Source organism: Actinomycetospora termitidis (genome assembly GCF_030286555.1).
Taxonomy (GTDB): Bacteria; Actinomycetota; Actinomycetes; order Mycobacteriales; family Pseudonocardiaceae; genus Actinomycetospora; species Actinomycetospora termitidis.
Window position 1 is genome coordinate 166,792 of record NZ_JASVWF010000008.1, and the last position, 110,417, is coordinate 277,208.

Annotated in this window: 118 protein-coding genes (2 of these 118 only partly in view); 54 read left to right on the top strand and 64 right to left on the bottom strand. The window is 73.7% G+C overall.

Annotated features, from left to right (window positions below):
• Together QRT03_RS27700 and QRT03_RS27705 are read right to left on the bottom strand one after the other, a co-directional pair.
• Positions 1–56, bottom strand: partial view of a putative hydro-lyase gene (locus QRT03_RS27700; RefSeq protein WP_286056386.1) — the beginning only. It extends 730 nt beyond the left edge of the window; only the first 56 of its 786 coding nucleotides appear in the window; it begins with the start codon at positions 54–56; the stop codon falls past the left edge of the window.
• A gap of 149 nt (positions 57–205) precedes the next feature.
• Entirely contained in the window at positions 206–1,924 is a 1,719-nt protein-coding gene (locus tag QRT03_RS27705; protein ID WP_286056387.1) for an ABC transporter substrate-binding protein, read from the bottom strand.
• 180 nt (positions 1,925–2,104) lie between these two features.
• Between QRT03_RS27705 and QRT03_RS27710 the strand changes: the two genes are divergently transcribed.
• The 3 genes from QRT03_RS27710 (at position 2,105) to QRT03_RS27720 (ending at position 6,551) form a co-directional block, all read left to right on the top strand.
• Positions 2,105–3,157, top strand: a complete 1,053-nt coding sequence (locus QRT03_RS27710) for an LLM class flavin-dependent oxidoreductase (protein ID WP_286056388.1) — start codon at positions 2,105–2,107, stop codon at positions 3,155–3,157.
• The gene (locus QRT03_RS27715) at positions 3,157–5,418 is read left to right on the top strand and encodes a penicillin acylase family protein (protein WP_286056389.1); all 2,262 of its coding nucleotides are present in this window, start codon (positions 3,157–3,159) and stop codon (positions 5,416–5,418) included. The genes QRT03_RS27710 and QRT03_RS27715 overlap by 1 nt, the downstream gene beginning before the upstream one ends.
• 173 nt (positions 5,419–5,591) lie before the next feature.
• On the top strand, positions 5,592–6,551 hold the full coding sequence (locus tag QRT03_RS27720; RefSeq protein WP_286056390.1) for an AraC family transcriptional regulator: 960 nt from the start codon (positions 5,592–5,594) through the stop codon (positions 6,549–6,551).
• Positions 6,552–6,587: 36 nt separating this feature from the next.
• On the opposite strand, the gene QRT03_RS27725 is transcribed toward QRT03_RS27720, so the two are convergent.
• From QRT03_RS27725 to QRT03_RS27780, 12 genes are all read right to left on the bottom strand, one after another.
• Complete coding sequence (locus QRT03_RS27725; protein ID WP_286056391.1) at positions 6,588–8,033, bottom strand: NAD-dependent succinate-semialdehyde dehydrogenase; 1,446 nt, start codon at positions 8,031–8,033, stop codon at positions 6,588–6,590.
• The gene (locus QRT03_RS27730) at positions 8,030–8,416 is read right to left on the bottom strand and encodes a nuclear transport factor 2 family protein (RefSeq protein ID WP_286056392.1); all 387 of its coding nucleotides are present in this window, start codon (positions 8,414–8,416) and stop codon (positions 8,030–8,032) included. Before QRT03_RS27730 ends, QRT03_RS27725 begins: the two co-directional genes overlap by 4 nt.
• Before the next feature lie 209 nt (positions 8,417–8,625).
• Positions 8,626–9,363, bottom strand: a complete 738-nt coding sequence (locus QRT03_RS27735) for an iron-sulfur cluster assembly protein (RefSeq protein ID WP_286056393.1) — start codon at positions 9,361–9,363, stop codon at positions 8,626–8,628.
• Entirely contained in the window at positions 9,360–10,601 is a 1,242-nt protein-coding gene (locus QRT03_RS27740; protein WP_286056394.1) for an NAD(P)/FAD-dependent oxidoreductase, read from the bottom strand. The genes QRT03_RS27735 and QRT03_RS27740 overlap by 4 nt, the downstream gene beginning before the upstream one ends.
• The gene (locus QRT03_RS27745) at positions 10,598–10,924 is read right to left on the bottom strand and encodes a Rieske (2Fe-2S) protein (protein WP_286056395.1); all 327 of its coding nucleotides are present in this window, start codon (positions 10,922–10,924) and stop codon (positions 10,598–10,600) included. The genes QRT03_RS27740 and QRT03_RS27745 overlap by 4 nt, the downstream gene beginning before the upstream one ends.
• A gap of 6 nt (positions 10,925–10,930) precedes the next feature.
• Positions 10,931–11,956, bottom strand: coding sequence for a ferritin family protein (locus QRT03_RS27750; RefSeq protein WP_286056396.1), 1,026 nt, complete (start codon positions 11,954–11,956; stop codon positions 10,931–10,933).
• A complete protein-coding gene (locus QRT03_RS27755; RefSeq protein ID WP_286056397.1) occupies positions 11,953–12,240 on the bottom strand; it encodes an MmoB/DmpM family protein in 288 nt (95 codons plus the stop codon). The genes QRT03_RS27750 and QRT03_RS27755 overlap by 4 nt, the downstream gene beginning before the upstream one ends.
• On the bottom strand, positions 12,237–12,524 hold the full coding sequence (locus tag QRT03_RS27760; RefSeq protein ID WP_286056398.1) for a toluene-4-monooxygenase system B family protein: 288 nt from the start codon (positions 12,522–12,524) through the stop codon (positions 12,237–12,239). The genes QRT03_RS27755 and QRT03_RS27760 overlap by 4 nt, the downstream gene beginning before the upstream one ends.
• A complete protein-coding gene (locus tag QRT03_RS27765; RefSeq protein WP_286056399.1) occupies positions 12,521–14,047 on the bottom strand; it encodes a ferritin family protein in 1,527 nt (508 codons plus the stop codon). The genes QRT03_RS27760 and QRT03_RS27765 overlap by 4 nt, the downstream gene beginning before the upstream one ends.
• A gap of 29 nt (positions 14,048–14,076) precedes the next feature.
• Entirely contained in the window at positions 14,077–14,568 is a 492-nt protein-coding gene (locus tag QRT03_RS27770) for a nuclear transport factor 2 family protein (RefSeq protein WP_286056400.1), read from the bottom strand.
• 17 nt (positions 14,569–14,585) lie between these two features.
• Positions 14,586–15,017, bottom strand: a complete 432-nt coding sequence (locus QRT03_RS27775) for a nuclear transport factor 2 family protein (protein WP_286056401.1) — start codon at positions 15,015–15,017, stop codon at positions 14,586–14,588.
• Between the two features lie 59 nt (positions 15,018–15,076).
• The gene (locus QRT03_RS27780; RefSeq protein ID WP_286056402.1) at positions 15,077–16,072 is read right to left on the bottom strand and encodes a DJ-1/PfpI family protein; all 996 of its coding nucleotides are present in this window, start codon (positions 16,070–16,072) and stop codon (positions 15,077–15,079) included.
• A gap of 452 nt (positions 16,073–16,524) precedes the next feature.
• Between QRT03_RS27780 and QRT03_RS27785 the strand changes: the two genes are divergently transcribed.
• The 5 genes from QRT03_RS27785 to QRT03_RS27805 all read left to right on the top strand — a co-directional run bounded on the left by QRT03_RS27785 (position 16,525) and on the right by QRT03_RS27805 (position 24,915).
• Entirely contained in the window at positions 16,525–17,898 is a 1,374-nt protein-coding gene (locus QRT03_RS27785; RefSeq protein ID WP_286056403.1) for a flavin monoamine oxidase family protein, read from the top strand.
• A gap of 11 nt (positions 17,899–17,909) precedes the next feature.
• Complete coding sequence (locus tag QRT03_RS27790; RefSeq protein WP_286056404.1) at positions 17,910–18,803, top strand: dihydrodipicolinate synthase family protein; 894 nt, start codon at positions 17,910–17,912, stop codon at positions 18,801–18,803.
• Between the two features lie 260 nt (positions 18,804–19,063).
• Positions 19,064–20,419, top strand: coding sequence for an MFS transporter (locus QRT03_RS27795; protein WP_425604919.1), 1,356 nt, complete (start codon positions 19,064–19,066; stop codon positions 20,417–20,419).
• A gap of 98 nt (positions 20,420–20,517) precedes the next feature.
• A complete protein-coding gene (locus tag QRT03_RS27800; protein ID WP_286056406.1) occupies positions 20,518–21,723 on the top strand; it encodes a PucR family transcriptional regulator in 1,206 nt (401 codons plus the stop codon).
• Between the two features lie 852 nt (positions 21,724–22,575).
• On the top strand, positions 22,576–24,915 hold the full coding sequence (locus QRT03_RS27805; protein WP_286056407.1) for an arylsulfatase: 2,340 nt from the start codon (positions 22,576–22,578) through the stop codon (positions 24,913–24,915).
• A 190-nt stretch (positions 24,916–25,105) separates the two neighbouring features.
• Here the strand turns inward: QRT03_RS27805 and QRT03_RS27810 are convergent, their stop codons facing one another.
• Complete coding sequence (locus tag QRT03_RS27810; RefSeq protein WP_286056408.1) at positions 25,106–25,963, bottom strand: formylglycine-generating enzyme family protein; 858 nt, start codon at positions 25,961–25,963, stop codon at positions 25,106–25,108.
• Positions 25,964–26,037: 74 nt separating this feature from the next.
• Between QRT03_RS27810 and QRT03_RS27815 the strand changes: the two genes are divergently transcribed.
• Positions 26,038–26,955, top strand: a complete 918-nt coding sequence (locus QRT03_RS27815) for a LysR family transcriptional regulator (protein ID WP_286056409.1) — start codon at positions 26,038–26,040, stop codon at positions 26,953–26,955.
• 2 nt (positions 26,956–26,957) lie between these two features.
• Here the strand turns inward: QRT03_RS27815 and QRT03_RS27820 are convergent, their stop codons facing one another.
• A complete protein-coding gene (locus QRT03_RS27820) occupies positions 26,958–28,082 on the bottom strand; it encodes a mandelate racemase/muconate lactonizing enzyme family protein (protein ID WP_286056410.1) in 1,125 nt (374 codons plus the stop codon).
• A gap of 254 nt (positions 28,083–28,336) precedes the next feature.
• The gene (locus tag QRT03_RS27825; protein ID WP_286056411.1) at positions 28,337–29,269 is read right to left on the bottom strand and encodes a LysR family transcriptional regulator; all 933 of its coding nucleotides are present in this window, start codon (positions 29,267–29,269) and stop codon (positions 28,337–28,339) included.
• A 131-nt stretch (positions 29,270–29,400) separates the two neighbouring features.
• Between QRT03_RS27825 and solA the strand changes: the two genes are divergently transcribed.
• The 5 genes from solA (at position 29,401) to QRT03_RS27850 (ending at position 35,417) form a co-directional block, all read left to right on the top strand.
• Entirely contained in the window at positions 29,401–30,585 is a 1,185-nt protein-coding gene (gene solA, locus QRT03_RS27830) for an N-methyl-L-tryptophan oxidase (RefSeq protein WP_286056412.1), read from the top strand.
• Positions 30,586–30,655: 70 nt separating this feature from the next.
• Positions 30,656–31,960 (top strand): aromatic ring-hydroxylating oxygenase subunit alpha, encoded by a 1,305-nt coding sequence (locus tag QRT03_RS27835; protein WP_286056413.1) that lies wholly within the window; start codon positions 30,656–30,658, stop codon positions 31,958–31,960.
• Positions 31,957–33,378 carry an aldehyde dehydrogenase family protein gene (locus QRT03_RS27840; protein WP_286056414.1) on the top strand — a complete coding sequence of 474 codons (1,422 nt, stop codon included), beginning with the start codon at positions 31,957–31,959 and terminating at the stop codon, positions 33,376–33,378. The genes QRT03_RS27835 and QRT03_RS27840 overlap by 4 nt, the downstream gene beginning before the upstream one ends.
• On the top strand, positions 33,378–34,310 hold the full coding sequence (locus tag QRT03_RS27845) for a PDR/VanB family oxidoreductase (RefSeq protein WP_286056415.1): 933 nt from the start codon (positions 33,378–33,380) through the stop codon (positions 34,308–34,310). The genes QRT03_RS27840 and QRT03_RS27845 overlap by 1 nt, the downstream gene beginning before the upstream one ends.
• On the top strand, positions 34,311–35,417 hold the full coding sequence (locus tag QRT03_RS27850) for a mandelate racemase/muconate lactonizing enzyme family protein (protein ID WP_286056416.1): 1,107 nt from the start codon (positions 34,311–34,313) through the stop codon (positions 35,415–35,417). It begins immediately after the preceding gene.
• Here the strand turns inward: QRT03_RS27850 and QRT03_RS27855 are convergent.
• Positions 35,405–36,382: a molybdopterin-dependent oxidoreductase gene (locus QRT03_RS27855; protein WP_286056417.1), complete on the bottom strand. Its 978-nt coding sequence runs from the start codon at positions 36,380–36,382 to the stop codon at positions 35,405–35,407. The genes QRT03_RS27850 and QRT03_RS27855 overlap by 13 nt on opposite strands.
• Positions 36,383–36,560: 178 nt before the next feature.
• On the opposite strand from QRT03_RS27855, the gene QRT03_RS27860 reads away from it, so the two are divergent.
• The 3 genes from QRT03_RS27860 to QRT03_RS27870 all read left to right on the top strand — a co-directional run bounded on the left by QRT03_RS27860 (position 36,561) and on the right by QRT03_RS27870 (position 38,833).
• Positions 36,561–37,373 carry an amino acid kinase family protein gene (locus tag QRT03_RS27860; protein ID WP_286056418.1) on the top strand — a complete coding sequence of 271 codons (813 nt, stop codon included), beginning with the start codon at positions 36,561–36,563 and terminating at the stop codon, positions 37,371–37,373.
• Positions 37,374–37,385: 12 nt separating this feature from the next.
• Positions 37,386–38,171: an amino acid kinase family protein gene (locus QRT03_RS27865; RefSeq protein ID WP_286056419.1), complete on the top strand. Its 786-nt coding sequence runs from the start codon at positions 37,386–37,388 to the stop codon at positions 38,169–38,171.
• Positions 38,172–38,653: 482 nt separating this feature from the next.
• Complete coding sequence (locus QRT03_RS27870) at positions 38,654–38,833, top strand: hypothetical protein (protein WP_286056420.1); 180 nt, start codon at positions 38,654–38,656, stop codon at positions 38,831–38,833.
• 271 nt (positions 38,834–39,104) lie between these two features.
• Here the strand turns inward: QRT03_RS27870 and QRT03_RS27875 are convergent, their stop codons facing one another.
• The 4 genes from QRT03_RS27875 to QRT03_RS27890 all read right to left on the bottom strand — a co-directional run bounded on the left by QRT03_RS27875 (position 39,105) and on the right by QRT03_RS27890 (position 41,655).
• Positions 39,105–40,301, bottom strand: a complete 1,197-nt coding sequence (locus tag QRT03_RS27875) for an RNA polymerase sigma factor (RefSeq protein ID WP_286056421.1) — start codon at positions 40,299–40,301, stop codon at positions 39,105–39,107.
• Positions 40,302–40,341: 40 nt separating this feature from the next.
• On the bottom strand, positions 40,342–40,689 hold the full coding sequence (locus QRT03_RS27880; protein ID WP_345783304.1) for a YciI family protein: 348 nt from the start codon (positions 40,687–40,689) through the stop codon (positions 40,342–40,344).
• Positions 40,690–40,723: 34 nt separating this feature from the next.
• Entirely contained in the window at positions 40,724–41,146 is a 423-nt protein-coding gene (locus tag QRT03_RS27885; RefSeq protein WP_286056422.1) for a DUF6069 family protein, read from the bottom strand.
• Positions 41,147–41,253: 107 nt separating this feature from the next.
• On the bottom strand, positions 41,254–41,655 hold the full coding sequence (locus QRT03_RS27890) for an NUDIX domain-containing protein (RefSeq protein ID WP_286056423.1): 402 nt from the start codon (positions 41,653–41,655) through the stop codon (positions 41,254–41,256).
• 78 nt (positions 41,656–41,733) lie between these two features.
• On the opposite strand from QRT03_RS27890, the gene QRT03_RS27895 reads away from it, so the two are divergent.
• The 5 genes from QRT03_RS27895 to QRT03_RS27915 all read left to right on the top strand — a co-directional run bounded on the left by QRT03_RS27895 (position 41,734) and on the right by QRT03_RS27915 (position 44,534).
• A complete protein-coding gene (locus QRT03_RS27895; protein WP_286056424.1) occupies positions 41,734–42,093 on the top strand; it encodes a nuclear transport factor 2 family protein in 360 nt (119 codons plus the stop codon).
• Between the two features lie 56 nt (positions 42,094–42,149).
• Entirely contained in the window at positions 42,150–42,425 is a 276-nt protein-coding gene (locus tag QRT03_RS27900; RefSeq protein WP_286056425.1) for an SAV_915 family protein, read from the top strand.
• The gene (locus QRT03_RS27905; protein ID WP_286056426.1) at positions 42,422–42,715 is read left to right on the top strand and encodes a hypothetical protein; all 294 of its coding nucleotides are present in this window, start codon (positions 42,422–42,424) and stop codon (positions 42,713–42,715) included. The genes QRT03_RS27900 and QRT03_RS27905 overlap by 4 nt, the downstream gene beginning before the upstream one ends.
• A 2-nt stretch (positions 42,716–42,717) precedes the next feature.
• Positions 42,718–43,893, top strand: a complete 1,176-nt coding sequence (locus tag QRT03_RS27910; RefSeq protein WP_286056427.1) for a hypothetical protein — start codon at positions 42,718–42,720, stop codon at positions 43,891–43,893.
• Between the two features lie 239 nt (positions 43,894–44,132).
• Positions 44,133–44,534 carry a hypothetical protein gene (locus QRT03_RS27915; RefSeq protein WP_286056428.1) on the top strand — a complete coding sequence of 134 codons (402 nt, stop codon included), beginning with the start codon at positions 44,133–44,135 and terminating at the stop codon, positions 44,532–44,534.
• Positions 44,535–44,543: 9 nt separating this feature from the next.
• Here the strand turns inward: QRT03_RS27915 and QRT03_RS27920 are convergent, their stop codons facing one another.
• Positions 44,544–45,362 carry an LLM class F420-dependent oxidoreductase gene (locus QRT03_RS27920; protein ID WP_286056429.1) on the bottom strand — a complete coding sequence of 273 codons (819 nt, stop codon included), beginning with the start codon at positions 45,360–45,362 and terminating at the stop codon, positions 44,544–44,546.
• A 119-nt stretch (positions 45,363–45,481) separates the two neighbouring features.
• On the opposite strand from QRT03_RS27920, the gene QRT03_RS27925 reads away from it, so the two are divergent.
• Both QRT03_RS27925 and QRT03_RS27930 read left to right on the top strand, forming a co-directional pair.
• Complete coding sequence (locus QRT03_RS27925) at positions 45,482–45,742, top strand: hypothetical protein (RefSeq protein ID WP_286056430.1); 261 nt, start codon at positions 45,482–45,484, stop codon at positions 45,740–45,742.
• A gap of 83 nt (positions 45,743–45,825) precedes the next feature.
• On the top strand, positions 45,826–46,764 hold the full coding sequence (locus QRT03_RS27930) for an endonuclease/exonuclease/phosphatase family protein (protein ID WP_286056431.1): 939 nt from the start codon (positions 45,826–45,828) through the stop codon (positions 46,762–46,764).
• On the opposite strand, the gene QRT03_RS27935 is transcribed toward QRT03_RS27930, so the two are convergent.
• The 3 genes from QRT03_RS27935 to QRT03_RS27945 all read right to left on the bottom strand — a co-directional run bounded on the left by QRT03_RS27935 (position 46,747) and on the right by QRT03_RS27945 (position 48,741).
• The gene (locus QRT03_RS27935) at positions 46,747–47,043 is read right to left on the bottom strand and encodes a hypothetical protein (protein WP_286056432.1); all 297 of its coding nucleotides are present in this window, start codon (positions 47,041–47,043) and stop codon (positions 46,747–46,749) included. The genes QRT03_RS27930 and QRT03_RS27935 overlap by 18 nt on opposite strands.
• Positions 47,044–47,091: 48 nt before the next feature.
• Complete coding sequence (locus tag QRT03_RS27940) at positions 47,092–47,475, bottom strand: hypothetical protein (RefSeq protein WP_286056433.1); 384 nt, start codon at positions 47,473–47,475, stop codon at positions 47,092–47,094.
• 108 nt (positions 47,476–47,583) lie between these two features.
• Positions 47,584–48,741 carry an acyl-CoA dehydrogenase family protein gene (locus QRT03_RS27945; RefSeq protein WP_286056434.1) on the bottom strand — a complete coding sequence of 386 codons (1,158 nt, stop codon included), beginning with the start codon at positions 48,739–48,741 and terminating at the stop codon, positions 47,584–47,586.
• A gap of 98 nt (positions 48,742–48,839) precedes the next feature.
• On the opposite strand from QRT03_RS27945, the gene QRT03_RS27950 reads away from it, so the two are divergent.
• Positions 48,840–50,033 carry an alpha-amylase family glycosyl hydrolase gene (locus tag QRT03_RS27950; protein ID WP_286056435.1) on the top strand — a complete coding sequence of 398 codons (1,194 nt, stop codon included), beginning with the start codon at positions 48,840–48,842 and terminating at the stop codon, positions 50,031–50,033.
• On the opposite strand, the gene QRT03_RS27955 is transcribed toward QRT03_RS27950, so the two are convergent.
• Positions 49,988–51,235: a PucR family transcriptional regulator gene (locus QRT03_RS27955; protein ID WP_286056436.1), complete on the bottom strand. Its 1,248-nt coding sequence runs from the start codon at positions 51,233–51,235 to the stop codon at positions 49,988–49,990. The two genes, QRT03_RS27950 and QRT03_RS27955, sit on opposite strands and share 46 nt — an antisense overlap.
• A gap of 143 nt (positions 51,236–51,378) precedes the next feature.
• On the opposite strand from QRT03_RS27955, the gene QRT03_RS27960 reads away from it, so the two are divergent.
• Positions 51,379–52,698: an MFS transporter gene (locus QRT03_RS27960; protein ID WP_286056437.1), complete on the top strand. Its 1,320-nt coding sequence runs from the start codon at positions 51,379–51,381 to the stop codon at positions 52,696–52,698.
• On the opposite strand, the gene QRT03_RS27965 is transcribed toward QRT03_RS27960, so the two are convergent.
• Positions 52,695–53,318 carry a trimeric intracellular cation channel family protein gene (locus tag QRT03_RS27965; RefSeq protein WP_286056438.1) on the bottom strand — a complete coding sequence of 208 codons (624 nt, stop codon included), beginning with the start codon at positions 53,316–53,318 and terminating at the stop codon, positions 52,695–52,697. The genes QRT03_RS27960 and QRT03_RS27965 overlap by 4 nt on opposite strands.
• A gap of 668 nt (positions 53,319–53,986) precedes the next feature.
• Here QRT03_RS27965 and QRT03_RS27970 point away from each other — a divergent pair.
• On the top strand, positions 53,987–54,220 hold the full coding sequence (locus QRT03_RS27970) for a hypothetical protein (protein WP_286056439.1): 234 nt from the start codon (positions 53,987–53,989) through the stop codon (positions 54,218–54,220).
• Here QRT03_RS27970 and QRT03_RS27975 read toward each other — a convergent pair.
• From QRT03_RS27975 to QRT03_RS27985, 3 genes are read right to left on the bottom strand one after another with little or no spacing between them, the layout of a single operon-like run.
• Complete coding sequence (locus tag QRT03_RS27975; protein WP_286056440.1) at positions 54,181–54,759, bottom strand: TetR/AcrR family transcriptional regulator; 579 nt, start codon at positions 54,757–54,759, stop codon at positions 54,181–54,183. The two genes, QRT03_RS27970 and QRT03_RS27975, sit on opposite strands and share 40 nt — an antisense overlap.
• A complete protein-coding gene (locus QRT03_RS27980; RefSeq protein WP_286056441.1) occupies positions 54,756–55,079 on the bottom strand; it encodes a DMT family transporter in 324 nt (107 codons plus the stop codon). The genes QRT03_RS27975 and QRT03_RS27980 overlap by 4 nt, the downstream gene beginning before the upstream one ends.
• A complete protein-coding gene (locus QRT03_RS27985) occupies positions 55,076–55,474 on the bottom strand; it encodes a DMT family transporter (RefSeq protein ID WP_286056442.1) in 399 nt (132 codons plus the stop codon). The genes QRT03_RS27980 and QRT03_RS27985 overlap by 4 nt, the downstream gene beginning before the upstream one ends.
• On the opposite strand from QRT03_RS27985, the gene QRT03_RS27990 reads away from it, so the two are divergent.
• Positions 55,473–56,459, top strand: coding sequence for a ring-cleaving dioxygenase (locus tag QRT03_RS27990; protein WP_286056443.1), 987 nt, complete (start codon positions 55,473–55,475; stop codon positions 56,457–56,459). The genes QRT03_RS27985 and QRT03_RS27990 overlap by 2 nt on opposite strands.
• Entirely contained in the window at positions 56,456–56,800 is a 345-nt protein-coding gene (locus QRT03_RS27995) for a hypothetical protein (RefSeq protein ID WP_286056444.1), read from the top strand. Before QRT03_RS27990 ends, QRT03_RS27995 begins: the two co-directional genes overlap by 4 nt.
• 30 nt (positions 56,801–56,830) lie before the next feature.
• On the opposite strand, the gene QRT03_RS28000 is transcribed toward QRT03_RS27995, so the two are convergent.
• Positions 56,831–57,490 (bottom strand): hypothetical protein, encoded by a 660-nt coding sequence (locus QRT03_RS28000; RefSeq protein WP_286056445.1) that lies wholly within the window; start codon positions 57,488–57,490, stop codon positions 56,831–56,833.
• A 96-nt stretch (positions 57,491–57,586) separates the two neighbouring features.
• Between QRT03_RS28000 and QRT03_RS28005 the strand changes: the two genes are divergently transcribed.
• Positions 57,587–58,591, top strand: coding sequence for an alpha/beta fold hydrolase (locus QRT03_RS28005; RefSeq protein ID WP_286056446.1), 1,005 nt, complete (start codon positions 57,587–57,589; stop codon positions 58,589–58,591).
• Between the two features lie 3 nt (positions 58,592–58,594).
• On the opposite strand, the gene QRT03_RS28010 is transcribed toward QRT03_RS28005, so the two are convergent.
• Positions 58,595–59,380, bottom strand: a complete 786-nt coding sequence (locus tag QRT03_RS28010; protein ID WP_286056447.1) for an NAD-dependent epimerase/dehydratase family protein — start codon at positions 59,378–59,380, stop codon at positions 58,595–58,597.
• Positions 59,381–59,460: 80 nt separating this feature from the next.
• On the opposite strand from QRT03_RS28010, the gene QRT03_RS28015 reads away from it, so the two are divergent.
• The gene (locus tag QRT03_RS28015) at positions 59,461–59,631 is read left to right on the top strand and encodes a CsbD family protein (RefSeq protein ID WP_286056448.1); all 171 of its coding nucleotides are present in this window, start codon (positions 59,461–59,463) and stop codon (positions 59,629–59,631) included.
• Positions 59,632–59,697: 66 nt separating this feature from the next.
• Here QRT03_RS28015 and QRT03_RS28020 read toward each other — a convergent pair whose 3' ends face one another.
• Together QRT03_RS28020 and QRT03_RS28025 are read right to left on the bottom strand one after the other, a co-directional pair.
• Positions 59,698–61,239, bottom strand: coding sequence for an acyl-CoA synthetase (locus QRT03_RS28020; protein ID WP_286056449.1), 1,542 nt, complete (start codon positions 61,237–61,239; stop codon positions 59,698–59,700).
• Complete coding sequence (locus QRT03_RS28025; protein WP_286056450.1) at positions 61,239–62,042, bottom strand: SDR family NAD(P)-dependent oxidoreductase; 804 nt, start codon at positions 62,040–62,042, stop codon at positions 61,239–61,241. Before QRT03_RS28025 ends, QRT03_RS28020 begins: the two co-directional genes overlap by 1 nt.
• 137 nt (positions 62,043–62,179) lie before the next feature.
• On the opposite strand from QRT03_RS28025, the gene QRT03_RS28030 reads away from it, so the two are divergent.
• A complete protein-coding gene (locus tag QRT03_RS28030; protein WP_286056451.1) occupies positions 62,180–62,794 on the top strand; it encodes a TetR/AcrR family transcriptional regulator in 615 nt (204 codons plus the stop codon).
• Here the strand turns inward: QRT03_RS28030 and QRT03_RS28035 are convergent, their stop codons facing one another.
• On the bottom strand, positions 62,795–63,316 hold the full coding sequence (locus QRT03_RS28035; RefSeq protein WP_286056452.1) for a helix-turn-helix domain-containing protein: 522 nt from the start codon (positions 63,314–63,316) through the stop codon (positions 62,795–62,797).
• Positions 63,317–63,417: 101 nt separating this feature from the next.
• On the bottom strand, positions 63,418–64,374 hold the full coding sequence (locus QRT03_RS28040; protein ID WP_286056453.1) for a manganese catalase family protein: 957 nt from the start codon (positions 64,372–64,374) through the stop codon (positions 63,418–63,420).
• 240 nt (positions 64,375–64,614) lie between these two features.
• Here QRT03_RS28040 and QRT03_RS28045 point away from each other — a divergent pair, with 240 nt between their 5' ends.
• Positions 64,615–65,592: an ANTAR domain-containing protein gene (locus tag QRT03_RS28045; protein WP_286056454.1), complete on the top strand. Its 978-nt coding sequence runs from the start codon at positions 64,615–64,617 to the stop codon at positions 65,590–65,592.
• Positions 65,593–65,626: 34 nt separating this feature from the next.
• On the opposite strand, the gene QRT03_RS28050 is transcribed toward QRT03_RS28045, so the two are convergent.
• The 4 genes from QRT03_RS28050 to QRT03_RS28065 all read right to left on the bottom strand — a co-directional run bounded on the left by QRT03_RS28050 (position 65,627) and on the right by QRT03_RS28065 (position 71,021).
• Positions 65,627–66,877, bottom strand: coding sequence for a helix-turn-helix transcriptional regulator (locus QRT03_RS28050; RefSeq protein WP_286056455.1), 1,251 nt, complete (start codon positions 66,875–66,877; stop codon positions 65,627–65,629).
• Positions 66,878–66,927: 50 nt separating this feature from the next.
• Positions 66,928–68,859, bottom strand: coding sequence for a CheR family methyltransferase (locus QRT03_RS28055; protein ID WP_286056456.1), 1,932 nt, complete (start codon positions 68,857–68,859; stop codon positions 66,928–66,930).
• Entirely contained in the window at positions 68,856–69,854 is a 999-nt protein-coding gene (locus QRT03_RS28060) for a chemotaxis protein CheB (protein ID WP_286056457.1), read from the bottom strand. The genes QRT03_RS28055 and QRT03_RS28060 overlap by 4 nt, the downstream gene beginning before the upstream one ends.
• A 315-nt stretch (positions 69,855–70,169) precedes the next feature.
• Positions 70,170–71,021 (bottom strand): 3-keto-5-aminohexanoate cleavage protein, encoded by an 852-nt coding sequence (locus QRT03_RS28065; protein WP_286056458.1) that lies wholly within the window; start codon positions 71,019–71,021, stop codon positions 70,170–70,172.
• 139 nt (positions 71,022–71,160) lie between these two features.
• Here QRT03_RS28065 and QRT03_RS28070 point away from each other — a divergent pair, with 139 nt between their 5' ends.
• Positions 71,161–71,865 (top strand): hypothetical protein, encoded by a 705-nt coding sequence (locus QRT03_RS28070; RefSeq protein WP_286056459.1) that lies wholly within the window; start codon positions 71,161–71,163, stop codon positions 71,863–71,865.
• A 4-nt stretch (positions 71,866–71,869) separates the two neighbouring features.
• On the opposite strand, the gene QRT03_RS28075 is transcribed toward QRT03_RS28070, so the two are convergent.
• Both QRT03_RS28075 and QRT03_RS28080 read right to left on the bottom strand, forming a co-directional pair.
• Positions 71,870–73,615, bottom strand: coding sequence for a [protein-PII] uridylyltransferase family protein (locus QRT03_RS28075; protein ID WP_286056460.1), 1,746 nt, complete (start codon positions 73,613–73,615; stop codon positions 71,870–71,872).
• A gap of 77 nt (positions 73,616–73,692) precedes the next feature.
• Positions 73,693–74,970 carry an ammonium transporter gene (locus tag QRT03_RS28080; protein WP_286056540.1) on the bottom strand — a complete coding sequence of 426 codons (1,278 nt, stop codon included), beginning with the start codon at positions 74,968–74,970 and terminating at the stop codon, positions 73,693–73,695.
• A 198-nt stretch (positions 74,971–75,168) separates the two neighbouring features.
• On the opposite strand from QRT03_RS28080, the gene QRT03_RS28085 reads away from it, so the two are divergent.
• The 3 genes from QRT03_RS28085 to QRT03_RS28095 all read left to right on the top strand — a co-directional run bounded on the left by QRT03_RS28085 (position 75,169) and on the right by QRT03_RS28095 (position 78,710).
• On the top strand, positions 75,169–75,879 hold the full coding sequence (locus tag QRT03_RS28085) for a DUF1990 family protein (RefSeq protein ID WP_286056461.1): 711 nt from the start codon (positions 75,169–75,171) through the stop codon (positions 75,877–75,879).
• A gap of 17 nt (positions 75,880–75,896) precedes the next feature.
• On the top strand, positions 75,897–77,597 hold the full coding sequence (ilvD, locus tag QRT03_RS28090; protein WP_286056462.1) for a dihydroxy-acid dehydratase: 1,701 nt from the start codon (positions 75,897–75,899) through the stop codon (positions 77,595–77,597).
• Positions 77,598–77,897: 300 nt separating this feature from the next.
• Positions 77,898–78,710, top strand: a complete 813-nt coding sequence (locus QRT03_RS28095) for a hypothetical protein (RefSeq protein ID WP_286056463.1) — start codon at positions 77,898–77,900, stop codon at positions 78,708–78,710.
• A 95-nt stretch (positions 78,711–78,805) separates the two neighbouring features.
• Here the strand turns inward: QRT03_RS28095 and QRT03_RS28100 are convergent, their stop codons facing one another.
• Positions 78,806–80,125: a hypothetical protein gene (locus QRT03_RS28100; RefSeq protein WP_286056464.1), complete on the bottom strand. Its 1,320-nt coding sequence runs from the start codon at positions 80,123–80,125 to the stop codon at positions 78,806–78,808.
• Positions 80,126–80,338: 213 nt separating this feature from the next.
• Between QRT03_RS28100 and QRT03_RS28105 the strand changes: the two genes are divergently transcribed.
• On the top strand, positions 80,339–80,644 hold the full coding sequence (locus QRT03_RS28105; protein WP_286056465.1) for a hypothetical protein: 306 nt from the start codon (positions 80,339–80,341) through the stop codon (positions 80,642–80,644).
• Positions 80,645–80,862: 218 nt separating this feature from the next.
• Here the strand turns inward: QRT03_RS28105 and QRT03_RS28110 are convergent, their stop codons facing one another.
• Complete coding sequence (locus QRT03_RS28110) at positions 80,863–82,278, bottom strand: alpha,alpha-trehalose-phosphate synthase (UDP-forming) (RefSeq protein ID WP_286056466.1); 1,416 nt, start codon at positions 82,276–82,278, stop codon at positions 80,863–80,865.
• Between the two features lie 118 nt (positions 82,279–82,396).
• Here QRT03_RS28110 and QRT03_RS28115 point away from each other — a divergent pair, with 118 nt between their 5' ends.
• The 6 genes from QRT03_RS28115 to QRT03_RS28140 all read left to right on the top strand — a co-directional run bounded on the left by QRT03_RS28115 (position 82,397) and on the right by QRT03_RS28140 (position 87,278).
• Complete coding sequence (locus QRT03_RS28115) at positions 82,397–83,038, top strand: protein-L-isoaspartate(D-aspartate) O-methyltransferase (protein WP_286056467.1); 642 nt, start codon at positions 82,397–82,399, stop codon at positions 83,036–83,038.
• A 73-nt stretch (positions 83,039–83,111) separates the two neighbouring features.
• On the top strand, positions 83,112–84,287 hold the full coding sequence (locus QRT03_RS28120; RefSeq protein WP_286056468.1) for a zinc-dependent alcohol dehydrogenase: 1,176 nt from the start codon (positions 83,112–83,114) through the stop codon (positions 84,285–84,287).
• A gap of 30 nt (positions 84,288–84,317) precedes the next feature.
• Positions 84,318–85,277 (top strand): acyl-CoA dehydrogenase, encoded by a 960-nt coding sequence (locus tag QRT03_RS28125; RefSeq protein ID WP_286056469.1) that lies wholly within the window; start codon positions 84,318–84,320, stop codon positions 85,275–85,277.
• Positions 85,274–86,008, top strand: coding sequence for a PIG-L deacetylase family protein (locus QRT03_RS28130; RefSeq protein WP_286056470.1), 735 nt, complete (start codon positions 85,274–85,276; stop codon positions 86,006–86,008). Before QRT03_RS28125 ends, QRT03_RS28130 begins: the two co-directional genes overlap by 4 nt.
• Positions 86,005–86,604, top strand: a complete 600-nt coding sequence (locus QRT03_RS28135) for an SAM-dependent methyltransferase (protein ID WP_286056471.1) — start codon at positions 86,005–86,007, stop codon at positions 86,602–86,604. The genes QRT03_RS28130 and QRT03_RS28135 overlap by 4 nt, the downstream gene beginning before the upstream one ends.
• Positions 86,601–87,278, top strand: coding sequence for a glycosyltransferase family 2 protein (locus tag QRT03_RS28140; RefSeq protein ID WP_286056472.1), 678 nt, complete (start codon positions 86,601–86,603; stop codon positions 87,276–87,278). The genes QRT03_RS28135 and QRT03_RS28140 overlap by 4 nt, the downstream gene beginning before the upstream one ends.
• Positions 87,279–87,362: 84 nt before the next feature.
• Here QRT03_RS28140 and QRT03_RS28145 read toward each other — a convergent pair whose 3' ends face one another.
• A complete protein-coding gene (locus tag QRT03_RS28145) occupies positions 87,363–87,842 on the bottom strand; it encodes a nuclear transport factor 2 family protein (RefSeq protein WP_286056473.1) in 480 nt (159 codons plus the stop codon).
• 134 nt (positions 87,843–87,976) lie between these two features.
• Here QRT03_RS28145 and QRT03_RS28150 point away from each other — a divergent pair, with 134 nt between their 5' ends.
• The gene (locus QRT03_RS28150) at positions 87,977–88,192 is read left to right on the top strand and encodes a CsbD family protein (protein ID WP_286056474.1); all 216 of its coding nucleotides are present in this window, start codon (positions 87,977–87,979) and stop codon (positions 88,190–88,192) included.
• A 63-nt stretch (positions 88,193–88,255) separates the two neighbouring features.
• Here the strand turns inward: QRT03_RS28150 and QRT03_RS28155 are convergent, their stop codons facing one another.
• Positions 88,256–89,005 carry an SDR family oxidoreductase gene (locus tag QRT03_RS28155; RefSeq protein ID WP_286056475.1) on the bottom strand — a complete coding sequence of 250 codons (750 nt, stop codon included), beginning with the start codon at positions 89,003–89,005 and terminating at the stop codon, positions 88,256–88,258.
• A 37-nt stretch (positions 89,006–89,042) separates the two neighbouring features.
• On the opposite strand from QRT03_RS28155, the gene QRT03_RS28160 reads away from it, so the two are divergent.
• Positions 89,043–89,456, top strand: coding sequence for an AAA family ATPase (locus QRT03_RS28160; protein WP_286056476.1), 414 nt, complete (start codon positions 89,043–89,045; stop codon positions 89,454–89,456).
• Between the two features lie 206 nt (positions 89,457–89,662).
• On the opposite strand, the gene QRT03_RS28165 is transcribed toward QRT03_RS28160, so the two are convergent.
• The 3 genes from QRT03_RS28165 to QRT03_RS28175 form a co-directional block, all read right to left on the bottom strand.
• On the bottom strand, positions 89,663–90,544 hold the full coding sequence (locus QRT03_RS28165) for a Rieske (2Fe-2S) protein (protein ID WP_286056477.1): 882 nt from the start codon (positions 90,542–90,544) through the stop codon (positions 89,663–89,665).
• Between the two features lie 73 nt (positions 90,545–90,617).
• Entirely contained in the window at positions 90,618–91,250 is a 633-nt protein-coding gene (locus QRT03_RS28170; RefSeq protein ID WP_286056478.1) for a DUF4383 domain-containing protein, read from the bottom strand.
• A 48-nt stretch (positions 91,251–91,298) separates the two neighbouring features.
• Positions 91,299–91,691: a DUF2267 domain-containing protein gene (locus QRT03_RS28175; protein ID WP_286056479.1), complete on the bottom strand. Its 393-nt coding sequence runs from the start codon at positions 91,689–91,691 to the stop codon at positions 91,299–91,301.
• Between the two features lie 210 nt (positions 91,692–91,901).
• Here QRT03_RS28175 and QRT03_RS28180 point away from each other — a divergent pair, with 210 nt between their 5' ends.
• Both QRT03_RS28180 and QRT03_RS28185 read left to right on the top strand, forming a co-directional pair.
• Positions 91,902–92,297 (top strand): STAS domain-containing protein, encoded by a 396-nt coding sequence (locus QRT03_RS28180; RefSeq protein WP_286056480.1) that lies wholly within the window; start codon positions 91,902–91,904, stop codon positions 92,295–92,297.
• 93 nt (positions 92,298–92,390) lie between these two features.
• The gene (locus tag QRT03_RS28185) at positions 92,391–92,714 is read left to right on the top strand and encodes a hypothetical protein (protein WP_286056481.1); all 324 of its coding nucleotides are present in this window, start codon (positions 92,391–92,393) and stop codon (positions 92,712–92,714) included.
• 4 nt (positions 92,715–92,718) lie between these two features.
• Here QRT03_RS28185 and QRT03_RS28190 read toward each other — a convergent pair whose 3' ends face one another.
• From QRT03_RS28190 to QRT03_RS28205, 4 genes are read right to left on the bottom strand one after another with little or no spacing between them, the layout of a single operon-like run.
• A complete protein-coding gene (locus QRT03_RS28190) occupies positions 92,719–93,492 on the bottom strand; it encodes an ABC transporter permease (RefSeq protein ID WP_286056482.1) in 774 nt (257 codons plus the stop codon).
• A complete protein-coding gene (locus QRT03_RS28195; RefSeq protein WP_286056483.1) occupies positions 93,489–94,154 on the bottom strand; it encodes an ABC transporter ATP-binding protein in 666 nt (221 codons plus the stop codon). Before QRT03_RS28195 ends, QRT03_RS28190 begins: the two co-directional genes overlap by 4 nt.
• Complete coding sequence (locus tag QRT03_RS28200; protein WP_286056484.1) at positions 94,154–94,483, bottom strand: hypothetical protein; 330 nt, start codon at positions 94,481–94,483, stop codon at positions 94,154–94,156. The genes QRT03_RS28195 and QRT03_RS28200 overlap by 1 nt, the downstream gene beginning before the upstream one ends.
• 41 nt (positions 94,484–94,524) lie before the next feature.
• Positions 94,525–95,697, bottom strand: coding sequence for an MFS transporter (locus tag QRT03_RS28205; RefSeq protein ID WP_286056485.1), 1,173 nt, complete (start codon positions 95,695–95,697; stop codon positions 94,525–94,527).
• Between the two features lie 101 nt (positions 95,698–95,798).
• Between QRT03_RS28205 and QRT03_RS28210 the strand changes: the two genes are divergently transcribed.
• On the top strand, positions 95,799–97,487 hold the full coding sequence (locus QRT03_RS28210) for a Na+/H+ antiporter (protein WP_286056486.1): 1,689 nt from the start codon (positions 95,799–95,801) through the stop codon (positions 97,485–97,487).
• Positions 97,488–97,520: 33 nt separating this feature from the next.
• Here the strand turns inward: QRT03_RS28210 and treS are convergent, their stop codons facing one another.
• Positions 97,521–99,731: a maltose alpha-D-glucosyltransferase gene (gene treS / locus QRT03_RS28215; RefSeq protein WP_286056487.1), complete on the bottom strand. Its 2,211-nt coding sequence runs from the start codon at positions 99,729–99,731 to the stop codon at positions 97,521–97,523.
• Between the two features lie 420 nt (positions 99,732–100,151).
• Here treS and QRT03_RS28220 point away from each other — a divergent pair, with 420 nt between their 5' ends.
• Positions 100,152–100,955 (top strand): enoyl-CoA hydratase-related protein, encoded by an 804-nt coding sequence (locus QRT03_RS28220; protein WP_286056488.1) that lies wholly within the window; start codon positions 100,152–100,154, stop codon positions 100,953–100,955.
• 13 nt (positions 100,956–100,968) lie between these two features.
• Here QRT03_RS28220 and QRT03_RS28225 read toward each other — a convergent pair whose 3' ends face one another.
• Positions 100,969–101,424: an ATP-binding protein gene (locus tag QRT03_RS28225; RefSeq protein WP_286056489.1), complete on the bottom strand. Its 456-nt coding sequence runs from the start codon at positions 101,422–101,424 to the stop codon at positions 100,969–100,971.
• Positions 101,425–101,609: 185 nt separating this feature from the next.
• Between QRT03_RS28225 and QRT03_RS28230 the strand changes: the two genes are divergently transcribed.
• Complete coding sequence (locus QRT03_RS28230; RefSeq protein ID WP_286056490.1) at positions 101,610–102,314, top strand: RraA family protein; 705 nt, start codon at positions 101,610–101,612, stop codon at positions 102,312–102,314.
• Here QRT03_RS28230 and QRT03_RS28235 read toward each other — a convergent pair.
• On the bottom strand, positions 102,271–103,473 hold the full coding sequence (locus tag QRT03_RS28235; protein WP_286056491.1) for a sensor histidine kinase: 1,203 nt from the start codon (positions 103,471–103,473) through the stop codon (positions 102,271–102,273). The genes QRT03_RS28230 and QRT03_RS28235 overlap by 44 nt on opposite strands.
• Positions 103,470–104,033 (bottom strand): hypothetical protein, encoded by a 564-nt coding sequence (locus QRT03_RS28240; RefSeq protein ID WP_286056492.1) that lies wholly within the window; start codon positions 104,031–104,033, stop codon positions 103,470–103,472. The genes QRT03_RS28235 and QRT03_RS28240 overlap by 4 nt, the downstream gene beginning before the upstream one ends.
• A 93-nt stretch (positions 104,034–104,126) precedes the next feature.
• Between QRT03_RS28240 and QRT03_RS28245 the strand changes: the two genes are divergently transcribed.
• On the top strand, positions 104,127–104,831 hold the full coding sequence (locus QRT03_RS28245; RefSeq protein WP_286056493.1) for a response regulator: 705 nt from the start codon (positions 104,127–104,129) through the stop codon (positions 104,829–104,831).
• 2 nt (positions 104,832–104,833) lie between these two features.
• Here the strand turns inward: QRT03_RS28245 and QRT03_RS28250 are convergent, their stop codons facing one another.
• Both QRT03_RS28250 and QRT03_RS28255 read right to left on the bottom strand, forming a co-directional pair.
• Entirely contained in the window at positions 104,834–105,097 is a 264-nt protein-coding gene (locus tag QRT03_RS28250) for a hypothetical protein (protein WP_286056494.1), read from the bottom strand.
• Positions 105,097–105,426, bottom strand: a complete 330-nt coding sequence (locus tag QRT03_RS28255; RefSeq protein ID WP_286056495.1) for a hypothetical protein — start codon at positions 105,424–105,426, stop codon at positions 105,097–105,099. The genes QRT03_RS28250 and QRT03_RS28255 overlap by 1 nt, the downstream gene beginning before the upstream one ends.
• 198 nt (positions 105,427–105,624) lie before the next feature.
• Between QRT03_RS28255 and QRT03_RS28260 the strand changes: the two genes are divergently transcribed.
• Positions 105,625–106,107 (top strand): hypothetical protein, encoded by a 483-nt coding sequence (locus QRT03_RS28260; RefSeq protein WP_286056496.1) that lies wholly within the window; start codon positions 105,625–105,627, stop codon positions 106,105–106,107.
• A 43-nt stretch (positions 106,108–106,150) separates the two neighbouring features.
• On the top strand, positions 106,151–107,611 hold the full coding sequence (locus QRT03_RS28265) for a class I SAM-dependent methyltransferase (protein WP_286056497.1): 1,461 nt from the start codon (positions 106,151–106,153) through the stop codon (positions 107,609–107,611).
• A gap of 16 nt (positions 107,612–107,627) precedes the next feature.
• Here QRT03_RS28265 and QRT03_RS28270 read toward each other — a convergent pair whose 3' ends face one another.
• The 4 genes from QRT03_RS28270 to QRT03_RS28285 all read right to left on the bottom strand — a co-directional run.
• Complete coding sequence (locus QRT03_RS28270) at positions 107,628–108,314, bottom strand: SDR family NAD(P)-dependent oxidoreductase (protein WP_286056498.1); 687 nt, start codon at positions 108,312–108,314, stop codon at positions 107,628–107,630.
• A gap of 10 nt (positions 108,315–108,324) precedes the next feature.
• Positions 108,325–109,386, bottom strand: coding sequence for a glycosyltransferase family 4 protein (locus QRT03_RS28275; RefSeq protein ID WP_286056499.1), 1,062 nt, complete (start codon positions 109,384–109,386; stop codon positions 108,325–108,327).
• A gap of 14 nt (positions 109,387–109,400) precedes the next feature.
• Positions 109,401–110,282, bottom strand: coding sequence for an oxidoreductase (locus tag QRT03_RS28280; protein ID WP_286056500.1), 882 nt, complete (start codon positions 110,280–110,282; stop codon positions 109,401–109,403).
• Positions 110,283–110,364: 82 nt separating this feature from the next.
• A protein-coding gene (locus QRT03_RS28285; protein WP_286056501.1) for a hypothetical protein crosses the window boundary here: on the bottom strand, positions 110,365–110,417 show its end. Its footprint extends 274 nt past the window's final position; only the last 53 of its 327 coding nucleotides appear in the window; its start codon lies off the right edge, out of view; its stop codon occupies positions 110,365–110,367.

Consider the following 110,417-nt stretch of genomic DNA (forward strand, 5'->3'; position numbering starts at 1 on the left):
TCGCGGAACAGGGCGCGGGCCTCGTGCGGGCTGTAGGCCCCAGGGCTGCCGTCCATGGCCCGACCCTACCCCGAAGATTGCCGGATCGTTGAACGATTCTCGTAGCGGGAGCTCGGCCCGGACGACCAGCCCACCGAGTGCGACACGACGCAGGATTCGAGGCGACAGAACCTGCCCGACGTCGCACTCGCCGGCCGACCACCTGTCAGGTGAGCGGCGGCAGGACGAGGGCACCGTCGGCGTAGGTCGCGGGGCCGACCACCCGCTGGTGGCCGTCCTGGATCTGGTGCACGAGGTGCGCCTGGGCCAGCGACGGGTCGCCCGCGCCCTCTCCGGACCACGTGCGTGCCGTCTGCCCCGGGGCGTCGAAGCTGTACGCCCCGTTGACCCCGCGGTAGACCGAGGCGCGGAGGTGGTCGGCGACCGCGGAGAAGTCGCGGAAGTCCGCGGCGGCCCAGGCCCCGGCGACCAGGCGCACGCGGTCGTAGGCGATCCCGGCGTGCGAGCGTCCGGGGACGACGCCGAAGCGCCGCGCGTAGCGGGCCGCGAACGAGCGGCCGAGACGGTCCGGGTAGGTGCCGGTGGTCGTGGCCCAGAGGATGCCGTCCGCGCGGTCGCCGAGGCGGAGCCGGAACTCCGGCACCGACGGGGCGTAGATCCCGTAGAGCAGTCCCGCTCCCCCGGCGTCGCGGAATCCCTCGACGAACGCCACGTGGTCGTCGACGAGATAGCTGCCGATCATGACGGCGGCCGGGTCGTCCCCCGCGGCGCGGGCGCCGGCCTCCCGCCACCCGCCCGCCCTCGGGGCCTCGACGGTCAGCGCCCACCCGCGCCGTTCCGCGTGGTCGGCGGCCGCCGAGAGACCGAGGTCGACGAGGTCCCACGCGGGCTGGCGGACGGCCAGGAGGCGACGGGACCCCGGACGCCAGGTGCCGCGGTCGCGCAGGCCACTGACGACGTCCACGAAGTGCGGCCCGTAGTGGACGTCGCTCGGGCAGACCTGGAACACGCGCGAGAACCGTCCGGGGTCCTCCGCGGCGCGCTGCTCCATCAGCCCGGAGGTCGCCGCGTGCAGGTACGGCACGCCGGCGGCGGCCGCCAGGTCGTGCGCGAGGTCCTGGCGGGCGAGGTAGCCGGAGGTGAGGACGTCGACGTCCGCGGCGAGCAACCCCTCGAAGCCGGCCGCGACGGTGGTCGCGTCCTGCGGATCCACGTCGGCAACGCGCAGCTCGAGCCGCCGGCCGGCCACCCCGCCGGCCGCGTTCAGCTCCTCGATCGCGAGTCGTGCGCCCTGCTCCATCTCGCGGGCGTCCGCGGCCGCCACCCCGGTGAGCGGGAGGAGCGCCCCCACCCGCAGCGGCCGGCGATGCACGGGACGGGGGCTCGCTCCGCGGCGGGCCGGCGTCCGGTCCGCGGCGGCCATCGCCCGGCCGAGTCGGAGCTGCTCGAAGCCGACCGGGCCGCCGGGTGGCGGCACCACGACCAGGCCCTCGTCGAGCGCCCGGGCCGCCGCGGCTCCGCGCGAGGCGACGTCGAGCTTGCTCAGCACCCGGTCCACGTGGGTCGCGACCGTGCGGGCCCCGATCGCCAGCCGGGTCGCGACGGCCGCATTGGTCAATCCGGCGACCAGCAGGGTCAGCACCTCGAGCTCGCGGCGGCTCAGCCCGTGCGGGAGGGCCTCGAGCGGTTCGACGGCAACCACGGCCGTCGCGTCCTCCACCTGCACCAGCACCGCGAGCGGCACCGGCCCGAGCCGGACCACCCGCAGCTCGCCGACGTCCGCCGCCACCGCCCCGGCCGCGAGTCGACGCAGGTCGGAGGGCACGTCGTCGGCACGGCCGTCCTCGACGACCCGGACCTCCGCGGCGGCGTCGACCCGCACCGCGGCCCGCCCCGGCGTCCCCTGCGACGTCCTCAGGTCCATGGCCGCCCGTCTCCCACGCGCCGTCGTCGGGACCCTAACCCCGCGAGGCCCCGACGGGACCCCTCGTGACGTGATGGCTCCACGCCGGAAACACGGGGTCCGTCGTTCTACCGATCCGCCGCGGCCGACGTCGTCCTAGCGTCCCGGCATTCCCCGATCCCCGAATCCGTGGAGGGCCCCGTGCGTCTCGGAATCTTCGCCCCGACCCTGTCCGGCGGCTGGGTCATCTCGACCGAGGCGCCCTGGTGGAAGCCCGACTGGTTCCTCATGCAGGAGACCGCGTTGAAGGCCGAGCACTACGGCTTCGACTTCCTCCTCGCCCCGAACAAGTACAAGGGCATGGACGGCGAGATCCACTTCTGGAACTACGCCCTGGACTCCTTCACGACGATGGCTGCGCTCGCGGCGGTGACGCGCAAGGTCATGCTGATCCCGTCGATCTCCCTGCTCTCGGTGCCACCGGTCTACGCCGCCAAGCAGTGCAAGACGATCGCCGACATCGCGGGCCCCGGCCGGTTCGGCGTCAACATCATCTCGGGGTGGGAGAAGCCGGAGTGGGAGTCGATGGGCCTGTGGCCCGGCGACGAGTACTTCGGCTACCGCTACGACTACGCGGCGGAGTACATGACCGTCATGCGCGAGCTCTGGGAGACCGGACAGACCGACTTCGACGGGCAGTTCTTCCACATGAAGGATGCGCGCCTGGAGCCCTGGTTCGACGACGGGAACATGCCGAAGGTCGTCTGCGCGGGGCAGTCGGACCGCGGCATGCAGTTCACCGCCGAGCACGCCGACTACCAGTTCATGGGTGGCAAGCTCGACATCGGCGAGCTGACCGAGCAGATGGGTCGGGTCAACGCCGCGTCACAGAAGGCCGGCCGGCCGATGGAGGCGTTCCCGCTCTACCAGTGCGTGGTGCGCGACAGCCTCGCCGAATGCGACGACGTCATCGGCCGGTGGCGCGAGAGCCAGGAGCTGGAGGTCGTCAAGACGATGACCGGGCACGCGTCGATGAACTCCGAGGCCGACGAGAACTCGCTGCACGCGACCCTGCTCGGCAACGACAACTTCATGCTCTGGGAGATCATCAAGGGCGACCCGAAGAGCGTCGCCGAGCAGCTGCGCGCGATCTCCGACGTCGACGGCGTCAGCGGCGTGATGTTCACCTTCCAGGACTACCTGACCGACATCGACCGCTTCGGTGCTCAGGTCATGCCGTTGCTGGCGGACTGATGCCCCTGCCCGGTGAGGTCGTCGTCGACGGACTCCACGACGACGTCGAGGTGCTCGTCGACCGCTGGGGGGTGCCGCACGTCTACGCCGCCCACCGGCGCGACGCCTTCGTCGCGCAGGGCTTCCAGGCGGCGCGGGACCGGCTCTTCCAGATCGATCTCTGGCGGCGACGCGGGCTCGGGCGGCTCGCCGAGGTGTTCGGCGCCCGGCACCTGGAGGAGGACCGGGCGCGTCGGCTGTTCCTGTTCCGTGGGGACATGGAGCGGGAGTGGGCCGCGTACCCCGAGGGCACGCAGGAGGTCGTCACCGCGTTCGTCGCCGGGGTGAACGCCTACGTCGGCTGGGCGCTGGAGGCCCCGGAGGAGCGCCTGCCGCCGGAGTTCGCGTCGCTCGGTCACCTCCCGGCGCGATGGGCCCCCGAGGACGTCGTGCGCATCCGGACGCACGGTCTCTTCTACAACGCGGAACAGGAGCTCGCCCGGGCCCTGACGGTGCGCGACCTCGGGACGGAGGCCGAGGAGCTGCGGGCCGTGCGGGAGCCGGGCGGCCCACTCGACGTGCCCGGGCCCGACGTCCTGCGCGGGCTCGGCGACGAGGTCCTCGACGTCCACCGGCTCGCGTGCGGCCCGGTCGGGTTCGCGGCGGCGGGGAGCAACAACTGGGTCGTGTCCGGCGCGCGGTCCGGCACCGGCCGACCCGTCGTCGCGAACGACCCGCACCGGGCCGTCACGGTGCCGTCGCTGCGCTACCTCGCCCACCTCGAGGCGCCGGGGCTCTCCGTGATCGGGGCGGGCGAGCCGCACCTGCCCGGCATCTCCATCGGCCACAACGGCCGGGTCGCCTTCGGCCTCACGATCTGGCCGATCGACCACGAGGACCTCTCCGTCCACGAGCTCCACCCGACCGACGACGGGCGTTACGCGTACGACGGCGGGTGGGCGGCGTTCGAGGTCGTCGAGGAGCGGATCGCGGTGGCCGGGGCCGACGACGCCGTCGTGCGCCTGGCCTTCTCCCGCCACGGACCGGTCGTGCACGTCGATCCCCGGACGCGGACGGCCGTCGCGGTGCGGGCAGCCTGGCTGGAGCCGGGGATGGCTCCCTACCTCGCGAGCCTGGGCTACCAGGACGCGGCCGACGCCGCCGGGTTCCGGGACGCCCTCGCCCACTGGGGTGCACCCGGCGTCAACCAGGTGTTCGCGTCGGTCGACGGGACGATCGGGGTGCAGGCGTGCGGGCGGGTGCCGCGACGCACCGGCTGGAACGGGGCGCTGCCGGTGCCCGGCGACGGACGCTTCGAGTGGGACGGGACGCTGCCGTTCGAGGAGCTCCCCGGCCGGCTGGACCCGCCGTCGGGATGGGCCACGACGTCCAACCAGTACCTGCCGTCCGAGGCGGGCGTCGTCACCACGGACTGGTACTCGGGCGCCCGGCACGAGCGCCTGGCGGCGTGGCTCGCGGACGACGACGCCGTCGACGTGGACGTGGACGTGGACGTGGACGCGAGCCTGGCGATGCAGGCCGACGTGGTGAACACGCACGCCCGGCGACTGCTCGAGCGGCTCGCGGACCTCGACGTGCCGGCCGAGGTCGACCCCTGGTGGCAGGAGCTGCAGGCCTGGGACGGCGTCGAGGACGCCGGGTCCCGCGCCGCGCTGATCGCGCAGATCTGGCTGCGCCGGCACCTGCGGCCGTGGCTGGTCGACCGGTGTCTGGAGCGGCTCGGGGCCTCGGCGGACCCGGCGGCGCGCGGCCGGCTCGTCCGGGAGGACACGCTGTTCTCCGACCTGCGCCCGGACCTGCGGATGGTCGACCTGCTCGACGACGATCCCGCGCTCCTGGCCGACGGGGTCGGGGTGACGCTGCGCGCCGCCGTCGCCGAGATCGAGGACCGGCTCGGCCCGGACCGGGCGACGTGGACGTGGGGGGCGCTGCACCGCACCGAGCTCCGGCACCCCGTGCTGGGCGCCGCGGGTTCCCTGCCCGCGGTGCCGCGCCCGGGCAGTGGCGACACCGTCGGTCTGTCCGGACACGACGCGGAGTTCAACGCCGTCATGGGCAGCAGCTTCCGCATGGTCGTCGACGTCGGGGACTGGGACCGCTCGCGCGTCGTCAACTCCCCCGGTCAGTCCGGCGACCCGCGCTCCCAGCACTACGCCGACCTGCTCGAGGTGTGGGCCGACGACGGGTCGTTCCCCCTGCTCTACAGCCGGGCCGCGGTCGAGGAGGCCACCACCGACCGGCTCGTCCTGCGGCCCCGCTGAGAGCCGTCGGAATGCGCAGGAACTCGACAGGATTCCTTCACCGCGGGGCGGTGGCGGCGTCTACCGTCGCCGGACGCCCCTTCACCACGGGGGAGGCCGCGCTGTATCGTGCGAGGAAATCCAGGTTCCTCGGAAGACACAGAGCGGGACGTCTTCTGCGATCGGGAGGTCCGATGACGGCGCTGAACCCCCTCGAGTTCCGGATCGCCCCGGGCGACCTGGTGGCCGAGCTCAAGTCGCGGACGCCCAAGATTGGGATGAACGAGGGCCTCTGGCCCGGGCTGACGATGTACCGCTACGACGCGCCGGCCGTCCCGCTGTGGGAGGAGGTTCGCGAACTGCACCTGTGCGTGATCGCGCAGGGCCGCAAGTGCGTCACCGCGAACGGCGTCAAGTGTTTCTACGACCCGCTCACCTACTTCGCGATCAACGACAACGCGCCGTTCCGGACGGAGATCGTCGAGGCCAGCCCCGCGAAGCCGTTCCTCTCGTTCGGTCTCCAGCTCGACCACGAACTCGTGCGTCAGGTGTCGTCGGACATCCTGCTCGAACGCGAGACCGCGGCGTTCACGAGCACGCGGGCACCCAGGTCGGAGAACCACTCCTTCGTCTCCGCGCTGGACCGCGAGATGATGGACGCGATCCTGCGGTTCCTACGCGCGCTCTCGAACGGCGCGGACCGTCGCGTCCTGGCTCCCGTGTACCTCAAGGAGATCGTGTACCGGGCGCTGCAGGCCGAGCAGTACAGCCGTCTGATCGAACGGGCGGCGAGCGAGAGCGAGAGCAACCCGGTCAGCGCGATCATCGCCTACGTCCACGAGAACCTGGCCGAACCGCTGAGCGTCAGCGATCTCGCCGAGCGGGCCTTCATGAGCCCGTCCGCGTTCTCGCACCTGTTCCGCGACGTGGCCGGGCGGTCGCCGTACCAGTTCATCAAGGAGATGCGGCTGACGAAGGCGCGGGAACTGCTGATCGAGAACGAGGCCAGCATCACGCAGATCTCGAAGTCCGTCGGCTACCGCAGCACGTCGCACTTCATCAACGAGTTCCGCGACCGGTACGGGATGACCCCGCGCGCGTGCAGCGACGCGCTGGCCGGCCGCGACCAGGGGCCCCAGGCGGAGCAGGCCTGAGCCGAGGGGGCCGGGACGTCCCGGCCCCCTCCGGCATCACCAGGCGACGGCGAGGTAGCTGACCTCGAGGTATTCGTGGATGCCCTCGAAGCCGCCCTCGCGGCCGAGCCCGGACTGCTTCATGCCGCCGAACGGGGCGGCCGGGTCGGAGATCGCGCCCCGGTTCACACCGACCATCCCCGCCTGCAGCCGCTCGCCCACCGACAGGGCGCGTCCCAGGTCGCGGGAGTACACGTACGCAGCGAGCCCGAACTCGGTGTCGGTCGCGAGCGCGACCGCGTCGTCGTCGCTCTCGACCTCGATGATCGGGGCGATCGGCCCGAAGGTCTCCTCGACCGACAGGACGCTCTCCCGGCCGACGCCGCTCAGCACGGTGGCCGGGTAGAAGAAGCCGGGACGCTCGAGGGGTTCCCCGCCGGTGTGGACCTTCGCGCCGGCGCCGACCGCGCCGTCGACGCGGGCCGCGAGGTCGCGCTGCCGCTTCGCGTTGACCATCGGGCCCAGCTCGGTCGCCTCGTCGGTGCCCGGCCCCACCCGGAGCGCGGCCATCCGCCCGGTCAGTCGCTCGGCGAAGTCGTCGACCACGGCCGAGTGCACGAGGAACCGGTTCGCCGAGGTGCAGGCCTGGCCGCCGTTGCGCATCTTGGCGTACATCGCGCCCTCGACGGCGTCGTCGAGGTCCGCGTCCTCGAGCACCAGGAACGGCGCGTTCCCGCCCAGTTCGAGCGAGGTGTTGACGACGCGGTCGGCGGTCTGGCGGAGCAGCGACCGGCCGACCGGGGTGGAACCGGTGAACGACACCTTCCGCACCCGGGCGTCCGCCAGGGCCCACTCGACGAGCTCCGCCGGACGGTCCGTCGTCAGGACGTGCACGACGCCGTCGGGCACGCCGGCCCGCGACAGGAGATCGCCGAGGTAGACCGCGGTCAGCGGAGTGTCCTCGGCCGGCTTGAGCAGGGCCGTGCAGCCCGCCGCGAGCGCCGGGGCGAGCTTGCGCGTGGCCATCGCCGCGGGAAAGTTCCACGGCGTCAGCAGCAGGGCGACCCCGACGGGCCGGTGGACGGTGGCGATGCGATTCGCCCCGCCGGGCGCGGTGCGCAACTCGCCCCCGATGCGCACCGCCTCCTCGGCGAACCACCGGAAGAACTCCGCGGCGTAGCGGACCTCCGCCCGGGCGTCCGCTCGCGTCTTGCCCATCTCCAGACTCATCAGCAGCGCCAGCGGTTCGAGCTCGGCGAGCATCAGCGCGTGGGCGGCGTGCAGGATCTCGGAGCGCCGCCGCGGGGCGGTCGCCGACCATGCCGGGAGGGCGTCGGCGGCCGCATCGACCGCCGCGTCGACCTCGGCGGCCCCGACCCGGGCGACCTCCGCGATCGGCTCGCCGGTCGACGGGTCGAGGACGCTGAAGGTGTCGTGCGACGTGGGCGGGGCGAGGCGGGCCAGGAGGCCGTGGACGTGAGTGAGCGTGGGGTCGACGCTCACCCGACGATCTTCCAGTAGGAGTCCTTGCGGGCGATCAGCCCGTCGCGGAACTCCCAGTGGTCGCAGCCGCGCGCCCTGACGGTGGCGCCGGTGGTCGTCGTCCCGTGGACGAGCCACTCGGAGACCCCGAGGTCGCCGCAGATCCAGTGCCGGTCGGCGTCGTACTGCACGTCCAGGACGCCCTCGAACCGGGCGGCCAGGGCAGCGCGCACCGCGGCCTTGCCGGTGGAGCGCGCACCCCAGGGGTCGGGTCCCTTCGAGGCGTCGAAGACGCAGTCGTCGGTGAAGTACTCCATGATCGCGTCGAGGTCGTGCGCGTTGAACGCCTTCATCAGCGCTTCCAGCGTCTCGACCGTCACGTTCTGGGCGTGCGTCATCGCCATGTCTCCCTCTGTGTCGTGGGTAAGGGCGCGGTCCACCTGGGGTGGGCGCCGGTGTGCTGGCGAGGGGCGCCCACGGCCCGTCTATCCGAGCGAAGGTGCCCTTCGGTCAACGTGGGGTTGGGGGCAGGGACTGGCGAGGGGCGCCCACGGCCCGTCTATCCGACCGAAGGTGCCCTTCGCTCAGCCTGGAACGGGGGCGAACCGCGTCGTCAGAACGCGGAGAAACCGATCGCGCGGAGCTGCTCGCGCCCGTCGTCGGTGATGTCGGCCGGCCGCCACGTCGGCAGCCACTCCCACTCGACCCGGAACTCCGTGTCGATGGCGGACATCTCGTGGCCGACCTGGACCTCCATGACCTCGGTCAGCGGGCAGGCCGCGGACGTCAGCGTCATCGTGATCGTCGCGACGCCGGCGTCGTCCAGCCGGATCCGGCGGATGAAGCCGAGGTCCACGACGTTGACGCCGAGGTCGGGGTCGATGACGTCGTAGAGCGCCTCGCGGACGGCGAGCTCGGCCTCGGTCTCCGGCCGGTCGTCGCGGGGCTGCGGCACGGCGGGCGGCGCGGGGGCCGGAGGGAGCGACTCGGCCGCCACGACCCCCTTCGGCCGGAGCACGATCGTGACGTCGCTGGTCTTGCTGCTGATCCAGTCCGCGACGCCGTGGGCCTTGCGCCGCACCCGCACGATGTCCTCGGCGGCCACGGCCTGCCCGGCACTCAGCACGAGCACGTCGGGGTCAAGGCCGGACTCCTGGGCCCGGACCAGCGCCTCGTCCAGGACCCGCGCGAGCTGCTCGCACGTGGGCCCCGGCCCGAACCGCAGCCGGGCCCGCGCCGGGACGGCGGGTTCCCCCGCCACCCGGGCCAGGGCCGCGGTCGCGTCGGGCTCGGCGATCCGGACCTGCTCCTTCCGGACGACGATCTCGGTGGATTCGGCCAGCGTCGTCATCTCCGCGCCTCCGATCGGCGTGCGCCTGCCTTCGGCAGCAGGCTCTTGAGCGGGAAGTCGTCGTCCGCGAGCTGATCGGCCGTCACCCGGTGCGGCACGGCCATGACCTTGCGCGTCGCCAGCAGGTCCCGCGGGCGGTCCAGCGCGACCATCCCCGCGATCCGGCCGTCGACGAGCGAGAACCGCGTGAAGGACCGGTCCTCGACCGACCCGCGGATCACCGTCTCGCCCTCGCCGTCGATCCGCCCCAAGGACTGGATCATGTGGTCGTACTGGGACGACCAGAAGAAGTGCTGCTCGGTGAACGGTTCTGCGTGCCCGAGCAGGACCCGGGCGGTGTGGCGACCGTGCTTCACCGCGGTGTCGTGGTGCTCGACCCGGACCGGTCCGCCGTGCTCCGGGTGGTGCCGCACGGCGACGTCCCCGATCGCGTGGACGTCCGGGGCAGAGGTGCGCCCGAACTCGTCGGTCAGGATGCCCCGGTCGACCTCGAGGCCGGCCGCCGCCGCGAGCTCGGCGTTCGGCACCGAACCGACCCCGACGAGCAGCTCGTCGCATTCCACGACCCCGCCGTCGCGCGTGGTCAGCGCCAGCCCGGAGGAGGTCTCGGTCATCGCCGTGACGACCTGACCGGTCCGGAACTCGACCCCCTGCTCGGCGTGGATGTCGACGACGGCGCGGCCGAACTCCGCGCCCAGCACGCGACCGAGCGGGAGGGGCTCCGGCTCGAACACCGTCACCCGCACCCCCCGCCCCGCCGCGACCGCGGCCACCTCGCACCCGATGAACCCTCCCCCGAGGATCACGAGGTGCCTGCCGGCGGTCAGCCTCCCCCGGAGGCGTTCGGAGTCGGCGAGCGTGCGCAGCGCGTGCACCCGCTCCCCGGAGAACCCGTCCAGCGTCCGCGCCCGGACGCCGGTGCCGAGCACGAGCGCGTCGTAGCCCAGCGACCGGCCGTCCGAGAGCCGGACCCGGTGCTCGGCGGGTACGAGCTCGTCGACCCGGGTCCCGAGCACGAGCTCGACGTCGTGGTCGGCGTACCAGGCCTCCGGGTTCGCCCGGAAGCTCGGCCGGTCGACCGTGCCGGCCAGGTACTCCTTGGACAGCGGCGGGCGCTCGTACGGGAGGTGGGGCTCGGCGGCGACGAGCACGATCCCGCCGTCGAACCCCTCCTCCCGCAGGCCGGTGGCGGTGGCCGCCGTGGCGACCCCGCCACCGACCAGGACGAACCTGCTCATCCCAGGTTCACCAGGATGGTGCCGTCGTCGTCGACCCGGCACTGGTACCCGATCAGCGCGCAGTTGGCCGGGTTGAGCCCCTTGCCCGTGGTCACGTCGAACACCCACAGGTGGTTGGCGCAGGTGAGCTCCTTCTCGTCGAGATCACCGTCGTTCAGCGGCCACTCCTGGTGCGGGCACCGGTTCTTGTACGCGAAGACGTCGCCGTCGTGGTTGACGAGGAGGACCGAGGTGCCCTCCACGTCGACGGCCTCCATCTCGCCCTCCCAGAGATCGTCGGCCGCCATGACCGCGTGCCACTGCTGCGTCGCCGTGTCACCCATCGCCGATCACCCCGCCGCCGCGGCCGCGTCGGCCGTGGAGAAGATGCCGGCGTGGAGCTTCTCCCGCGCCGCGCGGGCCTCGGCCACGACCTCGCCGGCCGGCTTGCCGAGCAGCGGGGCGAGACCCTCCGCCGCGGCGTCGGCGAGCGGCGACCAGCGGTCGATCCACTTGTGCAGCGGCTTCTCGTTCTCCGCGCGCTGCTGCACGCAGAACCGGGCCAACCCGCCACACCAGCGGTCGCGCCGCTTCGCGTCCTTGCCGAGGACGTTGCCGAGATGCCACTCCAGCTCGTCGCCCGCGGCCTTGCTCACCTGGCCGAGCTGCCGGAGCAGCACGTCGTCGAGCGTCGGCGCCAGCACCAGGTTGAGCGCGGTGAACGCCTCGCCGAAGTCGTAGGCGACGAGCATCCGCTCGACGGCCTCGCGCGCCGGCTGCCAGGCCGCGTCGGACTCCCAGCGCTTCCGCTCCTCGGTCCCGATCCCGGAGTCCGGGTGGGCCATCTGCAGCTCGCGGGTGCGGTAGCCGACGATCGTGACGCGGCGCAGCAGGTCCGCGTTGGCGTAGCCGGCCGCGCTCGTGATGTACGAGCTGTGGCCGAGGTAGCCGATGTAGGCCTGCACCTGCTGGAAGCCGTGCACCAGGTAGCGCGACGGCGTGAACAGCGCCCCGAGCCGCGCGACCTGCTCCGCGGGGAACTCCGCGTCGGCCCCGGCCTCGTTGTAGCTGTCCAGCAGCCCGTCGAGCTTGGTCTGCTCCTCGGCCTGCATGTTCACGTAGGAGCGGTAGGCGACCTTGTCCGGGTCGTGCCAGCCGTCCCAGTCGTCGACCTGCAGCGGGGAGTTCTCCCGGTAGGTCAGGAACCACAGGTTGATCGGCGACGACGGGTTCTGCTCGAACGTCGACATCCGCCCGTCGCGGGTGTTCCAGTTCTGCGCGTGCGTGACGATCTCGTACTCGCTCGGCATCTTGCGGACGTCGCCGAACGCCGAGAACGTGCGCTGCTTGCGTGGCTTGCGGGCCGGGGTGCTCATGCGCTCGCTCCCTTGCGCTGCCAGGTGATCTTGTCGCTGGCGGTGATGGCCCGGCCGGTGAAGGAGGACATCAGGTTCTCCAGCGAGCGGATCCGGTAGTCCGAGCCGAGGTAGGACTGCAGCGTCGCCTCGGTGAGCACCAGTCGGTCCTCGCCCTGGATGCGCACGTAGGAGCCGCGGTCGATGATCTCGATCTCGGTGTTCGGGTTGTCGTCCTCGATCGCCGCGATGATCTGGTCGGTCTCGTCGCCGAGCGACAGGATCGGGCCCACGGGGTTCTTCATGCCGGCACCTCCAGGTCGTACTCGACGGCGACGTGGTCCAGCGGGGCGAACCCCGCCTCGGCGACCGTCATCTCGCCCGGGAGCTTCCGCCCCCGGTGGACGACGACCTTGCGGAACGGCTGCGCCCGGACGCGCTTGCCCTCGACGTGGTCGGCGACCGCGGCCGCGACCTCGTCCATCGTGTTCGCCGTGGTGACCGGCACGAGGATCTCCACGAAGTCGGTGGAGAAGATCGCGTTGAGCGGCACCAGCTGCGGCGGCGCGTCCATCACCTCGGCGCTCATGCCTGCGCTCCCGCGGGGACGGCGAGCCCGGTGGCCGGGCGGCCCACGTAGTCCTTGGTCCAGGCCTCGTAGTCCGCGTCGTCCCCCATGACGTCCGGCGTCATGCTCATGTAGTTGAGCAGCCCGCCCACGTCCATCGGCTGGATCTGGCCCGCGAGGAAGCGGTCGACCAGCGTCTCGTGGTTGACGTTGTCGCGGTCCTTCCACCAGATCTGGCGGCAGCCGTTCGAGCAGAAGTGGTAGGTCTTGCCGTCGTAGCTCAGCGGCTTGTTGCGCACGCGCCAGCTGCCGTCCCGCGACTGCGTCGGGTTGCAGCACGGCAGGTGGCAGAGGCTGCACAGGTAGGGCAGCGTCGCGGGGAGCGTGGCCTCGACGTTGTTCGCGTTGACGTTGTCGATGATCACGTCCCACTTGTCGCCGTAGGTCTGCTCCCAGTTCGGGTACTTCTCCCGCAGCCAGTCGCGCTCGTCCTTGCTGACGCCGGCCTTCGGGCGCCACCAGATGGTCGGGCGCCAGAACCAGAGACCCATGTGAAGGCTGTGGTGCCAGGTGTCCAGGCCGCGCATGAACTCGTCCCAGAACCACGGCTTCTTCAGGCCGTAGTCCTCGATCGTGCGCACGAACTGGTCGACGATCCACTCCTCCATGAACTCCCGGTAGGACTGCTTCCGGTGCTCGAGGGGCGTGTAGTAGTCCATCGCCGGGCCGGTCAGGGCGGAGAAGGCACGAGCCGATCCCCAGAACGCCTTGTCGATGACCCACTGCGCGCGCGTCGGGTCGTGCTCGGCGAGGATCTGCAGCGTCGCGACGCCCTGCTGGGAGTGCCGGGCCTCGTCGGTCTGGATCGACGAGATCATGTTGGCGAAGTTGATGTCACCGGACTGCAGGGCGTCCGCGGACAGCGCGACGAACTGCAGGTTGGTGAACCCGGTCTCGAACGCCAGCGGCACCTGCAGCGCGCAGTCGACCACGTTCGACGTCGTCATGATCCCGTCGAACAGGGTGCGCAGGGAGATCGGCACCCAGTCGTTCGTGGTGTAGGTCTTCTGCGTCCAGTCGTACTGCGGGTCCTTCACGACGAGCTCGTGGCCGAAGTACGTGGTGAGCGCGTTGTGCCGCAGTTCGTCGAGCTGACCGAACGTGGCCATGTTGCGCCATGCGCCGTTCAGGCCGAACCGCGCCATCTTCAGCTCGGCGAGCGTGGCCGTGTACTCGACCTGGGCGACGCCGCCGAAGTGCATCTTCGTGGCGGACTTCCAGCCCTCGTCGAGGTGGTCGAAGGTGTCCGAGCGCGACAGGGCGGCCTTGACCGCGTACGTCGACGCCTCCTTCTCCTTCTGCGTGTAGACGTACTCCTGGTAGGAGACCTTGTAGTCCTCCTCCCAGGCCAGCCACGCCTCGCGGGGCACCTTGCCGGTGCCGGAGAACCATTCCGGGTAGACCGCTTCGTCGTCGACGTAGGTGAGCGTCCAGTCGACGTCGCGGACGAAGTCCTGCCATTCCTCGCGCTTGAGGAGCGCCATGATCGTGGTGTCCTTCCGTGTGTTCGTCGCTAGTCGACTTCGAGGTGGCCGAGGTCGCGGCAGACCTGGGCGTTGTCCCAGTAGGCGCGAATGCTGTCGATCAGCCCGTCGGGGTTCACGTGCAGGAGGAACAGGTGCGGCGCGACGATGGAGCCGCCGGCGGGCCGGATGAACGCCCACGCGATCTGCTGCGTCCCGGTGATGTCGCAGGCGACGGCCACGTCGCCGTTGTCGTTTGCATCGACGTGGTGGACGACGTTGCCGAGGTTCGGGAACGAATTGATCAGCCCGCTCCAGATCACCTTCCCGACGGTGCGGACCTTGCCGTCACCGCGGAAGACGCGCTGCTTGGCCCACACCTCGAACGGGATGTAGGAGAAGTCCGCGTTGTCCGTGCAGAGGTCGGTCATCCCCTCCACGTCCTGGCGGCGGTACCGGTCGAAGAACTCGGTCGCGACCGCGGCCGCCTTCTCGGAACCGGTGGTCGGGGCGGTCGGTGGCGCTGCGGCCAGTTCGGTCATGGTCGTGTCACCCTCTCTCAGACGATCGCGATCTGGTCGGTGCGCTTGACGGCCAGGCGACGCAGGAGCTGGTTCTGGCACCAGTACACGTCGATCCCGGTGATCTGTTCGCCCGCGACGGTGAAGCGCCACGCGCTGTCGACGTCGAGGTGCTTCTCCTGGTTCACGACGCCCAGGAAGTCGGCGGCCTGCGTGCCCTCGATCTTGATCTCGGCGACGACGACCTGCCCGAGCTCGAGCACACTGCGCACGGTCAGGAGCAGGTCGGGCAGCGACCGCGCGATGTCCTGCAGCAGGGTCGCGAGCTCGTCGCGGCCGCCGTCGACGATCTGCAGCGGGTGGATCGTCACCCCGGCGTCGCCGGAGAGGGTGGACAGGGCGGCGTCGACGTCCAGGTGACGGAATCCGGTCAGGAAGGCCTCGACGGTCTGGCGCGGACTGGTGGGCACGGCCGGCTCCTCTTCGACGGGGTGCCGGCGCAGACGGCCGAGCACGCGGGACAGCGGGTTCACAGGTGCAGGGCCTTCAGGACGGCGTCGGCGGTCGCCTCGGTGGAGTTCGGGTTCTGGCCGGTGATCAGGTTTCGGTCGACGACGACGTGCGAGGCCCAGGCGAACGGGGCGTCGTCGAAGATGCCGCCGGCGTTCTTCAGCGCGGCGTCGAGGTACCAGGGCATGCCGAGCATGCCGATCCGGTTCTGGTCCTCCTCCTCGTCGGTGTACGCGGTGAGCCGGAAGCCCTCGAAGAGCCACTGGCCGTCCCAGCGCTCCGGCGCGGCCAGCAGCACGGCGGGCCCGTGGCACAGCGAGGCGACGATCGCGCCCTTCTCGTGCAGGATCTCGAGCAACCGGCCCGCCTTCGGGCTGACCGCGAGGTCCACCATCGGCCCGTGCCCGCCGGGCGCGAACACCGCGTCGAAGCCGGCCATCTGCTCGTCGGAGAGGTCCGCCAGGGAGACCGGCGCGTTGAAGCCCTCGATGGCCTCGAGCCGGGCCTGGCGCTCTGCCGCCAGGGCCGCCGCGTCCGCCTCCAGGTCCGCGACCGCCTCGCGGAGGACCTGCTCGGAGAGGCCGCCGTCGAGTCCCTCGTCGAGCATCACGTCGACCAGCAGACGGTCCTGCTGCCAGGCGATCTTCGCCGCCCGGCTGACGATCTCGTGCGCCTCGGGCGGGGTCCTCCCGGCGTCCACCAGCCGGTAGACGATTCGGCGGGCGGCCACGAGCTGCTGCTCGGTGGAGTGGTGCAGGGTGATCCGGATGTCGTCCGGGTCTCGATGGAAGGTGCGGTAGACCGAGGCGAAGTAGTCCCGGTCGGCGTCCGGGTAGTGGAACTGGGGCTCCAGGCTGTACGGGTCGGCCACCGGGGCCTTCCCGTCCGGCGTCATCACGACCACCTCGGCGCCGGCCGCAGCCAGCCGCTCGTAGGCCTTCAGTGCCTCCTCGGCCCAGTAGCCGGTCGGGTGAGCGGGACTGTCGCGGAGGTCGATCTCGTGTGCGCTGGACACGAGATAGGCGATACGAGGCATGAAGTCTCCCGGGGGCGGGTAATGACGGCTGGCAGGACGGTATGAGCCCTGTGATCCGGATCGCATCGCAGAATCCTGCTGCGATGTTGTGGGTTCCTGCGCGCCATCGGGCAGGTGCTGCGGCGGTGGCCGGACGGCGGGGCCGAGGTGTCGGGCCATCGTCCTCGTGGTGGCGGTGAGACGAACGTAGCGAGGCGCCGCGAGCCCTGGAACGCAGAATCCTGCTGCGAAGTTGCGGGATTCTGCGCGGCAGGGTGACGGACGCCGTGGTTCCGACACATCGTCCGAACCGGCCGTGCGTCTTTCCCGACCTCGTCGGAAGCCGGGGTGGTCCGCCCGGTGACAGGGTCGACGTCGACGCACCACAGGGCCGTGAGCAGCGGGAACGGCACCGGGGCGTCGCTGGGACACCTCGACGACCGGAGCTCACCATGAAGGACGCGATCATCGTCGGCGGCGGCCTCGCCGGTCTCTCGGCGGCCTGGCGTCTCCGCCACCACGACGTCGCAGTGCTCGAGGCCGCCGACCGGGTCGGCGGCCGGGTGCGCTCCGAGCGGCGCGGCGCCCACTGGCTGAACTGGGGCGGACACGTCTATGCCGGCGGGGACTCGGCGACCGCGTGGCTGCTCGACGACACCGGCGTGGACTCCGCCGAGGTCCCCGGCTCGCTGGCCGGGCTGTCGATGAACGGCACGCTGCTGACGAGCGGGCGCGTCGAGACCTTCCCCTTCCGCGTACCGATATCCTGGCGCGACCGCGCGCAAATGCTGCGGGCCGGCATCAAGGTCCGGCTCGCGGTGGCCCGCTACGCCCAGGTGGTGGCCCGGCGCGCAGGCGAGAGCGACGCACAGCGCCAGCAGCGGGTGTACGACTTCATGAACGACCGCTCCTTCGCGGACTTCGTCGGCGACCTGCCGCCGGACGCGGAGGCGCTGTTCGCCCCCACCGTGACCCGCTCGTCGGCGAACCTCGACCAGATCTCGGCAGGGGCGGGCATCGGCTACTTCAGCCTCGTCTGGAACATCGGCGCTGGACTGAACCGAAACGTCGTCGGCGGGCCCTCGACGCTGACGGAGTCGATCGCGGCGGCGCTGGGACCGCGCGTCGAACTGGGTGCGACGGTGCACGAGGTCGTGCAGCGACCGTCGTCGGTGGTCGTCCGCTACCGGCGGGGCGAGGAGGACCTCGAGGTCGAGGCCCGGTCGGTCGTGCTCGCGACCCAGGCCCACGTCACCCACCGGATCGCGCCCGACCTCGACCCGGACGTCCGCGACGCGCTCGCCCGCATCGAGTACGGCCCCTTCGTCAGCGCCGCCTTCCTGACGGACGAGACCTCGCCGCGGGTCTGGGACGACACCTACGCGATCGCGACGCCGAAACGGTCCTTCACCGTCGTCCTCAACATGTCCAACGTCGTGCACGGGCTCGCCCCGGAGCGCGTCCCCGGCGGCAGCCTGATGACGTTCGCCCCTGCCGACCAGGCCCGGCGCCTGCTCGAGCTCGACGACGCCACGGTTCTCGAGCGGATGCAGAACGACCTGGACGACATCCTCCCCGGCTTCCACGGGACCGTCGCCGAGGCCGAGGTCCACCGGTGGCCCGCCGGGTCGCCGTACTGCTTCCCCGGCCGGGGCGCGCTCCAGCCGACGCTGACCCGGCGCGGCAACGGCCGCGTGTTCCTCGCCGGCGACTACCTCGGGACGCTCTACACCGAGACCGCCGCGCGCACCGGACTCACCGCCGCGCAGGACGTCCGCGCGCTGCTCACCACCACGAACCGGGCCGTCGCGCCCACCCACGCCTGAGAGGAACCGCCATGACCGAGCTCCGGGGCGTCCTGACCGCCCTCGTCACCCCGTTCGCCGCCGACGGCGAGATCGACGAGCCGACCCTGCGCGCTGTCGTCGACCACAGCGTCGACGCCGGTGTCGGCGGCGTCGTCGCCTGCGGTTCCACCGGCGAATTCACCGCGCTGACCGCCGACGAACGCCGGTTCGTCGTCGAGACCGTCGTCGACCAGGCCGCGGGTCGCGTGCCCGTCGTCGCGCAGACCGGCGCCCTGACCGCCCGCGAGGCCATCGCCCACTCCCGCCACGCCCAGGCCGTGGGCGCGGACGTGCTCATGCTGGTCACGCCGTTCTACGAGGCGCTGACCCTGGACCAGACCCTGCGCTACCTGCGGACGGTCGCCGGCGCCGTGGAGATCCCGGTGATGCTCTACAACCTGCCGCCCGCCACCGGCGTCAACCTGGACCCCGACACGGTCGGCGCCCTCGCCCGCGAGATCGGCACCATCCGCTACGTCAAGGAAACCAGCGCGGACATGTCGCAGGCCGCCCGGCTGATCCACCACCACGGCGACGTCGTCTCCACGATCGTCGGGTGGGACGCGCTGGCCCTGTCCGCGCTGTGCGAGGGGGCCGCCGGCGTCATGTGCGGCTCGGCGAACGCGATCGCCCCCGAGCTGGTCGCGGTCGCCCGTGCCGCGGCGGCGGGCGACCTCGACCGCGCGCGCGCCGAATGGGCGCGCGTGTACCCGCTGATCGACGCCCTGCTCACGACGGACTTCATCCCGGGCGTCAAGGCCGCCACCTCGGCCCGCGGGCTCGCGGTCGGTGATCCGCGGGAGCCGCTGACGCCGCTCGACGGTGCCGCGCGGGCGCGGGTCGAGGCGCTCGTCGCGGCGCTCCCGGAGCCCGTCCCCGCCTGATCCCCTGCTCTTCCCGCGCCCCTCCGCGCCGGGTCCACGCACCGTGGGCCCGGCGCGGTCGTGTCTGCACGGCCCCGCGGCCGCGGACCCGGTCGCGGGCTCCGACGATGTGTCGGACGGCGGGCCCGGACTTTCGTGTCCGTGTCGGAGGTGACCATCACATCGGAACTGTCACCGTAGTCACGGCCGGCCGCACCGAGGCGGTCCCCGCCGATTCCGGCGGCGCCGAATCCCCGTCGCGAGGACGAATCCCCATGCCCGTGAACCACCTGGAAGACGCGCCCCTGTCGCGGTTCCACAAGAAACTCGCCCTGTTCTCCTCGGGCGGACCGTTCCTGGACGGATTCGTCCTGTCGATCATCGGGATCGCGCTGGTCCAGGCCTCACCCGCCCTCGGCCTGAGCTCATCGGCCGAAGGCCTGGTGGGTGCCGCGGCCCTGATCGGAATCTTCCTCGGGGGCTTCCTCGGTGGATGGCTCACCGACATCTTCGGGCGACACCACCTGTTCACGATCGACCTGATCGCGATCATCGGACTGTCGGCCGCGCAATTCTTCGTCACCGAGGCGTGGCAATTGATCGTGTTGCGTCTGCTCATCGGTGTCGCGGTCGGGGCGGACTACCCGATCGCCACGTCGCTGCTCGCCGAGTTCTCGCCCCGGAAGTACCGTGGACCGCTGCTCGGCGCCTTCGTCACGATGTGGTTCGTCGGCGCGGCCGCGGCCTACCTCGTCGGCGAGGCCCTGCTCTCGGTCGACGGCGGGTGGCGCTGGATGCTCGCGAGCGCCGCCCTGCCCGGTCTGATCATCGTGGTGTGCCGCATCGGTACCCCGGAGTCACCGCGCTGGCTGGTGCAGAAGGGCCGCCTGGACGAGGCCGCCGCCGTCATGCGGAAGGTGTTCGGGCCGCAGGCCACGCTGGACGACATCGAGCCCGATACCGAGGGCACCGTCGGGCTGGGCGCCCTGCTGCGCTCGGGCTACGGGAAGCGGATGGCCTTCATCACGCTGTTCTGGACGGCCTCGATCGTGCCGCTGTTCGCCATCTACGCCTTCGGCCCCAAGATCCTGGGCGCGCTCAGCCTGGGCGACAGCGCGGACACCGTCGGCGCGGCCGTCATCTCCGTGATGTTCCTGGTCGGCTGCGTGCTCTCGCTGCTGCTGGTCAACCGGATCGGGCGGCGTCCCCTGATCCTGCACAGCTTCGTGTGGGCGGGGCTGGCGATGCTGGCGCTCGGTCTGTTCCCGGACGCCCCGGTCGCGGTGGTGATGGGACTGTTCGTCGCCTACGCGATCTTCATCGGCGGGTCGCAGATCCTGCAGTGGATCTACCCGAACGAACTCTTCCCGACCGAGATCCGCGGGTCCGCCGTGGGCCTGGCGTCGTCACTGTCCCGCATCGGGGCCGCCGTCGGCACCTACCTCGTCCCGCTCTCGCTCGCCGGGCTGGGGATCGGCCCGACGATGGTCATCGGGGCGGTGATCACCCTGCTCGGCTTCGTCGTCTCGTGGGCGTGGGCACCCGAGACGCGAAACCTGAGCCTGTCGCAGGCGTCGGGGCTCACCGCGGCCCCGACGACCGCCACCACCGCCGACCGCGGAGGCGTCGCGGCCTGACCGCGTCCACCGCTCCCGACCGACCCCGTCCCCCGGTTACCGTGCTCCGGTCGGGCCGGGTCGGTCGGTGGACGAGCACGAGCGGGGGTGAGGGCACCGTGACCCACGCGGACGTCGCCTCCGTCGACGGGCTGCAGCAGGCGGTCGACGGGCTGGCCGCCCGGCTCGGACGGTCGGTGGCCGTGGACGACAGCCAGGGCCGGCTCGTGGTCGCGAGCAGGCACTTCGGCGACGAGGACCCCCTGCGCACCTACGCGGTGATGCAGCGGGACAGCGACCCGCGCGTGATGGCGCACTTCGGCGCCCACGACATCTACCGGTGGACCGTTCCCGGCCGCATCCCCGCGAACCCCGAGCTGGGCTTCAAGGCCCGGGTCTGCTGTCCGATCCGCGCCCACGGCATCCCGTTCGGTCACCTGTTCCTCATCGACGACGGGATCGGGGCGGACGAGATCGAGCTCGCCGCCGCGGTGGCCGACGACCTCGGCCGGTTGCTGCACCGACGGCTGGTCCTGCACGACCGCGACCACGGCCGGCGCGCGGAGGTCGCCCGCGACCTCGTCGGCGACGACCCCGTGACCCGGGCCGCCGCACGCCGCCGGCTGTCCGACGAGCAGCTGGTCGAGACCTCCGATCCCGTCGTCGCACTGTCGGTCCTCCTGACGGCCGACGAAGCACCCGACACGACGCTGCGGATCGCCCTGGAGCGCCTCGAGCGCAGCCCCCGTGGCGCGCACGCACTGACGACCGTGACGGGCCGACAGGCGACGGTCCTGGTCTTCGGGGACCGGGCAACGACCGACACCGGCCGCGCCCTGGCTGCGCTCCTCGTCGCCGACCTCGCCGGCGCGCGAGCTGTCGTCGGGGTCGGCGTCCCGGCCTCGGGGCCGGATGCGGCCCACGAGTCGGCGGTCACCGCCCGTCGGGCGGCTGAGGCGGCGGAGCTCCTGCCGCACCTGGGCGGGGTCGCCGCGCACGACGACCTCGGCGTCTACGCGGTCCTGCTCGCCCTCCCGCCCGCGGCCCGCACCGCCGACCGCCTCCCCAGCGGCCTGCGTCGCCTGCTCACCCAGGACGCGAAGGACAGCCTCGTCGACACCCTGGAGACCTACCTGGACTGCTGCGGCGACGCCACGCGCACCGCGGGGGCGCTGTCGATCCACCGCTCGACGCTGTACTACCGGCTCGGGCGCATCGAGACGATCGCGGGTGTCGACCTGCACGACGGCGAGCAGCGGCTCGCCCTGCACCTGGGGATCAAGCTGCGTCGGTTGATCACCACACAGGGTCACGACGGCGGGTAGGTGCGGGCGCCCCCGCTCCCCGCACTGGGCCGGAGGGTTCGACCCGGCGCCGGCGGTGCGTTGCGCGGCACACACGGCCGGCGGGTCCGGCCCGGCGCCGGCGGTGCGTTGCGCGGCACACACGGCCGGCGGGTCCGGCCCGGCACCAGGAGCCCGTTGCGCCCCGCACACGGCGGCGCCGGCTACGTCCGCCGGTGCGACGAACGGGCACCCGGAGCGCCCCTCCGGCAGGCCCCAAATGCCTGGTGATCATGCCCGGCCGACCAGCCGCTCGTGCAGGGCCCCGGGCACCGTCGTCGGCCGGCTCTCCACTCACAGACGCGGCACTCGGACCGCCGGACGGCCGCCCGACCCAGCTTGTCGCGGTGTCCCGCGGCCCGCTGTGCACCTTGTCGTTCGGATTCCCTGTGACAAGGCGGCGAGCGAGGAGCAGGAGGCCGCGACAAGGTCCGCCACAGCTGCCGGAAGCCCGCTCGCACGACCCAGAGGCCCACCCCACCGTGTGCACGACGCAACGCGCATCGCCGACCGCATCGAACCCTCCAGCCGTGTGCGCGACGCAACGGGCATCGCCGACCGCATCGAACCCTCCAGCCGTGTGCACGACGCAACGGGCATCGCCGACCGCATCGAACCCTCCAGCCGTGTGTGCGACGCACCGGTCAGGTCGACAACCACCGTGCAGCTTCACTGAACTCGACCGTCCGCGAACGTCCGCTGGACGTGAATGATCGCTGCGACGATGCTGGAGTCGGCCCTCGGCTCGGGATCGCTGCTGCTCCCCTGCCCGCGTGCGGCCACATCCCGAGGACGGCGCGTCGAGTCGAGGCGCGCCCCGGACGAGGAGGTCTGATGGGTGGGCGTCGTGTCCTGCCGGAGCCCGAGCCGGCGAAGCCGGTCGTGACGACGTTGGGGGTCGACGAGCAGGTCGACACCTTCGACCCGGTCCGACCGACCGTGGCCCCGCGGGGAGCGCCGAACGTGGTGCTCGTCGTGCTGGACGACCTCGGGTTCGGCAGCTCCAGCGCCTTCGGCGGTCCCTGCCGGATGCCGACAGCCGACCGCCTCGCCGACGGCGGTCTGCGCTACACCCGCTTCCACGTCACCGCGCTGTGCTCCCCCACCCGCCAGGCCTTGATGACCGGCCGCAACCACCACGCCGTCGGGATGGGCGCCACGACCGAGATGGCCACCTCGGCCCCCGGCTACACCGGCTTCCGTCCGCGCAGCGCGGCCACGCTCGCGCGGACGCTGCAGGGCAACGGCTACAGCACCGCAGCCTTCGGGAAGTGGCACCAGACGCCGCCGTCGGAGGTCAGCCCGATGGGTCCGTTCGACCGGTGGCCCACCGGCGAGGGGTTCGACCACTTCTACGGCTTCATGGCCTGCGAGATGAACCACTGGTATCCGCTGCTCTACGACGGCACCCACCCCGTCGAGCCCGCGAAGCGCCCGGAGGACGGCTACCACCTCTCCGAGGACCTGGTCGACCGTGCCGTCGACTGGGTGCACACGCAGCGGACGATGACGCCGGACCGCCCCTTCTTCACCTACCTGGCCTTCGGCGCCTCGCACGCCCCGCTGCACGTCACGCCGGAGTGGCGGGAGCGCTACCGCGGCAAGTTCGACGACGGGTGGGACCGGCTCCGCGAGACCACGCTCGCCCGGCAGAAGGCCCTCGGCGTCGTCCCGGAGGAGACCGAGCTCGCGCCGTGGCCCGACTCGGTGCCGCACTGGGAGTCCCTCGACGGGACCCGCCGGACGCTGGGCGCACGGTTCATGGAGACGTTCGCGGGCTTCACCGAGCACGCCGACGCCCAGCTCGGCCGCTTCGTGCAGGAACTCGAGAACCTCGGGGAGCTCGACAACACGCTCTTCCTCTACCTCCTCGGCGACAACGGTGCCTCCGGCGAGGGCGGCATCGAGGGCACCCACGTCGAGCACCGGCTCGGCCACGGCCTCGTCGACGACCCCGCCGAGATGCTGACCCACCTGGACGACATCGGCGGGCCGGAGACCTACCCGATCGCGCCGGTCGGCTGGGCGCTCGCGATGAACACGCCCTACCAGTGGACCAAGCAGGTGGCGTCGCACTTCGGCGGGACGCGCGACGGCCTGGTCGTGCACTGGCCACGGGGCATCGCCGACGCCGGCGGGCTGCGCCACCAGTTCCACCACGTCATCGACGTCCTGCCCACGGTGCTGGACTGCGCGGGCATCACCGCTCCGACCAGCGTCGACGGCGTCGTGCAGCAGCCGATCGACGGCACGAGCATGCGCTACACGTTCACCGACCCGGACGCCCCGGACCGTCGGCGCACCCAGTACTTCGAGATGTGCGGCAACCGCGGGATCTACCACGAGGGCTGGACCGCGGTGACCCGTCACGGCATCCCCTGGGAGATGGTCCCGACGGCCGGTCGCAGCTTCCACGACGACGTCTGGGAGCTCTACGACACCACGAAGGACCCGAGCCAGGCGCACGACGTGGCCGCCGAGCACCCGGCGACGCTCGCGCACCTGCGCGACCTGTTCTTCGCGGAGGCGGTGAAATACCAGGTCCTCCCCCTCGACGACCGCGTCACGGAGCGGGAGAACCCGCAGCTCGCGGGCCGGTTCGATCTCGTCGGCGACCGGACGTCGGTGACCTTCCGCGGCTCGACGCGGCGCCTCATCGAGGAGACCGTGCCGAACGTGAAGAACCGTTCACATGCGGTCGTCGCGGACGTCGAGGTCCCCGACGGGGGCGCCGAGGGCGTCGTCGTCGCGCAGGGCGGACGCTTCGGCGGGTGGTCGATCTACGTCCGTGACGGCCGGCCCTGCTACGTCTACAACTTCTTCGGCCTGCGGCGGGACACCGTGCGGGCCGAGGCGGCGATCCCGCCGGGGCGGCACCAGGTGCGGGTGGACTTCGCCTACGACGGCGGCGTCGGCCGGGGCGGGACCGCGACGCTGCGGGTGGACGGCGACGAGGTCGGCTCGGTCCGCGTCGAGGCGACGATCCCGTACTACTTCTCCTTCGACGAGACCTTCGACGTCGGCGTGGACCTCGGGACGCCCGTGACCGAGGACTACGCGGTCGGCGACAACGCGTTCACCGGCACGGTCCGCACCGTCCGGGTCGAACTCGGGACCGCCGAGGAGGAGCCGGAGCCCGGCGGTCTGGCCCGGCGGGTCATGGCGTCGCACTGACGGAGCGAGGCCGGCGCGGCGAGCCCGCGAGTGCGACACGACGCAGGTTCCCGAGCCGTGGGGCCTGCGTGGTGTCGACCTCGCGCGACCACCCTCGCCGTCGGGAACCGAGATCCCGACGAGCCGAGCGGACCGATCGGTCCACGCCCCTCTTCGCTCCGCAGAACGAGATCTTGGCAAACGGCCGGGCTCAGCTCGCGCACCGGAAGCCGAGGTTGCCGGAGCTCGACTCGGGGGTGTTCGAGGTGCGGGCCGCGACGCGGTACCGGTTGCAGTACGAGTCGTGGCACAGGTAGGAGCCGCCGCGCATGACGTGCGCGTCACCCTCCGCCGGCCCGGCGGGGTCGTGCTCCGGAGAGCGGGCGTACCAGTCGGCGGCGAAGCGGTCGGCGCACCACTCCCACACGTTGCCGACGGTCTGGAAGAGCCCGAAGCCGTTGGGACGGTAGGTCTTGACCGGGGCCGTCGTCAGGAACCCGTCCTCGCGCGTGTTCTCGGTGGGGAACCGGCCCTGCCAGATGTTGAGGTTCCAGCGGCGGCCGAGGTCGTCGCCCCAGGGGAAGCGGGCGCCCTCGAGCCCGCCGCGGGCGGCGTACTCCCACTCCGCCTCCGTCGGCAGGCGCCTGCCCGCCCAGGCGCAGTACGCGGTGGCGTCGTTCCACGACACGTGGACGACGGGGTGGTTCGCCCGGTCCCCCACCGACGAGGCCGGTCCCTCCGGGTGCCGCCAGCAGGCACCGCGGACCGCGAGCCACCACGGAGCGCCGTCGACGCTGGTCAGGACGTCGACGCGGTCGCCGGTGAAGGCCAAGTGGAACACGCCCGACGAGCCCCACCGCTCGGCGTCGGTGACGTACCCGGTCTCCTTGACGAAGCGCGCGAACGCGGCGTTGGTGACCGCGGTGGCGTCGATGTGGAACGGCGCGAGGGTCACGGGGTGCACCGGCCGCTCACCGTCGGCCGGGTCGCCGTCGCCGAGGTGGTCGCCCATGGCGAACGTGCCGCCCGGGACGGGGACCTGACCCCGGTGGCGAGAGCGCTCCGTCATGACCTCCAGCTCTACCCGCGCCGATCATTCAGTACCAGCGGACAACGCTGCACGGAACTGTTGGGATGGAGCGCATGGAGCTGTCGCTGCGCCGGCTGCGCACCCTGCGGGAGGTCGCCCGCCGCGGCGGGGTCAACGCGGCGGCGGCGACCCTGCACTACTCGCCCTCGGCGGTGTCCCAGCAGATCGAGGCGCTCGGCGTCGACGTCGGGACGCCCGTGGTCGAGCGGGTCGGGCGCGGGGTGCGGCTGACCGAGGTCGGGCGGGTGCTCGTCGAGCAGGCGGAGATCCTGCTGGCCGCGGAGCACCGGGCCGTCGCCGCCGTCGAGGGGGCGCGGCAGCACCTCTCCGCGCGGCTGTCGGTCGGGATGTTCCCCGCGGCCGCGGCGGCCCTGCTCCCCGTCGTCATCGGCGACCTCGCCGCGCACCACCCCGGGATCACGCTCGAGAGCACGGAGAGCGACCCCGACCGGGCCGTGCTCGACGTCCGCCACGGACACCTCGACCTCGCGCTGCTCTTGGACTACCCGGACGCACCGGAGTCGTGGTCGTCCGGGCTCTCCGTGGTGCCGTTGGGCCAGGACCGGATCCATCTCGCGGCGCCGACCGGCAGCGCGTACCGGCCCGGGCTCGACCTCGGGGAGCTGTCCGCGGCGACCTGGATCATCTCCGGACCCGACTCGTACTACGGCCGCGCCGTGCGCACCGCGTGCCGACGGGCCGGGTTCGACCCGCAGGTCCGCCATCAGGTCGACGGTCTGGCGACGGCGCTGGCGATGGTGGCCGCGGGGTTGGGCGTCACGCTGGCCAGCGACCTCGGCCGGGCCTTCCTGCCGTCGTCGGGCGTGGACATCATCCCGTTCGAACGCCCGCTGCTGCGGACCATCGTCGTCGCCCACCTCCCCCACGCCACGGAGCGCCCGAGCGTGCGGGCGGCCATCGACGCCTTCGCGCGGGCGGCGACGGACGGCGGGCTCGTCGCGATGGACTGAGGTCAGCCACCCCAGACCTGCACCGGCGCGCCGAGGACCTCCCGGTCGACGGTCGCGCCGAGGCCGGGCGTGTCGCCGGGGAGCACGCCGTCCGCCGTGACGCGGACGTCGAGGCCCGCGACGTGCACCGTCACCATGTCCTCGCAGTTCAGCACCCCGCGCAGGAGGCGCGGAGGCACCGTCGCCCCCAGGTGGAGGATCGCGGCGTAGGCGAGCGAGGACCCCACGGTGTCCTGCACGCTGATCGTCAGCCCGGCGGACCGGGCGACGTCGCGGTGCCGGCGTCCCGGCGTGAGACCGCCGGCCTTCGAGACCTTCAACCCGATGCCGTCCGCGAGGTCCTCCCCGGCGGCGAGGGCGATGTCGCCGTCGGTCTGGCCGAGCTCGTCGACCACGATCGGGTACGGACACCGTGGCCGCAGCGACCGGGTCTCCCGCCACGTCGCGCACGGCGCCTCGAGGACGAAGTCCAGCCGGGGCGGGAGGAGCCGCAGCAGCCGCAGTGCGGTCTCCGGGGTCAGCCCACCGTTGGCGTCGACGACGAAGTACTCGCCCCGCTCGCGGTCGGCGAGGCTCGCGGTGATCCGCTCGGCGTCCAGGGCCGGGCCGCCCTCGACGTCGAGGGCGCCGATCTTGATCGAGTGCGCCCGGTACCCCCGGGCCCGGTGGTCGGCGACCCGGGCCCGCATCTCCTCCGGATCGCCCGCGTGGATCGAGGAGATCACCGGCATCGGCACGTCGGTGGAGCCGCCGAGCAGCGCGCTGACCGGCAGCCCCACGGAGCGACCGAAGGCGTCCCAGCAGGCGACGTCGAGGGCTGTGCGGGCGTCGTGGTGGCCGACGAGGGTGCGCTCCATGGTGTCCCACACGCGCTCGACCCGACGCGGGTCCGCCCCGAGGAGCGCCGGGGCGAGGACCGCGATGCCCGCCCGGGTCCCGGCGGGGTGCGCGGCGATGTAGGTGGAGCCGAACGGCGTGCTCTCCCCCCAGCCCTCGGTGCCGTCGTCGCAGACGATGCGCACGATCGCGGCCTCGAAGGACGTGTAGGTGCGTCCGCCGGAGAGCCGGTAGGTCCCGCCGGCGTAGGGCAGGTCCACGGCGTACAGCTCGATCCGGGCGATCCTCACGACATGCCGGGCTGGATCGTCGTCACCGTCGTCTCGGGCACCACGGCAGCGATCGTCGCCCGGCAGGGCGTCGCCGTCCATCACATCTACGTACAGCTGACCGTGTACGTTGCTTCATCAATCAACTCCCGGCCGCAACGTGCTGATCATCAGTGGGCGAAGCACGCAGCGGGCGACGCGAGTGCGACACGACGCAGGTTCCGCCGGTCGCGGACCTGCGTGGTGTCGACCTCGCGGAGCTGGGCGAGACCGCCTCAGGTGACCTCGGTCAGCTCCGGCAGCTCGTAGCGCCGGACCTCGCGCAGGGCCGCCAGCCCCGCGGCGACGGCGGGCTGGTCGGCGGAGCCGCGGCGGACCGCGGTGATCACGTGCCGGGTGGGGACGGAGGCGCCCGCGATCGGGATGCGGCGGGTGTCGTCGTGGGCGGGCAGGTCGACGAGGCGCGGGATGAGCGCCACGCCGAAGCCGCGGGCCACGAGCGCCGCGCCGGTGTCCCAGGTGTCCGCGTGGTGCGCGACGGCGGGGTCGAAGCCGGCGCCGGTGCAGGCGAGCGTCACGAGCTGGTGGTAGGCCCGGCCCGGCGACCCCATGACCCAGTCGTCCCCCGCGAGCTCGTCGAGGGACACCGAGCTCCGGTCGGCGTGCAGGTGGTCGGGCCCGACGAGGACGTCGAGCGGCTCCTGGTAGAGCGGCGTCTGCTCGAAGTCCGGGTCGGTCCGCGGCGGGATGCTCGGGGTGGCGACGACGACCGCGATGTCGGTGTCCCCCGCGGCCAGCAGGTCGAAGGAGCGGGCCGGCTCGAACTCGCGCAGGCCGACCCGCAGGCCGGGGTGCCGCTCGCGCAGCAGGGCCAGCGCGCGCGGCGCGACGACCGCGGCCGCCGTCGAGAAGCCGCAGATCCGCAGCGTGCCGGTGAGCTCCGTGCGGTCCTGGTGGGCGGCGAGGTCGGCCTGGGCGCGTTCCCACTGCGCGGTGAGCGCCGCCGCGTGCTCGAGCAGGGTGTGCGCGCCCGCCGTCAGCCGCACGGTGCGCCCGGTCGGCTCCAGCAGGACGACGTCGAGCTCGCGCGCCAGGGCCTGCATCTGGTGCGAGACCGCCGACGGGGTCAGCCGGCACACCTCTGCGGCGGCCGTGACCGTGCCGTGCCGCGCGATCGCCTGGAGGACCTTCAGCCGACGGTCGATCATGTACCGATTGTACAAGGTCACCTGTACGAACCTTCGATGGACGCCAGCAGTTGATCTGCCCACACTGAGCCGTGCACCCGGGATGACGGCGCCGCATCCCGCACTCGCACACCACAGTTCTGGAGTCCGTCATGGACACGCACCGCGCCATCGTCATCGGCTGCGGCGGCCTCGGGTCCGCCGCGCTGTACCGCCTCGCGACCGAGCTCGGACCCGGCGTCCTGGGCCTCGAGCAGTTCGAGCTCGGCCATTCCCGGGGTGCGTCCCAGGACCACTCCCGGATCATCCGGCTGGCCCAGCACCAGCCGCAGTACGCCGCGCTCGCCTCGGCCGCCTACAAGGCGTGGGACGAGGTGGAGAACGAGTCGCTGCAGCAGATCGTCACGCGCACCGGCGGGCTGGTGATCGAGGACCGGGCGGCCCGACAGGGCACCGCGACGGGCTCACGCAACATCGAGGGCTACACCGCGATGTTCGACCGCTTCGGCTACGCCTACGAGCTCCTCGACGCCGACGAACTGGTCGCCCGGTGGCCCCAGTTCTCCGCCTCCGGTGACGTCCAGGCGCTCTACCAGCCGGAATCCGGGATCGTCGACGCCGCCCGGGCCAACGCGGTGCACCTCGCACTGGCCCGGGCGCACGGCGCGACGGTCCGCGCGAACACCCCGGTGCGGGCGATCCGGCCCGACGGCGAGGGCGTCGAGGTCGTCACCGACGAGCGCACCTACCGCGCCGACCGCGTCGTCGTCGCCGCGGACGCGTGGACGAACCAGGTGATCGCCGGGGCCGGCCTCCAACTGCCGCTGACGGTGCTGCGCGAGCAGGTCACCTACTACTCCACCCCGCACCTCGCGGAGTTCGCGCCGTCCCGCTTCCCGGTGTTCATGTGGCACGGGGCCCACAACTTCTACGGCTTCCCGGTCTACGGCGAGGTCGCGACGAAGCTCGGGCAGCACATGGGCGGCGAGGAGACCACCGCCGACGGCCGCAGCTTCGTCCCCGACGACGTGCGCCGGGAGCGATACGCCGCGTTCCTGGACGCGCACGTCCCCCGGTTCCTCGGGCCGGAGCTGTACTCCAAGACCTGCCTCTACACGGTGCCGCCGGACCAGAACTTCATCCTCGACCGGCTGCCCGAGCACCCGCAGATCGTCGTGGCCAACGGCGCCGGACACGCCTACAAATTCGCGGCGCTGATCGGTTCCCTGCTCGCCGACCTCGCCCTCGACCGCGCTCCCGCGCACCCGATCGACGCCTTCGCGATCGACCGGCCGGCGCTCACCGACCCGACGTTCCCGCGCAGCTTCCATGTCTGAGCCCTGGTTCGTCACCGAGCGGGCCGCCGTCCCGACCCGTCCGTCCCCGCCGCTGGAGGGAGTCCCTGCGATGACCGAGACCGTCGACCGGCCCACCGACCCCTACGCCGCCCTCCCGGCGCGCCCGATCGACCCGGCCCGGTTCGCCGACGAGGAGACCTACCGCCACACCCGGCTCCCCGTCGACCTGGCCTCGACCCTGATCCCGGACGCCTACAGCTCCCCGGAGTTCTTCGCGCAGGAGCAGGAGAAGGTCTTCACCTCCAGCTGGGTCGCCGTCGGTCTCGTCGGCGACGTCGACAAGCCCGGCCGGTGCGTCGTCGTGGAGGTCGCGGGGCGGTCGATCCTGATCACCCGCAACCGCCACGGCGAGCTGCGCGGCTTCCACAACCTCTGCCGCCACCGCGCGACGAAGCTGCTGGACGCCGACGCCCGCGAGGTCGGGCACCGCAACCGCATCCGCTGCCCGTACCACAACTGGACCTACGACACGGACGGCGCGTGCCTCGGCACCCCGCTCTTCGACGGCTCGGACGTCCCGGCCGGCGAGGAGACGATCTTCGACCAGATGGCCAAGGGGTTCGACAAGGCGGACTACGGCCTGCTGCCGGTCAGCGTGGACAGCTGGGGCTTCTTCCTGTTCGTCAACCTCTCGGCCGACCCCGAGCCCCTGACGACGGCCCTCGGCGACCTCCCGGAGCGGTTCGCGGACTACCGCCTCGGCGAGTGGGCGGCGCAGCGCCGGCTCACCTACGACGTCGCCGCGAACTACAAGCTCGTCGGCGAGAACTTCATGGAGTACTACCACCTGCCCTGGGTCCACCCGGAGCTGAACCAGGTCTCCAAGTTCTCCGACCACTACCGCTGGCAGGGCCCCGGGCTCTACACCGGCATGTGCACCACCCCGGTCTCGCGCAACACCGAGGCCGGCGGCTGGGACGGGTTGTCCCCGCTCAGCTCGCTGGGCGCCGAGGACGCCGACAGCGGCCGCTTCGTCTGGCTGTTCCCCTCCACGGCGCTGGTCGTGCTGCCGAACCACGCGTTCGTGCTGTTCAACCGCCCCGTCGCCGCGAACCGCACGGTCGAGACCGCGGTTCTGCTCACCCACCCGGAGTGTGCGGACGACCCGGACGCCGAGGCGGGCATCGAGCAGCTCGCGAAGTTCTGGGACCTGGTGAACCGTCAGGACCTCGAGATCGTCGAGCGCGTGCAGGAGGGGCTGGAGAACCCCGCCTACCGCGGCGGCCGGATGTGCTTCCGGTTCGAGGAGCCGCTGCACCGCTTCCAGAACATGGTGATCGACAAGATGGTCGGCCTCGACCGCGTGCCCGCGGGCGACGAGGAGACCATGACGCGGATGTTCCCGGACCCGTGACCGCCACCGTCCCCCTCCCCGCCACCGCCGGATCCCTCGACGGGCGCACCCTCCCCGTCGAGGACCCGTCCACCGAGGAGGTCGTCGCCCACGTCGCACGGGGCGGTGCCCTCGAGGTCGACCGGGCGGTCGCGTCCGCCCGCGCGGCCACCCGGGCGATGCGCGACGCCGCACCGCTGGAACGGGGTCGCGCGCTGCGCCGCCTCGCGGCCGAGGTCGAGTCCGCCGCCGAGGAGCTCGCGCGGCTGGAGTCGCTCGACACCGGCAAGCCGCTCTCGCTCGCCCGCGGCGAGATCGCCGGCTGCGTGGCCTACCTCGACTACTACGCCGGGGCGGCCGGCACGCTGCAGGGCGACACCATCCCGCTCGGGCCGGGCTCGACGGCCTGGACCGTGCCGGAGCCGGTCGGGGTCAGCGCGCACGTCGTGCCCTGGAACGCACCGCTGTCCATGCTCTGCCGCAGCGTGGCGCCCGCCCTCGCGGCCGGGAACACCGCCGTCGTCAAGCCGGCCGAGCAGACCCCGTTGACCGCGCTCCGGTTCGCCGGGCTCGTCGAGGCCGCGGGCTTCCCGGCCGGCACCTACGAGGTCGTGACGGGGCTCGGGGCGGAGGCCGGGGCGGCCCTGGCCGCCCATCCGGGCATCGGCTCGCTGACGTTCACCGGGTCGGTCGCGACCGGCCGGGCGGTGCTGAGGGCGGCCGCGGAGCACGTCACCCCGGTCGTCACCGAGCTCGGCGGGAAGAGCCCGCAGATCGTCTTCGCGGACGCCGACCTCGACGACGTCGCCCGCCAGGTCGTCACCGGCTTCACCGCGAACTCCGGGCAGTACTGCGACGCCGGGTCGCGGCTGCTGGTCGACCGGGCCGTCGCGGGCGAGCTGGTCGAGCGGGTCCGGGCGCGGGCCGGGGCCCTGACGCTGGGCGCGGGCGCCGACGATCCGGACCTCGGGCCGATGGTGTCCGGAGAGCACCGCCGACGGGTCGCCGACTACGTCGATCTCGGTCGGGCCGAGGGCGCCGACGCCCCGACCCCGCCGCAGACCCTGCCCGCCGTCGGCCACTTCGTCGCGCCCACCGTCTTCACCGGGGTCACCCCGACGATGCGGATCGCCCGTGAGGAGATCTTCGGCCCGGTGCTCGCGGTGCTGGATTTCGGCACCGAGGACGAGGCGCTGGAGCTCGCGGACGCCACGGACTACGGGCTGGGCGTCGGCATCCACACCGCCGACATCGACCGTGCGCTGCGCGTGGCCGACCGGGTCGACGCCGGCTACGTCATGATCAACGAGTACTTCGGCGGCGGCGTGGCGGTCCCCTTCGGCGGCACGAAGCTCTCCGGCACCGGACGCGAGCGCGGCCTGGTCGCACTCGAGAGCTACCTGACCCGCAAGACCGTCGTCGCCCGGAGGAGAGCCTGATGGAACTGATCGTCCGCGACCGCCGCGACGAGGCCGACGGCGTCGTCTCGCTGACCCTGGCCGACCCCGACGGCCACGACCTGCCCGTCTGGACGGCGGGTGCGCACGTCGACGTGACCGTGGATGACGGCGTCGTGCGCCAGTACTCGCTGTCCTCCGACCCGGCTGACCGCACCGTGTGGCGACTGGGCGTGCTGCGCGAGCCCGCGGGCCGAGGCGGGTCGGAGTTCGTGTGCACGAAGCTCGACGTCGGGGACCTCGTCGAGGTCTCGACGCCCCGCAACCACTTCGAGCTCGTCCCGGCCGGGCGCTACCTGTTCGTCGCGGGCGGCATCGGGATCACCCCGGTCCTCGCGATGATCGCCCGCGCCCGGGCCACCGGGGCGGAGTGGTCGCTGGTCTACGGCGGGCGGACCCGGTCGTCGATGGCCTTCCTCGACGAGCTCGGCGTGTACGGCGACCGCGTCACCGTCGTCCCGCAGGACGAGCAGGGACTGCTGCCCCTCGCGGACGTCCTCGGCGGGGTCGCCCCGGGCACGCTCGTCTATGCCTGCGGGCCGGAGCCGATGCTCGCGGCCGTCGAGGCGCACGTCGTCGACCGCGCTGCCCTGCACCTGGAGCGCTTCACGCCGAAGATCGTCGAGGGCGAGGGTCCCGACGAGGCCTTCGAGGTCGAGTTCGCGACCTCCGGGCTCACGGCGACCGTGCCGGCCGAGAGCAGCATCCTCGCCGTCGCCGAGGAGCTCGGGCTCCCGGTCGACTTCTCCTGCCGGGAGGGCACGTGCGGCAGCTGTGAGACCCCGATCCTCGCGGGCCGGGCGGAGCACCGGGACTCCGTGCTGGAGAGCGAGGAGCAGGCGGAGAACACCTGCCTGATGATCTGCGTGTCCCGCGCCGAGCGCGGCTGCGCCCGACTGCGTCTGGAGCTGTAGGTGAAGATCGAACGCGTCCACGTCCACCAGGCGCTGCTGCCCGTCGTCGGCGGCGCCTACCGGATGTCGCACACGACGGTCGAGGCCCTCGACAGCACGCTCGTCGAGGTCGTCACCGACGACGGCCGCAGCGGCTGGGGCGAGACCTGCCCGCTCGGACCCGTCTACCAGCCGCACCACGCGCTCGGGGCCCGCGCCGCGATCGAGCAGATCGCCCCCGGCCTCGTCGGGACCGAGATCGACTCGCCGCGGGCGTTCGCACGTCGGATGGACGGCCTGCTGGCCGGGCACGGCTACGCGAAGGCCGCGCTGGACACCGCCGTGCTCGACCTCCTCGGCCAGCAGCTCGGGGTCCCCGTGTCGACGCTGCTGGGCGGCGCCCTGGTCGACCGCGTCCCGTCGTACTACTCGGTGATCGTGGGCGACCCGGACGCGAGCGCGGCGAGCGCCGCCGCGAAGGTCGCCGAGGGCTACCGGCGCGTGCAGCTCAAGGTCGGCGGGCGCGACCTCGACCACGACGTCGAGAACGTGCGGGCGGTGTGGGCGGCGATCCGCGGCCGGGCGCGTCTCGCCGTCGACGCGAACCGGGCGATGACCGCGGCGCACGCGCTGCAGTTCGACCGGCTCTGCGCGGACGTCCCGTTCGCGTTCGAGCAGCCGTGCGACACCGTCGAGGAGATGGAGTCGCTGCGCGGCCGCCTGGTGCACCCGGTGTACCTCGACGAGACCACGACCGATCCCGGCGTCGTCCTGCGCGCGATCGCGGGCGGCACTGCCGACGGGTTCTCGTTCAAGGTCACGCGGCTCGGCGGACCGACGCGGGCCGCGTTCGTCCGGGACCTGTGCGCGCTGCGGTCCGTGCCGCACACGATCGACGACGCCTGGGGCGGCGACGTGATCGCCGCGACCTGTGCGCACGTGGCGTCGACGGTCGACCCGCGCCTGCTCGAGGGCACGTGGATCGCCGCCGACTGGATCGACGGGCACGTCGATCCGGAGCACCCCGTCGAGGTGCGCGACGGTCGGATCGCGGTGCCGCAGGGCCCCGGGCTCGGCGTCCGGCCCGACCGGGACCGGCTGACGGAGCTCGCGACCTACGGCTCCTGATCGAGCGCGACGACGTGGCAGGCGTTGCGGGCCCCGCCGAGGGGCTGGCTCCGCCCGGCCGCGTCGTGCGCTCGCGCCGCCACGACGCGAGCCTCCGGACCCGCCGTCGGGAAGGCCTCGAAGCGGCGCCAGCCGAAGGGGCCGCCGACCGGTTCGCCCAGGGTCGCGTCCACCCACTCCTCGGGACCGTCGGTCCCGAGGCCGACCTCGACGCGCGTGACCGGCGCCGAGCCCCAGGCCCAGCCCCGGACGTGGGCCCGTGGACCGTCGCGCCTTGCGGCGGTGACGAGGCTGATGACGTCGAGGTCGCGGACCGGGGCGAGCGTCGTCGAGCCGGGCACGGAGCGCTGGTAGAGCGTGGTGGTGAACAGGTGGTCGGGACGGTGGTCGGCGACGGTCAGCGCGCGGAGCCACTTGACGTTGTTCGTACCGAAGTAGCCCGGGACGAACAGTCGCACCGGGAAGCCGTGCTCGGCGGTCAGCGGCTCGCCGTTCATGGCGTGGGCCAGGACCCCGCGCTCCCGGACGACGTCGAGCGGCAGGTCCTTGCGGTACTCGGTGCAGGGCACGCCGTCGAAGACCCCGTGGTCGTGGCCCTCCGCCCAGAGCAGGTCGCCGTCGCGGACGCCGGCCTCGTCGAGGACGGTGCGGACCGCGACACCGGTCCAGACGACGTTGCCCGCCCGGCGGGTCGGCTCGTCGGGGAGCAGCGGGTTGCCGAAGCACTCCAGGACCGCCTGCACCTGCACCGTCGGCATCGCGTGGAGGTCGGCGAGGGAGAGCTCGAGGGGGCGCTCGACGGCGCCGCCGACGTGCAGGCGCCAGGCGTCCGCATCGACGTGCGCGATCCCGAAGTGGCCGATGACGTAGAGGTCCTCGACGGCGGTGGTCGGTTCGTCCAACCGGGCGGGAGCGGGCTGCCACTTCGTGGTGGCGTCGGGAGACATCGACACGTCCAGTGACACGGATCACCTCTCCTCGTCGCGGGCCGAGGGCGCTTAGACGCTCCCGCGTGTCCGCCGCGCCTGCGGTGGCCCGATCGATCGACCCCATCCGACCAGGTGACGGCCCCGCTCCGCACCTCCCGCGGCGCCACTACATTCGCGTCCGCCCTCGACGACCCGGGGGCGGAGAGGAATCGTTGTGACCGCCCCGACCAGCAGCGACCTGGCGTCGCTGCTCCGGACCCGCTCGCTCGACGACGCCGCGCTGGCCGCGGCGAGCGTCGACGCCCCCGACCACCCGGTGCTGCCCGAGGCCAGCGTGGTCAAGGTCGGCGGCCAGAGCCTGATGGACCGGGGCGCGGCCGCGGTGCTGCCCGTCGTCGAGGAACTCCTCGCGGCCCGCACAGAGCATCAGCTGCTCATCGGCACCGGCGGCGGCACCCGCGCCCGGCACGCCTACTCCCTGGCCGCCGAGCTCGGCCTGCCGACCGGCGTGCTCAGCGACGTCGGCTCCGCGGTCGCCGGCCAGAACGCCACGATGCTGGGCTACCTGCTGGCCCGCCACGGCATCCCGGTCGTCGCGCCGAACGCGTTCGCCTCGCTGCCCCTGCACGTCGCCGAGGTCGGCGCCGCGATCTTCGCCGGCATGCCGCCCTACGGCATGTGGCAGCGCGTGCCCGGCGAGGGCGTCATCCCGCCCTATCGCACCGACGCCGGCTGCTTCCTGGTCGCCGAGACCTACGGCTGCCGCCAGATGATCTACATCAAGGACGAGGACGGCCTCTACACCGCCAACCCGAAGAACGACCCCTCCGCGTCGTTCATCAGCGAGATCACCGTCGACGAGCTGCTCGCCCGCGACCTGCCCGACCTCGTCCTGGAGCGCGGCATGCTCGAGCTGCTGCGCGACGCTCGTCGCGTGCGGTCCGTCCAGGTGATCAACGGGCTGGTGCCCGGACGCATCACCGCCGCCCTCGCCGGCGAGCACGTCGGCACCATCATCTCGGCATAGAGGAGGACCACCATGACCAGTGCGAAGGACGTCCCCTCGGCGCTGATGCGCCAGACCCTGCTCGACCGCGACCTCGTCCGCTCCGCCGACATCGAGCACGGCCCGGTCCGGCTGCTGCCCTGGCTCGACGTCGTCGTACTCGGCGGCTCGACGATCATCGACGGCGGCCGGGACACCCTGCTGCCCGTCGTCGACGAGCTGCGCTCCCTGCTCGGCTCGCGCCGCATGCTGATCCTGACCGGGGCCGGCGTCCGCGCCCGGCACGCGCTCGGTGTGGGCCTCGACCTGGGTCTGCCGACGGGTGCGCTCGCCGGGTTGGCTGCGACCGAGGCCGAGCAGAACGGGCACCTGGTCGCCGCGCTCCTCGCGAGCGAGGGCGTCTCGTACCTGCCGCACGGCGCGGTCGCCGGGCAGCTCGCGGTGCACCTGGCCGCTGCGCCCGCCGTCGTCTCGAACGGCTACCCGCCCTACGGCGTGCACGAGTTCACCTCGTCCGCGACGAAGCTGCCGCTGCACCGCACGGACGCCGGGGCGCTGCTGCTCGCCGACGCGCTGGGTGCGCGCTCGGTGACCTACGTGCGCGACGCCGCCGCTCTGGCCCGCTTCGGTGGTGCGGAGCGGGTCTCGGGCAAGGAGCTCCGCACCACCGACGCCGACCTGCCGCTGGACCGCATCGTCGGGGAACTGCTCGAGCGCGCCAAGCACGTCCGTGAGGTGCGGGTGGTCGACGGCACCACGGCGGGACAGATCGGCAGTGCTCTCGCCGGCGAGCCGGCGGGCGTGGTGGTGCACGCCTGAGGTCGCTGTCGTCGGGGTGTCGGGTCACGGTGCTGACACCCGACGTCAGGATCTCGCGGTTCGAGTCACGGCGCTGGCGATGATCACCGGGCCCTCGGAGCCGTTGCGGGGCCTCGGGCAGCGCTCGGTACCCGCTCGTCGGGTGGCCGTCGGGTCGCCGTCGAGTCACCGTCGGTCGCCACCACCCGGCGCCCACCTTGTCGCGGGCTCCCGACGCCCGGGCGACCGCTTGTCGCTGGGATTCCCAACGACAAGGTGCCACCGACGCGCCGGGAACCCGCGACAAGCGGCCCGCGGCACCTTGTCGTTCTGGTTCGCCGCGACAAGCCGCTGCAGCGTGATCACCAGGCCCTCAGCGTCGTCAGGAGCCCCGGTCGGCAGCGCTCGGTGCCCGCTCGGCGGGGGCGCCGCCGCCCCGGCACCACCTTGCCGAGGGGCGACGGGCGGGACACCATCCGGGCCTCGACATGAGGGGGCTCCACATGACGATCGTGGCCGTGGTCTGCGTCGTGGCACTGGCCGTGGTGGCGATCGGGGTGATGGTCGCGCTCAGGAAGGCCTTCCCGAACGCACATTGGTACGGCGCCTCGTCCGGCTCCGACGGGGGTCCGGGCGGCGACGGCGGGTGCGGGGGCGACGGAGGTGGCGGGGGAACCTGCTGAGCGGGCCCGCCGTGGTCACGCGCGAGCCCGTCGGGACATGATCACCAGGCCTTGAGGGCTGTCGCGGGAGTCGGTCGACAGCGCTCAGTGCCCGCTCGGCGGGGGCGCCGCCGCCTGGCTCCATCTTGTCGCGGCGTACCCACGAGCGGGCGCCACCTTGTCGCTGGGAATCACAACGACAAGGTGAACGGGGCGGCCCGAGAACCCACGACAAGCTGCCATCGGCACCCTGTCGTTGTGGTTCGCCGCGACAAGGCGGCCCCGGCTGACGTCAGGCGCCGAGCCGCGCGACGCGGTCACGGAGGAACGCCCGCTCGGTGTCGTTACCCGCCAGGGCGACGGCCTCGTCGTAGGCCACGCGGGCCTCGTCGGCGCGCCCGAGCCGGACGAGCAGGTCTGCCCGCGTCGCCGGCAGCAGGTGGTAGCCCGGGATGTCGAGGGCGTCGACGGCCTCCAGCGCCGCCGCGGGGCCGCGAACCTCGGCGAGGGCCACGGCCCGGTTGAGGGCGACGATCGGTGTCGGAGAGAGGGCCAGCAGCTGGTCGTAGAGCGCCAGCACCTGCGTCCAGTCGGTGGCGTCGCCGTCGGTGTGCACGGCGTTGATGGCGGCCTGGATCTGGTACGGCCCCGGTCGACCGCGGCGCAGGCACTGCCGGACGAGCTCGTGGCCCTCGGCGATCAGGTCCCGGCTCCACAGCGTGCGGTCCTGATCGGCCAGCGTGACCAGCTCCCCGGAGGCACCCACCCGGGCCGGCCGCCGCGCCTCCGTCAGCAGGAGCAGCGCGAGCAGCCCCAGCACCTCGGGCTCGTCGGGCATCAACTCGGCCAGGGCCCGCGTGAGCCGCACCGCCTCCGCAGAGAGGTCGGTGCGCAGGAGCGGGCCCGCCGTCGCCGTGTAGCCCTCGTTGAAGATCAGGTAGAGGACGGTGAGCACCGGCGGCAGCCGGTCGGGCAGCTCGGCCTCCCCCGGCACCCGGTAGGGGATCGCGGCGTCCCGGATCTTCTTCTTCGCCCGCACGATGCGCTGCGAGATCGTCGCCTCCGGCACGACGTAGGCCCGGGCGATCTCCGGGACCTCGAGCCCGCCGAGCAGGCGCAGGGTCAGGGCGGTCTGCGCGAGCGGCGAGAGCGCCGGGTGGCAGCAGGTGAAGATCAGGCGCAGCTGGTCGTCGCGCACCGGCCCCACCTCCTCGGTCTCGTCCGGCCCGAGCAGCAGCAGGGCCTGTTCGTGACGGTGCTCGCGCGTCGACTCCCGACGCAGGCGGTCGATCGCCCGGCGGCGGGCGGTGGTGACGATCCAGGCGCCTGGGTTGTCCGGCGGCCGCTCCCCCGGCCGGGACCAGGCCTCCAGCGCCACCGCGAACGCGTCCTGCACGGCCTCCTCGGCGAGTCCGATGTCGCCGAGGAGGCGCGTCAGGGTGGCGACGCACCGGCCGTACTCGGCCCGGTAGACGCTGGTCAGGTCCATCGGGTCCGGAGACGCAGCGGAGCGGAGCTCGACCATCGGGTCAGGCGATCCCGTCGAAGGGCCGGACCTCGATGGGCGCGCCGCAGGCCTCCGCGGTCCGCTCCGCCCAGGCCAGTGCCTCGTCGAGGTTCTCCAGCTCGAGGACGTAGAACCCGCCGAGCTGCTCCTTCGTCTCGGCGAACGGCCCGTCCGTCATCGTCGTGCTGCCGCCCTCGACGCGGACGACCGTGGCGCTGTCGGAGGGCAGCAGCCCGCCGGCGAACACCCAGACGCCCTGGGCCTTCATCTCGTCGTTGACCGCGCCGACGCGGGCGAACATCGCGTCCATCTCCTCGGCGGAGGGCTGCGGCCGGCTCTCGTCCATCCGGACACCCAGCAGGTAGTGCACGGCACTCACTCCTTCTCGCAGGTCGCGGTCGGTCTCAGGCCAGCCGGCGCGCGACGACCGGGATCACGATCGCAGCGGCGACCACGTGGGTCAGCATCAGCAGCATCTTCGTCGCCGTGGTCGAGTCGGCCAGCACGTCCGGCACGAGGGAGAGCACCGTCAGGACGACGGTGGTGCGGACCCACGTGGTGCGCGGGCTCCGGGCGAAGCGGCGCAAGGCCGTGGCGATGACCAGCCCGACGACGCAGAAGATCACGGTCAGGAACCCGAAGCCGAGCGCCGGGATCGGCTGGCCGGACATGTCGGTGCTGACGCCGACGACCGGGCCGATCGCGGCGATGGCCGTGGTGGCGACGGCGGCCGCGACGGTGGCGCCCGCGCCGGCCAGCAGCATCGAGCCGAGGCCCGGCGTCGCGACGGTGGTGGTGGAGGCGTCGGTGGCGGTGGTGACGGACATGATGACTCCCGGTGGCTCCCGGAGCGGCCCCGCTGGCCGCTCCCTCACCCAGGCGTCGAACGGGCCCCCACAGGTTTCGACATCCCCCGGGAAAAAAGTTCTCGGATTCAGAGCGACGGCAGGACGTGGTCGCGGAAGAACCGGCCGTCGGCGGGGTTCGAGAGCATGTCCGCCACCCGGTCGGCCGGCACCCAGCGGGCCTCCGGGTTCGCGGGATCGAGCGGCGCGAGGTCGGCGGCGGGACTCGTGAAGAGGAAGAGCGTGATGGTCTTGCGCTCGGGCAGCCCGCCGCCGACGCCGAGCCGGGTGTAGGACCCCAGCTCCCGCACCAGGTCCAGGTCGGCCAGCCCGCACTCCTCGTGGATCTCGCGTCGCGCCGCGTCCAGCACCGCCTCGCCGGGGTCGACGTGACCCTTCGGCAACGACCACGTCCGGGCCCGCTGGCGCACGACGACCACCCGGCCGTCCGGGTCGACGACCACGCCGCCCGCCGCTTCGCTGTGGAACACGGAGGTCATCGTGCCTGTCCGCGACGAGTTCCGAATACATGACGGCAGGTGTCGTGTATCCCCCACGACACTGCTCCCATGAACACCACACGAGCCACCGAGATCGCCACCTCCTACTTCACCGCCTGGTCGTCCGGGGACACCGACACGGCCGCGTCGTACCTCGTCGACGACGTCGTCATCAGCGCCCCCAGCGGCGAGTTCCACGGCCACGACGGCTTCCACCGGTTCATGGACCGCTTCGTCACGATGCTCACCGGGGTCTCCGGCTTCACCGCGTACGGCGACGACAGCACCGCGGTGCTCTGGTACGAGACGCACCTGACGCCGGTGCCGACCCTGCCCGCGGGCGAGCGCATCACGGTCGACGGCGACCGGATCACGCGCATCGACATCACGTTCGACCGCCTGCCCATGACGCAGGCGGCCACCTCGTAGCGCGACTTGTCCGGAACGGCCCCGGACGACGGGTCCCGGTTGGCACACTCCGGGGCATGGCGGTGGAGGAGACGGTCGTCGTGGTCCCGCTGCACGCGCTGCCGCACGACGACGAGGCGGTGTGCGAGCTCCGGCTGCTGACCGACGACCGGCTCGCCCTGCCCGTGTACGCGAGCGTCGAGGAGCTCGTGGCCTGCTGCGGCGGCGAGCAGCCGTGGATGACGGTCCTCGCCGACCGGGTGCCGGAGCTGCGGGACGCGACCGGGGCCGACGTCGTCGTGGAGGGCCTGCAGCTGCCCGCCGAGGCGCGCCACGGGCGGGCGGTCGGGTGAGCACCCCCGGCTACGACGTCGACCTCGCACGGGTCGACGGGATCGCGGCCGCCCTCGACGCCGCGGCCGACCCGCTGACCGCGGCCGGGGACGGCGCCACCGACGTGCCGCAGGCCGGCCCCGTGACCGGCGAGGTCATCTCGTACGTCGGCGCGCTCGCCCGGGCGGTGTCGGGGCTGGTCGAGGGCACCGCGGGCACGGCGGGCGCCGCCCGCTCGGCGGCGGTCGCCTACCGCGACACGGACCGCCGGGCCGCGGCGGCCCTCGACGCCGCGGTCCCGGGGTCCTGACGATGCCGATCGACACCGCGATCGACGCCGAGGCCGGGTCCTGCCGCGCGACCGCCCGCTGGCTCTCCTCCGTCGGCCAGGGCGCCGAGCGGACCGCCGACCAGGTCAACACCACCCGCCAGCAGTCGAGCGGCGCCTGGGAGGGCGCAGCCGGCGACGGCTTCCGCGACCGTGCCACACAGCTCTGCACGGCGGGCGACGAGGTGGCCGGCAACGCCCGCGGCGCTGCCGCCGCGATGTCCGCCTTCGCGGACGCCGTCGACGCCGTGACGGCCGACATGGCCCGCGCCCGGGCGGTCGCGGCCGGCGCGGGCCTGCCCGTGCAGGGCGAGGTCATCGGCGAGCCCACCGCGGTGGTGCCCGGTCCGCTCGCGCCCGACGCGCCGCCCGACGTCGCCGCCGGCCACCGGCAGGCGACGGACGCGGCCACCGCCCAGCAGCGCGCCTTCGACGAGGCGGCCACCATCGCCGGCACTGCCCGCACCCGGTACACCGAGGCGCAGGACCGGCTGCGGTCCGGCCTCACGGCGCCGACCGACTGGCTGAACTCCTCCGCGACGACGTGGACCTTCCGCGGCGCGCTCGTGCCCGCCGTCACCGCGACCTCGTTGGTCGGCGCGGCCCGGCGGTGGGCGGACGTGGCGGAGCACTACGGCGAGGAGGCCCGGCTCTGGCAGCAGGCCCTGCACGTCGAGCCCGCGGCGCCCGGCGCGAGCTCGGTCGACCCGCGGGCACGCTACGAGGAGGCCCGGCGTCTGGCGGGACGGGCGAACGGTGCCGCCCTCTCGAACGCGCGGCTCCTGGGCGGCGCCCACGAGCTCCCCGGGATGGGGCGCGCCGTCGACCTCCTCGGCCGCCCGGCCGTCCCGGTGCCCGAGACCGCGACCGGGCTGCTCGGCCGGGTCGCGCCCGTCCTGCGCAGCGTCCCCGTCCTCGGGGTCGTCAGCACCGGGGCCGGCATCGGGCTCGACACCGCGGCGGGCCGCTCCGTCGGGTCCGCGACCGCCAAGAACGTCACCCAGACCCTGGCGGCCACCGCGACCACGGCCGGGACCGCCGCGCTCCTGGGGCTCGCCGTGGCCGGCGGCCCCGCGACCCTCGTCGCGGTGGGCGCCGGTTTCGCCGTCTCGTGGGCGATCGGCGACCACTGGGACACCATCGAGGGCTGGTTCAGCTGAGCGCGACCGACCGGTGGCGGATCGGCGCGTCGCCCCTGCCACCGCGGCCGGACCCGGAGACCGGCCTCCCCCGGCCGCCCGCGGGCCCGCGCTGGTCGCTGGCCGGGCCGCACGCGGCGCGGACGGGACACCCGGCCGGGGCGGCCCGAGGCGGGCGCCCGACCCGGCTGCGCCCGGCCCCGCCGGACCGCGGACCCACGCTGGAGGTCAAGCGGGGTTCGTGGCGGACGGGGCTGGCGATGCTGGCGCTGCTCGCCGTGCCGATCCTGATCGCGGGCCTGGTGAATCCGGTCGTCCTGACCCTGTGGTGGCTGTGGGTGCTGTACGCGGTGGCCGCCGTGATCGGGTTCCGCACCGAGTCCCGGCAGTACCTCGCCGCCGGCGCCGACTGGCTGCAGGGGCGCGGGAGCTGGGTGGACGTCTACCAGCTGACCGAGATCGTCGTCGCGGCGGGCACCGCCCAGCACTGGATCACCTTCGTCGACGCCGAGGGCCGCCGCTCCACGCAGAGCACCAACGACCTCCAGGCCAACCCCGCCCTGTGGGACCTGGTCTACAACGGCATCCGGCACAGCGTCGCCGACGGCGCGACCGTTCGCGGGACCGGCGCCCGGAACCTCCGGCCGCCAGGCGCCCCCTGAGCGGACCGGTCAGAGCCAGCGGGCGGCGATCGCGTCGAGGCGCGCCAGCACGTCGCGCTCGGGGCCCGGGTCGACCCAGAACGCGATCCGGTCGACCCCGACCTCCTCGAAGCCGGTGGGGTCGAGGCCGTCGGGGTCGGCGCCGAACACCGTGAACGGCACGTCGGGGCGCCCCTGCTCCCCCAGCCAGGCCCGGACCCGGCGGAACGTCTCCAGGTCGAACCGGTCGCGCAGCCACGCGTCGCCGTGGTCGCGCAGCCGGCGCAGCGCCGCGTCGCTCTCGCCGCCCACGTGGACCGGCGGGTGCGGGGCCTGCACCGGCTTCGGCCAGCAGTACATCGGGTCGAAATCCACGTACTCGCCGTGGAACTCCGCGAGCTCCTCGGTCCAGATCCGCCGCATCGCCGCGAGCTTCTCGTCGAGCACCTTCCCGCGACGACGCGGGTCGATCCCGTGGTCGGCGGCCTCCTCGCGGTTCCACCCGGCCCCGACGCCGAAGATCGCGCGCCCGCCGGACACCAGGTCGAGGCTCGCGACCTGCTTCGCGGTGTGGATCGGGTCGCGCTCCGCGGGCAGGGCCACCCCGGTCCCGAGCTTCAGGTCCGTCGTCGTCGCGGCGAGGACCGAGAGCGTCACGAAGACGTCGATCGTGCGGTAGAAGTGCCGCGGCAGGTCCCCGCCGGCGGGCGCGGGGCTCTCGCGGCGCGCCGGGATGTGCGAGTGCTCGGGCACGAACACCGACTCGAACCCGCGCTCCTCGAGGGCCGGTCCGAGCCGCGCCGGTGCGATCGTCTCGTCCGTCGCGAACAGCACGATCCCGAACTCCACGCCGGCCATGGTCGCGGGTGACCCGATCTCGCGCCACCGTCGGCAGGTCGCCCGGATCCCGCCCGACGGGGCGACGCGGCGCGACCGACGCGCCGAGGAGCGCGCACTACGCTGGAGAGGTGTCGAGGGACGAGGGTGAGCGCTTCGATCTGGAGGACACCGTGGACGCCCTCGACGACCTCCTGCCGGGCCTGCGGGCGGCGATGATCGACCTGCTCGACGCGGTGAACGACCGCGCGGACGGCCTCGGCCCCGCCCGGCCCGACCTGCTCGCCCGGTTCCGCGAGCAGCTCGTGCGGGTGTGGTCACGCACCCCCGAGCAGGAGCGCCCGCTCGCCGTCCTCGACGCCCTCCGGACGATCCTGACGCGCAGCGTGTGACCCGCGCGGGCCGTTCCGCCTGGCGTCACGGACGCGTCACACGACGTCGCTAGCGTCGGCGGGCGTGCGAGGAGAGGACGAGCGTGCGGGGTGAGCTGCACCGTCGCGGGTCGTGGCGCGCGGCGCTCACGGTCGTGGCGCTCACGGCGGCCCCGTGGGCGTGGTTCGCACTCCGCGACCCGCTCGGTCTCGCCGGCGACGTGCTCGCGATCGTGCTGCCCGTCCTGACGGTGGTCGGGGCGGGGGTGCTCGTGTGGCGGCTGCGCCGCGCGGGCGTCCTCCCCGCGGTGTCGCTGCTGCTGGCGGGCACGGTCGCGGTCGTCGGCCCGTGGGCTCCCGACGACGCCGGGTCGGTGCGGCCCGGAGCGGCCGTGACCCTGGCGGCGGCGAACGTGACCGGGATGTCGTCGACGGTGCCCGCCCTGCGCTCGGCCGGGGCCGACGTGCTCGTCGTCAGCGAGGACGACCCCGCCGTCGACGCCGGCATCGCCCCCGCCTACCCGTTCCGCGAGGTCGCGTCGAACGGCAGCCACGTCGGGGTCTACAGCCGCTTCCCGCTGCGCCTGCTCGAGGGCCCGGGCCCCGACCTCCCGGGGCTGCGGGTCGCCGTCGCCGCGCCTGTCCCGTTCGACCTGATCGCCCTGCACGTGCCGCGCCCCTGGTTCACCGGGCGCGGCGGGTACCAGGCCACCCCGGCCGAGCACCACCGGCTCGTCGAGGCCACGGCGGCGCGCGTCGCGAGGAGCCCCGGCCCGGTCGTCGTCGCCGGGGACCTCAACTCCACGGACCGGGCGCGGGACTACCGCTCGCTGGTCTCCGACGTCGGGATGGTGGACGCGATGCGCGAGCGCTGGGCCGCCCCGACCCAGGTCACGAGCTGGGCGCTGTTCGCGCTGCGCATCGACCACGTGCTGGTCGGCGGGGCCTGGTGCGGCGACGCGCCGCGACGCTTCGACCTGCCCCGGTCCGACCACCTCGGGGTGACGGCGGCGATCGGTCCGTGCTCAGCCGGTCGCGGCTGACCCGGTCGCGAGGGTCTCGACGAGGCGGGTGGCGAGCTCCCCGGCGTCCTCGTCGTCGATCAGGAGCAGCAGGGCGGCGACCACCCGGGCGTGCGACCGCGCCTGCAGACGGGACAGGGCCTCGGCCCCGTCGGCCAGGGGCAACGCGTTCTGCGTGAGGGCGAGCGCCGTGGCCGGGCAGAGCCCCTCGGCCAGCCAGTGCTCCGTGGCGACGACGACGGCGGTGGCGACGTCGGGGAGCTCCCACACCTCCGCGGGCTCCGTGAGGTCCTCGGACACCGCTTCGACGATCACATAAGCAGTCTTACCGATGACGGTTCGTGACGATCATGTCCCCTGACCGGGAGGTCGGCCGTCGCCGAGCCACCATCCGTAGGGGATGCACCACCGGTCGTCGCGCGGGTCCCAGCGACCGACCTCCTGCGTCGGGTCCAGGTCGGTCCCGGCGACGGCGTCGACCTCCGCGACGAACGGCTCCGCGCAGCGGTCGTCGAGATGGTCCAGGTAGTGCGTCAGGGTGGGGAGACCGCGGATCCAGGAGAGGTCGGGGACGTCGAGGACCAGGGCCCGCCGCACCGGGTCGCACTCGTAGCTGACGCACGACAGCCAGCCCGGCCGGCCGTGTACCAGGTCGCGGAACACCACGCTCTGGAGCACGTGGTCCTCGACGACGGTGTCGTCGCGGAGCCGGAAGTACAGGGCCTGTCGCACGGAGGCTGCGCTCCTACGGGATCGGTTCCCGGCCGACGTGGTCGACCGGGTCCGCTCGGGTGCACACCCGACCCACCCGGGCAAACACCGCACCCGGTGAGCGACCGCTCACCCCCGGGCGGCCTTCCCGAGCGCCCCGCGGGCGATGATCACCTGCTGGATCTGGCTCGTGCCCTCGTAGATCCGGAACAGCCGCACGTCGCGGTACATCCGCTCCACCGGGACCTCGCGCATGTAGCCGGACCCGCCGTGCACCTGTACCGCGCGGTCGGCGATGCGCCCGACCGCCTCGGAGCAGAAGTACTTGGCCGTCGACGGGCCCGTGACCCGGTCCGACCCGTCGTCGTAGGCCTTCGCCGCCTCCCGCACCAGGGCGCGGCCGGCGTGGAGGTCGGTGACCGAGTCGGCGACGAGGCCCTGGACGAGCTGGTAGGTGGCGATCAGGTGCCCGCCCTGCTCGCGGGCCGACGCGAACTCGACGGTCTCGTGCACCAGCCGGGCCGACATCCCCACGCAGAGCGCCGCGATGTGCAGCCGCCCGTGCGCCAGGCACTTCATCGCGGTGACGAACCCGCGGTGCAGCCCCTCCTCGCCCCCCACCAGGTGGGCCGCCGGGACGCGGACGTCGTCGAGATACACCTCGCAGGTCCACGACCCGCGCTGGCCCATCTTCGCGTCGTGCGGGCCGAAGGAGACCCCGGGCGCGTCGGTCGGGACCAGGAAGGTCGAGATGCCCTTTGCGGGCGGGGCGTCGGGATCGGTCCGCGCGAAGACCATCAGCACGTCGGCGAGCGGGGCGTTGGTGATCCAGCGCTTCGCTCCCGAGATCACCCAGGCGTCCCCGTCGCGGACGGCCTTCGTGGTCAGCGACGACGGGTCGGACCCGGCGTCCGGCTCGGTCAGGGCGAAGCTCGCGACGACCTCCCCGGAGGCCAGGCGCGGCAGCCACTCCTGACGCTGCTCCTCGGTGCCGCCGGAGAGCAGGACCTGCCCCGCGATGCCGTTGTTGGTGCCGAACATCGAGCGCAGCGCCGGGGTGGTCCAGCCGAGCTCCATCGCGAGCTCGACCTCCTCGGCCATGGAGAGCCCGATGCCGCCGTAGCTCTCGGGGATCGCGAACCCGTAGAGCCCCATCGCCTTGCAGGCGTCGCGGAGCTGGTCCGGCACGGCGTCGTCGGCCTCGATCCGGTCCTCGAGCGGGACGACCTGCTCGCGCACGAACTCCCGCACGGAGCGCAGGACGTCGGCGAAGTCGGAGGGGTCCACGGGCACGTCCTTCGTCGCGGGGTCGGCGGGCAGCCGATCGTGACACAGGGCGCGGGTGCGGGCTCCGCGTCGCCGTCCGGCCTGCGATCATCGCGCCGGTGAGCGAGCCCGCGTGGGTGCACCACGCCATCTGGTGGCACGTCTACCCGCTCGGCTCCACCGGCGCGTACCCCGCCTCGCCGCCTCCCGGACCCGAGGAGCACCGGCTGCGCCGCCTGGTCGGGTGGCTCGACCACGTGCAGCGGCTCGGCACCAACGGCGTCCTGCTCGGGCCGGTGTTCGCGTCGAGTACGCACGGCTACGACACCGTCGACCACCTGCGGGTGGATCCGCGTCTCGGCGACTCGGACGATCTCGACCTCCTGGTGGCCGAGGCCCACGACCGGGGCCTGCGGGTCGTGCTCGACGGCGTGTTCCACCACGTCGGGTCCGAGCACCCGTGGGTACGCTCCGGCTCCGCGTGGCTGCGCCGCGACCGGCGAGGGGACCTCGCGACGTTCGAGGGGCACCCCGGCCTGATCGCGCTCGACCACGCGCGACCCGAGGTCCGCGACCACGTCGTCGAGGTGATGGCCCACTGGCTCGGCCGCGGCGTCGACGGGTGGCGGCTCGACGCCGCGTACGCCGTCCCGGCGGAGTTCTGGGCCGAGGTGCTGCCGCGGGTGCGGGAGCGGTTCGGTGAGGCGTGGTTCCTCGGCGAGGTCATCCACGGGGACCAGGCCGCGATCGCGCGGGCCACGACGATCGACTCGCTGACGCAGTACGAGCTGTGGAAGGCGGTGTGGTCCAGCCTCAACGACCGCAACCCGCACGAGCTCGCCCACGCCCTGCGCCGTCACGACGGCTTCACCGACGCCGAGGTGCCCGCGACCTTCGTCGGGAACCACGACGTCACCCGTCTGGCCAGCCGGCTCGACGACCGCCGCACCCTGCCGCTCGCGCTGGCCGTCCTGTTCACCGTGGCCGGCACCCCGACCGTCTACGCCGGCGACGAGTTCGGCCTGACCGGGATCAAGGAGGACCGGGAGGGCGGGGACGACGCGGTGCGCCCGGAGCTCCCGGCCGACCCGGCCGAGCTCCCCGACGGCGCCGACCTCGACGTCCTGCACCTGCACCGGGAGCTGATCGGGGTGCGCCGCCGGCACGACTGGCTGCACGCCGCGCGCCTCGAGGTGGTGCACGTCGACCACGAGCGGATCACGTGGCGGAGCCACCACGAGGGTCGGGCGCTGCTGGTCACGCTGGACTACGGCGACGGCTCCCGACCTCCGAACTGGTGGTTCGAGGAGTGATCGGCCGGCGCGAGCAGGGCCAGCCCGAGCAGGAGCCGGTCGCGGGCGTCGGCGAGCCGGCGACCGGTGAGCGACTCGATCCGCCCCAGCCGGTACATGACGGTGTTGCGGTGGCAGTACAGGACGGCCGCGGCCCGCGACGGTGAGCCGTCGGCGTCGAGCACCGCGCGCAGGGTCACCAGGAGGGTGTCGCGGTCGCGGTCCGGGAGATCGAGCAGGTCGCGCAGGGCGACGCGGCGCAGCCGGGGCACCAGGTCCGGCGTCCCGGCGAGGAGCGCCTCCGGGAGCCGCTCGTCCAGGGTGACGACGCCGGTGCTGCCGGCCGGGAGCGTTCCGACCGCCAGCCGGGCCCACCGGTGGGCGACGTCGAGACGGCCCGGGCCGCGGACCGGCGGGGAGACGCCGATCGGACCCGCAGTGTGCCGGGTCAGGCCCTCGACGACGCGGGGCAGCGCCGCGGCGGCGTCGTCGCCGGGCACGATCACGCCGACGATCTCCGCGGACCGGGCGTGCCAGTACGAGGGGGCGACCGCGGCCAACGCCTCCGCGGGGGCCGGGAGCGGATCGTCCACCTCGTCGGTCGGCGCGACCACGCAGATCAGCTCGGCGTCCTGCGGCACGTCGAGCAGGCGGGCCGCGTCGCGCGCGACGACGGGGTCGTGGCCGCGTCCGGCCAGCAGCCCCTCCAGCACCGCCCAGCGCCGGCCGAGCTCGTTGCCCCGCAGCCGGGCCTCCTCCTGGCGGTAGGCGTCGACGAGCCGGTCGGAGCTCGCGTCGAGCATGCCCCAGACGTCGTCGGCGGCCACCAGCAGCGCCGCGTCGTGCCCGCCGTCGAACCGGGCGCGGGAGACGTCACGCATCCGCTCCCAGACCAACCGCCCGCACTGCCGGTAGGCGCGCAGCACCACCTCGAGCGGGACGCCCTGCCGGGCCCGGCGGCGGCCGGTGTCGACGGTGCGTGCCGCCGCGTCGACCCCGGGCGGCAGGTCCCCCGCCAGCAGCGTCAGGAGCCGGTCGAGGCTCGCACGACACGTGGGACGGAGGTCGTCGTCGACCGGCACGCCGAGCTCGGCGTAGACGTCCTCGCGCTCGACGATGCGCGCCGTCAGGACGTCGGCCAGGTCCTCGACCTCCGCACGTAGCGCCCGGCACAGCACGGTCAGGGTCTCCGCGGCGTCCGTCGGACGGGGTGGGGCGGCCACCGGGGCATCCTGCCGTGCGCGGCGCTGTGCGGTCCACGTCACATCTTGTGCTCGGCGCCCATACCGCTCGTCGGGCCCGGCGGCGAGGCTGGACGCGCCCGTGGTCGCGCCCCGTGACCGCGACGTCACGCGAGGAGGCGGACATGGCCACGGCGGAGACCGGGTCGTCGGCGGGTGCGACGGCGGTCGACCGGCGCGAGGTCCGCCGGACCTCGCTGGTGAGCCTGCTCGGCTCGACGATCGAGTGGTACGACTTCTTCATCTACGGGACCGCCGCGGCCCTCGTCCTGAACACCGCGTTCTTCCCGAGCGTCGACCCCTTCGTCGGCACCCTCGCGGCGTTCAGCTCGTTCGCGGTCGGGTTCATCGCCCGCCCCATCGGCGGGATCATCTGGGGCCACTACGGCGACCGCATCGGCCGGAAGAAGGCGCTGGTCTCGGCCCTGTTCCTGATGGGCGGGTCGACGACGCTGGTCGGTCTCCTGCCGAGCTACGCGACGATCGGCGTCGCCGCACCGGTGCTGCTGTTCGTCCTGCGGATCGTCCAGGGCATCGCCGTCGGGGGGCAGTGGGGCGGCGCGGTCCTCATCGCCACCGAGTACGCCCCGGCGAACCGCAAGGGCTTCTACGGCAGCTTCCCGCAGCTCGGTGTGCCGATCGCGGTGATCGTCTCCAACGGCATCTTCCTGGGCCTGGAGGCGGGGCTCGGCGAGGAGGCCTTCACGTCCTGGGGCTGGCGGGTCCCGTTCCTGCTGTCCGTGCTGCTGATCGGGGTCGCGCTGTACGCCCAGCTGCGTCTCGAGGACACGCCGGCGTTCAAGCAGGTGCAGCAGCAGTCGGCCGGGACGCGCCGTTCGCCCGTCATCGAGGTGCTGCGCTCGCACCCGAAGCAGGTGCTGCTCGCGGCCGGGTCGTTCGTCGCCGTCAACGGCGGGTTCTACATCTACGTCGTCTACGTGCTGTCCTACGGCGCGCGGGCGCTGCAGCTGCCCGAGTCGACGCTGCTCGTCGGCATCCTCGGGTCGAGCGCGGTCAACCTCGCGCTGATCCCGCTGTTCGCGCTGCTCTCCGACCGGGTGGGCCGACGACCGGTGTACCTGGCGGGGGCGATCGGGACCGTCCTCGTCGCCTTCCCGGTGTTCTGGCTCATCGACACCCGCTCGACGTTCCTGATCTTCCTCGGCCTGCTGCTCGGCGGCATCGCCAACTCCGCGATGTACGGCCCGCAGGCGGCGCTGTTCGCCGAGCTGTTCAGCGCCGAGGTGCGCTACTCGGGGGCCTCGCTGGGCTACCAGATCGGGGCGGTGCTCGGCGGCGGGCTGGCCCCGCTCATCGCCGCCTCGCTGTACCAGGCCACCGGGACCTCGGCGTCGACCTCGCTGTACCTGCTGGCCATGGGCGTCGTCACCGCGGTCTCGGCGTGGTTGCTGCACGAGACGCACCGGCCGACGGAGGTCTCCTAGGGCTCGGTCGTCCCGCCGGGCGGTCGCGGGGCGTTGAGCCGGAACCCCATGCCGAGCAGCCGGATCGTCAAGCAGGCCCCGGCTCCGACGAGGGCCCACAGGGCGCCGACGTCGCCGAGCCGGGCCGCCACGACGACGACCGCCGCACCGACCAGCGCCGGGATCGCATAGAGCTCGCTGGACAGGACGCTCGGCACGCGCCGCACGAGCACGTCGCGGAGGGTGCCGCCGCCGACCGCGGTGATGGTGCCCAGCAGGACCGACTGCCCGACGCCCGCGCCGAGCGCCATGGCCTTCGTCGCCCCGGTCACCGCGAACAGGCTGAGGCCGAGGGCGTCGAACACCGCGATCGGCCGGGCCAACCGGTCCAACCGGCCGCTCAGCGCGAAGGCGATCAGTCCGCCGACCGCCGCCGTCACCAGGTAGCGCCAGTCGCTGAAGGTGGCCGGCGGCAGGGCGCCGAGCAGGACGTCGCGCAGGATGCCGCCGCCCAGCGCGGTGATCATCCCGAGGGTGACCACGCCGACGATGTCCAGCTGCGCCGCCCGGACCGCCGTCAGCGCGCCGTTGAGGGCGAACGCGAACGTGCCGAGCAGGTCGAGCACCAACGCCGTCGTCACGGGACCACCACCGGGCCATGGTCGTGCAGGGCCTCCGGGGTGGCCAGGCGGGGGGCGGCCCGGCGCGGCGGGCGTCTTGTCGCGGGCTACCGCTGCTCGCCCACCAGCCTGTCGCTGGGAATCCCCACGACAGGGCGACCCGGGGACAGCGGCAAACCGCGACAAGGTGGTGCCCAGGGCGGATGCGGCACCAGGCCGGCGGGCCGAGCGGGTACTGAGCGCTGTCCGAGCAGCCTCGCGGGAGCCCCGGGTACCCGCTGATCACAGCGCCCTCGGCTTGTCGCGGCGAATCACAACGACAGGCCGGCGGGGACCATCCTGTCGCGGGCTCCTGACGCCCGCCGCCCGCCTTGTCGCTGTGAATCCCCACGACAAGGCGACCCGGGGATGGCGGCAAACCGCGACAAGGAAGCACGGCACACGCCCACACGCCCAACGGGCACTCAGCGCGGTCGATGCGGCCCCACGACAGCACTTCGTACCCGTTGATCAGCGCGGGCCCCGCTTGTCGCTGGGAATCACCACGACAAGCCGCCGTCGACTCCGCGGCAGCCCGCGACGAGGAGGCACCGGACACGGCCCGGAAACGCCCGGCCGACCCCGTGATCGGTTCGACGAGGCCGTCCGGCGGGCGCATCCTGGACGTTCCCGCACCACGGAGGTGGGCCGTGACCGACGTCCCGGACCCCGAACGCAGCAACACCGAGCACGACCAGACCGACGCCGCACTCTCGGACGCCGTCGAGGACGCCCTCAAGCCGGCGCAGCACGACGCGGTGATGGCCCTCTGGCAACGGGTGGTCCTCGGTCGGCTCGACCGCGGCGGCCCGCCGACCGAGGACGAGGAACTGCTGCGGCGGCTCTACGAGGGCGAACGGCCGGACGACCCGCCCTCCTCGTAGCCGCTGCCGAGCGCGGTGCGCAGCAACGCGTCGAGCTCGTCGACGTGCGCGTCCGCGCCGGTCGCCAGGCACTGGACGAAGTAGCCGTCGACGGCGACCGCGAACGTACGCACCCGGGCGGGGTCGCCGGTGTGCCGCCCGGCGAGGTCGGCGAGGAGGTCGAGCCAGAGCCGCACGGCGTCGCGCAGGCCCGGACGGCGCGCGGCCAGCGCGTAGAGCTCGTAGCCGGCGGCGACCCGGGCACGGTTCGCGGTGAACAGGCCGACGAGCTCGGTGGCGAGCCAGGACGGATCCGCGCCGGCCGCCTCCGCCACGATCTGTTCGGTCCCGGAGCGCAGGGCGGTGACGAGCAGGTCGTCGAGCGAGTCGAAGTGGTGGGAGACGGCGCTGCGCGGGAGGCCGGCCTCGGCGGCGACCGCCTGGTGGGTCACTCCCGCCACACCGTCGCGGGCGATGACGGCGAGGACCGCCTCGACGAGCAGCCCTCGGCGTCGGAGGCCCCGACGACGACGCCCGTCGGGCTCGGCGTCCCCGGTCACCCGGCCCCGCCGTAGACCACGACCACCCCGACCAGCACGAGCAGCAGGCCGACGACGTGGCGACGGTCGAGACGGTCCCCGAACACGAGCACCCCGGCCGTCGCGGCGAGCACGATGCCCGACCCGCTCCAGATCCCGTAGCCGACCGCCAGCGGGAGGCCCCGCGCGATCGCCTGCGACATCAGCATCACCGAGACCGCCATGCCGGCGAATGCGACGGCCACCCACGAGAACCGTCGCAGGCCCTCCGACGCCCGCGTCGCCGCGATGGCCAGCCCCTGCGCGAGGACCGATCCCAGCAGCAGGAGCGTCCCCGTCACGACGGCCCCGTCGTCGACCGCGGGCCGAGCTGCATCGCGAGCGCCCCGAGCAGGATCAGGACGAGGCCGACGCCCTGCGCCGCGGCGAGGGGGTCACCGAACAGGAGCGCACTCGACACCGTCGCCACCACGAGTCCGCACCCGGTCAGGGTCCCGTAGGCGATGCCGAGGGTGAGCCCGTACCGGAGGGCGCGGGAGAACAGCACGATCGACGTCGTGTAACCGGTCAGCACCCCGAGCGAGGGCAGCAGGACGGTGAACCCCTGCGCTGCGTGCAGCAGGAGCGTCCCGCCGACCTCGCAGACGATCGACGCCGCGAGCAGGAGCAGGCCGCGGATTCTTTCGGGACGCACGTCCCGATAGTTGCACGGACCGCCCGGGTACACCAGCCGCATGTCCGACATCGCCCCGCACGGCCTGCACCACGTGACGGCCATCGCCTCGGATCCGCAGCGCAACGTCGACTTCTACACGCGCGTGCTCGGGCTGCGCCTGGTCAAGACGACCGTCAACTTCGACGCCCCGGGGAACTACCACCTCTACTACGGCGACGACGCCGGACGACCGTCGACACTGCTCACCTTCTTCCCCTGGCCCGACGCCGAGCGGGGTCGGCAGGGCACGGGCCTCACGACCGCGACCGCGTTCTCGGTGCCGCCGGAGTCGCTCGGCTGGTGGCAGGACCACCTGGCCCGGCACGACGTGGACCTCGTCGCGGGCCCGCACGATCGCGAGACCGCGGGGCACGACGAGGAGGTCCTGACGCTGCGCGACCCCGACGGGCTCGTCCTCGACCTGGTCGCCGCGCCGGGCGACGCCCGGTCCGGGTGGGACGGTGTGGCGGACGTCCCGACGGAGCACGCCGTACGGGGCCTGCACTCGGTCACGCTGACGGAGCGGGAGCTCGAGGCCACCGCCACGATGCTCACGGGGCTGCTCGGGATGAACGCCGAGGGCGGCGGGGACCGCGCCCGTTTCGACATGGGGCCGGACCGTCCCGGCACCGTTGTCGACGTGGCCACGAGCGCCAACGGTGACTCGGGCCTGCAGGCCGGCGGCACCGTCCACCACATCGCCTTCCGGACGCCCGACCGAGCGACCCAGGAGCGGTGGCGCGACGAGCTGGTGGAGGCCGGACTGGAGGTCACGCCGATCCTGGACCGTCAGTACTTCACGTCGATCTACTTCCGGGAGCCCGGCGGGGTGCTGTTCGAGATCGCCACCGACCAGCCGGGGTTCGACGTGGACGAGCCGTTGCTCGAGCTGGGCCGGCACCTCAAGCTCCCGCCGTGGCTGGAACCGGACCGGGAGCAGATCGAGCGGTCGCTCCCCGCGCTGCACCTGGACGACACGACCGTCACCGGCCCGGAGCACGGGTGAGCGGGACGGACACCGACGTGCTCCGCCGGGCCGCCGACGAGATCGAGCGGCTCGCCGCTCGGACCCCACCGGGCCGCTGGACGGTGCGGGGCCTGCTGGCGAGCCGTCCCGAGGTCGTCGCGGTCGACGCGGACGGGCGCACCGAGCACGTCGCCGAGGCCCGGGCCGCCAGCGCACAGTGGATCGTCACGACGGCGCCGGCGATCGCGCCGTCCCTCGTGGCCTGGCTCCGCGGGACCGCCGAGGGGCCGGGGCCGTATCCCCGGGCCGCCGTCGACCTCGCGAGGGCCGTGCTCGCAGCCCACGATCGCGAGTCGGGCGGCGACATGCGCAACGTCTGATGCGACCCGCCGCCGAACTCCCGGTCGCCGTCAGGTCCTGGCGACCGCCATCGCGCGCGGGCGCAGGAGGTGTCCGGCCGTCACGAGTGCTGCGACGGAGAGCAGGTCGGCCACCGTCAGCCCGTGCCGCGAGGTGAGGACGAGCAACGTCGGCCCCTCGACGGCCTTGTTCACCACGACCCACACCCCCGCGACGACGACGAGGCCGACCGCCAGCAGGAGCCGTGGCACGCGGCCCAGGCCCTCGGTCCACCTGCGGGGGACCTCGCGGACCTCGTGGTCGGGCGGGACCGGCATCGCCCACCGCAGGACCGCGACGACGAGGGCGATCACGACGACGTGCAGCACGGCCGAGATCAGCCCGGCGAGGATGCGGCCCTCGGTGCCCGCCAGGACGTCCGCCCCGAGCGACACCACGGCGACGGCTCCGACCGACCACGTCAGCACCGACGCCGGCCGGCGCGCCCGGCGGCGCACCACCGACCACGCGAGCGCGCCGAGCAGGGTCCCGACGACGGCCCAGGACACCGTCACCGCCGGGGACAGGCCCGGGTACCGCCACGGACGCAGCCCCGCCCGCCACGCGACCGCGAACGCGAGGACCCCGAGCGCCGCCCCCACGAGGGCCACGCCGAGGACCGCGAGCACCCGCCACCCGGACGCCGGACGGCGCTCCTCGACACCTGCCATCCACCCATCGTCCCCCGTCACGTCACACCGACGCGGGTCGCGGTCGTCACGACGACGCGAGGTGAGCGAGCACCCGCCGTCGGGAAACCTCTGCGCATGGACACGACGCAGCTCGAGACGGTCCACGGACGCCGCACCCGTCGGCGGACCGTGACCGTCCACGGCGAGTCGGTCGGGTTCTGGGAGTCGATCCCGGCCCACCACGTCGAGGCCGGTCACGAGGGCCCGTGGACCCATCCCGACGGCGAGGTGGTGGTGCTGGTGCACGGCATCGCCGGCAGCGCCGCCACGTGGCAGCCGGTGCTCGCCGAACTCGCCCGGCGCCGGGATCGTCGACACGTGATCGTGCCCGACCTGGTCGGGCACGGGTCGTCGTCGGCCCCGTGGGCGGACTACTCGCTCGGCGGCTACGCGACCGGGGTCCGCGACCTCCTCTCCGTGCTGGGGTACGACCACGCGGCGATCGTGGGCCACTCGCTGGGCGGCGGCGTCGTCCAGCAGTTCGCCCTGCAGTTCCCCGAGCACTGCGACCGGCTCGTCCTGGTCGCGTCCGGTGGGCTCGGGCGCGAGGTCAGCCCCGTGCTGCGCGCGGCCGCGCTGCCGGTCGCGGACTGGGTCCTCCCCGTCCTCACCAACCGCCACGTCGTCGACGCGGTCGGCCGGGTCGCGTACCGCGTGCCCGGACTCACGGCACTGCTGCGCGGATCCGTCGGCGAATCGGCGCGGTCGTTCGCCTCGCTGACCGACCCCGACCACCGTCAGGCGTTCCTCCACACCGCCCGCTCGGTCCTCGACCCGGGCGGTCAGCGCGTCCGCGCCACGGACCGGCTCTACCTCACCGAGGGCCTGCCGACCCTGATCGTGTGGGGCACGGCGGACACGATGATCCCGGTCTCGCACGGGCACCGCGCCCATGCGCTCATACCGGGGAGCCGCCTCGAGCTGTTCGAGGGCGCAGGCCACTTCCCGCACGCGGACGACCCGGCGCACTTCACGGACCTGCTGGTCGACTTCCTCGACCACACGCGGCCCTCACAGCGCAGCGCCCGGGACCAGGCCGCGCGGATCGCGGCCCACGCGGAGCTCGACCCGGTCCCGTAGGGCTCAGACCCCGGGCTCGTCGTACCGACTCCCGGCGAAGCTGCCGCCGACGAAGGCGTCGGTCCACGGGTCGGTCGGCAGATCGCGTCCGGCGAACACCTCGGCGTCGTCGGCGGAGCGGTACCCGAGCTCCGCGGCCGCGGTGAGCGACCAGCGCCGACGGGTGTTGTCCGAGACGCCCCACACCACGCGGAAACCGGGCGAGCGGACCGTGACCGCGGCCTCGACGAGCCGGGCCACGTCGTCGGGCGAGAGCCAGGTCGCGAGCGCGCGGGCGTCCGGCGGTTCCTCGATGCAGGTACCGATGCGCAGGCAGACGACGTCCAGGCCGTAGCGGTCGTGGTAGAGGCTGCCGAGCGCCTCGCCGGCCACCTTGGCCACGCCGTAGAACGTGTCCGGACGGGGCGGCAGGTCGTCCGGGACCGGGTCGACGGCGGGGTGGAAGCCGACGGCGTGGTTGCTGCTGGCGAACACCACGCGCGGGACTCCGGCCCGGCGGGCCGCCTCGAACACGGTGAACGTGCCGTGGATGTTCACGTCGAGGATCTCGTGCCACGGCGCCTCGGAGCTGATGCCCCCGAGGTGCACGACCGCGTCGGCGCCCCGGCACGCCGCCGTCAGCGCGTCCAGGTCGGTCACCGACGCCGTGACCACCTCCTCGCGCTCCCCCGGGTCCTCGACGGTGGCCACGTCGAGCAGGCGCAGGATGCGGTCCGGGCGGGCGAGGCGGGGGCGCAGCATCCCGCCGATTCGCCCTGCCGCGCCGGTGACGAGCAGCGTGTGGGTCATGGTCGCCATGGTGCGGCACGGGACGGGGTACTCCACCGGCACGCACGGCGAGCGGAGCCGTCGGAGGAAGGGACTCACACATGAGCACGGAGAAGAAGGCCGACAACAAGATCGACGAGGTCGCGGGCAAGGTCAAGGAGGCCGTCGGCAAGACGGTCGGCAACGAGTCCCTGACCGCCGAGGGCAAGGCCCAGTCGACCAAGGCCAACGTCAAGCAGGCCGGCGAGAAGGTCAAGGACGCCTTCAAGTAGGCCGCCCCCGACGACACGAACGGGCCGTTCGTCACCTTCTTCGGTGAGGAGCGGCCCGTTCGTGCGTCAGGAGCCGAGCAGCTGCGCCCGGATCTCCGCCTTCAGCACCTTGCCGAGCTTCGAGCGGGGCAGATCCGGCCAGATCTCGACCTGCTTCGGGCTCTTGACGCTGCCGATGCGGGCCTTGACGAACGACGTCACCTCGGCCGGGTCGACGCTGCTCCCCGGCCGCAGCTGCAGCACGGCCGTGACCCGCTCGCCCCACTTCTCGTCGGGCAGCCCGATCACCGCACCGTCGGCCACCGCGGGGTGCGCGAGGAGCGCCTGCTCGACCTCGGTGGAGTACACGTTGAACCCGCCGGTGATCACCATGTCCTTGGCGCGGTCGACGATGAACAGGAACCCGTCGTCGTCGAGGTAGCCGATGTCCCCGGTGTGGTGCCAGCCGTGCTTCGACGCCTCGGCGGTGGCCGCCTCGTCGTCGAGATAGCCGCGCATCACCAGCGAGCCGCGGACCACGATCTCCCCGCGTTCGCCGTGCTCCAGCAGGCGGCCGTCCTCGGCCATGATCGCCACGGTGACCATCGGCGAGGGGCGCCCCGCCGACGAGAGCCGGGCCGTCGCGATCGCCCCGTCGGGCCCGACGTGGTCGGCGGGCGCCATCGTCGAGATCATCATCGGCGCCTCGGTCTGGCCGAAGAGCTGCGCCATCACCGGCCCGATCCGGGTCCACGCCTCCTCCAGCCGGGAGGCCGACATGGGCGCCGCGCCGTACCAGAAGCACTGCAACGACGTCAGGTCGCGCCCGGGCAGCGACGGGTGGTCCAGCACCATGTAGATCAGCGTCGGCGGCAGGAACGTGTGCGTGACGCGGTGGCGCTCGACGTGGTCGAGGAAGCCCCCGACGTCGGGTGAACGCATGATCACGATCGAGCCGCCGCGGCGCAGCACCGGGAAGCACAGCACCCCGGCGGCGTGCGTCAGCGGCGCCAGCGCCAGGTAGACCGGGAGGCCGCCGCCCGCCGGCCACGGGTAGCTCATCAGCGTGATCGCGGTCATCGACTCGAGGTTCGTGCCGGTCAGCATCACGCCCTTGGGCCGGCCGGTGGTCCCGCCCGTCCCGACGATCATGGCGAGGTCGTCGCCCGGGTCACGGTCGACGTCGTCGGCACCCGTCGTCAGGAAGTCCTCGAGGCGCACGGCCCAGTCGGGCCCGCCGTCGTCGAGGCAGACCAGCGTCCGCAGCCGCGGCAGGGCGCCGCGGATCGCGTCGACGAGCGGCGCGAAGGAGGCCTGGAAGAAGAGCACCGTGCAGCCGAACAGCTCGAGCAGCTCGCGGTTCTCGGCCGCCTCGTTGCGCGGGTTGACCGGGCACCAGATCGCCCCGGCGCGACTGATGCCGAACACGCAGGTGAACGCGGTGGGGTCGTTGGCCGAGAGGATCGCGACCCGCTCGCCCGGCGCGACCCCGTCCGCCACCAGCGCCGACGCGACGCGGCCGGCCAGCCGCGTCACGTCGGCGTAGGTCGCCACCTCGCCGTCGCAGACCAGGCAGGGCGCGTCGGGATCCAGCGACGCACCCTTGTCCAGGTGGTCGACGAGCCGCATCACATGCCCATGCCGCCGTCGACCGGCAGGCCGGCGCCGTTGACGAAGCGGGCCGCGTCGGAGGCCAGGAAGACCACGGCGTCGGCGATGTCGGAGACCTCGCCGAGCCGCCCGGACGGGGTCAGCTCGACGACGGCGCCGACGGCCGCCTCCGGGCTGTCGAACAGCCCGAGGCCGGCGGTCTCGACGGCGAGCTTCTGGCCCATCGCGGTCGGAACCAGACCCGGGTAGACGCAGTTGACCCGCACGCCGTAGCCGAGCTTGCCCGACTCCATCGCGGCGACCCGGGTGAGCCGGTCGACACCGGACTTGGTGGCCGAGTAGCCGCCGATGGAGGGGAACGCGATGGTCGCGGCCACGGAGGCGACGTTGACGATCGCCCCGCCCTGACCCGCGGGGCCGCCGGGCCGCATCGCGCGGAAGGCGTGCTTGATGCCCAGCATGGTGCCGAGCAGGTTGACCTCGAGCATGCGCCGGACGTCGTCGGGCTCGGTGTCGACGAGCAGCTGGGTGACCTCGAGCCCGGCGTTGTTGATGACCACGTCCAGCCCGCCGAGCTCGCGGACGGTGTGGGCGATCGCGGCGTCCCACTGCGCGTCGTCGGTGACGTCAAGCGCGACGAAACCCGCCGTGCGACCCTCGCTCGTCAGCGACGCGGCCGTCCGCTCCCCCACGTCCTTCGCCACGTCGGCGAGCATCACGGCCGCCCCCGCGCCGGCCAGCGCGCGGGCCATGCCCTCGCCGAGCCCCTGCGCCCCGCCGGTCACCAGCACCCGGCGCCCCGTCAGATCGAACGCGCTCATGTCGTCCCTCCCGCCGACCCCCGGGCCGGCCGCACATCGTCGTGTCGGTGGTGTGGATCACAACCTAGGGAGGTTCTTGGACGAGCGTCAAGAATTCCTCGGACGAGTGTCCAGACGGGCGGGTTAGGCTGCCCGGCGTGACCAGCACCGACGACCGGCTGGCGCGACGGCAGGTGGACAAGTTCTCCGAGCGCCGTCGCCAGCTCGCCGACGCCGCCCTGCAGACCCTGGCGACGCAGGGCTACGCGCGAACGAGCCTGCGCGACATCGCGAAGGACTCCGGCTTCAGCGTCGGCGTGCTGCACTACTACTTCCGCGACAAGGTCGAGCTGATCACCGACTGCGTGCGGCGCTACAAGGCGGCCTGCGTCGAGCGCTACGACGCGATCGCCGCGCACGCGACCGACCCGGAGACGCTGCTGCGCGACGCCGGCGACGGGCTCGCGGCGACACTGGAGCAGGACGCCCTGCTCCACCGGCTCTGGTACGACCTGCGCGCCCAGTCGCTCTACGAGGAGTCCTTCCGGCTCGACGTCGCCGACATCGACGCGAGCCTGGAGCGCATGATCTGGCGGATCGTCACCGCCTACGCCGGCCTCGTCGGCGTCGAGCCGCGCTGCACGCCCGGACTCGCGTACGCCGCGTTCGACGGGCTCTTCGGGCAGGCGCTGCTGCGCCACCTCTCGGGCGACGCGGACGCGCTGGACGACCTGCGGGCGGGGACGCGGGTCCTGCTCGAGCGGCTGGTGTGATCAGCGGGGCCGCAGTCCGTCCGTGACCAGATCGAGGTAGCGCTCCCGGTTCGTGCGGTCCTCGTCGGGCGCGCGCACGAGCAGCAGGAGCAGGTCGTCGAGGTCGACGTCGGCGCGGAATTCCCCGGCGTCCCGGGCCGCGGCGACCAGCGCGTCCAGCGCCATGACCGCCCGCGCCGCCGAGCCGGAGGCGTCGTGGGCCGCGACCAGGCGCCACGCCTCGCGGGCGCCGTGGCCGGCCGGCAGCGGGGCGATCAGCACGTCGAGTTCGTGTCGGGCGGACGCCCCGCGCCGCACCCGTTCCCGGGCGACCTCGGCCCGCACGGCGAGGTCGCGGGTCGCCTCGCCGACCATCGCACCGACCAGATCGGCCTTCGTCGGGAAGTGGCGGTAGAGCGTGCCGACGGCGACACCGGCTCGCTCGGCGAGCGCGTCCATCCGGACGGCGTCGCCCTCGCGGGCCACCAGTTCCCGTGCGGCGACGACGATCTGCTCGCGGTTGCGCCGGGCGTCGACTCGCACGCTCACAAGATGAACCCGGGTTCCCGCGCTGCCAAGCGCCCGGACGGCCGAGCCCGACCCGCCGTCGGGAAGATTCCCGACGACGGGTCGGTGCGATCGGGTCAGGCGTTCGCCGGACCCCACTGCGGCGGGGCGGTCTCCGCCTCCATCTCGAGCTCGGCGGTGGCCTGCACCAGCTCCATCAGGTCCGGGTCGAGCCCCGGACCGAACTCCTCCGGACGCTCCACGGCGATCCCCGGGAAGGGGATGCCCTCCGGGGCCTGCTCCGTGGACAGCGTCGTCCCGTCCTTCGACGGCGAGGTACCGCGGATGATCTTCCCGGCCTCGCTGAGCTGGTCGAGGCTGAAGGTGTACTGCTTGGACTGCAGACCCTGTTCGGTCAGCTTCTTGACCTCGGGGAACTGCTCGGCGTTCGTCTTCGGGATCGGCAGGAGCTTGTTCCACTCCACGCCGAGGGCCTCGAGCGCCTTGGCGTAGCCGTTCTCGTGGGCCTGGTCGCGCACGATCAGGTACGCGATCGTCGACCGCGCGGTCTTGTTCGAGGTCATCTCGTAGAGCCGGCACTTCTGGAGGCGGCCGGTCGACTCGAGCATGAGGTTGTAGAGCAGGTTCAGCGGCAGGTTGCCGCTGTCGTAGACATACTTGCCCGTCCACGGGTCGCCCTGGGCGTCCACCGGCAGGGCACCCTGGGCGCCGACCAGCCAGTGGTGGATGTTCCCGCCCGAGAGGGCCAGGTCGAGCGGCGTGGCGCCGCCGGCACCGGGCTCGTCGAGCGACGTCGGGTTGCCCTGGTAGCGGGGCGAACCGTCGACCAGCTGCGCGATCGTCGAGGCGATGAGCTCGACGTGGCCGATCTCCTCGGTGCCGATCCCGTAGAGCAGGTCGCGGAACGGCTTGCCCGTCGGTCCGCGGAAATTGAAGCTCTGGAACAGGTACTGCATCATCGTGCGCATCTCGCCGAACTGGCCGCCGAGACCTTCCTGCAGCGCGTTCGCGGCCGCGGGATCCGGCTCGTCGGCCTCGATCTGGTTGAGCATGCGCTGGACGTGGAGGAACACAGAGAACCCCTTCGGTCGGGGGAGGATTGGCGCGACGCGTCTCCTGGCTCGGACGGCGTCGACGACGGGCGGCGGGTGGACGCCGGAGGCCGTCGCCCAAACGCGGGATCGCCGGGGCGGTCGAGTCAGCGGTTCCCGGCGGGCCCGGGATCGGCCGCGGCGCGGCCGTCGGACCCGTACTGATCGGCCGGTGCAACGACCGGTTGCCCGGAGAGGGTCGGAGCGGTCTACTTCTGGTCGATGGAGAAGGGGACACCGCGCGCGCTCGGCGAGGAGCCGGATGCGCTCGCCGCCGTGCTCGACCTGCTCGACCGCATCGATCCGCTGCTCGGCGAGCTGGACCCTGCGGACGACACCCTGCACGCTTCGATCGCCTCCGAGACCACCGCCATGCACCGGGCACGGGCGAGACTGAGTCGGGATCGAGCCCGGCAGATGCGGGAGAGGCTGGAGAGCGTCCGGCGGCGGGCGACCGAGCTCGCGGAATCGATGCGAAGCCTCCGGGCCGAGCGAGCCGTCGAGACGTCGGGCCCTTGGTGGGATCCCCTGCGAACCGCCTCCGCGCACCTGCTCGGGGCCCACCTCGAGGACCGGGACGACGTCCACCGGCACCTGCTCCTCGCCGCTCGCTCGGCGGTGCCGACCGCTGCAGGCGTCGGCCTCGTGTGGCACGACGAGGATCGGCTCGTCGTCCTCCACGAGGACGACCCGGTGCTCGACGCGCTGGTCGCACGCGACAGGGCCGTCGGTACGGGCCCGACGCACGCGGCCCTCGCGGGTGCCGACGTACGGGTACCGGACCTGCCCCACGACCGGCAGTGGCCGGACCTCGCCCGTGACCTGGCGGGCCTCGACGTCCGCAGCCTCCTGGGGATCCGGCTGACCGGGCCGGGGCAGGACCGCAACGGCGACCACACCCACGTCGCCGCCATCTGGCACGCCCCGGGTGCCCACGCCCTCGACGGTGCCCCGCCCGTCGTCGCCACCCTCCTGGCGCAGCAGACCGCGCTCGTGGTCGCCGGGGCGCGCCGCGCCGCCGACCTGAACCTGGCGCTCGACACCCGCGACGTCATCGGGCAGGCCAAGGGCATCCTGGTCGCCCGTGACCGTCTCTCCCCGGAGGATGCCTTCGACCGCCTGGTCGAGGCGTCCCAGTCGTCGAACGTGAAGCTGCGCGACGTGGCGGTGTGGCTGGTCGAGGAGACCCGACGCGAGTGAGGCGTCCGGGTCCGGACGACGGGTTCGCTGCGGCTCAGGCGCGCAGGGTGCGGCTCGGCGAGACCCCGTAGGTCTGCCGGTACATCGTCGCGAAACGGCCCGGGTTGGTGAAGCCCCAGCGCGCGGCGATGCCGGCGACCGTGTGGCCCCGGGTCGGGTCCGCCGCGCACAGGTCGCGGTGCGCGTGTGAGAGGCGCACCTGGCGCAGGTAGCCCATCGGGGAGCCGCCGCGATACCGGTTGAACGCCAGCTGCAGGGCCCGCGGACCGACGCGGGCGGCGGTTGCGATCTCGTCGAGGGTCACCTCTTCGCCGGCGCGGGCCTCGATGAAGTCCACCGCACGCCGGAGCGCCGCAGGCTCCGGCTCCGAACGAGCGCCGGGGTGCCGGGGGACCAGCGCGGCGACGAGGTGTCGCGCCGTGACCTGCACCGGCTCGTCGAGCTCGGCCGCGACCTCCAGGAGGACCTCGAAGGCGGCGTCGGGCGCGAGGTCGAGGTGACGGGCGAGCAGGGAGCGGGCCCCCGCGACGTCCGGCAGCGTGTCGGAGACGTCGTCGTCGGCGAGGACTCGCTCGAGATGGGCCACGAGGTGGTCGAGCAGCGCCCGGGTGGTGCCCTCGACGACGTGGGCCCCGCCCCATCCGACGAGCAGCGCCCCGCGCCCCTCGTCCAGGTCGAGGGCGCGCAGCGTGTGCAGTCCCGCCGCGTCCGCCGCGGCGGCGAGATCCGGGAGGTCCTCGGCGTCCGCGGGCAGCTCGACCGGGCCGTCCGTCGCGGCGAGCGCCGCGAGAGCTCGCTCGTCGAGCACCGACGCCGCGTCGCGGGCGACGATGCCCGAGGTCCTCGCGGGGTGCGTCTCGTCCCTCGGGAGCAGGAGCCGCACCCACGTCGCCGCCGGGACCACCTGCCGTGCCAGCTCCACGACCCGGTCGGCGCGCTCTGCGGCGGTCACGTCGGCCGGACGCGCCCGCGAGACGGCGTGGACGGCGGCGAGTTCGGCCGTGTCCCCCTCTCCCGGCGGCACGACGGGAGGGGCAGCGGGTCGCCGTGTCCGACGGGACACCCGTGCGACCTCGTGGGCCTGACGACGGACCTCGGCGACCTCCTTCCGGAGCCGGCGCGCCTCCGTGCGGGCGAGGTGCGCACGACCCTGTCGGATCGTCCGGTTCTCCTGGGCGGAGACGTCCTCGCCCGCCAGCTCGCCGAAGGCGTCGAGGCGATCCGTCATCGTGTCGAGGAGCTCGATCAGACCGGCCAGGTCCTCGTCGATCCCGTCGTGACGCACGGGGACATCATCCCCCTCGTCGGACCGCTCGTCACTCACCGTGGTCCGGGTCAGGCCGGGGTCGGATCGAGCTGGTCCATGAGGATGATCGCGCCGTCCGGTCGCCCCTGGCGCCCGAACAACGGCGACACCCCGATCGCGAGCTGCACCGTGCGTCCGCGGCGATTGATCGCCTCGATCCGCAACGGGTCCTCGCGCACGCCCTCCCCGTGCAGGACGTCGCGGACGAGGGGGCGCACCCGGTCCGTCGCGAGGCCGATGTCGAGGTTGAGCAGGTGCTGGCCGACGGCCTCGTCGGAGCGCAGTCCCCACAGGTCGTCCGCCCGCCCGTTCCAGGCCTGCACGATGAGCTCGCTGTCCACGACGACGACCGCGGTGCGCATGCTGCCGAGGACCGACTCCAGGAAGTCGTTGGCGCGATCGAGCTGGGAGGTCCGATCACGGAGCTCGTCGTTCATCGACTGCAGCTCGTCGTTGGTGGACTGGAGTTCCTCGTTCGTCGTCTCCAGCTCCTCGACGGTGGACTGCAGCTCCTCGTTCGTCGTCTCCAGCTCCTCGACGGTGGACTGCAGCTCCTCGTTCGTCGTCTCCAGCTCCTCGACCGTGGACTGCAGCTCCTCGTAGGCGGTCTCCACCTGGCGGTGGGCCGTCTGGAGCTCGCCGGTCATCCGGCGATAGCGGGTGACGTCGGTGAAGAACAGCGCCACCGCCGGTCCCTCGTCCGCCTCGCCGGGCAGCGGCACGATCTGGATGTCGAAGAACAGGGTCTCCGACGACGACCGCGCGAACTCCGCCTCGTGCTGCCACAGCGCGGTGCGGTTGCGGCGGACGTCCTCGTACGAGGAGCGCAACCCGGCGATCCGGTGGCAGATCTCGAGCTCGCTGAAGCGACGGCCCACCTCGCGCGGGGTGGTGCCGAGTTGCACCTCCGCACGGCGGTTGGCCTTCGCGACGACCTCGTCGGCGGTGACGAGGACGGTCGCCAGGGGGCTGGACAGGAGCGCCTCGTCCTCGAGCCACCCCTCGGCTCGCAGGGCCGTCGACGGGGACCGACCGAGCGTCGAGGCGCTCCGGGGCCCGGGCTCGACCTGGTCGGCCTTGCGGAAGAACCGGCGCTTGACGTCGACGGGCAGGAAGAGTCGTCCGTGGCTGAGGAGCATCTCGGCCTTGCCGAGGAACAGCACGCCGGTGGCGTTGAGCGCGAAGTGGAACCGGCGCAGCACCTGGGCCTGGGTCTCCGCGTTGAGGTACATCAACGTGTTCCGGCACACGAGCAGGTCGATGCGGCCGATGGGTGCGTCCTGCACGAGGTCGTTGCGGCCGAAGATCACGCACCGGCGCAGGTCGCTGCGGAAGGTCCACCGCGAGCCGGACCGTTCGAAGTACCGCTCCCGCCAGCCCGACGGGAGCGACTGCAGCTCCTTCTCGGAGTACGTCGCCTGGCGGGCCGTCGTGAGGGCGTCCTCGTCGACGTCGGTGGCGTAGACCTTCACCCGGGCCCGGAACTCCTCGATCCCGAGCGCCTCGGCGAACACCATCGCGAGGCCGTACGCCTCCTCGCCGCTCGCGCAGCCGGCCGACCAGACCCGGATCGCGTCGCCGCGGGCCTTGGGCGCGAGGAGCTGCGGGACGATCTGGTCGGAGAGCTCGCGCCATGCCTCGGCGTCGCGCAGGAATCCGGTGACGTTGATCAGCACGGTGTTGAAGAGCTGGGTGAACTCGGCGGTGTCCACCTGGAGCCGGTCGAGGTACTCCGAGAACGACACCGCCTCCACCTGCTGCATCCGGCGGGCGACCCGGCGCTGAATGCTCGACCGCTTGTAGCCGGTGAAGTCGAAGCCGCGGCTCTCCTTGAGGAAGACCAGGAGGCTCTCGAACTCCGCCTCCTGCGCGGGATCGAGCGGTACCGCCCCGACGGCTGCCCAGGCCTCCCGTTCCTCGGCCTCTTCCGTCCCGTCCCTGCGGGCCTCGTCGTCGGTCACGGTGGCTCGCCCCCCTGCGGGCTCGGGATCAGGTCACGGACGACGGCCGCCGCGGCCAGCGCGTCGCGAGCAGTCTGCCGCGCCCGCTCCGCGGTGCGCGAGGAACCCCGACCGTCCGCATGACGGGCGATCCGGTGGTGCAGGGCCGCCTTCTCCTCCAGGGCCCGCAGCGCGGTGTCCAGGGCCCGCTCCGCCCGGGTGTCCTGCCCCGCCCGGAGACTGTCCTGCGACCAGGCGTGGCCGATCCGGCACCGGTAGCGCAGCACGTGTGGGTCACCCACGTCGTAGAGCGGTCCGTCGCAGTCCGGGCACGACAGCCCCGCCGCCGGTCCGGGAGGCTCGGACTCGGCGAGGCGTTCCCCGCGCGCCACGTCCACCTCGAACCCCAGCCGTTCGCCGCCTCGTCGCCGGGTGGCGAGGGCCGGCCGGGTGGCCAGCGCCGCGAGCAGGGGCCCGAGGTCCGCGCCCGGTCGGACGAGGGCCCCGGGGACCTGGCGCAGCGCGGCCTCGGGCATGCCCGGGTAGATGGCGTCGTCGGGGTCCTGGACGACCGCCGTCCCGCCGTGGCGCACGAGGTCCAGGAGCCCCGCCGAGCCGTCGTCGAGCATGCCGGACAGGACCACCCCGACCGCGGCCGAGCGCTCGTACAGCGCGAGCGACCGGAACAGCGGGTCGATGGCGGGGCGATGCCCGTTCTCACGCGGCCCGCGCGAGACCCGTTGGACGCCCTTCTCGACGAGCAGGTGGTGGCCGGGGACGGCGACGTGGACCCGGCCGGACTCCACCGGCTCGCCGTCCCGCGCGGGCACGACCGGCAGCGCACAGCGACGGTCGAGCAGGTCCGCGAGCCGTCCCGGCGCGGTGTCGGCCTGGTGGAGCACGACCAGCACGGTGGCCGTGAAGTCGCGCGTCAACCCGGCCAGGACGGCGCTCAGGGCCTCGACGCCCCCGGCGGAGGCGCCGATCCCGACGACCCGTGTCCCGTGGTCGTCCACGGGTCAGCGCTCCGGGGTCGAGAGGGGGTTCAGGAACACGAGGCCTCCAGCCGCACTCGGACGGCGTCGGGCCGTCGACCGGGCTGGAGGAGGTCAACCCGCCCCCAGTCGTACCATCTGTTCAGAGGTCGCGGGCCACCTCGTGCGGCATGGCGCGAGGCGACGCAGCCGGACCGACGCGAGAACCGGATCGCCGGACGGATGCCGAGCATGATGCTCCGGATCACGAGAGACGTCACGCCCGGGTCGGCCGGCTCGTGCCGGGAGAGCGACACGCTGCCCAGGAGCTCCGTCGCCGGCGCTCGGAGGGCGGTGTCAGCCTCGATGGCCGGCCCGGGACCCGCCGAAGAGGCTCGCGAGGAGTCCCCGCCGACGCCGGCGCCGGGGCTCGAACTGCGGGGCGACGGCCGCGCCGAGCGCGAAGCGGACGAGTTCCTCGTTGCCGGTGGCCGACCACACCCCGTCGGGGCCGGTGAGGGTGTCCTCGAAGCCGATCCGCGTGTCCAGCCCCTGGCGCCGGGCGTACTCGAGGACCGGCCAGGCCCCGTCCTCCTCGCCGTGCAGCAGGACCGGGACGTCCATCGGCCGCAGCTCGCGCAGCATGCGGACCGCCTCGACGACGGCGGTGTCGGGGTCGGTCACGGTCACCTCGACCGCGACCCGCACCGTGTTCACCGGGACGCCGACCACCCGCAGCTGGACCGCGTCCACCGTCGTCCAGACCCCGAGCTCGATGCCCAGCCCGACCGAGGCCACCGCCTCGCACACCGTCTCCCAGCCGCGCTCGTGCACGCTGACCGCGACGACGTCCGGGCGGGCGTCCCGGGGCAGGCGCGCCCACTCCTGCACCAGCTCGGTGCGGCGGAACGCGTTGGGCTCCACCCACCGTGCGAGGGGGATGCCGATCTCCATCGCCGGCGCGGCCTGCCGGATCGCACGGACGGTGTCCGCGACGACCCGGGTCTCCAGGCTCTCCCGGCCCTGCTCGTCCCGCGGGTGCACGTGGAAGCTGCGCACCCCGAGGGCGGCGACCGCGGACGCGTCCCGAGCGAGGGTCTCGGGCGTGTTCGGCAGCGCCGGGGTCACGCCACCGGGGCGTGACCCGTTGGGGCAGCACTGCAGCACGATCGGCTCCCGACGGTCCGTGACGTCCGGTGTATGCCCCATCGTGGCACCACCGCGACGCATGTGCAGACGCCCGCAGCGGGTGACACCTCTCCGGATACACGAAAGCGCGGCGCCCCGGGGCATTCCGCGATCCGGTTCGGCGTGGCCTTCGGGCGGGTGGCACGGAAGCATGGCGGTCATGTCGCCGGACGTCCCGACGTCACCCGAGGACCTGATCACCCTCCGGCTCGCGCGCCGGGTGCTGCGCCGCGACGTCGGTCGGGTCGCCGACCTCGCCGGGGGGCTGCTCGCCGGCACCCACCAGCTGGACCCGCGCCGGCTCACGGTGTTCTCGACCGTCACCGAGCAGCTCTGCGACGAACTGGTCGGCAACCAGGCCTTCGAATCGGTGCTGCTGTGGCCGACGCTCGAGCGGCACGCGCCCGAGGCGGTCGCCGCGGTGGCGCCCGACGCACGGCACGTCGAGCTGCGCGGGGTCTTCGACGAGGCCCGCCGAGCGTCGCGCACCGTCGTCCGGAACCTCACCGCGCGTCCCGCGGCGCTCGCCACCGCGACCGACCACCGGGACACCGGCTCGCTCGCCCGGGCCTGGGACGCCGTGCGTGACGGGCTCGGCGGGTTCTTCGACGCCACCGACGACCTCCTCGTCACGGTCGTGACGACCGCGGTCCCCCGGGCGGAATGGGTCGAGGTCCTCGAGGAGGCGCGCCGCCGCCTCCCGGACCGGAAGGCGGCGGCCGCCCGGGTGCTCGAGGTGGCCACGCCGGAGGAGCTCGCGCTGCTCGGCGACCGGCTCGGACGGCGGGCCCCGCTCGGCCGGCGCGGTGCGGGCCGTCGGCGGCGGACGGACGACGCCCTGCTCTTCGGCGCCGACGGCGGCTGACCCGTCAGGACACGGCGGGGCTCGGCACGCCGTCGACCATCGCGGCGCGGCAGCGGCCGACCAGCTCTCCGAGCAGCGCCGCCGACCACGGCGTCCACACCCCGGGGCCGGTTCCGAGCGCGTCGGCCTCGGCGAGGGCGTGGAGGATCTCGAGCAGGACGGAGTCGCCCTCGAGCACGGCCACGACCTGCCGCACCGTCGCCGGGTCCCCGGGATCGTGCCTCCGGACGGTCCGTGGGAGCAGCCGGTGGTGGCGGACCGCCCGCTCCAGGGTCCCGGTGTCCGCCGCGGACAGCCCGAGGCGCCGTCCGATGTGACCGGCGAGCACGGCCCCGACGACGAGGGGGTCGTCGTCCCGCCCCCGGCCCAGGTCGTGGACGAGCGCGGCGAGCAGCAGCAGGTCCGGTCGGGACACGCGCGAGGCCAGCGCGGCGGCGTGCCGGGTCACCTCGACCAGGTGGCGGTCCACCGTCCAGACGTGGCGGGCGTCCCCGGGCGGCAGGTCCCGCACCACGCCCCACTCCGGGAACAGCCGGCCCCACAGGCCGGCACGGTCGAGCGCCTCGACCACGGCGACCAGGCCGTCACCGGCCCCGAGCAGGGCGAACAGCTCGGTCCGGGCCGAGTCCGGCCAGGGCGCCCGCAGCTCGGGCGCGGCGTCCGCGAGACGCCGCAGGGCCTGGGGGGCGATGGGGAGTCCGGTACGGGCCGCGGCCGTGGCCAGGCGCAGGACGAGGACGGGGTCGCGGGCGACGGAGGCCCGGCGGGCCGGTGTCACCTCCCCGGCGTGCTCGACGACGCCCTCCCCGAGGGCGTGGCGCGGCGGGGTGCGGGGCGCGACCGCGGGGCGCGCCCGGCGCAGGGCCGCGTCGGTCGCGGCCGTCACCGCCCGGGCCGCGCCCGACACCGACCGTGCGAGTGCGTGGTGGTCGGAGCCCGCGTCGACGAGGTCGCGGGCGTCCTCGGCGAGCAGGACGTCGCGGGCCCGCCCCGCCCGGCGGTGGAGTTCGGTCCGCAGGTCGAGCAGGAGCGTCCGGGCCGCCCGGACGTCGGCGGACGGTGCGTCGACGGTCCCTGCCACGGCGAGGGCGTCGAGGAGTTCGACGTCGCGCAGGCCGCCGCGCCCGTCCCGGAGCTCCGGCTCGAGACGGTGGGCCACGTCGTCGGCGCGCCTCCACCGGGCCTGGGTGAGCTCGACGAGGTCGTCGACGCGGGTGCGCCACCCGGCCCGCCACGCCCGACGCGCCGCGGCACCCAGGCGGTCGGCGGGTTCCGGGTCCCCGGCGATCATCCGGGCACCGAGCAGGGCGAGGGCGATCCGGACGTCGTCGAGCGAGGTCTCCACGGCCTCGCCGACGGTGCGGACCGGCGGCTGCGCCGCGAGCCCGGCCGCCTGCAACGGCGGTCCCAGGGCCTCCGCGAGGGCGGCCGCCCGGTCGGGCCGGGCACCGTCGTGCACGAGCAGCAGATCCAGGCCCGAGTACGGGGCGAGCTCCCGGCGGGCGAGGGAGCCGACCGCGACGAGCGCGGTGCCGCGGGCGGCGCCGGAGGCGGCCACCCGGGTCGAGAGCCAGAGGTCGTGCAGGTCGACGAGCGCTCCCCGCAGCGCTCCGGGCCCGAGCCGGCGGGCACCCACGGGTGGGGTGATCAGAGCGGCACGCGCCCGGAGCAGGTCGGTCGCGTGGTCGGTGCTCGTCGTGGACGTGGTGGGACGGGACCTCCTCGGGTCCCCGGGGCCGGAGCCGAGCATCCGGACCTCTCGTCTCGTGGCGTCCGGCCGGACCGGCACCGGACCCGCCTCGTCGTGACGGCGGGTCCGGGCGGGTGTCAGCGGTCCGTCGTCGTCGCGACCGCGACCGGCTCGGGTGCACCGACGCCGTTCGACGAGCCCGCCGAGAAGCCCGAGTAGTCGTAGCCCGACTCGGCGTGCTCGGTCTCGTCGATCCCGACGGCCTCGGCCTCGGACTCGATCCGCAGGCCCATGGTCGCCTTGACCACCAGCGCGATGATCGCGGTGAGGACGCCGCAGTAGACCATCACCGCGAGTGCGGCGATCGCCTGGATGCCGAGCTGGCCCCAGCCCCCGCCGTAGAAGACGCCGCCGGCGCCGGCCGGCGAGCCGTCCCAGGCGAAGAAGCCGATGAGCAGCGTGCCGACGAGACCACCGACGAGGTGGACGCCGACCACGTCGAACGCGTCGTCGAAGCCGAAGCGGTACTTCAGGCCGACGCCGAACGCGCAGGCGAGGCCGGAGATGAAGCCGATCGCCATGGCGCCCAGCGGCGTCACCGCGGCACAGGCCGGGGTGATCGCGACCAGGCCCGCGACGATGCCCGAGGCCGCACCCAGCGAGGTGGGCTTGCCGTCGCGAATCTGCTCGATGATCAGCCAGCCGCAGATCGCGGTGCAGGTCGCGACGACGGTGTTCATGAACGCGTAGGTGGCGGAGAAGTTCGCGACCGCGGCCGAGCCGGCGTTGAACCCGAACCAGCCGAACCACAGCAGCCCGGCGCCGAGCATGACCATCGTGAGGTTGTGCGGGCGCGCCGCGTCGTTCGGCCAGCCCCGGCGCTTGCCCAGGATGAGGGCGAGGACGAGGGCGGCCATGCCGGCGTTGATGTGGACCGCGGTGCCACCGGCGAAGTCGACCGCGGCGATGCCGCTGGCGATCCAGCCGGCGTCGAGGTCGAAGACCCAGTGGGCGATCGGGAAGTAGACCAGCAGCGCCCAGATGAGCGAGAAGACCATCCAGGAGTTGAACTTCATCCGGTTGGCCACCGCACCCGCGATCAGGCCGACCGTGATGATCGCGAACATCCCCTGGAAGGCGGCGAACGCGAGGTCGGGCAGCCCGTCGGTCTGCACGGTCTCGGCGAGCAGGCTCGAGAGCATGAAGTACTGCGCGGGGTTGCCGAACCAGCCGCCGACGGTGTTGTCGCCGAAGGCCAGCGAGTAGCCGACGATCACCCACAGGACGCCGACCGTGGCGAACGTCGAGAAGACCATCATCATCATGTTGAGGACGCTCTTCGAGTGGGCCTGGCCGCCGTAGAACAGCGCCAGGCCCGGCGTCATGAGGAGGACCAGCGCCGAGCTGGTCAGCATCCAGGCGATCGTTCCGCTGTCGAGTTCCACGACCGGCGGCTTCCTTTCACTCAACCGGACATTGCGGCCGGAACGATCGTGTGAGGACGTTTCAAGCGAACACCTCGTGTGGGTCGGGAGCGTTACGTACCGCCCGGTGGGATGACGTCCTCGTGACACGAGGTGTCGCCCCCACCCGCCGTCGGGAAGAAGGAGGCCGTGCCACCGATCCACCCCGACAGCCTCAGCGGCCCGAGCCGCGTCCTGCGCTGGGCGGCGGGCATGGGGCTGATGACCGTCAGCTACCTGCGCGACCGGCAGCTCATCGTGCGGTCCGAGGAGCCCGGGGACGACGCGGACCTGCCCGCCACCGTGCCCGCGGACCTCACCGACCCCCGCGTGCAGCACCAGCAGCACGGCCGCGGACCGCTCTTCCACCGCCGCTTCACGGTGCTGATCGACGGCGCCACCGCCGACGCGACCGGGCTCATGACGCAGGTCCGGGGCGACCTGGAGAAGCTCCTGCCGAAGGAGGTCGCGGCGGTCACCCCGCACGGCGACGGCACGCCACCGAAGCCCGGGGACGAGTTCGTCGTGCGGATGCCGGGGCCGTGGGACGGGCCGGTGCGCGTCATCTCCAGCGACGACACCCACCTGCGGCTGACGACGCTGGCCGGGCACCTCGAGGCCGGGCAGATCGAGTTCCGGGCGGACGACGAGGCCGACGGACTGCGGTTCACCATCGAGACCTGGGCCCGGCCCGCGTCCCCGCTGCTGGACCTGCTCTTCACCCACCTGCGGGTGGCCAAGGAGATGCAGCTGTTCATGTGGGTCCGGGCGTGCCTCGCGGCGGCGAAGCTGGCCGGGGGGCGTCCGCACGGGCACGTCTACGCGCACACCCGACGGGTACGCGCCTCGGACGGCCGCTGAGGGCTACCGTCGCGGGCATGACGGAGGCCACCACCACCGAGCACGACGTCAAGCCCCGCAGCCGCGACGTCACCGACGGCCTGGAGCGTGCGGCGGCACGCGGGATGCTGCGCGCGGTCGGGATGACCGACGACGACTTCACCAAGCCGCAGATCGGCGTGGCCTCGTCGTGGAACGAGATCACCCCGTGCAACCTCTCGCTCGACCGGCTCGCGGACGCCTCGAAGCAGGGCGTGCACGCCGCCGGCGGCTTCCCCATGGAGTTCGGGACGATCTCGGTCTCCGACGGCATCTCCATGGGACACGAGGGGATGCACTACTCGCTGGTCTCACGCGAGATCATCGCGGACTCCGTGGAGACCGTCGTCCAGGCCGAGCGGCTCGACGGGACGATCCTGCTCGCCGGCTGCGACAAGTCGCTGCCCGGGATGCTCATGGCCGCCGCGCGGCTCGACCTCGCGTCGGTGTTCATCTACGCGGGCTCGATCATGCCCGGGCACGTCGACGGCAAGGAGGTGTCGATCATCGACGCCTTCGAGGCCGTCGGCGCCTGCGCCCGCGGGCTGATCACGCGGGAGAAGGTCGACGAGATCGAGCGCGCCATCTGCCCCGGGGAGGGCGCCTGCGGTGGGATGTACACCGCCAACACGATGGCGTCCGCCGCCGAGGCGATGGGCATGTCGCTGCCCGGTTCCGCCTCGCCGCCCTCGGCCGACCGGCGGCGCGACGGGTTCGCCCGCGCCTCGGGCGAGGCCGTCGTCGGGATGCTCCAGCGCGGGCACACCGCCCGCGACATCATCACGCGGGAGTCGCTGGAGAACGCGATCGCCGTGGTGATGGCGTTCGGCGGCTCGACGAACGCGGTGCTGCACCTGCTCGCGATCGCCCGCGAGGCCGAGGTGCCGCTGACGCTCGACGACTTCAACCGGATCGGGGACCGGGTCCCGCACCTCGCCGACGTGAAGCCGTTCGGCCGCTGGATGATGAACACGGTCGACCGGGTCGGCGGCGTCCCCGTCGTCATGAAGGCGCTGCTGGACGCCGGGCTGATCCACGGGGACTGCCTGACCGTGACCGGTCAGACGGTGGCGGAGAACCTCGAGGACCTGGCGCCCGCGGGCCTGGACGGGGAGATCCTGCGACCGCTGACCGACCCGATCCACCCGACCGGCGGCCTGACGATCCTGCGCGGCTCGCTGGCGCCCGACGGCGCGGTGGTGAAGTCGGCGGGCTTCGACTCGGCCGCCTTCGAGGGGACCGCTCGCGTGTTCGACGGCGAGGCGGGGGCGATGGAGGCGGTCTCCGGGAACACGCTCCAGCCCGGCGACGTGGTGGTGATCCGCCAGGAGGGTCCGCGGGGTGGCCCGGGCATGCGCGAGATGCTCGCCGTCACCGGCGCGATCAAGGGCGCGGGCCTCGGCAAGGACGTGCTGCTGCTGACGGACGGCCGCTTCTCCGGCGGCACGACGGGGCTGTGCGTCGGCCACGTGGCGCCCGAGGCCGACCACGGCGGGCCGATCGCCTTCGTCCGCGACGGCGACCGCATCCGCCTCGACCTCGCCGCGCGGACGTTGGACCTGCTGGTCGACGACGACGAGCTGGCGTCCCGCCGCGAGGGGTGGACCACTCCCCCGCCGAAGCACCGCACCGGCGTGCTGGGCAAGTACTCGCGCCTGGTCGGCTCCGCCGCGGAGGGTGCGGTGGTGGGGTTCGACTGACGGCGGGTCGCCACCGCCCGCTGGTCAACGGGCCCTCAGTGCTGCTCGGACGCCACTGCAGCAGCGCTGAGGGCCCGCTCGGCGGCGGCGCACCTCGCGCTCGCAGCGACCCCCCTCACCCGGTGATCAACAGGCACCCAGCACTGTTCAGACGCCTCTGCAGCAGCGCTGAGGGCCCGCTCGACAGCGGCGCACTGCGGTGGCGGAGAAAGACGGAACCGTTCTGGTGCCGGCGCACTCCAAGCGAGTGTGGAGACACCGACGCGATGGACCAGCCTGCCGTTCCGGGGATCCCTGGCGGTGGAGCTCGGCCTGCTCACCAAGGCACAACTGCGAGGACCGGCTTTCCGGCGCCTGCACCCCGACGTCTACATCGGGGCGGAGGCCGAGATCGACGTCGAGACGCGGGTGCAGGCCCTCTCGGTGTGGAGCCACGACCGCGGGATCATCGCCGGCCCTCTGGCCGCGCTCGCCTACGGCGCCGACTGCCAGTGGGAGGACCCCGAGATCGTCCTCGACCAGCACTGCCGCCGGAGTCCGGCCGGCGTCCTCACCCGGGTCGACCGGCTACCCGAGGACGAGGTCGACTCACGGTTCGGCGCCCTGCTGACCTCGCCCGCACGGACGGCGTTCGACCTCGCCCGGCGATCACCGCTGGTCGAGGCCGTCGCCGCCGTCGACGCCCTGGCCTTCCGCGAGAAGTTCGGCGCGGACGCGCTCCGACGGGTCGCCGACCGGCATCCGGGGGCGCGCGGGTTGGTCCAGGTTCGGCAGGTGATCGACCTGATGGAGCCGCTCGCGGAGTCGTTGCCGGAGACCCGGCTGCGGCTGGGGCTGCTCGAGCGCGGGGTGCCACCGGCGACAGCGCAGCTCAAGGTCAGGCTGCGGACCGGGAAGGGGACGCGCCTCGACCTCGCGTGGCCCGAACACATGGTGGCGCTCGAGTACGACGGACCGGAGCACCGGTCGATCTCCGGCCAGAACCGGGACGCCTTCGATCGCGCGCGGCTCGGGGACCTCGGGTGGGACATCGGTGTGGTGACCTCGGCGATGGTCATGGATCCGCGCGCCTTCGACGAACTCGCCGCCCGAGTCCTCCGGAAGGTGACGTGAAGGCACCGTCGAGCGAGCCCTCAGCGCTGCCGGAGGGCCGTCCGAACAGCACCCAGTGCCCGCTGATCACCGGCGGTGTTTCGGCCCCCGTGGCGTCAACCGCCGTCGGCGACCTGGGCGTTCGGCTCCTCGTCGTCGATCAGCGCCCGACGCTGCTGTTCGCGGGTGCTGTAGGCGGCCTGGCGGACGGCGTCCGGGCTGGTGAGTCCCGATCCGAGGGCACCGGCCACGATCCCCATCGAGCCGGACAGCACACCGAGGCGCAGGTAGGACCACAGCACGTCCGGCCACGCGTCCGTCCCCGGCAGCAGGGAGGGCGGGATGACGAGCAGCGCCACGAGCGTCGTGATCGTCATCAACAGGGCCGCCATGCAGATGACGCCGAGCCCGATCGTCGCCGTGGTGGCCGCGTTGAACAGCGTCGCCTCCGACCGGTGGAACCGGGCGGCCGCCCGTTCCCACAGCCCGTTGTCGACGATCAGCCACACGACCATCGCGATCACGGCGATGGCCGCCACCACGGTCAGGCGGACCGGCGAGAGGGACTCCGCCAGCTGCCAGATGTTCGAGTAGAAGACGCCGAACGCGGCGCCGGCGGCCGCGGCGGCCATCGCCTTGGAGAGCGAGGGGACCAGACGCCACGGTCGGTTCGCGCGCACCAGACCGCAGAGCAGGCGGAACGTGCCGCGCGTGCCCTGCAGCGCGAGGTGCGAGTCGATGCCCTCCTCCTCGGAGGCGATGCGCGCGACCGGCGGCGAGAAGTGGCGGTGCGGACGCACGGGCTCGGCGCCGCGGTGGCCGAGCAGTCCGTCGGCGACGAGGTCGACGAGCGCCCGGCGGAGCCGGCGCCGCAGCGACACGGCGCCAAGCGCCGGCAGGGACACCAGACCCACGCCCTCGTCGGAGCCGTAGTCGGACACCAACGGTTGCGTGCCGGCGCGGCGGGGCAGGTCGGTCACCAGCACGACCACGTCCCAGCCGTGCTCACGCCGGAGCCGGTTGCCGCGGCGCAGCATCGGCAGCAGACCCTCGGCGTCGAGACCCACCGGGCCGCTCGCGGTCTCGATCCGCCAGCGGTAGCCGGACACGGCGCCGTCGAGGGCGTCGGGGAGGTCGGAGGCGACGCGGGCGACCAGGTCGCTCGCGAGCCCCGGGTCGGCCAGCAGTCCGACGACGACCTCGTCGGACGCCTTCTCGTCCGCGCCGGACGCGGACGCCTGCACCGACACCTCGTCGGCGAGCGGCGTGCCGTCCGCGGGCGCACTGCCGTCCGGGGTGAGGGCGGCCTCGTCGAGGGACCCGACGTCAGGAGCTCCCGCGTCGAGTTCCGGCGTGTCGAGCGCCGCCGTGTCGGGGGCGGAAGGGTCGGAGGCGTCGGACGCCTCGGGGCGCACGGACGTGTCAGGGGAAGCCAAGGAGAACTCCGGGAGGCGCAGCCGAACAGCAGGAGCGGCCCGCGTCGTTCTCGACGGGCTGGGAGCCGGCGGACGCCGGTCCGATCCAGGTGCCCACCGGATCCGGGACGCACACGTCGCGATCGGGCGTGTGAGCCCACGCACTCCGGGGGTAGCCGTCCGGCGGTTGACTCTCCCAGCCGTCGAACCCCTCGCCGACGACGGGAGTCCCGCATGTCGATCGACCACGCCACCGTTCCCCTCGCTGCCGGCACCGGCCCGGCGCGGCGTGCCCTGGCGGACGCGACCGCGCAGGCCGCCGAGGTGCTGACGAGCACCCACCCCTCGAAGGTCGGCAGCGACCGCACGCTGCTGCTCGCGTTGGCGCGCGCCAAGGCGGCCGCGGAGTCCGGTGAGGACGGCACCGACGGCCGGGCGGCCGCGGCGATCCGGACCGCCAGCGCTCTGCTGGCCGCCGGGCAGACCGAGGAGGCCTACCTGGCGGTCGACGAGGTGCGGAGCCTGTTCCCGCGACGCTGAGCGGGGACCTCATCCGACGGGTCCTCGCCGGACGGGCCGGGACGTTCGCCGCCGCACACCGCGATGCGCCAGTCGTCCGGGGGCGGCGTGAGCACGTCGTCGGCGCGGACGGGGGGCTGCTGCTGATCGGACACCGGTACCTCCCGGGGACGGGGAGTCGGACGGCGTCGGGTTGAACCGTGAGGGATCCCCACGGCACCAGACTCCCCCGCCCGAGGTCAACCCAGGGCGCCGAGGAACGCCTCCGCCCAGCGCGCCACGTCGTGCTCGGCCACCTGCGCGCCGAGCGCCGACATCCGCCGTCGGGAAGCGTCCGAGCCGACCTCCGCCGCCGCGTCGGCGATGGCCGCCGCCACCCCGTCGAGGTCGTGCGGGTTCACCAGGCGCGCCTCGGTCAGCTCCTCCGCGGCCCCGGTGAACTCGGAGAGCACGAGGTCGCCGCCGTCGTCAGGGCGGGTGGCCACGTACTCCTTCGCGACGAGGTTCATGCCGTCGCGCAGCGGGGTCACGAGCGCCACGTCGGCGGCGAGGTAGAGCGCCGCGAGCTCGTCCGGCGGCAGCGACCGGTGGACGTAGTGCACCACCGGACGCCCGATCCCGGCGTGCTCGCCGTTGATCCGCCCGACGGTGCGCTCCACCTCCTCGCGGGTGCGCCGGTACGCGTCCACCCGCTCCCGACTGGGGGTCGCGACCTGCACCAGCACCGTCGTCGCCGGGTCCAGCCGCCCCGTGTCGAGCAGTTCGGAGAACGCCTCGAGCCGCACGCCGATGCCCTTGGTGTAGTCCAGCCGGTCCACGCCGAGCAGCACCGTCGCGGGGTCACCGAGCTCGGCGCGCAGCGCCCTGGCGCGGTCCGCCGTCGACGGGTCCTCGCCGCGGCGGGCGAAGGCGGCGCTGTCGATGGAGATCGGGAAGGCGCCGACCCGGGTGGTGCGCCCGCCGAGCCGGATCTCGCCGCCGGCCGTGCGCAGCCCGATCGGGCCGTCGTCGACCTCGGCCCCGCACAGCCGCTGCGCGAGCCACCGGAAGTTGGCCGCGCCGCCCGGGGTGTGGAACCCGACGAGGTCGGCCCCGAGCAGGCCGTCCACCACCTCGCTCCGCCACGGCAGCTGCTGGAAGAGCTCAACCGGCGGGAACGGGATGTGCAGGAAGAAGCCGATCCGCAGGTCGGGGCGCCGCTCGCGCAACATCCGCGGGACGAGCTGGAGCTGGTAGTCCTGCACCCAGACGGTCGCCCCCTCGTCCGCCACGTCCGCGGTGGCCGCGGCGAACCGCTCGTTGACCGTGCGGTGCACCGACCACCACGAGCGGTCGTAGACCGGGGTGGCGATCAGGTCGTGGTAGAGCGGCCACAGCGTCGCGTTGGCCGCGCCCTCGTAGTGCGCCGCGATCTCGTCGGCGTCGAGCGGCACCGGGTGCAGGGTGACGTCCGGACCGATCGTGTCGTCGCCGAACGGCTCCGGCGCCGCGTCGGGCACCCCCGGCCACCCGACCCAGGCCCCCGTCCGCGCGGCGAGGGTCGGGGCGAGGGCGCTGACCAGACCGCCGGGCGCGGCCTGCCAGTGCTGCTCGCCGTCCTCGCCGGTGACGAGGTCGACGGGCAGGCGGTTGGCGACGACGACGAACTCGGCCATGAGCGGCGTCTACCCACGCCGGTCCGGGGCGGACACGTGTCGCCGGGCGCGCGATCGGGCACCCGGATGATCGGTTGACCGCACAGCCACCCCCTTCCCGACGACGGGTGGTGGCGCGATGAGCACCAGTGCGGACCGGCGACGCCGGATGGTCGATCGGCTGTCCGAGGACGGGATCACCGATTCCCGGGTCCTCGCGGCGATGGGGACCGTGCCCCGCGAGCGCTTCGCGTGCTCCGACCTCGCCGACGTCGCCTACGAGGAGACCCCGCTGCCGATCGGGGGCGGCCAGACGATCTCCGCACCCGGCATCGTCGCTCGCATGGCGGCCGCACTGCGCCTGCGCGGTGGCGAGCGCGTGCTCGAGATCGGCACCGGGAACGGCTACGCCGCCGCGGTCCTCGCGAGCTGCGGGGCGCGCGTGGTGAGCGTGGAGTACGACGCCGAGCTCGCCGCCGCGGCCCGGCGGTGCCTGGCGCGGGTCGGGATCGACGACGTCGAGGTCCGCCACGGCGACGGCGCGCACGGCGCCCCCGACCGGGCCCCGTTCGACGCGGTGTCGATGACCGCGATGGCCCCGGACTTCCCGCCCGCCGTGCTCGAGCAGGTCACGCCCGGAGCCGTCCTGGTCGCGCCGCTCGGCGTGGACCGGGACGGGGTCCTGGTCCGCCGCCGGCGGGGCCGCGAGGAGCACCTCGGCCCGGTGCGCTTCGTGCCGATGCGGGGTGCCTCCGATGCGGTGCGGGCGGCGATGTCGTGACCGACCCGTCGTCGGGAACCGTCCGACCGACGACGTCGTTTCCGCGACGCGCGCGATCGGGGAGCCGACCGACATGAAGGCACTCACGTGGCAGGGTCCGGACGACGTCCGGGTCCTGGAGGTCCCGGACCCGACCATCCAGCAGCCGACCGACGCGATCGTCCGCATGACGAGCACCGCCATCTGCGGCTCGGACCTGCACCTCTACGAGGTGCTCGGGCCGTTCCTCGACAAGGGCGACATCCTCGGGCACGAGCCGATGGGCGTCGTCGAGGAGGTCGGCTCGGAGACGGGTGACCTGAAGGTCGGCGACCGCGTGGTGATCCCGTTCAACATCTCGTGCGGGCACTGCTGGATGTGCCGGCGGGGCCTGTTCGCGCAGTGCGAGACGACGCAGAACCGTGACCAGGGCTGCGGCGCCTCCCTGTTCGGCTACACCAAGCTCTACGGGCAGGTCCCGGGTGGCCAGGCCGAGTACCTGCGCGTGCCGCAGGCGCAGTTCGGGCCGATCAAGGTCCCGGAGGGCCCGCCGGACGAGCGCTTCCTCTACCTCTCCGACGTGCTGCCCACCGCGTGGCAGGCCGTCGTGTTCGCCGACATCCCCGCCGGCGGCAGCGTCGCGGTCTTCGGGCTCGGCCCCATCGGCCAGATGTGCGCGCGGATCGCGAAGCACCTGGGCTTCCGGGTCATCGCGGTCGACTCCGTGCCCGAGCGCATCGCGATGGCGCAGCGCCACGGCATCGAGGTCGTCAACGACACCGACGGCGACGTCACCCGCGCGATCCGCGACCGCACCGACGGCCGGGGCACCGACTCGGCCATCGACGCCGTCGGGATGGAGGCGCACGGGTCGCCGGTGCCGCAGGCGATCCAGAAGGTCGCCTCGAAGCTGCCCGACGCGATCTCCGCCCCGCTCATGTCGGTCGCCGGTGTCGACCGGACCGCCGCACTGGTCGGCTGCGTCGACGCGGTGCGCCGGGCCGGCACGGTCTCCCTGTCCGGGGTCTACGGCGGGATGGCCGACCCGCTGCCGATGCTGACGATGTTCGACAAGGGCATCCGGCTCGCGATGGGCCAGGCGCACGTCAAGCAGTGGGTCCCGGAGATCCTGCCGCTGCTGACCGACGAGGACCCGCTCGGCGTGCACGACCTGGAGACCCACGCGCTGCCGCTGGACGAGGCCCCGCACGGCTACGAGATCTTCCAGAAGAAGCAGGACGGCGCGATCAAGGTCGTGCTCAAGCCGTAGTCGGCGAAGCACCTCGTTTGAACGGGCGCGGTGATCGCCCACCCGCACGCCGTGCTCGACGTCCGCCCCGGCCCCGCCCGGTCCACGCTCACGGCAGCGCTGGACGCGCTGGCCGGGGCGGAGCGCACCCTCGACGGCTGGCGGGTGCTCGCGGCGACCGCGACGCACGATCTCGTCGCCGCCCGCCTCGCGGAGGCCCACCTCGACGCCACCGGGATCCTCCGGCAGCTCGGGGGCGATCCTCCGCGGCCCGGGTCGCTGTGGGGCGTGTGGGCCGCGCAGGCCCGGCACACCGGCGTCGAGGCCGCTTCCGGTCCCGACGGCTGGACCCTGACCGGCACGGTCCCGTGGTGCTCGGGCAGCGACCGGTGCACCGACGCCCTCGTGACGGCGGGTGAGCGGCTCTTCGCAGTCGCCCTCGACGACCCGACGGTGACGGCGGGTGCCGACCCCTGGGTGGGCCTCGGCATGGCCGGCGCCGGCACCACGACCGTGCGGTTCGACGGCACCCGCGCGCACCCGGTCGGCGGCCCGCGCGACTACCTCGAGCGGCCGGGTTTCTGGCACGCCGCCGCGGGCGTCGCGGCCGTCTGGTTCGGCGGGGCGGTCGGCGTGGCCCGCCCGCTGCGTGCCCGGATCGCCGAGGGTCGCGGCGACGCCCACGACGCCGCGCACCTCGGCCGGGTCGACGCCGCCCTGGGCGCCGCGGCGACGATGCTGCGGGAGGCGGCGGCCGCCGCGGACGCCGATCTCGACACCGTCCCCACCGCCCGCCGCCGGGCCCTCGCCGTCCGGGCGACCGTGGAGACCGCCGTCGAGACCGCCCTGCGCAGTACCGGGCGCGCCACCGGACCGGGGCCGTTGGCCCACGACGCCGCCCACGCCCGGCACGTCGCCGACCTCGAGGTCTACGTCCGCCAGAGCCACGCCGAGCGGGACTTCGCCGCACTCGGCACCCTCGCCGTCGAGCAGCCGGAGGTGACCTTGTGAGCGTCCGGGACCTCACCGGGACCGGGACGTCCGAGCAGCGGTGGCAGGACTCGGGCGTCCTGGCCTCCCTCCCCCGGGTCGCCCCGGAGGCGGTGCGGCCGCCCGGCCGCGTCGTCGTCCTCGCCCCGCACCCCGACGACGAGACCCTCGGCGCCGGCGCCACGCTCGCCGCCTGGGCCCGGGCCGGGACGGCGGTCGTCGTCCTCGCCGTCACCGACGGCGAGGCGAGCCACCCGGGCAGCCCGACCCTCTCCCCCACCCAGCTCGCCGCCCGCCGCGTCGACGAACGCACGGCGGCGCTCCGGGAACTCGGACTCGGCGGCGCGCCGGTTATCCGGGCAGGGCTTCCCGACGGCGGGGTGGCGCGGCACCGCGACGAGCTCGCGGCCGCGCTCGCCGGCGTCGTCGCTCCCGGCGACACGCTGCTCGCCCCCGTCGTCGGGGACGGCCACCCCGACCACGACGCCGTCGCCGAGGCCGCGTCCGGCGCTGGGGTCCCCGTCCTGCGCTACGCGATCTGGTGGTGGCACTGGGCGCGGCCGGAGGACCTCGACGCGACCGGGGCGGTCGCCGTCACCGGGGACGACGAGGCCCGCCGGGCCAAGCGGGCGGCCGTCGAGCGCTTCACCACCCAGGTCGCGCCGCTGTCCGACGCCCCGGAGGACGCCGCGATCCTCCCCGGGCCCGTGCTCGAGCGGCTGCTGCGGGCGGACGAGGTGCTGTGGCGGTGAGCCTGCCCCGCGAGCACTTCGACGACCTGTGGGCCACCGAGCAGGACCCGTGGGGCCTGGAGTCGTCCTTCTACGAGGACCGCAAGCGGGCCCTCGTCCTGGCCGCGCTGCCCGACGCCGAGTACCGCCGCGCCGCAGAGCCCGGGTGTGCGGGCGGGGCGCTGTCCCGCCTGCTCGCCCCGCGCTGCCGCGAGCTGGTCTGCACCGACGTCAGCGCCACTGCCGTCGAGCGGGCCCGTAGCCGGGTGGCCGGCTTCGACCACGTGACCGTGGAGGAGACCGACGCGTTCCCGCCCGGCCGCTTCGACCTCGTCGTCGTCTCCGAGCTCGCCTACTACTTCGACGACGCCGACCGGGCCCGGTTCTGGAGCGCCGTCGTCGACGCGCTGGAACCGGGCGGGACCCTCGTCGCCGTGCACTGGATCCGGGAGGCCCCGGAGTACCCCGTCGACGGCGATCGGGTGCACGACGAGCTGGCCCGCATGGAGGGTCTGGGGCGGTTGGCCGAGCACCGGGAGGACGATTTTCGCCTCGACGTCTTCGCGCGCGTGCCCCCGTCGCCCCGCTCCGTCGCGTTCCGCGTGGGGCTGCGATGACGGTGCTCGGCGTCGTGGTCCCCGTCCACGACGAACAGGAACTGCTCGGGGACTGCCTCGACGCGATCTCCCGGGCGGCGCGCTGGGTCCGGGGTCGTGCCGCGGTGCGCACGCTCGTCGTCCTGGACTCCTGCCGGGACGCCAGCCGGGAGATCGCCCGCGACCGCGGGGTCGACCAGTTCGCCGTGGCGGCCCGCAACGTCGGGGTGGCGCGGGATGCGGGCGTCCGGACCCTGATCGACGGCCCGGGCGCCGTCCCGGACTGGATCGCGACGACGGACGCCGACTCGCAGGTCCCGCCGGACTGGCTGCTCGCGCAGCTCGCGGCGTACGACCACGGGGTGGACGCACGGGTCGGTGCGGTCTACGTCGACGACTGGGACGGCCACGGCTCCTCGACCCGGGACTGGTTCCGCGACGTGTACGACGCCGCCGACGACCCGCACCCGCACGTGCACGGCGCGAACCTCGGGGTGCGCCGCGAGGCCTACGAGCGCTGCGGCGGCTTCGCCGGGCTCGCCGTGGGCGAGGACGTGGCGCTGGTCGCGGCGCTGGACGCGGGCGGGTTCACCGTGCACCGGTCCCGCCGCAGCCCGGTGCTCACCAGCGGACGGCGGATCGCCCGCGCGCACGGCGGGTTCGCCGCGCGTCTCGGTGAGCTCGAGGCAGGCTGATCCCGGGGCTCGGTTCCGAACGAGCGGCACTCTCGCGCGCGTAGAAGCTGCGAAGGTGCCGTTCGCTCGTCACCGGAGGGTGGCCTACGGCGCGAGGCCGGAGTTGCGCCCGGAGGCCGCAGTGGCGTCGTCGAGCATGTCGTCGGCGGCGGTGGCGCCGCTCGTGGCCACGGCGCGGGCGGCGGTGGTGTCGAAGTACAGACGTACGTCGCCCACACCGGAGTCGTCGAGGTCGAGCACGGTGACCCCGACGTAGCGCACCGGCTGACCGTCGTGGTGGTGCCCGGTGCTGACCCACTCGAGGACCGCGCGGGAATCGGTCTCGGTGACCGTCGTGAAGTGCGAGGTGATGTCGGCGTACGCGCGGCCGTAGGCGTCCCAGAACTCCCGAGCGCCCTCCGGCCCGGTGGAGGCCTGCGCGGCGCCCGAGCTCGTCCAGCGGGTCCCCGTCCCGGCGAGCGCCGCCATGCCCTCCGGGTCGCCGTCGTTCTCGACCGCGCGCAACGCGTCGACGAAGCGGCGGGCGATCGACGAGGTCAGCTGGGTCTCGGCTCCGGGTGCCATGCGGGGCGGGTGCGCCGCACGGGGGTGGTCACAAACGTGACCGACCCGTCGTCGGGAATCGGCCGTGTGCACCAGCCGTACCGACGGGTAGCCGCACCACGACCCAGATGGACGTTGTCAGGAGGACGACCGCGATGGCCGAGAACACCCGCGACCAGGACACCTCCGCCGAGGACCTCAAGGGCCGCCTCAAGGAGGCCGTCGGTGCCGTGACCGGCGCCGACTCCGTCGCCCGTGAGGGCCAGGCCCAGCAGGGCAAGGCCTCCAAGGAGGACGAGGCCCGCCGCAAGGAGCAGGAGGCCGAGCAGGCGCGCGCCCAGGCGGAGCGGAAGTCCGCGCAGGAGAAGTAGCACGCAGGACCCATGAACGGGCCGTTCGTCACGATCAACCGTGACGGACGGCCCGTTCGTCGTTCAGCGGGTCTGCTCGACCGGACGCACCAGCACCTCGTTGATCGCGGTCCGTGGCGGTCGGGTGACGATGTAGACGATCGCGTCGGCGATGTCGTCGGCCTCGAGCACGCCCATCTCCGACGCGGACGACGCGTCCGGCGCGTTCTGCCGGCCGGTGTTCGTGAGCTCGGTGTCGACGAGCCCGGGCTCGACCAGCCCGACCCGCACGTGCTGCGGGGCCAGCTCCTGGCGCAGGGCCTCGGAGAACGCGCCCACGGCGTGCTTCGTCGCCGCGTAGACGTTGCTGCCCGGTCCGGTCACGGTGCGCCCGGCGACCGAGCTGACGGTCACGACGTCGGCGATCCCCCGAGCGCCCGAGGCCGCCTTGCTGAGGTGGCCGACGGCCGCGTGGGTGGTCGCGAGGACGCCGTTGAGGTTGACGTCGACCATGGTGCGCCACTCGGAGAGGTCGGCCTCCGACGCCGGGTCCATCGTCCCGTAGCCGGCGTTGTTGACCAGGACGTCGATGCCGCCGTGGTCCCGGGCCACGGAGTCGATGGCCTCCCGCACCGCGTCGGCGTCCGTCACGTCGACCTCGTGCACCTCGGCGTGCCCGCCGATCTCCCGAGCGAGGTCCTCCAGCTTGTCCCGGCGCCGCGCGAACAGCGCGACGCGTGCGCCCTCGGCGGCGAGGGCCCGTGCGGTGGCGTTGCCGATCCCGCTCGACGCCCCGGTGACCACCGCGGTCGTCCCGTCCAGTCGTCCTGTCATGACGGCGGGTCCCCGACCGACGTGATCCACTCACCGGATGCTCGACGTGGTCCTTCTCATCGGTCTGCAGGCGTGCGGGAAGACGACGTTCTACGCCTCGACGCTGGCCGACACCCACGCGCTCGTGTCGAAGGACGCCATGCCCCGCTCGGCCCGGCACCGGGAGGCGCGCCTGCTCCGGGAGTTCGCCGCGCTGCTCGACGAGGGCCGGTCGGTGTGCGTCGACAACACCCAGCCGTCGGCCGCGGAACGCGCCGGGGTGATCGCCACGGCCCGGGCGGCGGGCGCGCGGGTGATCGGCCACTGGTGGCGGCCCGACCTCCCGCTGTCGCTGGAGCGCAACGCCGCGCGGCAGGACCCGGTGCCCGAGGTGGGCCTGTACGCAGCGGCCTCGCGGTGGGAGGAGCCCGCCCTCGACGAGGGGTTCGACGACCTCGTCGAGCACGGCTGAGCGCGGCGACCCCGAGCGCGCCGACGCCGTGGTCGTCGGTACGGGCGCCGCGCGCTGCACGGGCCGCCGGATTGAGCGAAGGGCACCATCGGTCGATCTACTCGACGGAAGGTGCCCTTCGCTCGGTGGGGGTGCGACTGGCGAAGGGCGCCCACGACCCGTCTACTCGACCGGAGGTGCCCTTCGCTCAACGGCGCCCGGGGGGCTCAGCTCGCCGGCACACCCGGCCACGTGGCGACCCGCAGCTCGAGCCGCCCGTCACGCACGCGCGTCGGGAAGACCGCGGCCGGAGCGGTCGCCGGGCCGCGCATGACCCGCCCGTCGTCGAGCCGGAAGACGCTGCCGTGCCACGGGCACTCGACGCAGGTGTCGCCGTCCACGTCGGCCAGATCGCCATCGGAGAGCGGCGCCGAGGCGTGCGGGCACCGCTGCCCGAGCGCCCGGACCTCGTCCCCACGGCGCACGACGACCACGTTCACCTCGCCGGCGCGCCGGGCCACCGGCTCACCTTCGGGCAGGTCGGCGAGGGCGCCGGCGTCGGTCCAGTCCTCCGGGCCGATGTGCGGGTAGTCCTCGGCGTGGTTCGCCCCGAGGGACTGGTGGTAGCTCAGGTGCCCGCCGAGCACCGCGCCGGCCGACCCCGCGGCGAGCGCCGCCCACCCCAGGAGCGCGCCCCGGGTGCTCCGACCGCGGAGCCGGGCCGCGAGGGACGCGACGTACCCGGTGATCATCGTGATGTTGGCGGCGGCGTGGACGATGCCGACGCGCTGCTGCTCCTCGTGGGCCTGCGAGTAGTCCGCCCAACCGGAGGCCGCGGTGGGGCCGGCCACGAGCAGTCCCACCCCTATCAGCGCGGTGGCCGGGCGGCGGGTCCGCGGCAGGATGTCGAGCAGGCCGGCGGACAGGAAGCTGCCGAAGCTGAGCTGCGCGAGCGCGGGGTGCAGGGGGTGGCCGATCGGCACGCCGTGCAGGACGTCAGCGATCTTCCGGTTCGTGAGCACGCGGTTGACGAGGTCCCGGGCGGGTGCCGCGACCCGGTCGAGGGCCTCCGTCCGGGCGATCCGGTCGATGTCGTCGAAGGGGCGCACGCGGTCCCTCGCTCTCGGTGTGGTGGTGGTCCGCCCGGAGTGCCCGAGCCGGACCTGCCGCCACACCTGCTGATCAGCCGCGCTCGGCCCGGTCGCCCTCCTGACCCTCCGACCCCGGGTCGTCCGTGCGGTTGTTCGGGTACGGCTCCGGTCCGGGCGGCGGCTCCACGATCCGCGCGCTGAACAGCATCATCATGACGAAGCCGAGCAGGGCCAGGGTGATGTGCAGGAAGTGATCCGGGCCGTTGAGCTGCAGCCAGCCCGCCTGGGGCACGTTGCCGCCGGCCGTGAGCCCCATCAGGTAGACGACGAGGTAGAGCACCACCTGCGTGACCGTCCAGCGACGCGACCACCGGCGCTTCACCGCGGCCGTCGCCCCGAGCACGGCGGTGACGGCCAGCAGGACGGCGTGCGCCGGAGTGATCAGCAGGTTCAGCACGGTGGCCGGACTTCCCGACGTCGCCAGCCCGACGACGGCCCAGACGGCGACGACCGCGAGCACCACGCTCTGGCCGAGCAGCAACGACGTCGCGATCCGTCCCAGGAACCCCTCGTGCGGGACCGACGGGATCGGGTTGCCCTGCTCGTCGTGGTCCGACGGGACATAGGGCCCGGTGGAGGAGCGCCCCGCCCGGTCGTGGACCGACGACCGCCCGGGCGCGTCGGTCTGCGTCGCGGGGTCGTACCGGGCGGAACGCTCGCTCATGGTCCGGGGAACCCGGTCGGCCTCATCGGCCACACCGGCCGTCGGGAACTAGTGCTTCAGGACGGGGTCCGTGCCCAGCCAGTCGGCGTAGTCCGCCGGCAGCTGGCTGGTGAAGTTCGCCCACTCGCCGTCGGTCAGCGCGGTCTCGAGGCCCTTGGCGATCGCGCGGGCGTGCTGGCGGGCCTGCGCCGCCGTGACGTCGCCGCCCTCCTGCGACGCGATCCGCTCGTAGAAGGTCGAGACGTCGAACTGCTCGCCGCCGCCCTCGGAGGGCAGCTGCTCCTTCAGGCCGGCGGGGAGCTGTGCGGCGAGATCGGAGGTCTCGCCCCCGGCGAGCCGCCGGCCGAGGACGGTCAGCGTCGCCTGCAGGGCCCGCTCGGCGGCCTCGTGGTCCAGGCCGGTGCTCTCGCGCACCGCGCTGATGAACTCGTCCTGCTGCATGATCTTCCTCTCCGTTCGTCGGTGTCGGATGACGCGGGTGCCCGGCGCCCTCCCGGGCGCACACGTACGACCGGGACGCACCGGCACCGTCGGATCTCGGCTGGTGACCGCGGGCACGGCTTCGATAGGCTCCGGCGGTGGCGCGCCTGCTCGGCGCCGCCGGAGTTGACCTCCCAGCTCGCCCTCCCTCGCGCGTCCGAGGAGCCCGCTGTGAGCGAGACCGAGCCGCCGGCCCGACCGACCATCGGCGTCGACGTCCGACCCGGGTCGATCCTCGTGCGCATGTGCGGCGACCTCGACGTCGTGACCGCGCCCCGCCTGGACCGCGTGCTCGAGGACGTCATCCTCCGGGCGTCCGGGGAGTACGAGCTCTCGGGGGCGCCCAGCATCACGATCGCCCTCGAGGCCGTCGACCTGATCTCCGCAGCCGGGATGACGGTGCTGCTCCGCGCCTGCGGGAACGCTTCGCGCCACGGCGTCGAGTGCCTGGTCTGCGTGAGCCCGCGGGCCCGGCGCGCGCTGGCGCTCACCGGGCTCGACCGCGTCCTGCTCACCGGCCCCCGGCGCCACCGCGTCGCGTGGACAGGTACTTCGTCCGCCGAGTAACGTGACACCGGTCACCGGCTTCTGTCTCACGCCGGCCGGTTTCACCCCCGAGGCCGCGGCTGTCCCGCACCCACGCCTCCGGGAGGTCTCGGCATGTCCGTCACCCCGCGTCCCACGCGACGTCCCTCGCCTCCCTCACCCTCGGAGGACGGCGCCCTCGGCCCGCTCCGGCGGACCCTGGGCACGGCGCTCGGGATGCTGGGCGACCTCCGCACGCTGCACCCCGCCGTCACCTCCGGTCACCTCGAACGCCGCCTCCGCGCGGAGATCGAGCGGGTGCAGCGCGGTCCCGACGGCGGGTGCAGCGCGATCCCCGCGGTCAGCACGGCGTGCTCGCACCTGGCCACGCGTTCCTACGAGGACGCCTACCTCGCCCTCGTGACGGCGGTCGGACTGCTTCCGCGGCGGCCCTCCTGAGACGTCAGGTCCGGGCGCGGGAGAGCGCGAGCAGGCGGTCGTCCGGCGTGAACAGCCGCCGGACGAGGCCCAGCGCGACCACACTCGTCGTCGTCGCGGCCGCGGCCAGCACGAGGAACATCACGACGGCCTGGACGAGCACCGCCTGCACCGGCGGGACGCCCGCGAGGATCAGCCCGGTCATCGCCCCGGGGAGGAAGACCAGCCCGGTCGCCTTCGTCGTCTCGATCTGCGGGCTCAGCGCCGAGCGCAGCACCCCGCGCAGGTAGGGCCGGGCCGCGTCGCGGCCCGACTGGCCCAGCGCGAGCCGCGCCTCGATCTCGCCGCGCTTGTCGGCGAACTCCTCCTGCAGCCGACGGCCGGCGAGCACGGTCGAGGTCATGGCGTTCCCGACGATCAGGCCGGCCATCGGCACGAGCGTCCGGGAGGTCAGCGGGAACACTCCCAGCCCGAAGAGCACCAGCAGGCAGACGGCGCCCGCGGCGAGGAAGGCCAGCCCGGCGACGGGGAGCAGCCCCGGGATCGAGGGCGCGCGCTGCCGCGCGGTGTACGCGGCGTAGGCCAGCATGGCCGCGACCCACAGCCACGACCACCACAACGACACCCCGGGCGCGAGCAGCAGCACCAGGATCCCGCCCACGATCAGCAGCTGCACGAGGGCGCGGGCGGCCGCCCAGACGATGCTGCGCTCCAGCCCCAGGCGCCAGGCCAGCGAGATGCCCGCGGCCACGACGACGAGGACGAGCGAGACGGCCAGTCCGGTCCAGCTGATGGTCACGACGACGACCTCCTCGCCAGTTCCCACTCCCGGCTCTCGACGAGCCCACCGTCGCGCAGCTCCAGCACCCGATCGGCCACCCGGCGTACCTGCTCGGCGTCGTGACCGACCCACACCACGGTCAGCCCGCCGCCGACCAGGTCCAGGACGGTGCGCTCGAACTCCTGCGCCGGCTCGGCGTCCAGGGCCGACGTCGGCTCGTCCAGCAGCAGGGTCTCCGGCGCGGTGATCAGCGTGCGGGCCAGGCACATGCGCTGCAGCTCGCCGCCGGAGAGGGTGTCGGCGTCGCGGTCGAGCAGGTCCGTCGCGAGCGACACCCGCTCCAGGGCCTGCTGCATCGTCGTCCGGTCGGCGTCCGGGCTCGCGACCGCGAGGTTGTCGGCGACGGTCCCGGCGAACGGGGTGGGGCGCTGGAACACCATGCCGACGCGGCGCCGCAGCGCCCTCGGGTCGAGGTCGGCGAGGTCAGTGCCGTCGTAGGCGACCGACCCGCCGTCGGGAACGTCGAGGCGGTTCAGCAGCCGCAGCGTGGAGGTCTTGCCGGCCCCGGACGGTCCCCAGAGCACCGTGACGCCCTCGCCGGGCAGCTCGGCGTCGGCGCCGTCGAGGACCGTCGCGTCCCCGTGGCGCAGCACCACCCCGCGCAGCGCGAAGCCGGGCATCAGTCGTCCGGTCCGGCCGTCCGGGGCTCCGGGTGCGAGGTCGCGGGGCCGTCGTCGTCGCGGCCGGTGCGCCGCGCGAGCTCCGCGCCGGACGACAGGTGCTGGATCACCGCGTGCAACCGGTGGTTGCTGCCGCGCACGGGGACGGCCTCGAGGTCGCTGGTGCGCACGAGGTGCACGGTGGCCTCGAGCAGCCGCGCGATCTCGAGGGCGACGTCGTTGTCGTGATCGCTCGGCGTCTCGGCCGCGTCCGCGGCGCGCTCGCCGATCGTCAGGGCCTGTCGGGCCTCCCGCAACGCGGTGACGGCCGCCGCTTCGGCATCGGTCATGGGAGCGGAGTGTGCCCTGCTCCGACGCCAGGCGCGCGGGATCAGGCGGGTTGCAGCACCCGTCGGGCCCGGTGGGCGACGAGCATCCGTCGCCCGATCAGGGCGAGGACCCCGGCCACCACCATCGCCGCGGCGGCGACGAGCCAGGCGGCGGTGAAGGAGACGCTGCCCGCGGTGAACCCGAAGCCGACCGGACCGAGGAACCCGCCCGCGTACACCCCGACCTGCACGATCGCGGTCGCCGCGGCCGGCGCCTCCGGGTTCAGCCGCACCACGGCGAACTGCAGCAGCCCAGGCCACGACCAGCCCAGCCCGAACCCGAGCACCACCCCGGCGACCAGCGCCACGGTGCCCGGCAGGGCCAGCAGGACCAGGCCGACCGCGCCCGCGAGCAGGCAGCTCGCGACGACCGTGATGTGCCCTCCGGACCGACGGTCGGCGTTCCACCCCAGCAGCACCCGCATGACGAGGCCGACGACGCTGCCCAGCGTCAGCACCAGGCCCGCGATCCCGGGCGGGATGCCCCGGTCGACCGCGGCCGCGACCAGGAAGATGCCGAGCCCGGTGCACGCGCCGGCCCCCAGACCGGCCGCGACCCCGACGACGGCGAGCGCGGCGGTGGCCCGGTCGCTGTCGCCGCCCGTGTCTGCGGCCCGGGCCGCCGAGCCCCGCGGGGCGGCCGCGAGCGCGGCGAGCGCGAGGGCGGCCGCGCACACGTAGGCCCAGCGCCAGCCGACGGTGAGGGCGAGCGCCGGGACGGCCAGCCCGGCGAGCAGCGTCGCGAGCGGCACCGAGGCCTGCTTCACGCCGAACGAGAGGCCGAGCCGGCGCGCGGGCATGGACCGCGCCAGCGTGAGGTTCGAGGACAGCTGGCCCATGACGTTGCACCACGCCGAGCACAGCAGGATCACCGTGAGGGTCGTCAGCGAGCGCGCCAGCGCCGCCGTGAGCAGCATCGCCGCGGCGGCCCCGAGCACCGCGACCCGGCTGGTCACCCGCGAGCCGAAGCGCTCCACGGCCTTCCCCACCGGGAGCGACATGAGCGCCGACACCCCGAAGTACGCCGCCACGAGGAGGCCCAGCGCCGCCGGGTCGAAGCCCAGCTCCGCCCCCACCTGCACCGCCGACGCACCGAGCAGGAACACCGGGAGCACGGTCGACGTGGTGATCGCGACGGCTCCGGCCCCGACCCGCCACGCGCTCTGCTCGCTCATCGTTGCACCACGCTAACGGACATCACGCCCGGAGGGACGGATTCGTGATCCGGCCCGCGATCGGGCACTCCCGGGCGCGCTCCGTCGACGGGAGGTCGAGGATGGACGGAATGATCGGCCTGGTCGCCGCGGTCGTCGGCCTCGTGATCGTGACCGCCCTGGTGCGAGCGGCGGCACGACGCACGGGCGTGCCCGACCCCATCGCCCTGCTCCTCGTGGGCGTCGCCCTGTCCTACGTGCCCGGGTTGCCGGACTACCGGATCGACCCGGACCTCGTGCTCGTCGTGATCCTCCCGGTGCTGCTCTACGGCGCGGGGTTCGCGGCGTCGCTCCCCGCCTTCCGGATCCACCTGCGGCCGATCCTGCTGCTCGCGGTCGGGCTCACGCTCGTGAGCACCCTGGCCGTCGGGGCCGTGGCCGCCGCGCTGGTGCCCGGCCTGGGGTTCGCGGCGGCCTGCGCGCTCGGGGCGGTCGTCGCACCGCCGGACGCCGTCGCGGCGACCGCGGTCGCCCGCACCATCCGGCTCCCCCGCCGCGTCGTGGCACTGCTCGAGGGCGAGAGCCTGTTCAACGACGCGGCCGCCCTGACCGCGCTGACCGTCGCGGTGGCGGCGGTGACCAGCGGTGCGCTGTCGTTCCCGGCCGCCGCCGGCCGGTTCCTGCTGGTGGCCCTCGGCGGAGTTGCGGTGGGCGGCGTGGTCGGCCTCGCCGTCGGCTGGGTACGACGGCGGGTCCTGCACCCCTACACCGACGTGGTCGTGTTCCTGGTGACGCCGTTCGTGGTGTACCTGCCGGCCGAGGAGCTCGGCGTGTCCGGGCTGGTCGCGGTCGTCGTCGCCGGGCTCTACCTCGGCCACCGCTCCACGACGATCATGGAGCCGGGGGCGCGGGTCGTCACCGGCGCGGTGGGCACGGCGACGACGTGGCTCCTCGAGGGCATGGTGTTCCTGCTGGTCGGGCTGCAGCTGCGGGCCGTCGTCGCCGGCATCTCGGGGATGGCGTTCGTGGCCGTCGCGGGGGCGACGGTCGCGGTCGTCGTCACGCTCGTCGTGGTCCGGTTCGCGTGGGTGGTGCTGACCGAGCAGGTCCTGGGCACGGCGTTGCGGCGACGGCACGCGTCGTGGACGGAGTCGTTGCTGACCTCGTGGGCGGGGATGCGCGGCGCGGTCTCCCTGGCCGCCGTCCTGACCCTGCCGATCGCGTTCCCGCAGCGCGACCTGATCGTCTTCGTGACGTTCGTGGTCATCCTCGTGACCCTGCTCGGGCAGGGGCTCACGCTGCCCCTGTTGGCGCGCCGGATGCCCGGGACCCATCACGAGGACGTCGAGGAGGCGAAGGAGGAGGCACGCGCCCGCCGGCTCGCCGCCGACGCGGCCCTGGAGTGCCTGGAGGAGATCGAGCGGGAGGACCCGGGCCGGGAGAAGGTCGTCGAGCAGCTGCGCCGTCGGGTGAACAACCGGATGGACGCGGCCTCGGAGGCGCTGGAGGCCGCGTCGGACGCCTTCGACGCCGAGGGCGGGGCCGAGGGCGCCGGCCGCGGCGGGGCGGTGGAGTCGGTGCCCGCCGTGTCGGAGGAGGAGGACCACGAGTCCGAGCCGACCGCCGCCCGGGACCGGGACCGGGACCGGGAGGGGACCCGCGAGACCTACCGCCGCTACGGCCAGGCGATGCTGGTGGCCGAACGGACCCGCCTGCTGGCCCTGCGCGACTCCGGCACCCTCGGTGAGGAGGCCTTCGTGCGCCTCCAGCACGAGCTCGACCTGGAGCAGGCGGCGCTGACGGTGCGGTGACGGTGGACCGGACCGACCCGCGCCGACCCGCCGTCAGGAAGGCTCGACCAGGAACGCGACACCGCGGCGCGGGGCGAGGTCGACCGCGAACGCGTGCAGGTCGTCGACGATGCCCACCGGCGACTGCGTGAACATGTCCAGCACCGCGCTGCCGGGCGAGAGCACCTCGGAGCGGATCGTGCCCATCACCGGCTCGGCGCCGAAGTTGAGCACCGTCAACGCGTGGCGCTCGCCCTCCAGCTCGTGGACCAGCACGAGCACCCCGGCGTGGGAGACGTCCGGGATGTCGACCTGGCGTGCGGTCGCGATCCCGTAGTGCTTGCGCACCGCGAGGATTGCCTGCAGCTGGCGGGCGAAGCTGCGCTCGTCGGTCAACTGGTCGGGGAGCGTCCCGTAGAGGCTGCGGCCGCGCGGCATGCCCTCGGCGGAGCGGGTCGCGGTCGGGTCGACGCCCATGAGGTCGTGCGCGCCGCGGTGGATCCAGCGGGTGTCGCCCTCGGCGACCAGCGCGGCGACCTCCTCGACGGGCAGCGTCAGCATGCCGGTGAGGTCCCAGCCGGAGAGCGCGAAGACCCCGGGCTGCATCGCGTTGAACATCGCGAGCATGAGGTGGACCGCGCGGATCTCCTCGATCTCCGCCGGGCCGATGTCGTCGAGGTCGGTGATGCCGATCGACGCGGCGATGACGGTGGTCAGGGTCGACGCGATGCCGTTGGTGGTGAACACCAGGTTGTACGACACGTCCGGACCGGCGAGCGTCTCCAGCAGCTCCCCGCGCACGATCTCCGCGAGCCGCGCGCCGGTGACCTCCTCGCCGCGGAAGGTGAACGTCTCCTCACGGTGTCCTGCGGCCCAGTGGACGAGCTCGTAGGTCATCTCGTCGTGGTTCTGCAGGGCGTGCACCAGCGACGCCGGGTCGATACCGATCTCGGCCGCGGTCCGCAGGCCCAGGCGCAGGAACTCGGCGTCGCCGGTGGCCAGGGCGTGGTGGTATCCGGGGCGGTTGACGAAGTCGTAGGAGAGGTCGGCGCCGGCGCGCCCGACCTCGCGGATGTCGTCCATCGTCAGGTTCAGTTCCTGGAACGTGAACCCGCCGACCTTGCGGACCATCGACGCGATCAGGTGGTTCGCGGCACCGGAGAGCGGGTGGCCCTCGGACCAGGCCGGCCCGCCGAGCGCGCTCTTCTCCACCCCGAGGAAGCCGTTGGCGTCCAGGCGCAGCGCCCCGGAGCCGAGGTCGGCCAGCGAGTGCAGGGCGTCGCCGATCGTCAGCCGCATCCCCGCGAACGAGGGGTCGAGCCAGTTGATCGAGGGCTGGCCCTCCTTGAAGTAGTGCAGGTAGACCCAGCGCCGGGCCACCCCGTCCACCCCGACGACGGCCTTCGTCGCGCTCCAGTTGGTCTCCTTCACCCCGGGCGCGTGGAAGATCACCCGTTGCAGGGCGCCGATGATGTAGCCGGCCTTCTCCAGGCGCTCCTCGGTGGCGGCGTCGAGGTTCACCGAGTCCCGGCCGGGCGGGACGACGGGCAGCTCCGACCAGTCCTCCGGGTCGATCTCGACCATGTGGAAGATGCCGGGGTAGTCGGCGTACCCCATCTCGGCGAGTCGGAAGTCCGCGCCCTTGCCGGTGTGCCCGGGGACGACGTCGTCGATGACGGTGCCGCCGTGGAAGGTCGCCATCCCGCACATCGCCCGGAAGTCGGCCTCGGAGCCGAACGCCGGGTCGATCACCGTGGAGATGCGGTCGAAGTGGCCGTCGACGCTCGGGGTGTGGTCCCAGCCGGAGATGCCGCCCGCGCGCTTCACCGGCCCGGTGTGCACCGCCTCGACGCCGATCGCGGCGAACGTCCGCCAGAGGTCCTCCTCGGCCATCGCGGCGAGGAACGGCTGCCCGGGCCGGGTGATCAGCGACAGCGGGTAGGCCGTGAACCACACGCTCGCGGTGTCGACGGCGCCGCGCGGGTCGGGGTCGGCGAACGGGTTCTGCCACATCGTGCCGCGGCCCGAGAACTGGCGGGCGATGGTGTCCGCGTCCGCGAGCATGGACTGGCCACGCAGCCAGGCGACGTAGGCCGGATTGGTGCCGGTCGGCTCGCCGTCGCGGCCGGCCGGCCGCCGCTCGAAGGGCGAGCGCACCCGCGGCCGGTGGCGCAGCGCCCGCGGCCGGGCGGGGTGGAAGTGCTCGGCGTAGGTGAGATCGATCGGGCCCGTGCCCTCGTCCTGCCCGGCTGCCCCGTCCTGCACCGACCTACCTCTTTCTCCCCGCCACCGGAACGACGCGACATGGTCACACGCGGTCCACGTCGATCCGCCGTCGGGATCGGCCCCGGTCGGGGGTGTCGCGAGCTGATTCGATCCAGCCCCGGGCGACGTCATGACGGTGCCCTGGCTTGCCCGCCAGCGTTGCGGGACGCACACGGCGGGAGGACGTGACGTTCCGACGGCCGCGCGTTGCGGGACGCACACGGCCGGAGGACGTGACATTCCGACAGCCACGCGTTGCGGGACGCACATCCCGAAGGACGGGCTCTCCGCCGGGCCGTGCATCGCGAGGGGTCGAGCGAGCACCTGCGGTGGTCGGCGGGGTCCGAGCACCACCGGGAGTGCTCGTTGATCATGCGCGGGTACGCAGCGACCACGCGAACACGCGCGACACTCCCCCGCATGACGATGCCCTGGCCGGACCGCCCCGCCCCGACCGCCGACGAGGTCGCCGCCCGGGTGGCCACCGAGCGGCACGGCCCGGTGCTGCTCGTGCGGATCACCCGCCCGGAGAAGCGCAACGCGATCGACGCCGCGACCACCCGAGGGCTCGACGAGGCACTGGACCTGCTCGACGACGACCCGGCCCTGCGGTGCGGGGTGCTCGCCGGGTCGGGCGGGGTGTTCTGCGCCGGGACGGACGTCTCCGTGGGCCCGGGAGCGCCGACCCCGCGCGGCGGCAACTACGGCGTCGTCGCGCGTCGGCGCACCACCCCACTGATCGCCGCCGTGGAGGGCATCGCCTACGGCGGCGGGTTCGAGGTCGCGCTCGCGTGCGACCTCGTCGTGGCGTCCTCGACCGCCCGGTTCGCACTGCCCGAGGTCGGGCTCGGCCTCGTCGCGAACTGCGGGGCGCTGTTCCGCACCCCGCGCGCCGTGCCACCCGCCGTCGCGAAGCGGCTGCTGCTGACCGGCGACCCGATGGACGCGACCCGCGCCCACGAGCTGGGCCTGGTGACCGACCTCGTGGAACCCGGCGCCGCGGAGGCGAGCGCCCTCGGGATCGCGGAGCGCATCGCCTCCCGGTCACCGGCCGCGGTCGCCGCGACCCTCGCCGCCGTCGACTCCGCGGTGCTCGAGGCGGACGCCCGTGGCTGGTCCGACACCGACCGGGCCGTCGCCGCCGTCGTCGCGAGTCCCGACCGGGCCGAGGGTCTAGCGGCGTTCGCGGAGAAGCGTCCGCCCGTGTGGCCTTCGGCCGGGTGAGCAGAAACCCGTGTCAGGACACGGATTTTTGCTCACCCGGCGCAGCCACACTCGAGCGCAGCAGCACCGTCGTGCCACGGGCGTCGTGGTGGATCGCGACCTCGTCGACCTGGCTGTTCATCAGCGTGATGCCGCGGCCGTGGAGGGCGGGACGGCCGACCGCATCGTGTTCCTGGTCGACCGACTCGGGGACCCGCCAACGGCCGCCGTCGGCCACCGTCACGAGGACCTCGCCGGCGTCGAGCATGACGGTGAGGTCGATGCGGGCGACCCCGTCGCGCCGGTGCTGGTCGTCGTAGGCGTGCACGACGACGTTGTCGATGGCCTCGCTCGCCGCGAGGACCATGCCGTCCGCCACGGTCGACGGGACCGCCGACGACCGCAGCCAGGACCGCAGGTCCTCCCGGATGCGGGGTCCCTGGTCGATGTCGGCGCTGTAGTCGACGCGTTCGAACTCGACGGAGTCCATGAAGTCGCCCCTCGTGCCCCCCGTGGTGTCGGACGGGGTCGGTAGCAGTCACCGGGAGGATCACCAGCCCGCCGTCCCTCCATGCCTCGATCGGGCCCGGTGCGTCGGACGGGGCCCGCCACACGACCGCCGGACCTTTTCCCGACGGATGCGTCGGCGGCCGCCGTCCGGCAGGGTCGACCACCGTGAGCAAGGCACACCCGCAGCAGTGGACGATCCACGACGACGACCACCGCCCCTCGGCTGCATCGGTCGCGGCGCTGGCGCAGTACCCGACGACCCAGATCGCCGACTCCGGCGGCCCGGTCTCCGTGGTCGGGCCGGGCATCGTCCACCAGGCGGGCGGCCGGGACTTCTGCGGCCCGGCGCTCACGGTGTGGACCAAGCCCGGCGACATCCTCTTCCTGCTCAAGGCCCCGGACCTCGCGCGGGAGGGCGACGTTCTCGTCGTCGACGGCGGCGGACGCCCGGACGCCGCGATCCTGGGCGACATCATGAGCGGCGCGCTGGCGCGGATCGGCGCCGTGGGCATCGCGATCGACGGCGTGGTCCGCGACGTCGACGGCATCGACGAGATCGGCCTGCCCGTCTTCGCCCGCGGCGTCTATCCGACGACGGGTTCCAACGAGGGGCCCGGCGCGATCAACGTCGACGTCGTGCTCGGCGGGGTCGCGGTGCATCCGGGCGACGTGGTGCGCGGCGACGCGAGCGGGCTCGTCGTCGTCCCGCGGGAACACGTCGACGACGTCGTGGCACTCACCCGCGCGGTCGACGAGCGGGAACGGACCTGGACCGCGGCCATGCGCGACGGGGCCGGCCTGGCCGAGGCCACCGGCGTCGACGAGGTCATCCGGCAGCGGCGCGAGGCCGTCGGGGTTCACCTGCCCTGAGGTCCGTCGGGGTTCCCGACGGCAGGTCGGCGACGACCTCGAAGCCGGTCCCGACCGCGGCGGCCCGGAGCATGCCGCCCACCGCCGCGACCCGTTCGGCGAGCCCGCCCAGCCCGAAACCGCCGGACCGCGGATGCGGCACCGCGGGCCCGGTGCCGCCGTCGTCCCGCACCGCCAGCCGGATGCTCGGTCCGCCCTCCAGGGTGACCACGACCTCGGCCCCCTTGCCCGCGTACTTCATCGCGTTCGTCAGGGCCTCCTGGACGACCCGCACGATCGTCAGGGCGACCTCGGGCGACGGGTCCACCGGCTCGCCCACGTCGACCCGGCGGACCCACAGCCCGTTGCGGCGCGCGGCGTCGATGAGGGGACCGAGTGCGTCGAGCCCGGGCGTGGGCACGTCCGCCTCGGGGTCGTCGCTGCGCAGGACGCCGAGCATCGTCCGGAGCTCCCCGACCGCCTCGGTCCCGCCGTCCTCGACGCGGGACAGGGCGTCGGCGGCCCGCGTCGGGTCGACGGGTAGGAGGTGGCGTGCGGCAGCGGCCTGCACCGTCATGGTCGTGACGGCGTGCGAGACGACGTCGTGCATCTCGCGGGCGATCCGGAGCCGCTCCGAGCGCACGGCGTCGCGCCGTTCGAACTCGGCCACCTCCTCGCGCAGCTGCGCCGCCCGCCGGGTCGCCCGGGCCCACCGGCCGGCGCCCCAGCAGGCCAGCAGGGCCACTGCCTGCGCCAGCAGGACGGCTCGCACGACCCCGAGCTCGGTGTCGGTCGGCGCGATCGGACGGCTGAGCTCGTCGAGCACGACGACGGGCGCGGTGAGCCCGTACGCGACGATCAGGGCGACGACCGCTCGCTCCGGCCCGCACCGCGCAGCCAGGGAGTACAGCGCGACCGGCACCACCGCGAGTGGGCGGTAGTCGGTGAGGAGGGCGGCCGCCGCCAGGTTGTGCACCAGGGCGGCGGTGAGGACGAGGCCGGGATGACCGCGGCGCCAGAAGAGTGCCGCGCTCCCGACTCCCGCGGCGAACAGCGTCGTCAGGGAGACCGCGCCGACGTCGGAGGTCGTGTTCGACCCGCCCACGAGTTCCAGGACGAACACGCCGAGGACGAGCAGCACCTCGCGGGTCTGGACCGACCACGACCGAATCCGGTTCATCGCCGGAAGAAGAGCCATCGCAGCATCGACCCGACCGAACGCTCTGCGTTCTCGTTCTCGTCACGGTCCGCGAACAGGGTCGGTTCGGGCCAGGCCGGAGGGCGAGGCTTGTCCTCGAAGCCGCGGAGGACCTCCAACGTCGACGGCTCGACCGCGGTCGGCAGTTCCGGTACCCGGTCGAGTTCCCGCAGGGCGCCCCACAGGTCCTGCTTCTCGCGCGCCCGGAGGGCGATCAGCTCCGCCTCTTCGGGGAGCCCCACGAGGCAGCAAGGGTTCGCGGCGGGCCGCTCCAGGACGAGGGTGAGCACGGGCGGAGCGCCGTGGACGACGGAGAACTCGCCGGCCTTCGACACCCGGATGCGTTCGACGTGGCTCGGGGAGGTCGACGCCGTCGAGACGACGACGACCTCGAGCTCCACGCCGTGGTCGAGGAGGGCTGCGGACGGGTGCGGCACGAGCACGAGGTCCGGCAGGACGAGCAGGCCGGGCGAGCCCTCCTCGTCGGGGCTCCGATGCACATGGGCGAACACGGCGGGTTCGAGACGGTGGTCGTCAGGCACGGCGTCGAGCTTGCGTGCTCAGCGTGAGTGGCACATGGGCCACCGGGGTGAATCAGTCCATCAATCGCCCGCGACCGACTACTTTCGGACGCCATGGCGGTACGGGTGGTCCTCGCGGACGACGACGAGGTCTACCGGCTCGGGCTGTCGAGCATCCTGTCCGTGCAGCCCGACATCGAGATCGTCGCGGAGGTCGGGGACGGCGCGGCCGCGGTCGCGGCGGTCCGGGAGCACCACCCCGACGTCGCGGTGCTGGACCTGCGGATGCCGGTGCTCGACGGAGTAGCAGCCACGCGCGAGATCGCCTCGGACGCGACCACGGCCGCCGTCGGGAAGCCGGTGGCCGCCCTCGTGCTCACCGGGTTCCACGTGACCGAGGCCGTGTACGACGCGCTGCGCGCGGGGGCCTCGGGCTACGTGCTCAAGGACCGGGCGGGTTCCCGGCTGGTGCCGGCGGTCCGGGCGGTCGCCGAGGGCGAGGCCTGGCTCGACCCCGGCGTCACCCGCGACCTGATCTCCGAGTTCGCGCGCCGCCCGGACGAGCGGCGCGCGACCCCCGAGGACCTCGACGACCTGACCCGGCGCGAACGCGACGTGCTGACGCTCGTCGCGCACGGCCTGTCGAACACCGAGATCGCGGACCACCTGACCGTCGAGATCGGCACGGTGAAGACCCACGTGAACCGCATCTTCACCAAGCTCGGTCTCGAGCACCGCGCCCAGGCGGTGTCGCTCGCGTTCCGCACCCGGCTGGTCGGGCCGGACGACGCCCGACCCGACCTCGGCCGGGGACGGTGACCCTACGAGCAGGTGAACGGGTTGCCGCGGCGCCCGACGAAGTGCAGGAACCCGCCCCAGTTGAAGTGCAGGTCCACGCCCTGGTCGCCGGTGTTGGCGCCGATCCAGGCCTTGTGGATCTTCACCGCCGCGAGGATCAGCGGCCCCCACACGGGGATCGCGCCCAGGGCGAGCTCGCCCGCGGGGACGCCCTGCGCGGCGAAGCAGCCCTCGCCCTGGTCCAGGTGCACGATCAGGCCCCAGAAGCGGGGTTCGACCTCGGCCATCACGCGTCCTCCGTCCGTGCGCGGGGGCTGCGGATCGCCCCGTGGTCGTCCACCTCGAGCCGGCCGGCGGCCAGCTTCGCGTTCAGTTCCGCCACCGATGCGGTGACGTAGGCCCGGGTCGCGGCGTCGAGCGTCGCCGACGGCTCCCACCGGACCTGTCCGTTCTCGACGACGGCCTCGCCGAGCTCGGACTCGGCGACGAGGAACCCGCGGTCCCCCGAGGCACCCTCGGCCTCGGGCCACGGGGTGTCGTCCGCGGGCTCCGGGGCCCCGACCCGAGCGGCCATGAGGTCGATCGACTCGCTGTACGTGTGGTCGACGGTCGTCATGTCCACCTCCCTCCTGCTGCGGCACCTCCCCGGTGCCGGGCCGACCGCGGTGGCCGGCGAGCAGGAACGATCCGCCGATCGAGGCCGTGGATCGTCGTCCCGCGGACAGCACCGCGGCCTCCACCCAGGGGCCTACGCGAGGGGCGCCGCCTCCCACCCCGGATGGGTGCGACGGGCCCGCTGCTACCGTTCGCCGCCATGGCGGGGGCCGGAATGACAACGCGGGGATTCTCCGCGGCGGTCGTCCTGGCCACCGCCGTCGCGCTCGACCTCGTCGCGCAGGAGCCGCGTGGGCACGTGCTCGCGGTCGCCCTGGCCGCTAGCTCCGTGGGCGCGGCCCGCCTGCTGCTGGCACACCGGTGGCGTGGGACGTTCGCCCTGCTCAACCTCGCCGTGCTCGCCCAACCGGCCGCGCACGCCGTCACGAAGCTCACCCCGCACGCGCACGGGATCTCACCGGTGGCGCTGCAGATCGCGGTGACGCTGCTGGTGGTGCTGGTCGCGGGGGGCGAGCCACTGCTCGTCGTGGCCGCGACGCTGCCGCTGGTCCGCCTGCTGCTGACCGTCCCCCCGGACGGGCCGCCGCGGACCGTCCGGACGGCCCCACCCGCCGTCGGGAACCTCTCCGGGGTCGACCTCGCACGGTGCCTGCCACGAAGGGGTCCGCCGAGCCCGGCCTGAGCCCGCTCGTGCCCGCACCCCGTCGACCCCGCGCGAGGTCCCCGTGACGCTCTCCCCTGCCCTCAGCACGCTCCGCACCCCGTCCGCGCCGGCGCTGCGCTGCCCGGACTGCGGCACCCGGCCCGTCCTCACCCCGACCCGCACGCAGCCCCTGCCGGGCGGCACCTTCGGGCTGCTGTGCTGCGGGTGCGCGACCTACCCGCTGATCGACGACATCCCCGTGCTGCGCCGCGGCCGCATCGACTCCCAGGACCACCTCACCGGGCGCAGCGAGGTCGAGGGGCCGACGGCGGACGAGCTGGTCGCCCTGCTGCGCGCCGACCGGCCGCTGGACGCGCTCGTCGCCCTGCTCGCGTTCCCGCCGCCCGCCCCGCTCTCCCGTCCCGGACTACGTCTGCCGTTCACCCGCGGGCCGTGGCCGCGGGTCGCCCTGGCCGCCCGCCGTGCGGAGGTGCGCGCGATGCTCGGCGGGCTCGACCGGCTCACCGCGCAGGACTGGATGGAGCTCGCCTACGCGCGGTCGAGCGACCGCATCGACGACGAGCTGCTGCCCTACTTCCTCGCCCGGTTCGGGCAGCCGCGCTTCCTCGCGACGACGTCCCTGCTGCGCTGCCTTCCCGACGACGGCCGGTCGGGCCCGGTCCTCGACCTCGCGTGCGGCTTCGGGCACGTCGCCCACCACCTCGCGACGCGGGAGGACCCGCGGCCCGTCGTCGGGGTCGACCGCAACTTCCTGCAGCTGTGGGTCGCCCGGCGCTACGTGGCACCGACCCAGACCTTCGTGTGCGCCGACCGGGTCGACGCGCTGCCCTTCGCCGACGACGCGTTCGCCGCGGCGGTCTGCTCGGACGCCTTCCACTACTTCGACGCCCAGCAGGGCTGCCTCGACGAGCTCCGTCGGGTCGCGATCGACGACACGGTGCTGCTCGACCGCCTCGGCAACGTGCGACTCGCGCCCACCGACGGCCCCGTCGAGCGCGACCCGGCCGGCTACGTCGCGCTCCTGCACGGCGCGCCGTGGCGGCTGACCTGCGAGGACGAGCTCCTCGAGGGCTACCGCGCGGGCTACGGGCCGCAGCTCGCCTCCCCGCGGCACCCGTCCGAACTCGACGGGGCGAAGTGGCTGATGCTCGTCACCAGCCGCGACGAGCGCGTCCTCGCCGACCACGGCGCCTTCACCGCGCTCCCCCACGCCGCGGGGGTCCCGACGCTCAACCCGGTCTTCGACGTGACCCGGCACGACGACGACGTGGAACTGGCGTTCACGTTCCCGTCGACCTGGTACGCGTTCGAGAACGCCGCGATGCTGCGCTACACCTCGGCCGGGGAGCGGCTCAACGCGACGACGTTCGCCGCGGTGGCGGCGGGCCACCCCACCGACCGGACCCCGGAGCTCCTGCGTCGCTGCGTGCTGCTCGGCATGCCGGAGCGCTACCGCCGCGCGCCCGGCATCGCGGGCACCACCGTCGTCCGGGGTCTGCTGCGCGGACTGCGGAGGCGGTGAGGCGGCAGGCCCGACGTCAGCCCGGGGCCACCGTCACCTCGTCCTCGCCGCGCTCGTGCGCGGCGAGGGCGGCCTCGACCACCGCCTCCGGAGACTGCCAGCGCCACGCGGGCAGGTGCCCGGACTCCTCACCGGACCGCTCGTGGAACGCGGTGCACGTCCGGCCCGGTCGGACAACGGTCACGGTGATCCGTCGCTGCTCCGCCTCCTGGCGCGCGGCCCGCGACAGCGTCTCCAGGTAGGCCTTGCCTGCCGCGTAGGCGGCGATCGCCGGGTCGTCGCGGCCGGCCGCGGTGCTGGAGACGTTGAGGATGCCGCCGCCGTCGGGCATCGCCTTCAGGGCGGCGGCCGTCAGCCGGGTCGGGGCGAGGACGTTGAGCAGCACGGACTCCTCGAGGTCGTCCGGGTCCTGCTCCCCGAGCTCGCCGTAGGTGCTCGAGCCGGCGTTGTTGACCAGCAGGTCGACGCCCGCCAGCTCCGCCTCCACCCGCGCGAGCCCGTCGTGCGTCGTCAGGTCGGCGACCACCACACGCGCCGGGACCTCCAGCTCGGCCGCGAGGTCGGTCAGCGCGTCCTCGTTCCGGGCGACGAGCACGAGGGGGTGCCCCCGGGCGGCGAGCGCCCGGGCGAAGGCGGCGCCGATCCCCGAGGAGGCTCCGGTGACGAGGGCGGCGCGCGTCGTCGGGTCGGATGTCACCCTCATGGGTGACCCCTCAGCGTCGCCGCCGAACCACGTCCCGCATCACGTCACGGAAGTCCGCGGCCATCTGGGCGCTGCTGTGGTGCTCGGTGACCCACGCCCGGGCGGTCTCACCCATCGCCCGCGCCCGGTCCGGGTCGTCGAGCAGGGAGCCGATCGCGTCCGCGAGCGCATCCGCGTCCTCGGGGTCGACCAGAATGCCGCGCGAGGGGTCGATCAGGGCCTCCATCGCGGCGGTCCGGGTCGCGACGACGGGTCGGCCGCTCGCGGCCGCCTCGAGCACCACGGTCGACCCGGCGCCCCGCGTCGTGGGGTGCAGCGCGAGGGCGACCACGGACGAGCGCCCGTACATCGCGCGCACCGCCCCCTCCATGCGGCGGCGGTGCACGACGCCGAGGTGCTCCGGGATCTCGACCCCGGCCATCGTCGTGCCGATCTCCAGGCGCACCTCCCGCCGGCCGGCGAGCCGGGACACGGCCTCGACGAGCAGCGGGTGGTCGCGGTCCTCGTCGTCACCGACCCCCGCGACCAGCGGCGTCGCCTCCGACCACGGGCGCACCCCGAAGAACTCCGTGTCGATCCCGAACCGGCACGGGTGCACCTTGGCGGGGTCGAGGCCCCAGCCGTGGACGAGGTCGTCGTACAGCCCGGGGTTGAGGGTCACGATCCCGGCCAGCCGGTCCAGGGCCTTCCCGACGACGGGTCGCGCGGCCCGCGGGTAGCGCTCCGGCCCCTGGACCCACACCAGCCCGGACACCACCGGCGGCCCGCCCGGGAGCAGGGCCGCGGGGAAGCCGGTGCGCTCGTCCATGGTGAAGACGACGTCCGCGCGGCGACGTCCCACGGCTCCGGCGAGCTCCGCGACCGGCTCGTAGCCGTCGAGCCGGTTGCGGACCTTGCGGGCGAGCCAGGCGGTCCGCCCGGTCAGGGGTCGTCGGAACTCCAGCTCGACGTCGTCGGCCTCGCCGAGGTGGTGCAGGCCGTAGGGCGTGCGGTCGGGCACCTCACCGCGCGCGTTCGCGGCCGTGTGCGCGTCGACGTCCGACTGTTCCGGCAGCTCCACCCGTATGCGCATCACCGACGATCAGATCACGCGCCGATCGCGTCCAGCTCGGCCACGGCATCGTCGGGAAGGGAGAGGGCCGCGCCGGCCACGTTCTCGCGGAGGTGGTCCACCGACGACGTCCCCGGGATCAGCAGGATGTTCGGCGAGCGCTGCAGCAGCCACGCGAGCGCCACCGCCATCCGCGACGCCCCGAGCCGCTCGGCCACCGCGTCCAGCTCCGAGGACTGCAGCGGCGAGAAGCCGCCCAGCGGGAAGTACGGCACGTAGGCGATGCCCTGCTCGGCCAGCGAGGCGACGAGGGCGTCGTCGTGCCGGCGGGCGAGGTTGTACGGGTTCTGCACGCACACCACCGGCGCGATCGCCTGCGCCGCGGCGACCTGCTCGGCGTTCACGGTCGAGAGGCCGAGGTGGCGGATCTTGCCCTGGCGCTGCAGCTCGGCGAGCGTGCCGAAGCGCTCCTCGATCGGCTCCTGCGGCTGCGGCGTCATCGTGTCGGCGCCGCCGGGCATGCGCAGGTTCACGACGTCGAGGGTGTCCAGTCCCAGCCGCTGCAGGTTGTCGTCGACGGCCTGGCGCAGCTGGTGGGGCTCGAGCGCCGTCGGCCAGCCGCCCTGCTCGTCGCGGAAGGCGCCGACCTTCGTGACGATGCGCAGGTCGTCCGGGTAGGGCGCGAGCGCCTCGCGGAGGATCTCGTTGGTGACGTGCGGACCGTAGAAGTCCGAGGTGTCGATGTGGTTGATGCCGAGGGCGACCACCTCGCGCAGCACGGCGACCGCCGCGTCGCGGTCGGCCGGCGGCCCGAAGACGTGCGGCCCGGCGAGCTGCATCGCCCCGTAGCCGACGCGGGTGACCTCGAGGTCACCGAGGTGGTAGGTGCCGCCCGGGAGCTCCGTCGTGATGGACATGGCCCCAGCATCCAGCGCGGACCGTGGCCGTGCGAGGGGAACGCCCTTCCTGGGACCGGGCGTCCCCCTGTCGGCGTCGCCGCTAGTTGATCGCGTGGATCGGGGAGGAGCAGGTCTTGGCGCTGGACGCGGCGT

Excerpts from the sequence above, each read along its gene's own strand:
- QRT03_RS27705 (WP_286056387.1), bottom strand. The coding sequence starts at position 1,924 with ATGGACCTGAGGACGTCGCAGGGGACGCCGGGGCGGGCCGCGGTGCGG.
- QRT03_RS28105 (WP_286056465.1), top strand. The coding sequence starts at position 80,339 with ATGTCGATCGACCACGCCACCGTTCCCCTCGCTGCCGGCACCGGCCCG.
- QRT03_RS28210 (WP_286056486.1), top strand. The coding sequence starts at position 95,799 with ATGGACGGAATGATCGGCCTGGTCGCCGCGGTCGTCGGCCTCGTGATC.
- QRT03_RS27720 (WP_286056390.1), top strand. The coding sequence starts at position 5,592 with ATGACGGCGCTGAACCCCCTCGAGTTCCGGATCGCCCCGGGCGACCTG.
- QRT03_RS27810 (WP_286056408.1), bottom strand. The coding sequence starts at position 25,963 with ATGACGGAGCGCTCTCGCCACCGGGGTCAGGTCCCCGTCCCGGGCGGC.
- QRT03_RS27770 (WP_286056400.1), bottom strand. The coding sequence starts at position 14,568 with ATGACCGAACTGGCCGCAGCGCCACCGACCGCCCCGACCACCGGTTCC.
- QRT03_RS27900 (WP_286056425.1), top strand. The coding sequence starts at position 42,150 with ATGGCGGTGGAGGAGACGGTCGTCGTGGTCCCGCTGCACGCGCTGCCG.
- QRT03_RS28195 (WP_286056483.1), bottom strand. The coding sequence starts at position 94,154 with ATGCCCGGCTTCGCGCTGCGCGGGGTGGTGCTGCGCCACGGGGACGCG.
- QRT03_RS28225 (WP_286056489.1), bottom strand. The coding sequence starts at position 101,424 with ATGGACTCCGTCGAGTTCGAACGCGTCGACTACAGCGCCGACATCGAC.
- QRT03_RS27745 (WP_286056395.1), bottom strand. The coding sequence starts at position 10,924 with ATGGGTGACACGGCGACGCAGCAGTGGCACGCGGTCATGGCGGCCGAC.
- QRT03_RS28150 (WP_286056474.1), top strand. The coding sequence starts at position 87,977 with ATGGCCGAGAACACCCGCGACCAGGACACCTCCGCCGAGGACCTCAAG.
- QRT03_RS27785 (WP_286056403.1), top strand. The coding sequence starts at position 16,525 with ATGAAGGACGCGATCATCGTCGGCGGCGGCCTCGCCGGTCTCTCGGCG.
- QRT03_RS28015 (WP_286056448.1), top strand. The coding sequence starts at position 59,461 with ATGAGCACGGAGAAGAAGGCCGACAACAAGATCGACGAGGTCGCGGGC.
- QRT03_RS28155 (WP_286056475.1), bottom strand. The coding sequence starts at position 89,005 with ATGACAGGACGACTGGACGGGACGACCGCGGTGGTCACCGGGGCGTCG.
- QRT03_RS27750 (WP_286056396.1), bottom strand. The coding sequence starts at position 11,956 with ATGAGCACCCCGGCCCGCAAGCCACGCAAGCAGCGCACGTTCTCGGCG.
- QRT03_RS28000 (WP_286056445.1), bottom strand. The coding sequence starts at position 57,490 with ATGGCAGGTGTCGAGGAGCGCCGTCCGGCGTCCGGGTGGCGGGTGCTC.
- QRT03_RS27825 (WP_286056411.1), bottom strand. The coding sequence starts at position 29,269 with ATGATCGACCGTCGGCTGAAGGTCCTCCAGGCGATCGCGCGGCACGGC.
- QRT03_RS28245 (WP_286056493.1), top strand. The coding sequence starts at position 104,127 with ATGGCGGTACGGGTGGTCCTCGCGGACGACGACGAGGTCTACCGGCTC.
- QRT03_RS27865 (WP_286056419.1), top strand. The coding sequence starts at position 37,386 with ATGACCAGTGCGAAGGACGTCCCCTCGGCGCTGATGCGCCAGACCCTG.
- QRT03_RS28120 (WP_286056468.1), top strand. The coding sequence starts at position 83,112 with ATGAAGGCACTCACGTGGCAGGGTCCGGACGACGTCCGGGTCCTGGAG.
- QRT03_RS28025 (WP_286056450.1), bottom strand. The coding sequence starts at position 62,042 with ATGAGCGCGTTCGATCTGACGGGGCGCCGGGTGCTGGTGACCGGCGGG.
- QRT03_RS28260 (WP_286056496.1), top strand. The coding sequence starts at position 105,625 with ATGGCGGGGGCCGGAATGACAACGCGGGGATTCTCCGCGGCGGTCGTC.
- QRT03_RS27805 (WP_286056407.1), top strand. The coding sequence starts at position 22,576 with ATGGGTGGGCGTCGTGTCCTGCCGGAGCCCGAGCCGGCGAAGCCGGTC.
- QRT03_RS28065 (WP_286056458.1), bottom strand. The coding sequence starts at position 71,021 with ATGGGGCATACACCGGACGTCACGGACCGTCGGGAGCCGATCGTGCTG.
- QRT03_RS28010 (WP_286056447.1), bottom strand. The coding sequence starts at position 59,380 with ATGACCCACACGCTGCTCGTCACCGGCGCGGCAGGGCGAATCGGCGGG.
- QRT03_RS28075 (WP_286056460.1), bottom strand. The coding sequence starts at position 73,615 with ATGCTCGGCTCCGGCCCCGGGGACCCGAGGAGGTCCCGTCCCACCACG.
- QRT03_RS28160 (WP_286056476.1), top strand. The coding sequence starts at position 89,043 with ATGCTCGACGTGGTCCTTCTCATCGGTCTGCAGGCGTGCGGGAAGACG.
- QRT03_RS27735 (WP_286056393.1), bottom strand. The coding sequence starts at position 9,363 with ATGACGACGCTGGCCGAATCCACCGAGATCGTCGTCCGGAAGGAGCAG.
- QRT03_RS27765 (WP_286056399.1), bottom strand. The coding sequence starts at position 14,047 with ATGGCGCTCCTCAAGCGCGAGGAATGGCAGGACTTCGTCCGCGACGTC.
- QRT03_RS27755 (WP_286056397.1), bottom strand. The coding sequence starts at position 12,240 with ATGAAGAACCCCGTGGGCCCGATCCTGTCGCTCGGCGACGAGACCGAC.
- QRT03_RS28140 (WP_286056472.1), top strand. The coding sequence starts at position 86,601 with ATGACGGTGCTCGGCGTCGTGGTCCCCGTCCACGACGAACAGGAACTG.
- QRT03_RS28250 (WP_286056494.1), bottom strand. The coding sequence starts at position 105,097 with ATGGCCGAGGTCGAACCCCGCTTCTGGGGCCTGATCGTGCACCTGGAC.
- QRT03_RS27985 (WP_286056442.1), bottom strand. The coding sequence starts at position 55,474 with ATGCGGCTGGTGTACCCGGGCGGTCCGTGCAACTATCGGGACGTGCGT.
- solA (WP_286056412.1), top strand. The coding sequence starts at position 29,401 with ATGGACACGCACCGCGCCATCGTCATCGGCTGCGGCGGCCTCGGGTCC.
- ilvD (WP_286056462.1), top strand. The coding sequence starts at position 75,897 with ATGACGGAGGCCACCACCACCGAGCACGACGTCAAGCCCCGCAGCCGC.
- QRT03_RS28185 (WP_286056481.1), top strand. The coding sequence starts at position 92,391 with ATGTCCGTCACCCCGCGTCCCACGCGACGTCCCTCGCCTCCCTCACCC.
- QRT03_RS28005 (WP_286056446.1), top strand. The coding sequence starts at position 57,587 with ATGGACACGACGCAGCTCGAGACGGTCCACGGACGCCGCACCCGTCGG.
- QRT03_RS27915 (WP_286056428.1), top strand. The coding sequence starts at position 44,133 with ATGCTGGCGCTGCTCGCCGTGCCGATCCTGATCGCGGGCCTGGTGAAT.
- QRT03_RS28020 (WP_286056449.1), bottom strand. The coding sequence starts at position 61,239 with ATGCGGCTCGTCGACCACCTGGACAAGGGTGCGTCGCTGGATCCCGAC.
- QRT03_RS28170 (WP_286056478.1), bottom strand. The coding sequence starts at position 91,250 with ATGAGCGAGCGTTCCGCCCGGTACGACCCCGCGACGCAGACCGACGCG.
- QRT03_RS28220 (WP_286056488.1), top strand. The coding sequence starts at position 100,152 with ATGACGATGCCCTGGCCGGACCGCCCCGCCCCGACCGCCGACGAGGTC.
- QRT03_RS27960 (WP_286056437.1), top strand. The coding sequence starts at position 51,379 with ATGGCCACGGCGGAGACCGGGTCGTCGGCGGGTGCGACGGCGGTCGAC.
- QRT03_RS28045 (WP_286056454.1), top strand. The coding sequence starts at position 64,615 with ATGGAGAAGGGGACACCGCGCGCGCTCGGCGAGGAGCCGGATGCGCTC.
- QRT03_RS28235 (WP_286056491.1), bottom strand. The coding sequence starts at position 103,473 with ATGAACCGGATTCGGTCGTGGTCGGTCCAGACCCGCGAGGTGCTGCTC.
- QRT03_RS28275 (WP_286056499.1), bottom strand. The coding sequence starts at position 109,386 with ATGCGCATACGGGTGGAGCTGCCGGAACAGTCGGACGTCGACGCGCAC.
- QRT03_RS27730 (WP_286056392.1), bottom strand. The coding sequence starts at position 8,416 with ATGGCGATGACGCACGCCCAGAACGTGACGGTCGAGACGCTGGAAGCG.
- QRT03_RS27760 (WP_286056398.1), bottom strand. The coding sequence starts at position 12,524 with ATGAGCGCCGAGGTGATGGACGCGCCGCCGCAGCTGGTGCCGCTCAAC.
- QRT03_RS28175 (WP_286056479.1), bottom strand. The coding sequence starts at position 91,691 with ATGCAGCAGGACGAGTTCATCAGCGCGGTGCGCGAGAGCACCGGCCTG.
- QRT03_RS28080 (WP_286056540.1), bottom strand. The coding sequence starts at position 74,970 with ATGCTGACCAGCTCGGCGCTGGTCCTCCTCATGACGCCGGGCCTGGCG.
- QRT03_RS27870 (WP_286056420.1), top strand. The coding sequence starts at position 38,654 with ATGACGATCGTGGCCGTGGTCTGCGTCGTGGCACTGGCCGTGGTGGCG.
- QRT03_RS28270 (WP_286056498.1), bottom strand. The coding sequence starts at position 108,314 with ATGAGGGTGACATCCGACCCGACGACGCGCGCCGCCCTCGTCACCGGA.
- QRT03_RS28280 (WP_286056500.1), bottom strand. The coding sequence starts at position 110,282 with ATGTCCATCACGACGGAGCTCCCGGGCGGCACCTACCACCTCGGTGAC.
- QRT03_RS27790 (WP_286056404.1), top strand. The coding sequence starts at position 17,910 with ATGACCGAGCTCCGGGGCGTCCTGACCGCCCTCGTCACCCCGTTCGCC.
- QRT03_RS27845 (WP_286056415.1), top strand. The coding sequence starts at position 33,378 with ATGGAACTGATCGTCCGCGACCGCCGCGACGAGGCCGACGGCGTCGTC.
- QRT03_RS28110 (WP_286056466.1), bottom strand. The coding sequence starts at position 82,278 with ATGGCCGAGTTCGTCGTCGTCGCCAACCGCCTGCCCGTCGACCTCGTC.
- QRT03_RS28200 (WP_286056484.1), bottom strand. The coding sequence starts at position 94,483 with ATGACCGATGCCGAAGCGGCGGCCGTCACCGCGTTGCGGGAGGCCCGA.
- QRT03_RS27885 (WP_286056422.1), bottom strand. The coding sequence starts at position 41,146 with ATGTCCGTCACCACCGCCACCGACGCCTCCACCACCACCGTCGCGACG.
- QRT03_RS28145 (WP_286056473.1), bottom strand. The coding sequence starts at position 87,842 with ATGGCACCCGGAGCCGAGACCCAGCTGACCTCGTCGATCGCCCGCCGC.
- QRT03_RS28205 (WP_286056485.1), bottom strand. The coding sequence starts at position 95,697 with ATGAGCGAGCAGAGCGCGTGGCGGGTCGGGGCCGGAGCCGTCGCGATC.
- QRT03_RS28070 (WP_286056459.1), top strand. The coding sequence starts at position 71,161 with ATGTCGCCGGACGTCCCGACGTCACCCGAGGACCTGATCACCCTCCGG.
- QRT03_RS27740 (WP_286056394.1), bottom strand. The coding sequence starts at position 10,601 with ATGAGCAGGTTCGTCCTGGTCGGTGGCGGGGTCGCCACGGCGGCCACC.
- QRT03_RS27990 (WP_286056443.1), top strand. The coding sequence starts at position 55,473 with ATGTCCGACATCGCCCCGCACGGCCTGCACCACGTGACGGCCATCGCC.
- QRT03_RS27875 (WP_286056421.1), bottom strand. The coding sequence starts at position 40,301 with ATGGACCTGACCAGCGTCTACCGGGCCGAGTACGGCCGGTGCGTCGCC.
- QRT03_RS28115 (WP_286056467.1), top strand. The coding sequence starts at position 82,397 with ATGAGCACCAGTGCGGACCGGCGACGCCGGATGGTCGATCGGCTGTCC.
- QRT03_RS27910 (WP_286056427.1), top strand. The coding sequence starts at position 42,718 with ATGCCGATCGACACCGCGATCGACGCCGAGGCCGGGTCCTGCCGCGCG.
- QRT03_RS27895 (WP_286056424.1), top strand. The coding sequence starts at position 41,734 with ATGAACACCACACGAGCCACCGAGATCGCCACCTCCTACTTCACCGCC.
- QRT03_RS27835 (WP_286056413.1), top strand. The coding sequence starts at position 30,656 with ATGACCGAGACCGTCGACCGGCCCACCGACCCCTACGCCGCCCTCCCG.
- QRT03_RS28255 (WP_286056495.1), bottom strand. The coding sequence starts at position 105,426 with ATGACGACCGTCGACCACACGTACAGCGAGTCGATCGACCTCATGGCC.
- QRT03_RS27815 (WP_286056409.1), top strand. The coding sequence starts at position 26,038 with ATGGAGCTGTCGCTGCGCCGGCTGCGCACCCTGCGGGAGGTCGCCCGC.
- QRT03_RS27715 (WP_286056389.1), top strand. The coding sequence starts at position 3,157 with ATGCCCCTGCCCGGTGAGGTCGTCGTCGACGGACTCCACGACGACGTC.